Source organism: Micromonospora sp. WMMD1128 (assembly GCF_027497235.1).
Classification (GTDB): domain Bacteria; phylum Actinomycetota; class Actinomycetes; order Mycobacteriales; family Micromonosporaceae; genus Micromonospora.
Map to the genome: position 1 here is coordinate 2,783,122 of NZ_CP114902.1, position 112,297 is coordinate 2,895,418.

Sequence of the window (112,297 nt, forward strand, 5' to 3'; positions counted from 1 at the left end):
CGTTCCCCTACCGGGAATACTCGGAGGTCTTCTTCGGCGACGACCACCGGGTGCTGCGGGGCGGCTCGTTCGGCACCGACCGGTCGGCCTGCCGGGGCACGTTCCGCAACTGGGACTACCCGATCCGGCGGCAGATCTTCAGCGGCTTCCGCTGCGCCCGCGACGCCGATCCCGGGGAGTGACGCGCCCCGATGTGTCGTCACCTCGCGTACCTCGGCCCGCCGGTCACCCTGCGGAGCCTGCTGCACGACCCGCCGTACGGGCTGCTGCGGCAGTCGTGGGCGCCGCGCGACATGCGTGGCGGCGGCACCATCAACGCCGACGGATTCGGCGTCGGCTGGTATCCGGACGGCGCCGACCCGGTCCGCTACCGGCGGGCCCAGCCGATGTGGAGCGACACCACGTTGCCGGAGCTGGCCGCGGTCACGTCCGCCGGGGCGGTGCTGGCCGCCGTCCGCTCGGCGACGGTCGGCATGCCGCTGCACGAGACCGCCGCCGCGCCGTTCGCGGAGGGGCGCTGGTTGTTCAGCCACAACGGCGTGGTCCGGGGCTGGCCGGACAGCCTCGTCCCGCTCGCCGCCGACCTGCCCGTACGCGACCTGCTCACCCTGGACGTGCCGACCGACGCGGCGTTGGTCTGGGCGTTGGTGCGGCACCGGCTGCGGGCCGGCGCGGGGCTCGGCGAGGCGGTGGCCGACACGGTCACGGCGGTGGCCGCGGCGGCGCCCGGCTCGCGGCTGAACCTGCTGCTCACCGACGGGGCCACGGTGGCGGCCAGCGTGGCCGGGCACGGGCTGTCGGTGCGGCGCGGCCCGGGTTCGGTGCTGCTGGCCTCCGAACCGTTCGACGACGACCCCGGTTGGCGGGCGGTGCCCGACGGGCGTCTGGTGCTGGCCACCGCGACCGGGCTGGACATCCGGGAGTTGACCGCCGCCGAGCTATCCGTATCGACCGGGAGCAGAGAGGACGCCTGATGAACGCGGAGCCGTTGGAGATCCACCTGGAGGAGCAGGACCTCGACCGTGCGTTGCGGGAGGACGTACGGGTCGGGCTGACCGCGGCGCCGAAGTGGCTGCCGCCGAAGTGGTTCTACGACGCCCGGGGCAGCGAGCTGTTCGAGGAGATCACCCGCCTGCCGGAATATTATCCGACCCGGGCCGAGCGGGCGGTGCTGGCGGCGCACGCCGACGACGTCGCGGCGATGACTGGTGCGAAGACGTTGATCGAGCTGGGGTCGGGCTCCTCGGACAAGACCCGGCTGCTGCTGGACGCGTTCACCCGCCACGGCGACCTGGGCACGTTCGTGCCGCTCGACGTCTCGGTCAGCGCGTTGCGCTCCTCCACCGAGCGGATCGCCGTCGCGTACCCGGGGCTGCGGGTGCGGGGGATCGTGGGTGACTTCACCCGGCACCTGGACCGGCTGCCCACCGGCGGCCGGCGCCTGGTGGCGTTCCTCGGCGGCACCATCGGCAACCTGCTGCCGGGGGAGCGGGCCGGGTTCCTGGCCGCGACGCGCGCGGCGCTGGAGCCCGGTGACTGGCTGCTGATCGGCACGGACCTGGTGAAGGACCCAGGCGTGATCGTGCCCGCCTACGACGACGCGGCCGGGGTGACCGCCGAGTTCAACCGCAACGTGCTGCGGGTGATCAACCGGGAGTTGGGCGCGGATTTCGACCTGTCGGCATTCCGCCACGTGGCGGTCTGGGACCCGGCACGGGAGTGGATCGAGATGCGGCTGCGCGCCGAGCGCCCGACCCGGGCCCGGGTGCTCGACCTCGACGTCGCGTTCGCCGCCGGTGAGGAGCTGCGCACCGAGGTGTCGGCCAAGTTCCGGCCGGCGGGGATCGCGGCGGAGCTGGCCGGGGCGGGCTTCGCGCGGCAGGCGTTCTGGACCGACCCGGCCGGGCTGTTCGGGGTGAGCCTGGCCCGAGCCGAGTGACCGCGGCCGTGGTTCCGGCCACACCGGGCGACCGCGGGCGGCGGTGATCGGCTAGGCTGGCCGGCGCGAAGGGGAGTAGCCCCCAATGTCGTGGTCGACACACTGGTGCGTTCCGCACCCGGCCACGCGGCCCCGGTCCCCGGGGCGGGCGAGACCTTCGACCAGGCTGTCGCAGCCGGGTCGAGGGCACCCCTGTCTCTCCTCCCGGCTTGATCGGGAAGGTTCACATGGAGGGTTTCCTCGTCGCGCTGGTGGTCAGCTTCGGCGTCATCTTCGTCGCCGAGCTGGGGGACAAGTCCCAGCTCATGGCCCTGACGTTCGCCACGCGCTTTCGCCCGGTGCCGGTGCTCATCGGCATCACCGTCGCCACCGCCGTCGTCCACCTGGCCTCGGTGGCCATCGGGGTCGGCCTCAACGCGGCCCTGCCCACGGGCTGGATCTCGCTCATCGCCGGCCTGGCGTTCCTCGGCTTCGGCGCCTGGACGCTCCGCGGCGACAAGCTGACCGAGGAGGAGAAGCGCAAGGCCGAACGCAGCACCAGGTCGGCGATCGTCGCGGTCGGTGTCGCGTTCTTCCTGGCCGAGTTGGGCGACAAGACCATGCTCGCGACAATCACGCTCGCCACCAAGTACGGCTGGTTCGGCACCTGGCTCGGCTCGACGCTCGGCATGGTCGCGGCGGACGCGCTGGCGATCCTGGTCGGCCGGATGCTCGGCCGGCACCTGCCGGAGCGGGCCATCCGCTACGGCGCGGCCGTGCTCTTCGCCATCTGCGGTCTCTGGCTGATCTTCGAGGCGATCCGGGAGTTGAGCTGATTCCGGCTCGGATGATCGGGAACGACCTCGGTGGGTAAGTACCCGTGGTGATGTGAAGATCGGACGACCGGGAGGTTCCGCGCATGAGCAGGCATGACGAGCCCAACGAGTACGGCTTCGCCGGGGGCGCCACGGCGCCGGAGCCGCCGGCCGGCGGTCGTGCGGACGAGCAGGACCGCGCCGAGCAGGTCGCGGTGCCGGGGGACGACCTGACCGAGCCGGTTACCGACGCGTTGGAGGAGACCGAGGACGGCGACGGGGCCCGTCGCGCCGGGCGGCGCTGAACCGCCCGTGACGCCGGCCGTCGTGCCCCGAAGCCCGGGGGACGGCGGCCGGCGTCACGCAGGTCAGGCCGGCCGCTCCTGGTAGACGTCCGGGATGCCGTCGCCGTCGGCGTCCCGGCTCTCCCGCTCACTGATCCGCCGGTAGACCCGGTTGCGGCGGATCAGCACCGCCGCGGCCAGGACGGCGGAGATCAGCGAGCCGAGCAGCACCGCCACCTTGACGCCGTCCTCCTCCGGGCTGCCCGCGCCGAACGCCAGCTCGCCGATGAGCAACGACACCGTGAAGCCGATGCCGGCCAGCAGCGCCAAGCCGAGCAGGTCCGTCCAGGTGATCTCGTCGTCCAGCTCGGCCCGGGTGAACCGGGCGAGCAGGTACGCCGACCCGAACACGCCGACGACCTTGCCCAGCACGAGCCCGGCGGTCACGGCGAGCACCACCGGGCTGGTGAGGACGTCGCCCAGGTCCACGCCGACGAGGGTCACGCCGGCGGCGAAGAACGCGAACACCGGTACGGCGAGGCCGGCGGAGATCGGCCGCCAGCGGTGCTCCAGCCGCTCGGCGAGTCCGGGCTCGCCCCGGCGGTTGCGGAGCACCGGCACGGTGAAGCCGAGCAGCACGCCGGCGACCGTGGCGTGCACCCCGGAGGCGTGCACGAGTGCCCAGGCGGTCACCGCGAGCGGGATCAGCGCCCACCACCACGTGCGCCGCCGCTGCACCAGCAGCGCGAACACGGCGATCGGCAGGAGCGCGCCGAGCAGCGGCAGGGGGTGGAAGTCGGCGGTGTAGAACACCGCGATGACGGTGATGGCGAAGAGGTCGTCGACCACCGCCAGGGTGAGCAGGAAGGCCCGTAGCCCCTGCGGCAGGTGCGAGCTGACGACGGCGAGCACGGCGAGCGCGAAGGCGATGTCGGTGGCGGTGGGGATCGCCCAGCCGCGTAGTCCGGAGCCGCCGGCGCCCGCGGTGACCGCCAGGTAGATCAGCGCCGGCGCCACCATGCCGCCGAGCGCGGCCACCACCGGCAACGCGGCCCGTCGGGGGTCGCGCAGGTCACCGGCGACGAACTCGCGCTTGAGTTCGAGGCCGACCACGAAGAAGAAGATCGCCAGCAGCCCGTCGGCGGCCCAGGTGCCGAGGCTGAGGTCGAGGTGCAGCGGCTCGCCGCCGGGCCAGGGCACCAGGCGGCCCAGCTCCGCGTACGCCGAGCGCCACGGCGAGTTGGCCCAGATCAGGCCGAGGACCGCGCCGAGCAGCAGCAACCCGCCGCCGACCGTTTCGGTGCGCAGCACGTCGGCCAGGAAGCGGGCCTCCGGCCAGGAGCGGCGGGACAGCAGGCGGATCGGGGGCGGGGTGTGCTGGGGCATGCGGCATCCGTTCGGGAGCAGGGGTCGACGACGTGGACGCCGACCAGGCTTCCCGGCACACCGAGATCAACCGTACCGGCTGCTCCCGGCGGCGGCGAGCGGAGCCGGTGGGACGCACCTCTCATCATCGGGGCGTGGCGGTGCCACCGGCCGGCGGCTCACCGTTGGCCGGGCAACGCCGGCAGGGAGGCGCCGCTCTCGCAGAACACCGCCAACCGCTTGATCAGCTCGTCCGGGTCGGCGTGCGGGTCCAGCCCGCGCACCTCCTCCGGGTCGAGCGGGGGCACCGGGACGTGGGAGATCAGCGGGTGCAGCGGGCGGGTGTCCGACTCGTCGGCGCCGAAGAGGTGCTCGTGCAGCTTCTCGCCCGGCCGCAGCCCGGTGTAGACGATGTCCACCGGGTGGTCGGCCTCGGCGGCGAGCCGGCGTGCCACGTCGGCGATCCGGATCGGCTCACCCATGTCGAGCACCAGCGCCTCGCCGCCGCGACCGATCGTGGCGGCCTGGAGGACCAGGTGCACGGCCTCCTGCACGGTCATGAAGTAGCGGGTGACGTCCGGGTGGGTGACGGTGATCGGCACGCCGGCGCGGATCTGCGCCTGGAACGCGGTGAGCACCGAGCCGCGGCTGCTGAGCACGTTGCCGAACCGCACGCTGAGGTAGGTGCCGCCCAGCCGCTGCGCCTGGTGGGCGGTGAGCCGTTCGGTGATCCGCTTGGTGTAGCCGAGCACGCTCGTCGGGTTGGCCGCCTTGTCGGTGGAGATGTTGACGAACTCGGCCACGTCCCGGCATGCCTCCAGCACGTTGAGGGTGCCCCGGATGTTGGTCTGGATGGCCTCGCCGGGGTGCCGCTGGAGCATGGTCAGGTGCTTCAGCGCGGCCGCGTGGAACACCACGTCGGGCTGCCGGTCGGCGATGACCCGGGCGATGCCCTCGGCGTCGCGGATGTCGGCCAGGATCAGTTCGGGGCCGTCCAGCAGCGCCCGGCCGTGCAGCGACATCTGGAGCGCGTGCAGCGCCGACTCGTCCCGGTCGAGCATCATCAGCTCGTCCGGCTCGCACCTGGCGATCTGCCGGCACAGCTCCGAGCCGATCGAGCCGCCCGCGCCGGTGACGAGCACCCGGCGCCCGGCCAGCCCGCCGCGTTCGACGGTCAGCTCGGCCACCCGGTGGGCGCGGCCGAGCAGGTCGGTGAGCTGGAGGTCGCGTACGTCGGTGGCGGCGACCGGACGGTCGAGCAGCTCGCGCACCGGGGGCAGGACCTTGAACGCGGCCCCGGCCTCCAGCGTGCGGGCACGCACGTCGCGCAGCAGCCGTGGGTCCGAGCCGCTCATCGAGAAGATGACGGTACGGGCGCCGGTGGCGCGGATCACGGTGCCGAGCTGTTCCCGTCCGCCCAGCACGCGGAGCCCTTCCAGTCGGAGGCCGCGGCTGTCCGGGGCGTCGTCGAGCAGGCCCACCGGCCGGTAGTTGCTGTCCGGGTCGTGCAGCAGGGCCCGCACCAGTCGTTCGCTGGCCTCGTCCACGCCGTAGACCAGGCACCGGTCGGCGTTCCGTGGGGCCGGGTGGCGCCGGTCGGCGTGCGCCCGCCACAGTCCGCGGCCGGCCGCCATCACGACGAGCGCGACGGCGCCGCCGACAAGTGGCGTGGTCGCCGGGACCGGCCGCTGGGTCCAGGGGAGCACGGCGGCGAGGGTGACGACGGCGGCGATCCCGACGGTGGCGGCCAGCCCGCGGGCGTCGCCGGCGCTGCCGATCGGGTAGCGGCCGTAGACGCGGGACCGCAGGAAGGTGAGGAACGCGTAGAGCGCGGCGCAGGCGAGCGCCACGCCGAGGGTGCGGGCGCTGCGGGCGCCGGTCAGCTCGAACTCGTACCGGGTCCAGGCGGCGCCGAAGAATCCGCCGCACCACGCGGCCGTATCGAGCGTTAACAGGGAGAGGGTGGCGGCGCGGTGGGTGGTTCGGCTGCGGGGTCGCGCGGCGTATTCGTCGCCGGTGGCTTCACGATCCATGGGTTGCCCTCTGTAGTCCATCCGTAATGGGCTGATTTACGTACTCGGTGCATGTCTGGTCGTTTATATTCATCCGGTCACCTCAGGCGGTGAATGGGTGATTCGATCCTGGCATGGCTACTGGGGCTTTTAGGGGGCTTTCGTGCAGTTTCATCGGCAGACCGGCGTGTCGCGAGGGGGAGCCTGATGGATGTCTTCGGCTACCTGCGCCTGGTCCGACGCCACTGGTGGATCGTCCTGGTCACGGTGATGCTGACCGTGGGCGGCGCCGCCCTGGTGACGGTCCGCACCACGCCCCGTTACCAAGCCTCGGTGACGTTCTTCGTCAACACGCCGAGCCAGGGCGTCACCGCCGCCTACCAGGGCAGCCTCTTCCTCCAGCAACGGGTGAAGTCCTACGCCGACCTGCTCACCAGTGACCGGCTGGCGCAGAGCGTGGTCGCCGACGCCCCGCTCGGGCTCACCGCGGACCAGGTCCGCGGCCGGATCGCCACCTCCACCAAGCCGGACACCGTGCTGCTCACCGCCACCGTCACCGACACCGACCAGAACCGGGCGCTCAAGACCATCGAGGCGCTCTCGGCCAAGTTCACCGACCTGGTCAAGAAGGTGGAGACCCCGGGGGACAACGAGCCGTCACCGATCAAGATCGAGGTGGTGAGCGGACCGCGGGTGACGTCCAGCCCGGTCTCGCCCAAACCCGTGCGCAACCTGATCCTGGGCGGGCTGCTCGGCCTGCTGGCGGGTGCCGCGCTGGCGGTGCTGCGTGGCCTGGCCGACGTCCGGATGCGGGACGCCGCCGCGCTCCAGCGGGTGACCGGCAGCCCGCTGCTGGGTGAGATCCCGTTCGAGCCGTCCGCGCGGATGGCGCCGCTGATCGTCGGTGAGGCGGCCACCTCGGCGCGCGCCGAGGCGGTCCGCAAGCTGCGGACCAACCTGCGCTTCGTGGACGTGCACGAGCCGGCCCGAGTCATCGCGGTCACCAGCGCGCTCCAGGGCGAGGGGAAGACCACGATGGCGTGCAACACGGCCATCGCGCTGGCCGAGGCGGGCTGGCGGGTCCTGCTCATCGACGCCGACCTGCGCCGCCCCAAGGCCGCCGACTATCTCGGGCTCGACGGCGGGGTCGGCCTCACCGACGTGCTGGTCGGCGACGTCCAGGTCGGTGACGTGGTGCAGCGGTGGGGCGAGAAGTCCCTGCTGGTGCTGCCCAGCGGCGCCACCCCGCCGAACCCCAGCGAACTGCTCGGGTCCAAGGCGATGGCGGACCTGCTGGTGGCGCTGCGCGAGTCGGCGGACATCGTGATCATCGACACCGCGCCGCTGTTGGCGGTCACCGACGGCGTGGTGGTGGCGGTGCAGGCCGACGGCGCGCTCCTCGTCACCCAGCAGGGGCGGACCTCGCGCAGCCAGGTGGCGGCCGCGGCCCGGGCCCTCAGTTCGGTGTCGGTGCGCCTGCTCGGCTGCGTGCTCAACATGTCCAAGGTGGGCAAGGCGGACGCCTACCAGTACGAGACGTACAAGGTGGTCGTGCCCGCGCCGCCGGTGCCGACCGACCGGGCCGGGGCGACCCGGCGGGATGCGCAGGAGCCCAGGGGCGACCGGACGCAGGAACTCACCCGGCTGTCGCGATGAGCGTGAGCACGGGCCGGATCGACCGTTCGATCTCCTCGGCGCAGCGCCGGAAGTCGGCCGGCGACCCTCCGATCGGGTCCCGCAGGTCGTCCGCGCCGGGGGCGGCAGGTTGCAGCCGCCCCCGGGCGCGGACGGCCGCAGCCACGGCCGCCCGCAGCGGGGTGTCCCCGTCCGCGCGGGCGGGCGCCGCCGCGGCGGCGAGCCGGGCGAACTGGCGCAGCGTGAACGTGCGGCCCAGCGCGGCCGGCGCCAGCGCGGTGCAGGCCGAACGCTGCTGTCGGGTCGCGGTCAGCACCAGCGCGGCAGCGGTCAGGTGCTCCGGGCGCAACCGGCGGGTGCGGAACGCGGCGACGTCCGCGCCGGTCACCTCGACGGCGTACGGGTGCATGCCACCGCCGTCGACCGCGTCGGTGCCGGCGCTGGCGGCCACCACCGGGAGGTCGGCCAGCAGTCGGCGGGCGATGAACTCGGCCATCGGCGACCGGCACATGTTGGCCTGGCACACGAAGAGCAACCCGTCGCGCATTCGTACCCCTCTGGTCGGCGCGGCGGCCGGCAACGGTGCCGCGACGGCGTACGGCCGGCGGTCGCAGCCGGTCGGAGAGGGGTTGTCGGCATCGTACGCGGCGCGGACGCCGACGGCCCGGCGGGCCGCGCCGGGGGCGTGAGCATGAGAATCGGCATCCTGTCCTACCACTTTCCGCCGGAGCCGGCGTTCATCCCGGGCAGTCTCGCCGAGGAACTGGCCGCCCGTGGTCACGAGGTGCGGGTGCTGACCGGCTTTCCGGACTATCCCGGTGGCCAGGTCTACCCGGGCTGGCGGCAGCGGTGGCGGCACCAGACGCACAGCGAGCGGCTGACCGTCCGCCGGGTGCCCCGGTACGCCGGTGGCGACGCCTCACCCGGGGCGCGTGCGGCCGGCTGGCTCTCCTTCGCCGGCAGCGCGGCGCTCGTCGGCCGGCGCTACCTGAGAGACCTGGACGCGCTGTACGTCTTCCAGCTCCCCGCGGTGACCTTCGCCGCGGCCGGACTGCTCCGGCTGCTGGGCCGGGTGCCGACGGTGCTGCACGTGCAGGACGTGTGGACGGAGGAGGACCCGGCCCGGCCCGGCGGGCCGGGCGGGTGGACGCGGCGGTTGGACGCCGGTCTGCGCCGGCTGTACCAGGAGGCGGGCGTGGTCGCGGTCAGCGCGCCGTCGATGCGGGACCTGGTGCTCGCCGGTGGGGCCCGGCCGGACCGGGTGCGCACGGTGCTCAACTGGACCGACGAGCGCCTGTTCCGCCCCGCCGAACCCGGCCCGGTGGCCCGGCGGCTGGTCCGCCGGGACGGCAGGTGCGTGGTGATGCATGCCGGCACCATCGGCGTACGGCAGGGCCTGGAGACCGCCGTGCGCGCGGCGGCGGCGCTCGGTGACCGGACGGACCTGGTCCTGGTCGGCTCGGGCAGCGAGGAAGGGCGGGTGCGGGGGCTCGCCACCGAACTCGGCGCCGACAACGTCCGGTTCGTCGAGCGGCGCTCGGCGGCGGACATGCCGCAGCTGTACGCGGCTGCGGACTACCAGTTGGTCATGCAGCGCGACCTGCCGGAGTTGCGTGGCACCGTGCCGGGCAAGTTGCAGGCCGCGCTCTCCTGCGCCGCCCCGGTGGTCGTCTCGGCCGGCGGCGACACGGCGGAGCTGGTGGAGCGGGCCCGCGCCGGGTTGTCCTGCCCGCCCGGGGACTGGACCGCGCTCGCCGACCGGTTCTGGCTGGCCGCCGCGATCCCGCCGGCCGCCCGGGCTGACATGGGCCGCCGGGGCCGGGATGCCTACCTGCGACAGATGTCGCTGCGGGCCGGCGTCGAGCGGATCGAGGGCCTCCTGCGCGAGGTCGCCGTCCGACCGGGACGGAACGAATAAAACTCGCGGAAACCGTCTAGTTGACTCATACCCTAAAAACCGACAAACGCCCTCTTTTTCCTGCTACAAAGCAGTCAAACGTGCTCAACGCCCGATTCGCGTGTGGGGAGAGTGGTGTGACGCAAGCCGGTGTCTTGCCTCGCCGACGAGGGCGGGGACGCGCCCGGCGACGCCGTCGGGCGCGGATCCGCCGGATCCTGCTCGTCGGGCTCGTCGTCACCTCGGTGCTGCTGAGCGTGGGCGGTTGGGTCACGTTCCGGGGCTGGCAGGCCCGCGCGCACCTGGTGAACGCGGCCGGGTTGGCCAAGGACCTCAGCTCCCAGGTGCTGGCCGGCGACGTGGCGCGGGCCCAGCGGACCCTGTCCGCGTTGCAGGAGCAGGCCACCGCGGCCCGCGGGGCGACCGGCGGCGCGCTCTGGCGGCTCGGCCAGTGGGCCCCGTACGCCGGGGACGACCTGACCGCGGTTCGGCAGATCTCGGTGGCGGTGGACGACCTGGCCCGGCTCGCCTTTCCCGCCCTGCTCCGGCTGGACCTCACCTCGTTCGTGCCGAAACAGGGACGGCTCGACCTGGGCCGCCTGCGCGCGGTCTCGGCCGAGGTGTCCGCCGCCGACCGGGCGGTCCGGCAGACCGCGGACCGCCTGCGGGCGGTGCCGACCGGTGGCCTGGTGGCCCAGGTGCGGGACGCGGTCGCCGCTCTGCGCGAGGAACTGGACCGGTTGGGTGGCCTGACCTCGGCCGCCGACCGGGGCGTCCGGTTGCTGCCGCCGCTGCTCGGCGCCGACGGGCCGCGCAGCTATCTGGTCGTGTCGCAGAATCCGGCCGAGCTGCGCGCCACCGGTGGCATGTTCGGCGCGTACGCCGTGCTGCGCGCCGACGACGGCCGGATCCGGCTGGCGGGGCAGGGCTCCGCGACGGACCTCCGGTCCTTCGATCCGCCGCTCACGGTGTCCCCGGAGACGCGCCGACTCTGGTCCGACCTGCCGGGAATGTTCCCGGCGGACGTCAACCTCAGCCCGGACTTCCCGGCCGCCGCCGCGCTCTACCGCGAGATGGTGCGCCGCCGCACCGGTACCGCGGTGGACGGCGTGATGGCGGTGGACCCGGTGATGCTGTCGTACCTGCTCGCCGCCATCGGCCCGGTGGCCGTGCCGGACGGGCCGGAGCTGACCGGGAGCACCGCCGTGCGCACGCTGCTCAGCGACTCGTACCGGGACCTGGACGTGCGGGGACAGGACGACCTCTACGCGCGGGCCACCTCGGGCGTGTTCGACGCGCTGTTCACCAGAACGGTCGACCCAAAAAGGCTTTTATCCGTTATCGACCGCTCAATACGCGAACGTCGGATATTGTTCTGGAGTGTCCGATCCGAGGAGCAGCGCGTACTGGCCGGCAGCCGGCTGGCCGGACAGCTTCCGGAGAAGGACACGGTGCCGACGGTCGGCGTGTTCCTCAACGACGGCAGCGGCGCGAAGCTCGGCTACTACCTCAGGTTCTCGGCCACCCTGACGGTCGGCGAATGCCAGCCGGACGGACGCCGCGAACAGCGGTTGCGGGTCACGGTGCGCTCCACCGCCCCGCGGTCGGGCCTGACCAAGTCGGTCACGGGGCTCGCCCTGTCCGGCGACAAGTACACCGCCCGGACCTTCGTCTCGGTACACACGCCGAGCGGAGGCGCGATCCTGACCGGCCGGCTGGACGGCAAGGACATCGCGATGGGCAGCGGAACCGACGGCCGCCGCCAGGTCGCGCTCGCGAACGTGGAGGTGGGGCCGGGGCAGACCCGGGCGCTCGACGTCACGCTGCTCACCGGCCAGAACGGCTCGGGCACGGCCGAGCTGGTGCTCACTCCCACCGTCACCCCGTGGACCACCCAGATAGTCAACGCACCCAGATGTGAACAGTAGGAGGGAAACCATCATGCGGCTATCCCGCATCATCATGGCGCTCACGGTGGGCCTGGCCGTCGCGGCTGCGCCGACCGCGGCCGGGGCGGCACAGCCGCAGCCACCGGTCTACCCGCCCGCACAGCCGTCACTGACCCTGGTCGACCCGACCATCTTCCTCGGCGAGACCTTCACCCTGGTCGGCACGGGCTTCGGGCCGAACGAGACGGTGTCGATCGACGTCGCCATCACCGGACTGCCGGCCGCCGCGCCGGCCGAGGGGACCGCGCGGCGCAGCGACGGCAGCACGGTGGCGATGGCCGCGGTGGCGTACACGCCGAACCGTGCCGCGCCGCAGCCGGCGCCGACGCACTTCACCGTGCAGGCCGACGCGAACGGCAGCTTCCGCGTCACGTACCGGCCGACCCGCGTCGGCCGCTACACCTTCACCGCCACCGGTCAGACGACGGGCCGGACCGCCAGCACGACCGGCACGGTCCTTCCGGTCCGGCCGACCCACAAGCCGCGTCCGCCGCACCACGGCGGGCACCTGCCCGTCACGGGCGGCGACATCGGTACGCCGCTGAAGCTCGGTGGCGGCCTGGCCGCGGCCGGCGCGGTGCTGCTGCTGGGCTCGCTGGCCTGGCGTCGCCGCCGCCTCGGCTGACCGAGGCGCCCCGGGGCGAACCCCGGGCGAGCCGTGAGGTGCCCGCCGGACGAAGGTCCGGCGGGCACCCGCGTGTCCGGGGTACGCGCCAGAATGGCGAGGTGGACACGACGACACCGTGGACGGACCCGACCGGTCTGCTCACGCTGCCCGGCGGCGCCACCGTGCGGGGGCGTCGGATCGCCGCACCGGCCTCGCCCGCCGACTTCGCGCTGGTGCTGGCACCCGCACCCGACCCGGCCTGGCCGGCCCGGCGGATCCGCTGGCCCGACTTCTGGGTGCCGCTGGAACGGGCCGACGCCCTCGACGCGCTGCGCGAGGCGTGGCGGCGCGCGTACGCGGGCCAGCGGGTCGAGGCGGCCTGCCGCGGCGGCGTCGGGCGGACCGGCACCGCGCTCGCCGCCCTGGCCGTCCTGGACGGGCTCGACCCCGGCCGGGCGGTGGCGTGGGTGCGCGCCCACTACCACCCGCGTGCGGTGGAGACGCCGTGGCAGCGGTGGTGGCTGCGCGGGGTCCGCTGACGCCGCTCGCCCGGCCACGGCGCGGGGCCGGCGTGTCGGCGCAGCGTCACCGGCCCGGTGAGGCGCCGGCCCGGAGGCCGCGCTCGGTAAGGTGCCTCTTCGTGAGAGCTCGGGTCCTGGCCGCCGTCCCCGCCGTCACCCTGCTCGTCGCCGCGGCGCCCGCTCCGGCTGCGCCCGCTCCGGCGGCGAGTGCGGCGCCTGCTCCGGCGGCGAGTGCGGCGCCTGCTCCGGCGGCCACGGCCCCCGCGGCCACGGCCCCCTGCCCGCGCCTACCCGCCCCGAAGGTGTCCCGACCACCGCGCCCCATCCCGCCGGCGTCGGTGCCGGAGCAGCAGGTCGTGGGCGGTGCGGCACTGGCCGGGCCGGGCCTGGTCACCCCGCCGGGCAGTCCGGCGCCGCCGGCGGTCACCGCCACCAGTTGGCTGGTCGCCGACCTGGACAGCGGCGCCGTGCTCGGTGGATGCGGCCCGCACGCGTACGGCACGCCGGCGAGCACGCAGAAGCTGCTGCTGGCCGCCACCATGCTGGGTCGGCTCGACCCGAAGCAGGTGGCCGTCGCCACCCGCGCCGACCTGGACATCGAACCGGGCAGCTCGGCCGTGGGGCTGCTGGTCGGCGGGCGCTACCCGGTCGAGACGCTCTGGCTGGGCCTGCTGCTCCAGTCCGGTAACGACGCGGCGAACATGCTGGCCCGGCTGGGCGCCGGCAGCGCCCGGGCCGGGGTGGCCGAGATGAACGCCGAGGCCCGTCGGCTGGGCGCGTTGCAGACCCGGGCCGTCACCCCCTCCGGGCTGGACGGTCCGGGGCAGTTCACCAGCGCGTACGACCTGGCACTGATCGCCCGGGCCTGTTTCGCCGACCCGACGTTCGGCCGCTACGCGTTGACCGAGCGGACCCAGATCCCGGCCCAGCCGGCGCTGAAGAAGGGCGGGTTCCAGATCCAGAACGAGAACCAGTTGATCTACCGCTATCCGGGGGCGCTCGGCGGCAAGACCGGTTTCACCGAGCTGGCCCGGCACAGCTACGTCGGCGCCGCCCAGCGTGGCGGCCGGCGGCTGGTGGTCACGCTGCTCGGCGCCGAGGCCCGGCCGGTACGCGGCTGGCAGCAGGGCGCGCAGCTGCTCGACTGGGGGTTCGGGCTGCCCCGGGACGCCTCCGTCGGCCGGCTCGTCGCACCGGGCGAGCTGGAGGCCGCGACGCCGGGGCCGGCGGAGAAGGCCGCCCCGGCCGCCGCCACCCCCCACCCCACGACCGAGCCGTGGCGGGGCCCGGCCGGGACCGCGCTGCGCCGGATGGCCGACGGGGACTGGCAACTCATCGTGCCCGCCGCCGGGCTCCTGGCCCTCGCCGTCGGCGGCGTGGTGGCGGTGCTCGCCGCCCGGCGGGGCCGGTCCCGCCGGCCCGGCCGTCGCCGCGCCTGACCGGCCCTCGGCCCGGCGCACGGTCCGGGCCGTGGCCGCGCCTGACCGGCCCTGGGTCCGGCGCACGGTCCGGTCACCGATCGGGGCCCGCCCGCGTGGACGCCCCCGGGGTGGGTATGCGCCGCGCATGGCGCACCCGGGACGCATCGTGGTGGTCTCCGCGGACATCGGCGCCGGACACGACCGGGCCGCCGACGAGCTGGCGGAGCGGCTGCGCGGCCGGGGCTTCGAGGTGGACCGGCTGAACCTCCTCCACCTCCTGCCCGCCCCGGTGCACCGCGTGGTGCGCGAAACCTACCGGGGGGTGCTGAACAGGTTCCCCTGGGGCTACCACCTGCTCTTCCGGCTCACCAGCCGGTCCCGTACCTCGGTGCGGGCCATCCGATTGCTGACACGCCCGTTCCGGGCCCGGATCCGCCGCCGCATCCCCCCGGACACGAGGGCGGTGGTGACCACCTACCCGTTCGCCAACCAGATCCTCGGGCCGCTGCGGCGTCGCGGGTGGCTCGGCGTCCCGGTCCTCACCTACGTGACCGATCTGGTGGTGCATCCGACCTGGCTCGCACCGGGAGTCGACGTGTACTGCACGGTGCGCCACGCCGAGCTGCGACACGACTGCGGGGGTGACGTCGCGGTGGTCCACCCGTTGGTGTCGAGGGCGTTCGCCGGCGCGGGCGGCCTCGACCGGTGGCAGGCCCGACAGCGCTTCGGCCTGCCGGCGGACGGCGTGTTCGCCCTGATCGTGGCCGGCTCGTGGGGCGCCGGCGAGGTGGCGGCCACGACCGCGGAGGTCGAATCGACCGGGGTCCGGCCGGTGGTGGTCTGCGGACGGAACCGGGCGCTGCGCCGGCGCCTGAGCGGCGCCGGTCGACACGTGCTGGGGTGGGTGGACGACATGCCGTCGCTGATGCGGGCCGTCGACGTGGTGGTGGAGAACGCCGGCGGGCTCACCTGCCAGGAGGCGCTCGCGGCCGGCGTACCGGTGGTCACCTACCGTCCCATTCCCGGGCACGGCCGGGCGAACGCCGCGATCCTGGCCCGCTCCGGCCTCACGCGCTGGGCCAGCACGCCCGAACAGCTCGGACCGGTGCTCGCGGCGGTGGTCGGCGCCGGCCGGCCCGCCCCGACGCGCGGCGGCCCGACGCCCGAGGATCCGGCGGGAGCGCGCGGCGGCGCGACGCCCGAGGATCCGGCGGGAGCGCGCGGCGGCGCGACGCCCGAGGATCCGGCGGGGTTGGTCGCCGAGGCCGCCCGGTCGGCCGCCCCCGCCGGACCGGCCGACCGGGGGCGACGGCCGTTGCTCGACCCGGTCGGTGACGCGGTGGCCGTCGTCGCCGCGCTGCTCCAGTCCTCGGGCGGCCTGCGGTGAGGGCCGCCACCCTCGCCCGGGCCGCGGCGGTGGCGCTGCCGGTGGTCCAGGCGGCGCCGGCGGTGACCGCGCTGCCGGCCCTGCGCCGGCGGCTGCTGCCCGGCCTGCACGGCCTCGGATCGCCCGATCGGGTCGCGCTGACCTTCGACGACGGCCCGGACCCGGAGTCGACGCCGTACTTCCTGGACATGCTCGCGGAGCACCGCGTCCGGGCCACGTTCTTCGTGCTCGGCGTGATGCTGCGCCGCCGGCCGGACCTGGGCCGCCGGCTGGTCGCCGCCGGCCACGATGTGGCCCTGCACGGGTGGAGGCACGACAATCTGCTGCGGCGCGGGCCGATCGGCACCGTCCGTGACCTGACCCGGGCGTACGACCTGGTCGCCGACGTGACCGGCCGGCCGCCGGCGTTCCTGCGCCCGCCGTACGGGGTACTCACCGGCGCGACGCTGGTGGCCGCCCGCCGGCTGCGTCTGCGTCCGGTGCTGTGGAGCTGCTGGGGGCGGGACTGGACCGCTACGGCGACCGCCGACACCGTCTCGCGCCGCGTGCTGGCCGGGCTGCACGGCGGCGGCACGGTCCTGCTGCACGACTCCTCCTGCGCCGCCGCTCCGGGCGCCTGGCGGGCCGCGCTCGCCGCCCTGCCCGGCCTGCTCGCGGAGTGCCGCCGGCGCGGGTGGCGCGTCGGGCCGCTCGCCACCCACCGGCTCGTCGCGCGCTGACCAGGGGAGTGGGGCATCGTACCCCGCGACACCGCGGTCGGGACGCGAATCCCCGAGCCGGCGACCCGTTCGGGTCGGCGTGGCTAGCGTGCGGGTCATGAGGACCTGGGGACCGTCCGTGGCGCTGGCCGCCGCCCTGCTCCTGCCCCTGTCGACGCCGGTGACGCCCGCCGTGGCGGCGCGGGCCGCCGCGCCGGCCCGCCGGCTGCCCGGCGGGGCGCCGCCGTGCCCGAACGTGCCGGCCCCGGCGACCCGCCCGCCGCAGGCCCCGCCGTCGCCCGATCCGGCCGCCCGATCGGTCGGCGGCGCCGCGCTGGACACCGCCGGTCTCGTCGTCCCGCCGGTGGCGACCGCGCCGCCGCCGGTGACCGCGATCTCGTGGCTGGTGGCGGACCTGGACACCGGTGCGGTGCTCGGCGGCTGTGGCCCGCACGAGTACGCGGCCCCGGCCAGCGTGCAGAAGCTGCTGCTGGCCGCCACCATGCTGCCCCGGCTGGACCCGAACCGGGAGGTCACCATGACCGCCGGGGACCTGGCGATCGAGCCGGGCAGCTCCGCGGTCGGGCTGGCCGAGGGCGGGCACTACCGGATCGAGACGATCTGGCTGGGCCTGCTGCTGAAGTCGGGCAACGAGGCGGCCAACGCGCTGGCCCGGCTCGGCGGCGGCCCGGACGGGCTGGCCGGGGGGATCCGGGCGATGAACGCCGAGGCCCACCGGCTCGGCGCCCGGCAGACGCACGCGGTCACCCCGTCCGGCCTGGACGGTCCCGGGCAGTTCACAAGCGCGTACGACCTGGCGTTGATCGCCCGCGCGTGCTTCGCCGATCCGGCGTTCCGCCGCTACACCGCCACCCGCACCGCGCAGGTGCCCGCCCAGCCGGCGCTGCGGGAGCGGGCCTTCCAGATCCAGAACGACAACATGCTGCTGGACCACTACCCGGGCGCGATCGGCGGCAAGACCGGCTTCACCGACGTGGCCCGGCACACGTACGTCGGCGCGGCGGAGCGCGGTGGGCGCCGGCTGGTGGTGACGCTGCTCGGCGCGGAGATCCCCACCCAACGCGGGTGGCAGCAGGGCGCGGCGCTGCTGGACTGGGGGTTCGGGCTGCCCCGGGACGCGGCGGTCGGGCGGCTGGTGGAACCCGGTGAGCTGGACCGGTCCGCGGCGCCCCCGGCCGGGGCGGCGTCGGCCCTGGCCGGGCACGCCGACCTGGGTGGCGGCGCGGCGGCCCCCGCCAAGCGGCCGGGCACGGGCCTGTCGATCGCGGTGGGCGCGGTGCTGGTGGCCGGGGGAGTGGTGCTGTTGGCGCGCCGTCGCCGGCACGCCGCGGCGGTGGCGTCGACAGGCACCGTCCTGCGGGGGGCGAAAATTCCGGAAGGTGACTGAAACGCCCGGTCCGGGCTAGCCGCCGGTCGGGCCCGCGGTGCTGTCCCGCACCACCAACTCGGTGGCCAACTCGATCCGAGGCGACTCGATCTCCTCGCCCTGCGCCAGGCGCAACACGGTACGGGCGGCGAGCCGCCCCATCTCCACGAGCGGCTGGCGCACCGTGGTCAGCGGCGGCGAGGCCCACCGGGCCTCCGGCAGGTCGTCGAAGCCGACCACGGAGACGTCGTCCGCGACCCGCAGGCCGCGCCGGCGTACCGCCTCGTAGACCCCGAACGCCATCTGGTCGCTTGCCGCGAAGATGGCGGTGGGCGGGTCGTCGAGGTCGAGCAGCGCGCTGCCGGCCGTGTAGCCGGCGGCGTGGTAGAAGTCGCCGGGGTGGACCAGCCGGTCGTCGGCCGGCACGCCGGCGGCGGCCAGCGCGGCCCGGTAGCCGTCCAGCCGGGCCCGGCTGCACAGCAGGTGCGGCGGGCCGGCGACGAAGCCGATCCGCTGGTGCCCCAGCTTCAGCAGGTGCTCGGTGGCGGACAGGCCGCCGGTCCAGTTGGTGGCGCCGATCGCCGGCACGTCCGTCCCGGCCACCCCGGCGTCCGGGTCGACCACCACCACCGGCACGTTGAGCCGGCGCAGTTGCGCCTGCACCGCCGGACTCAGGTGCGAGGTCACCACGATCACGCCGTCGGAGGCGCGGGCGCGCAGGTTGTGCAGCCACTGCCGGGTCGAGCTGGACTCGCGGTGGACGGCCGAGACGACCACACCCACCCCGGCGGCATGGCCGACGTCCTCCACCCCACGGATGATCTCCACCGCCCAGGGGCTGTCCAGGTCGTTGAAGACGAGGTCGACCAGGTCCGCCCGGCGCACCGTGCGGCTGCCCCGACGCCGGTAGCCGTGGTGCCGCAGCAGCTCCTCGACCCGTTCCCGGGTGTCCGGGGCGACGTCGGACCGCCCGTTGAGGACCCGCGACACGGTAGGCACGGAGACGCCCGCCTCCCGTGCGATCGCGGTGATGGTCACCCTGCGCTCGTCGTCCCCGCTCACCCGTGTTCCCTTCGCCGGCAGCCGGAACCGACCGGAAAGCCGTCCCGCCCCACCGACATCTTGCCGTACGGCGAGGGCTTGACGACAGATCGACCCGGTCCTAGCGTTCGCACAAGTTGCGGAAACCTTCCGGAAATGCGTCGACCGCCCCGCGTCGACGTGCCGCCGCCGACCGACGAGGAACCTCCAGGCGTGTTCACCGACCTGTCCGAGGCGGAACTCCGCCAGCACCGCAGCGACCTGCAAGAACCGCCGGATTTCGACGACTTCTGGGCCGAGACGCTGGCCGAGGCGCGCTCCTGCGGCGACCCGGTGGCGGCGACCCCGCTGTCCACCCCGTTGACCGGGGTGGACGTCTTCGACGTGACGTTCCCCGGGTTCGCCGGCCAGCCGGTCCGGGCCTGGCTACGGGTGCCCCGCGGCGCGTCCGAGCCGCTGCCGACCGTCGTGCAGTACGTGGGCTACGGCGGCGGACGCGGCCACCCGCTGGAGAACCTGCTCTGGTCGGCCGCCGGTTTCGCCCACCTCCAGATGGACACCCGTGGCCAGGGCTCGGGATGGAGCCGCGGCGACACGCCCGACATCGCGGCGGCCGGGCCGCAGGCCCCCGGGATGGCCACCCGGGGCGTGGAGGAACCGCGCCGCTACTACTACCGGCGTTTCCTCACCGACGCCGTCCGGGCCGTCGACGCCGTCCGCGAGCTGCCGGCCGTCGACCCGGCCCGGGTCGCCGTGCTCGGCCACAGCCAGGGTGGCGCCGCCGCGCTCGCCGCCGCCGCGCTGGCGACGCAGGTACGGGCGGCGGTGGTGCACGTGCCGTTCCTCTGCGACATCCCGCGCGCCGTGACGATCACCGACGCGGCCCCGTTCCGGGAGATCCGGGACTACCTGGCCGTGCACCGGGACCGGGAGGAACAGGTCCTGCGCACGCTCTCCTACGTCGACGGCGTCGCCTTCGCCCGGCGCGCCGCCGTGCCGGCCCGATTCTCCGTCGCGTTGATGGACGAGATCGTCCCGCCGTCCACGGTCTACGCCGCCTACCACGACTATCGCGGGGAGAAAGACCTGACGGTGTGGCGGTTCAACGGCCACGAGGCGGGCGGCATCGACGATGACGCCGCCGCGGTCGACTTCCTCCGCGCGACGCTGGAGGTGTAAGGCGGGGGCCCTTGTTAACAGACGTCTGTTAACAAGGGCCCCCGCCTCACCCCGTGGTAGACACGGCAGGGTGCGCAGACGTACGGCAGCGGTCCTGGTCGTGGTGGTCGCGGCCCTCGCCGCCGCCTGCCAGCGACCGGCGCCGCGACCGGCGCCCACGCCGACCCCGACCGGCCCCCGCGCCCCGGCGGACGTCGTCGACCTGGCCACCGTCGACCCGAGCATCCGCACCGACATCAGGTACGCCACCGCGCACAACTTCGTCGGCCGGCCGATCGACGGCTACCCGGAGCCGCTCTGCCTGCTCACCCGTCGGGCCGCCGAGGCGCTGCACCGGGTGCAGGCCGCCGCGCTCGCCCGGGGCCGCAGCCTGAAGGTGTACGACTGCTACCGCCCACAGCGGGCGGTGGACGAGTTCGTCGCCTGGGCGAAGCGCCCCGACGAGCAGCAGATGAAGGCGGAGTTCTATCCCGACCTGCCGAAGGACCGGCTCTTCGCCGACGGCTACCTCGGCGCGCCCACGGCGCACAGCCGGGCCAGCACGCTCGACCTGACGCTCGTCCCGGTGCCCACCCCCGGGCAACCCGACTACACCCCCGGCCAGCCCCTGCGGCCCTGCACCGCCCCGGCCGGCGACCGTTTCGCCGACGACTCGGTCGACATGGGCACCGGCTTCGACTGCTTCGATCCCCGGGCGCACACCGCCGACGTACGGGTCATCGGCGCCGCCCGCGCGAACCGCGAGCTGCTCCGGGAGTTGATGACCGGGGAGGGGTTCGAGAACTACCCGCGCGAGTGGTGGCACTACCGGTACGTGGACGAGCCGTACCCGGACACCTGGTTCGACTTCCCGGTGGCCCGCTCGTCGTTGCGGTGACGGGGGTAACCTCATGATCCACACCGGTCGGACGGCAGGTGACCGCCACCCCGCGCGGGTGTCGGGCGCCCGGTGACCGACACCCGCGCGGAAGGATGCCTGTGGAGACCGAACGGATCGGCCCGCCGCTGCTGGCCGGCGAGCGGGAGACGCTGCGCGCGTTCCTCGACTTCCACCGGGCCACGCTGGCCCTCAAGTGCGAGGGCCTGACCGACGAGCAGTTGCGCCGGCAGTCCTCGCCGCCGTCGACGCTGTCCCTGCTCGGCCTGGTCCGGCACATGGCGGAGGTGGAACGCACCTGGTTCCGGCGCGTCATCAACGCCGAGGACATCCCGCTGGTCTGGTCCGACACCGGTGACTTCCAGGCCGCGTACGACGCGGCCGACGCCGACCGCGCGGAGGCGTTCGAGGCGTGGCGACGGGAGGTCGAGCACGCCCGGCGGATCGAGCGGGCGGCCGAGTCGCTCGACGTGACCGGCCACCAGGCCCGCTGGGGCGAGGACGTCTCGCTGCGCCTGGTGATGGTGCACATGCTGCACGAGTACGCCCGGCACAACGGCCACGCCGACCTCCTCCGCGAGGCCCTCGACGGCACCGTCGGGGTGTAAGGCGGGGGCCCCGGTTAACGCCTGCGGTAGAAGAGGGGCCCCCTTTTAACATGTCGATCATGGACGCGTGGGACCGAGGTCCCGCGCGCCGGGTCCTCCGGCCCTGCCACCCGCCCGCTCCGGCGAGAAGCGTGGGGGTTGACAAACGGCGTGAGGAGGAGCCATGAAGGCTCTCGTGTACGGCGGTCCGGGCGAGAAGTCCTGGTCCGAGATCGCGGATCCCACCATCGCCGGCCCCCGGGACGCGATTGTCCGGGTCGACGCGGCCACCATCTGCGGGACCGATCTGCACATCCTCGGCGGGGACGTGCCCGAGGTCCAGCCGGGCCGGGTGCTCGGCCACGAGGCGGTCGGCACGGTCGTGGCGGTCGGTGACGGGGTCGCCAACCTCGTCCCGGGCGATCGGGTCCTCGCCTCCTGCATCTCCGCGTGCGGCGTGTGCCGTTACTGCCGGGACGGCGTGTACGGGCAGTGCCTCGGCGGCGGCGGATGGATTCTCGGGCACACCGTCGACGGCGTGCAGGCCGAGTACGCCCGGATCCCGTTCGCCGACCTGTCCACGTACCGCCTGCCGGAGAGCGTCTCCGACGAGGCGGCCGTGCTGCTGGCCGACATCCTGCCCACCGCGTACGAGGTCGGCGTGCTCAACGGCGGGGTGCGCCCCGGCGACACCGTCGTGGTGGTCGGCGCCGGCCCGATCGGCCTGGCCGCGATCCAGACCGCCCGGCTCTTCTCGCCGACCCACGTGGTCGCCGTGGACAAGGCGCAGAGCCGGCTCGATGCGGCGAAGCGATTCGGTGCCGACCTGACCGTGCTCGCCGACGACGACCCGCTCGAAGCGGTCCGCTCGATCACCGGCGGGCTCGGCGCGGACGTGGCGATCGAGGCGGTCGGCGTGCCGGCCACCTTCGAACTGTGCGCCACGCTGGTCCGCCCCGGCGGCCGGGTCGCGAACGTCGGCGTGCACGGCGCCCCGGCGACGCTGCACCTGGAGCGGCTCTGGATCCGCGACGTCACCATCACCACCGGCCTGGTGGACACCCGCACCACGCCGAAGCTGCTGGACATGCTGGTCGCCGGCCAGCTCGACACCGCGCACATGGTGACCCACCGGTACACGCTGGACCGGATCATCGAGGCGTACGACGTGTTCGCCCGGCCGGCCGAGACCGGCGCGCTCAAGGTGGCGCTCACCCGTTGAGGGGTGTTAAGCGGGGCCCCCGCCTATACCGGATGCGTTAAGCGGGGCCCCCGCCTTACACCCGCAGCGGCAGCCAGGCCAACACGTCGGCGATACGCGCGTCCCAGTACGCCCAGTCGTGGTCGCCCGGACCGAAGTCGACGGTGACCGGCCGACCGAGCCGCCGCGCGGTGTCGACGAACAGGACGTTGTCGTCGTGGAGGAAGTCCTCGGTGCCGCACGCGACGTAGAGCGCCGGCAGGTCGTCGCCGGCCCGTTCCAGCAGCACCACGGTGTCGTCCTCGTCGGGCGGGGTGCGGTCGCCCCAGACGGTGTGCCAGACCGCCGGGTCGAGCGGGCTGGTCGGGTGGTGACGTCGACGCACCACGTCGAGCGCGCCGGAGAGGCTGGCCGCCGCGGCGAACCGGTCGGGGTGGCGCAGCGCCCACTTCATCGCGCCGTAGCCGCCCATCGACAGACCGGCGACGAACGTGTCCTCCCGGCGGGTCGACAGGCGGAAGAACGACCGGCACACCTCGGGCAGTTCCTCGCTGAGGAACGTCCAGTATTTGTTGCCGTGCTCCTCGTCGCGGTAGAAGCTCCGCTGCACCTGCGGCATCACCACGGCCAGGCCGAGCGGGGCGACGTAGCGTTCGATCGACGAGCGCCGGGTCCACGCCGTGTCGTCGTCGGTCAGGCCGTGCAGCAGGTAGAGCACCGGCGGTTCGCCGTCACCGACAGCCCCGGCCATGCCGATCCCGGCCGTGCCGCGGTCGGGCAGCAGCACGGTCATCGAGGTGCCCATGCCGAGCGCCTGGGAGAAGAAGTCACAGCGGATCCGGGCCATGAGCCGGCAGCGTACCCCCGGTCCCGATGGAGGCCGGATGCACCGTTCCTATTGCCGCGGGCCGTCCCGGCGGGTCAGGATGGCCTTGCGTGCCGGAAACGTGTTCGTAACCTGCGCGCTGCTGGTCTCTGTCACGAGGAAGTGGGAGTCAGGCATGAGCGACGTCTCGGCGGCACTGGGTGTGCGCCTCTACCCGGATCTGGTCGAGCCCGGCGGCCTGGCCCCCGCGCTCGCGCGGACCGCGACCGCGCACCGGCTCGACGTCGGCCAGGTCAGCGCTCCCGAGCAGGGCCGCAGCCGGTTCACCTGCGCCGAGTTGACCTCCGGCCGGGGGGTGGTCTGCGTCAGCCTCGGCGCCCAGGCCCGCTACTTCATGATCGACCTGCGGATCGACGGCGAGGTCCAGGCCCGCGGCGACGCCACCGACCTGCTCCAGGTCGCGCAGGTGGCCGACGCCTGGCGGGCCGGCGCCACGCTCGCCGAGCTCACCGCGCGGTTCCCGTTCATGGAGCAGATGAAGCGCCACCCGGTCGCCCAGGCCGGCTAGGGTCGCCGAGCATCCGTGGTCGCCCGGGCGACCACGCACGAAGCCGGCGCCGGTCACGCCTGACCGGCCCGCCGGGTGAGGCCGATCGCCGTCGTCAGGTGCGACACGCCGGCCGGTGCCGGGCCGCCGCGCGCCACCTCGCCGATCACGGTACGCGCCAGCGGTCGCATCCGGATCTCGTCGGGCGCGATCCGGTCGGCCTCGGTCAGGGCGCGGCCCGCCCGGAGCAGGTCACCGATCTGGAGGTACGCCCGCGCGGCGTCGACCAGGTGCGCGGCCCGGTGCTCGACGGGCAACCGCCGCCAGCCGTCCGTCCCGATGACCGCCTCGTGCCGGGCGACCGCCTCGCCGCCGTCACCGAGTTCGACCGCCGCCGCCACGTGCGCCACCTGCACGGTCGCCGGCCCGAACCCACCGAGGTGCGGGTCGTGGCGGTCGTCGACCCGCCCGGCGATCTCGGCGGCCAGCCCGAGCCACTCCGCGGCGCTGTGCGCGTCGCCGCAGGACGCTGCCGCGAGAGCCGCCTCGACCCAGAGTGTCCCGCCGAGCGTCGGCCCCGCCGACGACCGGTCGTGCGCCGCGGCGATCCGGTTCGCGGCGGCGATCGTCACCATCGTCGCCAACCGCCCGCGCCCCGTGGCCCGTAGCGCCTGGCCCAGCGGCACCGCCGCGACCGCGGTCCATCCCGGGTCACCGGCGGCCACCGCCACGGCCCGGTCGGCCGCCAGCCACGCCACGTCCGGCTCGCCCAGCTTCACCAGCACCGACGCCGTGATCCGGTAGACCCGCACCAGCAGACCGGTCGTGCCGTGCCCGCCACCGGCGGCGTGCGCGCGTCGCGCGGCGTCGAGCAGGTCGGGCACCAGCCGCATCACCTGCGCATGACGTGCGTGCTGGTACGCCGACCACGCGTGCTCCACCCGCCGACCCAGGTCGGGCGTCGGCGCCGCGGATCCGGTCGCGGCCCGCGGCAGGTCGTAGCGCGCCAGCGCGGCCCGCAGGCCCTCCACGCCCTCGACGTCGACGCTGCCCGCCGGCCGCGACTCCCGACCCACAAGCGTCGCCGGTTCCACCCGCAGCACCCTGGCCACGTCCTGGATGACGGAGAACCGATCGAGGCTACGCACACCACGCTCGACCTTGTCGACCCAGCTCTTCGACTTGCCCAGCCGGTCGGCGAGCATCTGCTGGGTCATCCGACGCCGGATCCGCCACTGTGCGACCCGCCGGCCGACCGGCACCTCACCGCTGGTCACGACGCCGCCGGTCGGGCACCGCGGTGGTCGTCTCCTCGACCGGTATCCGGTCCGCCTCGGCCTGCGCGAGGAGCCGTTGTCGCGCCGCCTCCCGCTCGGCCTCCTGAATCTGCTCGCCCCGGCTCACCGTCGGCTTGTCACCACGCTTGCGCATACCCACCTCCGTTGTTGGAGGGTGTCGGCGGGTTCGTGAAGGACCGTCACCGTCACCCTCGACGATGGACGCGGTTTGTGGTGGAAGTGGCGCTCTTCCGACAAGCCGGCCATGAGGTCAGCATCCAGCGATTGAGCGACGACGGTCGAGAACCAACGCGTCCGCTACCGACGTGCGGACAATGCGCGGACGGCGGCCTCAGCCTGATCGACGAGGGCGGTCGTGCGGGTGACCCGTCCGAGGCTCTCGGCCCGTTCATAGATGGCGAACGCCTCGTCCACGTCGCCGGTGTCCGCGAGCGCCGCTGCGAGACGCAGGAGGTAGGGGCCGGTCCACGCCGCGCCGCACGACTCCGCCGGCAGCCCGGTCAGCCCGCGCCGCAAGTGTTCGATCGCGTCCGCATTCCAGCCGAGGAGCCGGTAGGCGAGACCACGCTGCATGGCCAGATAGGCGGACGAGTGGAAGTAGATCCACGGCGGTTCACGGTCGGGTGCCTGGCTGGCCGTCTGGCTCAGTTCGACGGCTCTGTCGAGCAGATCCGTGACGGCGCTCGTGTCGCCGATGAGGGCGTGACCACGGGCTTGCTGCTGCGTCGCGATGGCCCGTACGCCGGGACTCGCGGGTTGTCGGGCCGCTGCGGCGGACAGGTCGATCATCGCCTCCGCGCGGCGTTCCGACCAGGCCAGATGCCCACGCATGCTCAGGACGGTGGCGGTCATGTCCGGGTTTCCGGCTTCCGTGCCCCACTCCAGCGCGACGCCGTACCACCGGCCAGCGAGACGGCCTCTGTCGCTCGCGGCGTACAACCAGCCGCCGAACTGGGCCCACTGCGCGGCGACGTCGACGACCTGCGACCGGAGCGCGCCGGCGGTCTCGGCCACCAGCGTGCTCACCATGTCCAGTTGGGCGCGAACCGTCGGCAGCAGCGACGTGGCGCCCAGGTTGTCTTCGAGCCGGCGGTGTGCGGCGAGCGAATCGACCAACGCGTGCAGCGTGGCGGCATCGATCCGGCGAGGATAGCGGGTGACGTAGGCCCACCTTTCCGGATCGGCCGGTGGAGGTGCCGGACGCAGCATGCTCGACAGAAGGCCGTTGGTGTCGAGCGTCGCGTCGAGACGGCCGGCCAGGTCGACGGTCGGCTGGCGTCGCCCTGTCTCCAAGTCGTGCAGGTGCCCCCGGCTGGACAGAACGAGCGGGGCGAGTTGTCGCAGCGAGAGGCCCGCCGCCGTGCGGAGCCGACGCAGCTCGGCACCGAACCGACCGTCGATGACGGGTGGCATGACCGGCGATCCTCATCTCCACGGATGCGGGCGCACGCCCGCGGGACCGATGTCGGGCTACCACTTCGGACGGTACACCCGATCCGGCTTCCGCAGGTGTCACCACGCGTACGGAGAGCAACTCGCGCTGCTTCGTGGTGCGATCAGGGCTGGGGAATATCGCGTTGCTGTCTCCGTTGCGGCGCCCGTACCGTGATCGGGCAACGTCAGCCCGATCCACCCGGGGGAGCCCACCGTGTCGCAGCAGAATCGCACCCGAGCCGAGCGGCCCGCGCCGCGCGCCGGTGCCCTGCTCTCCACACCGGGTGCCGGCCGTCGCCGAGACCGATCGTGGCGCTACGACGTCCGGGAGTTGCTTCCATCGGCGGGCGGACGAACGACCGCGTAGGTTCGAAGCCGCGGCGTCCGATCCACGGTCACCGGGTGCAGTTGACGAGCGCCCGCACCTGGTAGAGGCCCGGCCACGGCTGCGTCGCGAAGTTCCCGCCGGGGCTGCACTGCGTGGCCGGATCGAATCCGTCCGCGCTGGCCTGGGCCCACGCGTCGTTCGTGGCGTAGTAGAGCGCGGTGAAGTAGTTGTTGTTCAACCCGAGACCCACGTAGGACCTGGTTTCGGCGGCCTGGGCCGGGCCACCGACCAGGACGCTTGCGGACACCGCCCCGGCCAGCACCGTGGCTGCGGCGATCCGACGAAGTGCGGGCATGCGGGCTCCTCCTGCTCGATCCGACGCCCGAGCCTGACAGACACATAGACGCATTGACAAGCCTGCCCCGCGAGCAAGGAGATGACGATGGGTTTCACCCCGCTGGCCGGTACCCGGGCGCCGGTCCGGGTCTGGACCGACCCGTACGCGATCGAGGCGCAGGCGGCCCGGCAGCTGCGCAACATCGGCGCGCTGCCCTGGGTGCAGGGCGTCGCGGTGATGCCGGACGTGCACTTCGGCAAGGGCGCGACCGTCGGCTCGGTCATCGCCATGCGGCAGGCCGTGTCGCCGGCCGCGGTGGGCGTCGACATCGGTTGCGGCATGTCCGCGGTGCGTACCTCGCTCACCGCCGCCGACCTGCCCGACGACCTCGGGCCGCTGCGGTCGGCGATCGAGGCCGCCATCCCGGTGGGCTTCGCGATGCGCGACGACGCGGTCGACCCGCGCCGGGTACGCGGGCTGGAGCAGGCCGGCTGGGACGACTTCTGGCGGCGGTTCGGCACGCTCGACCGGAGGGTGGCGCAGCTCCAGACACGGGCGCAGCGGCAGCTCGGCACGCTCGGCGGCGGCAACCACTTCATCGAGGTCTGCCTCGAACAGGGTGGCCCGGACGACGGTCGGGTCTGGTTGATGCTGCACTCCGGCTCCCGCAACATCGGCAAGGAGCTGGCCGAGCGGCACATGGCGGTGGCCCGCGGGCTGCCGCACAACACCGACCTGCCCGACCGTGATCTCGCGGTGTTCCTCGCCGGCACGCCGGAGATGGACGCCTACCGGCGGGACCTGTGGTGGGCGCAGGAGTACGCGCGGCGCAACCGGGCGGTCATGCTGGCCGTGCTCGGCCAGGTGGTCCGGGAGGCGTTCCCGCAGGTCGGCTACGACGAGGCGATCTCGTGCCACCACAACTACGTGGCCGAGGAGCGCTATGACGGGGTGGACGTGCTGGTGACCCGGAAGGGCGCGATCCGGGCCGGCGCGGGCGACCTGGGCATCATCCCGGGCTCGATGGGCACCGGCTCGTACATCGTGCGGGGGCGGGGGAACGTCGACGCGTACTGCTCGGCGTCGCACGGCGCGGGGCGGCGGATGTCGCGGGGGCAGGCGAAGCGGACGTACAGCACCGCTGACCTGGCCGCGCAGACGGCTGGCGTGGAGTGCCGCAAGGACGCCGGGGTGGTCGACGAGATCCCCGGCGCCTACAAGGACATCACCGAGGTGATGGCCCAGCAGGAGGATCTGGTCGAGGTGGTCGCCCACCTCAAGCAGGTGGTCTGCGTGAAGGGCTGAGGCAGGGCCGGCGTCGAGGGGGCGCCGGCCCTGCCGGGCGGTCTCATCGGTCCTCGTCCTCGTCGTCGACCCATTCGAGCAGGTCACCCGGTTGGCAGTCGAGGACGCGGCACATGGCCTCCAGGGTGCTGAATCGAACGGCCTTGGCGCGGCCGTTCTTCAACACGGCGACGTTTGCCGGGGTGAGCCCGACGCGTTCGGCGAACTCACCGACGCTCATCTTGCGCTTGGCCAACTCGACGTCGATGCGCACGACGATGGGCATCAGATCACCGCTTCCATGTCGGTGCGCAGCGTGGTGGCCTGCCGCAGCAGCGCGCGCATCACGACCATCAGCAGGCCGAGCACGGTGACCCCGGTGGTGAGCAGGAGGAGCAGCAGCGGCAGGCCGGGATCGTTCGCGTTGAACCCCACCCAGAGGAAGACGCCGAGGAGCGTCACCCAGGCGGCGGCGACGGCCCAGACGATTCCGTCGACCCATGCCAGGGACGCCTCGGTGAAGATGCGGTCCCGCTTGACCAGGGTGAGCAGCTGCCAGGTGCACACGATCACCACCTGGACGCAGAGCACCCAGAACACGGTCACCGCGGTCGCCGGCCAGCGCAGGTGCGCGTCGTCCGGGTTCTCCCGGGCCATGTACGCGAACTGCCCGGGCAGCGACATGGTCTGGAACAGCAGCAGGATGCCGAACAGCAGGACGAGGAAGGCGCGGAGTGCCATTACCGCGCGCTCAGTAGTCACCATATATCGACTATCGCTCGCAACCTATCGAAAGTCAATCGGTTCGGTTGAGGCGCACTCAGCCGTACACCGGGTGTTCGGCCTGGAAGGCCAGCCGGTGGTCGGCGCCGGCGGCCAGTTCGGCGAGCACGTCGTCGAGGTCCAGGAACGTCTGCCACGGCTCCTGCCCGGTGATGCCGGCGAGCCGGTCCACCACGAGCTGCTCCAAATCGGTGACCCGGCGGCCCTTCCACACCTTGTCGGCGAGGCTGACCAGCAGGTCCTCCAACTGCACGCCGGGGGCGTGCCAGGCGGCGTGGGTGGCGGCGAAACGGGCCCGCTCCTCGGGTACGCCGAAGCGCAGCAGCAACTGGTAGCCGGCCTCCTCGTGCGCCGAGCCGGGGCCGGTCAGCTCGGCCGGATGCTCGACCTTGCCGAGGTCGTGCACGGCGGCGCCGAACAGCACCGCCTGCCGGTCGAACGGCACCGCCCCGAAGCGCTCGGCGAACGCGGCGGTGAGGTGCCAGGCGACGTCGTGCACCAGCCGCAGGTGCGCGCCGAGCCGGGGCGGCGCGTCCAGGGCGGCCAGCAGCTCGACGGCCACGCCGGGCAGCGGGAGCAGCGGCGGGTCACCCGGCTCGGTCAGGGCCCGGTGCAGCGCGTCTGAGGTCACCGGGGCGAGGGTACCCGGCGGCGTGCGGCTCACCACCTGTGGTGACCGAGTGGCCGACGGTGAACGGTCCACTCATCCGATCCCGCCGCGATCGTCCGGTCAGGAGGGTGAAGCGACACCTATCACGGGGGAGACCGCATGACCGGAATGAATCGTCGTACGCTGCTGCGCGCCGCCACGCTTACCGGCGCCGCCGCCGCGACCGGGCTGGCCGGCGGGCTGGTCGCCGCCACGTCCGCCGCCGCCGCCGAGGCGGTGAACGGGCCGTGGCTGGTGAGCGTCGGCTGGGGTGTGCTCCAGGTCGACCCGGGCCGCACCACGCCACGGGGGCTGCTCGACGACGGCAACCACGCCAAGGCGTCACCGGACGGCCGGTACGTGGCCTGGGTGAACACGGCCTGGTCGGGCGACGGCACGCTGCTGCCCTACGTCGCGGTGTACGACCGGGTCACCGGCCAGCGGCGCACGCTGCTCGCCGACCCGCCCGGCGTCCTCTACGGCGCTCCCACCTGGTCGCCGGACGGGAAGGAGATCGCCCTGGTCACCGGGGCGCAGGAGGACACGCTGATCGCCGTCGACGTGGCCACCGGCGGCACCCGGGTGCTGGTCCAGGGGCACTCCATGCGGGACCCGGACTGGTCCCGCGACGGCTCGATGATCGTCATGCAGTGGCGCAGCCGGTCCGAGGGCCTGCAGCTGCGCGTGCTGGAGGTGGCGACCGGCACCGTGCGGCGGCTCTACGCGCCGCAGGCGGGGGAGCGGATCAACAGCCCGGTGTTCACCCCCGACTCCCAGCGCGTGGTGTTCTGCACCACCCGCTGGTATCCCGACCTGCCGGTCAACAACCAGTCGCTGGCGTCGGTGCGGCTCGGCGGCACCGGCCTGAAGCAGCTCACCGACGAACCGCGGTTCTACCTGTCGCCGGTGTTCTCCCCGGACGGGCGTTACTGCGCCGCGCTGTCCATCCCGCCGGAGAACGAGTACCCCGACGGCGGCAACATCATCGTCTCCACCAGCGGCTTCGGCGAGCCGTGGTGGGTCCCCGGCGACGAGTACGACGACAGCTCCCGGCTGGACTGGGCGCGGGCGATCTGACGTACCCCATCGACGCGGCGGCCGGACGACCGGCCGCCGCGTCGGCGTGCTCCCGGGGTGGTGTGCACGCCAGCGGCGGTGATGGTGCGAGGCTTGGGGCGGACGCCGCCGACGGGGCCGGCGACCGCCGTGGGAGGTGTGATGGCCGAGCCGCCGACCGGGGCGTCCGCGCACCGCGCGCAGGCGCACGGCCGGCACGCCAACCACCGCAGCTACCACGACGGCGCGCAGGTCGACGGGTACGTCGACGACCCGTACCACCGGGTGCGCCGGGGCGTCGCGGCCCGGTTGGTGGCCGACGGGGTGACCGGCGGCGGGCCGGTGCTGGAGTTGGGCTGCGGGCCGCGCGCCATGCTCGACCCGGCAGCGCTGTCCGGCCCGCTCGTGCTCGCCGACATGGCCGAGACGGCGCTGGGCACGGCCCGGCGGGCGGCCGGCGGCCGGGCGCTGCCGGTCTGCCTGGACGCCACCCGCGGGCTGCCGTTCCGGGCGGGCAGCTTCGCCGGGTTGCTCGCCGGTGAGCTGATCGAGCACGTCTACGACCCGCTGGCGCTGCTGCGGGAGTGTCACCGGGTGCTGGCCCCGGACGGCCTGCTGGTGCTCACCACGCCGAACCTGGCCCCGGCGCAGGACCGGTTGGCGTTCCTCGCCGGGCGGGCACCGCGCCAGGTCGACCCGCTGCACCCCTACCTGTGGCTGCACATCCGCCCGTTCACCGCGTCGCTGCTGCGTCGGGCCTTGCGTCGGGCCGGGTTCACCCCGCTGGCGATGCGCTCCAACGAGGTCGGCTGGCGGCTGCCGGGCGGGCGGTGGGTCTCCTCGCGGTGGCTGGCCCGGGCGGCCCCGGGGCTCGGCGGATCGCTGATCTGCGCGGCCCGGCGGCGCGCCGCGCCGCCACCGCCCGGAAACAGCGCGTGATTACGCATTGACAAAGGGCTATCATGGAGGCTCTGTCGTGGACCGGGGGATGTCATGGCGCGCCTGCTCGGCTGGGTCGTCAGCAGTCTCGACGCGTTCATCGGTCTGGTGCTGGCGGTCACGGTGGCCGTCCTCGGCCTGACCAACACGGTCGGCCAGGACGTGGTCAACAGCGCCATCCTGCTGGTCCTCGCCCTGCTCGCGCAGGCGGTGCTGCGTGACCGGCTGCGCCGTCGCACCGCCGAGCAGGAGGTCCGTCAGGTCATCGTGGACACCCGGGAGCGGCTCACCGCCCTGGCGCCGTCGATGCGGGAGCTGACCGGCCCGGAGGGCACCCTGAGCCGGGCCCGGGAGGCGATCCACAGCTCGTCGATGGTGCGCGTGCTGCACGGCAGCGAGGTCGGCCAGGCGCTCGACGAGGCACGTCAGCACACCGACAGGTGGGACTTCAAGGGCGGCACTGGCACCTACCTCCGCGCGGTCACGCTGCCGGAGTGCGTGAAGCACGCCCGCCGCCGCAACGCCACCCTCACCCTCGCCGTCGAGATCATCGACCCGACCGACGAGGAGGTCTGCGAGCGGTACGCGCGGTTCCGGCGCAGCCTGGAGTCGGGCGAGTCGGCGAAACCGGTCGAGCCGTGGACGGTCGACCGCACCCGCAAGGAGTCGTACGCGACGGTGCTCGCCGCCTGCTGGCACCTGCAACGGTCCGGCCTGCTCACGGTCGACATCCGGCTCTCCGCCCAGATGACCACGTTCCGCTACGACCTCTCGTCCTCCTGCGTGGTCATCACCCAGGAGAACCCGCAGACGCCGGCGCTGCGGATCGACCGCGGTGAGGTCTACTACAACCGGTTCAACATCGAGCTGGACTACAGCCGCCGGCAGAGCCGGCGGGTGCCGGTCGAGTCGGCCGGCCAGGTCAGGCTCGACGACGAGCCGTCGGTCGAGCAGGTCCGCCGGCTGTTCACCGCGCTCGGGCTGACGCTGCCCCGGTCGTTCGGCGACCGGGAGGTGGCCGACGTCGTGCGCAAGGCCCTCCAGGCGAGGAACCCGTACGCATGACCAGCTACGCCGAACTGGCACGGGAGATCGACCGGGGCACCCGGCCGGAGTTGCTGCGCGGCTGGGTGCTTGAGGTGCTCGGCGACGTCGCCGACGGGCGACGGCCGCTGCGCGCGGTCCGGCACCCGCTCGGTTTCACCTGCCTGCCGGTGGAGCGCGACGGCCCGGACGGGATCTGCGTGCACGCCTGGCCGGCCGAGCCGCCGCCGGTGCGCCCCACCACCTCGGCCGTGCACTCGCACAGCTGGGACCTGCTCAGCCACGTGCTGCACGGCTCGGTCCGCAACGAGCTGATCGACGTCACCGACGCGCCCGCCGACCCGTCCTGGCGCGTCTACGAGGTGCACAGCCTCGGCGAGGTGGACGAGGTGGCGGCCACCGACCGGCTGGTCACCGCCATGACCGCGACCGTGGAGACGCACACGACCGGCGCCTCGTACGCGCTGCGCGCCGGCGGGTTCCACACCTCCGAGGTCACCCCCGGCGCGCCGGCGGTGACCGTGGCGCTCGGCCGGACCACCCCCGGCGCGTGCGACCTGAGCCTCGGCGCGGTGGACGGGCGCAGCCACCGCGTACGCCGGGACCGCTGCGACGCGGCGGAGACCGCGCGGATGGCGCGGCAGATCGCGCGACTTGTGGCACGGGGCTGACTGGCTGGAGGAGCCATGGACGTGGAGCCGAACAGAGGCGGACCCGACCTGCGCGACGCGCACCGGTTCGCGGTGCAGGCGGCCCGGGCGGCCGGCCGGTTGCTGCGCGGGGGCCTGCGCGGGGAGGTGCACGCCCGGGCCAAGGACGACTCCGGTGACCTGGTCACCGACCTCGACCTGGCCGCCGAGCGGCTGATCGTCGACCGGATCCGGGCCCGCTGGCCGGCACACGGGGTGATCGCCGAGGAGGGTGGCGAGTACGCGCCGGACACCGCCTGGGCGTGGCTCGTGGACCCGCTCGACGGCACCAACAACGTGGCGATCGGGCTTCCGGCCTACGTGGTGGGCATCGCCCTGTGCCGGGACGGTTCACCGGTGCTCGGCGTGGTGCACGACCCGGTCGCCGGCCGGACCTGGTCCGCGGTGCGTGGCCGGGGCGCGTTCGTGCACGGTGCCGACGCGGTGGGCCGACCGCTGCGCGCCGCGCGCCGGGAGGTGCCGGCCGCGCCGGTGCTGGCCTGGACCCAGGGGCACGGGGTACGCCGGGACGACAGCACCGCCCGGGCGTTGAAGGTCGTCCTCGACAGCACCGCCCGCCGGGTGCTGCAACTGTGGGCGCCGCTGCTGTCCTGGGTGATGCTGGCCCGGGGCGACATCGACGGCATCGTCGGCTACCACCCCGAGGCGGTCGACCTGCCGGCCGGGATGTTGCTGGCCGCCGAGGCCGGGATGGCCGTGCGCGCGCTCGACGGCGGCACGTTCGACGACAGGTACGGCACCCCGGCGGACCGGCGCAGTTTCGTGGCCGGCCCGCCGGAGACGATCGACCGGCTGGTCAAGCTGGTCACCGCGGCGCAGTGGATCGAACCGCAGGTGCGCCGCCTCACCCCGGTCAGTCTCGGCTCGGTCGGCTGGTGAGCTGACCGCCCGGCCGGGGCAGCCGCTCGGCCAGGAAGTCGTCCCAGGTCCGTACGCCCCGGGTCGCGCCCGGCCGGGCCAGGTTCGCCCCGTCGCGGTAGGCCCGTCCGGCCCTGCCGGGCAGGCGCACCGGCAGCCGCAGCCGGCGCCGCCCGGTGGCAGCCAGATAGCCGGCCAGCAGGTCGTCGAGGCCGAGCGTGGCCGGCCCGGCCAGGTCGGGCGCCAGCCCGGCCGGCGCGCCGAGCGTCAGTTCCACCAGCCGCGCGGCCACCTCGGCGGCGTCGACGGGTTGCAGCCGCAGGCCGCCGGGGACCGGCACCACCGGCAGCTTCGCCATCGCGGACAGCATGGTCAGCACCAGGTCGTGGACCTGCGCGGCCCGCAGCACCGTCCACGGCAGGCCGGAGTCGACGACGGCCCGCTCGGCGTCGAGCTTGGCGCGCAGCCAGGCCAGCGGCACCCGGTCGACGCCGGTCACCGAGATGTGCGCCAGGTGCGTCACCCCGGCCCGCCGCGCGGCGTGGACCAGGTTCGCGGCGGCCCGGTCGTCGCCCTTCGCGCCGCCGGCCAGGTGCAGCACGGTGGCCACACCGTGCAGCGCAGGTTCCAGCTCCGAACCGGTGGTCAGGTCGGCGGTCACGTGGGTGACACCGTCACCCGGCGGGCCGCCGCGTCGGCTGAGCACGCGGACCGGGTGGCCGGCCGCCCGCAGCAGCGGCACGACGTGCCGGCCGAGCGTACCGGTGCCGCCGGTGACCAGAATGGGTGCGTTCATGTCGTCCTCCGGGATCGGTTGCCGTACCCGGTCGACCCGCGGCGCCCCGCCCGTGTGACGAATGTGATCGGCGTCACCCGCCGTCACACCGCTCGCCGGCCGCGGGTCGGACGGTGAGGAGAGGGAGGCCACGATGGACGGGCACACCTGGCTGGTGGAACGGTTCGAGCGGGAGCGACCCCGCCTGCGCGCGGTGGCCTACCGGCTGCTCGGCTCACTGACCGAGGCCGAGGACGCCGTGCAGGAGACCTGGCTGCGGCTGGCCCGCACCGACGCCGACGCGGTCGACAACCTGGACGCCTGGCTGACCACGGTGGTGGCCCGGGTCAGCCTGAACACGCTGCGGTCGCGCGCCGCCCGCCGGGAGGACCCGCTCGACGTACGCCTGCCCGACCCGGTGGTCGAGACGCCGACGCCGGACGTGGACCCCGCGCACGCCGCGGTGCTCGCCGACTCGGTGGGCCTCGCGCTGCTGGTGGTGCTGGACACGCTCAACCCCACCGAGCGGCTCGCGTTCGTGCTGCACGACATGTTCGGGGTGCCGTTCGACGAGATCGGCCCGCTCGTCGACCGCTCACCGGCGGCGGCCCGGCAGCTCGCCAGCCGGGCCCGCCGCCGGGTACGCGGGCAGGCGCCCACGCCCGACCCGGACCTGGCCCGCCAGCGGGCGGTGGTGGACGCCTTCCTGACCGCCGCCCGCGACGGCGACTTCGACGCGCTGATCGAGGTGCTGCACCCGGACGTGGTGCTGCGGTCCGACGGCGGGACCGCCCGCGCCCGGCACACGACCGTGCTCACCGGCGCGCGTGAGGTGGCCGCGCAGGCCACCACGTTCGGCCGGCTCTTCCCGTTCGCCCGGCCGGTGCTCGTCAACGGCGCCGCCGGGGTGCTCGTCAGCGCCGGCGGCCGGCCGCTGTCGGTGATGGCGTTCACGGTCACCGGCGGGCGGATCGCCGCGGTGGACGTGATCGCCGACCCGCACCGGCTGGCCGCGCTCGGCCGCACCGACTGAGCCCTCCGCCTCGGGCTGTTCCGTCGCCCGGTCAGGGCACGACGACCAGGTTGGCCATGTCCACCACCGGCCGGAAGCCCAGCCGGGCGTAGAGCCGGTTCGAGGCCGGGTTCGCCTGGTCGGTGAAGAGGCACACCCGGACGCCCTCGGCGCGCAGCCCGCGACTGACCTCGGCGACCGCGTTGCCGGCCCACCCGCGCCCACGGTGCTCCGGCGGCGTGTAGACCGGGCCCACCCGGGCGACGCCGAACGCCGGCGCGTTCGCGGCGGTGAGATGCACCGGACGGCCCGCCCCGTCGGTCCAGAACCAGATCCGGCCGCTGCGGATCCAACGCAGCAACTCGCCCCGCTCGGGTGTGGCGTGGGCGCTGGCGCCGCGCGGGCGTCCCGCCTGCTCGTCGGCATCGGCCATGAACGCGTCGAACCAGGCGGTGACCAGGTCCACGTCGTCCGCGCCGGCCACCGCCAGCGCGCCCGGCGCCGGCGTCGGCGGCACGAGTGTGTCCAGTTCGTGCAGCCGGGTGTGCTGGGCGACCTCGACCCGGCCGCCGCCCAGACGCGCCACCTCGGCGGCGCAGTAACGGGCCGCCGGCAGCGCGCCGTTGACCGCCGACACCATCTCGCCGCGCTCGTGCCAGGTCCGGGCCAGCGCGACCGCCGCCTCCGCCGGCATCGGCAGCAGGAACGGCGCGGTCCGCATCCCCGCGCCCACCACCGCGCCGGAGGCGTCCCGGACCACCAGCCACCAGTCGTCCTCCGGCAGTGCGATGCCGTCGGCCCTGCGGGCCGCCATCCGGTGCGCGACGGAGGCGACCACGGTGTTGAGCACCGGGTCGGCGGCCAGGTGGTTGCCGGCGGCGTCCAGGAACTCACCGGGGTCGGCGTGGAAGTGCAGGGTGGCGGTCATGCGGGCACGTTAGTTGCTGGCCGCTGCCCGGCCGTAGCCGTTTTTCCGCCCGGCCGGTGTCAGTTGCCGTCCGTCCGAGGCCGGCTCCCGCCCGGCCGGCGCCGCTGGCTCAGGCGGCGGCCAGCTCGGCGAACCAACGGCCGCCCGCCTTGTGCAGGTCCCGCACGGCCAGCCCGGCCGCGGCGGCCGGCCCGTGCACCGCCCGGGTGTCCAGCCGCGCCCAGCCGAAGCTGGGCCCCCGCCGCCGGCCGGACACCACGTGCGCCTCGCCCTGCCAGGCGCCGCTGCCGGGCGGGTCCAACTCCACAAGCACCGCGCCGTCCGGGCGCAGCAACTCCCGGCACCGGCGCAGCAACCGGGCCGGGTCGCCGCCGATACCGATGTTGCCGTCCAGCAGCACCACGTGCCGCCACCGGCCCTCCGCGGGCAGCGGCCCGAACAGGTCGGCCCGCACCGCGACCGCGCCCCGGGCCCTGGTCAACGCCACCGCCCGCGCACAGACGTCCACCCCGACTGTGGTGACGCCGGCCCGGGTCAACGCCGCTGCGACCCGTCCCGGCCCGCAACCCAGGTCCAGCGTCGGGCCGTGGCAGCGGGCCACCACCGCGACGGTGGCCGCCTCCGCCGGGCCGTGCCACCGCTCCACCGGCAGCCGCCGGCGGACCCCGTCGGCGTGCACCAGCCAGTGCACACCGGTCCGCCACCGCAGCGCACCACCGAAGCCGTCCGGGGCTCGCAAGCCCGGCTCGCTCCTCGCGCTCGCGGGGCCGGTCTGCGTTCGCGACTGCGGGGCTCGCAACCCCGGCTCACTCCTCGCGCTCACCGGGCACCGCCGGCAAGCACCGCCGGCCGTGCCGCGGCCACCGCGCGGGCGAACCGGCCGCCGGGCGTGGACCGGGCCACCGCCAGCGCGTCGGCCCAGTCGTCCACGTCGCGCAGCGTGGGCAGCGCGTCGACCCGCAGGCCGGCGTCGACAAGCGCCGCCCAGGTGAGCCGGCAGGTGGCGGCGGTGGACATCGGTACGCCGCGCAGCGCCGCCGCCCGCTGTGGGTCGCGCAGGCCCAGCCCCCACCAACCACCGTCCGCGGCCGGGCCGAGCACCGCGTCCACGCCGGGCACCGACAACCGGTGTACGGCGTCAGCGAGCCGTGCCGGCGTCACCTGCGGCGTGTCCATGCCGATCTGCACCACCGGCCGCCCCGGGTAGGCGTCGGCCACGTCGGCGTGCGCGTACGCCAGCCGGTCGGCCAGGCCGTCGCCCCGCTGCGCCAGCACCGGCCAGCCCGTGACGGCGGCGGCCAGGCCGGGACCGTCCTCGCCGTCGGCGAGGCGCCCGGCCAGCGCCAGCACCGGCACCACGCCCTCGGTGGCGGCCACCGCGGCCACCGTGTCACGCAGCGCGGCGGCGGCGATCCGGGCCGCCTGCGTCGGCGTGGCCGGCGGGCAGAGCCGGGTCTTCACCGCGCCCGGCACCGGGGCCTTCGCCACCACCAGCAGCACGGTCACCGGGGACCCTCCACACTGCGCAGCACCGCGAGGAAGTCGCGGGTGGCCCGCACCGTGCCGCGTACCGAGCCGGACACCTTGGACTTCGTGCCGGCGGCGCGCGGGGCGTACCGTACGTCCCGCTCGTGGATCCGCCAGCCCGCCGCCGCGGCCCGGATCATCAGCTCCAGGGGATAGCCGAACGCCCGGTCGGTGACCCCGAGCCCGAGCAGCGCCTCGCGCCGGGCGACCCGGATCGGGCTGAGGTCGCGCAGCGGCACCCCACGTTGCCGCAGCAGCGCGGCGACGAGCGCGGTGCCGGCCCGCGCGTGCCACGGCCAGGCCCCGGTGGACACCGGCCGGCGGCGGCCCACCGCCAGGTCGGCCGTGCCGGCGGCCACCGGGGCGACGAGCGCCGGCAGCTCACCCGGGTCGAACGAGCCGTCCGCGTCCAGCACGCACACCAGCTCGGTCTCGGCGTGCGTCAACCCGGTGTGCACGGCCGCGCCGTAGCCGCGCCGGGGTTCGCGTACCACCCGCGCGCCGAGCCGGGCCGCCACCTCCGGCGAGCCGTCCCGGGAGCCGTTGTCCACCACGATGGCCCGGTAGCCCGGCGGCAGCGCGGTCAACACCCCGGGAAGGGCGGCGGCCTCGTCCAGGCACGGCAGCACCACGTCGATCTGTGTCCGCATGCCGCCGACGCTAGGCCGGCAGCCGCCCGGTTGAGCCCCGATCGTGCTTACGGAACCCTTACCGACCAGGTATTTCTTACCATCTCGTGACGGGCCGGCGATTGCCGTCCCGGCCGGCGCCGGCGGGCCGTACCGTGCGGTCGTCATGAGATCCGCACCCACGCTGCGCCGCGCCCCCGCCCCGGACCGCACCGGCCCCCCGCACCGGGGCGACCTGGCCGCGGTCGCCGTCGAGGTGGCGCTGCTCGCCGCCGCCGTCGTGGTCGGGCTGGTGCTCAACCGGCGCGGCGTCGGCCTGCACGCCGACACCGCGCCGCTGTACGCCACCTGGCGGCCACACCTCGGCTGGGGTACGCCGCTCGCGGCGCTCGTCGTGCTGGCCGTGCTCGGGCCGGGGCTGCGGTGGGCGCGTACCGCCCGATGGGGGCCGCTGCTGGCCGCCGGCTGGCTGGCGGCGGTGGCCTGGACGCTGGCGCTGGCCCTGGTGGACGGGTGGACCGTGGGGCTGGCCCGGCGGTTGACGCCGCAGGCGGAATACCTGCACGAGGTGCCCGGGGTGACCGACATCCCCCGGATGCTGGCCGGGTTCACCGACCGGATCCTCGACTTCCAGCCCGACTCCTGGTCCACCCACACCGCCGGGCACCCGCCCGGCGCGCTGCTGGTCTTCGTCTGGCTCGACCGGGTCGGGCTCGGGGGCGGCGCCGCCGCCGCGCTCTGCTGCGTGCTTGTCGGCGCGACGGTCGCGGTCACCGTACCGGCCACGCTGCGCGCGCTGGGCGCCGCCGACGCGGCCCGGGCGGTGTTGCCGTTCCTGGTGCTGCTGCCCGGGGCGGTGTGGCTGGGCGCCTCCGCCGACGCGGTGTTCACCGGCGTGGTCGCCGCCGGGCTGGCCCTGCTGGCGGTACGCGGGCCGCTCGCCGCGCTGGCCGGCGGGCTGCTGCTCGGCTTCGCGCTGCACCTGTCGTACGGGTTCGTGCTGGTCGGCGTGCTGGCGGTGACCGTGCTGGCGTTGCGGCCGGACCGCCGCCGGGAAGCCCTGCTCGCCGCCGTTGCCGGTGTCGCGGCGGTCACGGCGCTCTTCGTGCTCGGCGGTTTCCGCTGGTGGGAGGGGTACGAGCGGGTCGTCGAGCGCTACTACCAGGGTTGGGCGGCCGACCGCCCGTACGCCTACTGGGTCTGGGCGAACCTGGCCGCGCTGCTGCTCTCCGCCGGCCCGGTGCTCGGGCCGGCGCTGCGCCGCACCGCCGTCGCCGCCCGAGCCACCTGGCACGCCGTTGGCGGTCCCGGAGTCGTCGGGCACGCAGCCGTCGGGCAGGGAGTCGTCGGGCACGCCGTCGCCGGGCACGCCGTCGTCGGGCACGCCGTCGTCGGGCCTGATGCCGCCGGGCCTGATGCTGCCGGGCATGCTGTCGTCGGGCCTGCTGTCGTCGGGCCTGCTGTCGTCGGGCCTGATGCCGCCGGGTTGGTGAGGTCGGGCGCTGTGGAGGCTGGGCCGGCTGGCAGTCGCTTCCAGGGCTCCACGGGCGACGTGCCGTCATCGGTCGGCTGGCCGGCCCGGGCCCTCCGGGCGCGACGATTTGTCGGGCTCGGGCCGACGGTGCTGCTACCGGCCGCCGCCGCGCTGGTGGTGGCCGCCGCCGACCTGTCGGGAATGAGCAAGGCCGAAGTGGAGCGGATCTGGCTCCCGTTCGTGGTCTGGTTGCTCGTCGCCGTCGCGCACCTGCCCCCGCCGGCCCGCCGCTGGTGGCTGGCCGCCCAGGCACTGACCGCCCTGCTCGTCAACCACCTGCTCCTCACAGTCTCCTGACCACCCGAGGCATGTGTCCCGCCGACCGGGCACGAGCATGATTCGTCGATCATGGAGTTGTGGCGTCAGTGAATGCCGGCTACGCCCGTTATCGGAGGTGCCACAAGTCCAAGATCGCGGTGCGAGTGGGCGGCATCCCGCCTCCGATGCCGCGATCATGAGGTTGACGGCTCTGTTGATCTCGGCTGATGCCGCCAACCTCATGATCGACGTCGGGCCCCTTCGGTTGGATTTGGGGCGGGAGGAGAGCGCGTGGCGAGTTTCGGTCGATGATCGGCACCGGTTCGGTGAAGTGGTGGCATCCCCGCCGGCCGGATACCGCCACCTCGCCGAGCTGGCGTCCGGCCACCCAGCCACCCAGCCACCCGGCCACCCGGCCATCCGGCCATCCGGCCATCCGGCCATCCGGCCACCCGGCCATCTCGGCTAACTGCGTCACGCCACGGCGTCGCGCAGGTGGGAACCTGGGCCCGCCCGCCATTCGAGAGCAGGGCAACCGCCGGTTGACGTGCCCCGCGGGCCACCGCCCAGCCCGGCGCCGAGCCGAGCCGAGGGGTGTCAGGCGGGTTGAGGGGAGACGGTGGCGGGGGAGCGGAGGGGATCGGTCGCGAAGGCGGTCACGCCCTCGGTGAAGGTGACCCGCGCGGTGTAGCCGAGCAGCTCCCGGGCACGCGCCGGATCGGCCACCACGTGCCGGACGTCGGCCGCCCGCGCGCCGCCGGCGACCACCGGCTCCGGGCCGTCCATCGCCCGGGCCAGCGCCGTCGCCAGGTCGCCGACGGTGTGCGGCTCGCCGGAGCAGACGTTCACCGGCACCAGGCCCTCGGGCGGCGGGGCGGTCAGCGCCAGCAGGTTCGCCCGCGCCACGTCCGTGACGTGCACGAAGTCCCGGCGCTGCCGGCCGTCCTCCAGCACCGTCGGGGCCCGGCCGGCAGCAAGCGCGGAACGGAACAGCGAGGCCACCCCGGCGTACGGGGTGTCGCGGGGCATCCGGGGGCCGTAGACGTTGTGGTAGCGCAGCGCCCACACCCCGCCGCCGGTCTGCCGGGCCCACGCCGCGGCGTAGTGCTCCTGCGCGAGTTTGCTTGCCGCGTACGTGCTGCGCGGCTCCAGCGGCGCGTCCTCGGGCACCAGCGCCGGGGCGAGCGTGCCGCCGCAGTCGAGGCAGGTCGGGTCGTACCGGCCGGCGGCCAGGTCGGCGGCGCGGCGCGGGGCGGGCCGGACCACGCCGTGCCGGGCGCAGGTGTAGCGGCCCTCGCCGTAGACCACCATCGAACTCGCCAGGACCAGCCGGCGTACCCCGGCGGAGTGCATGGCGGCCAGCAGCACCGCGGTGCCGAGGTCGTTGTGTGCGGCGTAGTCGGGCGCGTCGGACGGGTCGAGTCCGTGCCCGACCATGGCCGCCTGGTGGCAGACCGCGTCCACGCCGGACAGCAGCCGGTCGAGCAGCGCGGCGTCGCGCACGTCGCCGACCACCGGGTCGTGCCGCCGGGACCACTCCGGCAGCGTCCCGCCGTGCGCCTGCGGCAGCAGGGCGTCCACGCAGACCGGCTCGTGGCCCTCGGCCGCCAGCAGGTCGGCGATCTGCGATCCGATGAACCCGGCCGCGCCGGTGACCAGTACCCGCATACCGGCCCACGCTAGGGCACCCGGGCCGGGTCGGAGGCCGGTTCACGCCGGACGTCAGCGGTCCGTAAGGGTCGGCGGCGGTAAGGCTTCGGTAATGCGGCAAACGCCGTCGCCGGCCGCCGTCGCGGTCTAGCGTCCCATCCCGTGACCACCACCGACGCCCCACCCCCGGACGAGCCGGGGTACGCCGCGCCGGCCCGGTTCTGGCGCGCCCTGGACCGGAGCCGTCCGCCTGGTGTCGACGCGGTCGGGCGGGCCTGGCGCAGCCCGGTACGCGGGCCGTGGCTGACCTCCGTGCTGGGTGCCGCGCTGCTGGTCACCCTGCCGCTGGTGGTGGTCACCGGGCTGCTCGACTGGATCGCCTACGGTCCCCGCTTCGACCAGGCGTTCCCCCGGGACGTGGGCTGGCTGCACCCGCCGGTGTTCGACTGGCCGACGCGCCCGGCCTGGCTGTTCCGGGTCACCCAGGGGCTGCACGTGACGCTCGGCATCGTGCTGGTGCCGGTGGTGCTGGCGAAGCTCTGGTCGGTCGTGCCGAAACTGTTCGCGTGGCCGCCGGCCCGCTCGGCGGCGCAGGTGCTGGAGCGGCTGTCGTTGCTGCTGCTGGTCGGCGGCATCCTGTTCCAGAGCGCGACCGGTCTGCTCAACGTCCAGTACGCATATTTGTTCGGCTTCGACTTCTACACCGCGCACTGGTACGGCGCGTGGGTCTTCACGGTGGCGCTCGTGGTCCACGTGGCGATCAAGCTGCCCCGGATGGTGACCGCGCTGCGCGGGCCGGGCTTCGCGCGTACCCCGGTGGCACGGACCCGGCCCGAGCCGGCGGATCCGGACGGCCTGGTGGCCCGCGACCCCGGGCCGGCGACGATGAGCCGCCGGGGGGTGCTGGCGCTCGCCGGCGGCGGCGCGTTGCTGCTGGCCGCGCTGACCGTGGGGCAGAGCGTGGACGCGCTGCGGCGTACCGCGTTGCTGCTGCCCCGGGGCCGGCGGGCCGACGACGGGCCGACCGGCTTCCCGGTCAACCGCACCGCCGCCGCGGCCGGCGTCACGGCCGACCGGGTCGGGCCGGGCTGGCGGCTGGCGCTGCGCGCCGGCGCCCGCACGGTCACGCTGGACCGGGCCGGGCTGCTCGCGCTGCCGCAGCACACCGCCACGCTGCCGATCGCCTGCGTGGAGGGCTGGTCGACGTCGCAGACCTGGACCGGGGTACGCCTGCGCGACCTCGCCGCGCTCGTCGACGCCGCCGGGGCCGGCGCGGCGCGGGTCCGGTCGCTGGAGCGCGGCGGGCTGTTCAGCCGGGCCACCCTGCACGGCGGCCAGGTGTCCGACCCGGACGCGCTGCTCGCGCTGCGTGTCAACGGCGTGGACCTGAGCCCCGACCACGGCTTCCCGGCGCGGGTCGTGGTGCCCGCGCTGCCGGGCGTGCACTGCACCAAGTGGGTGGAGGAGATCGTGTTCGATGGCTGAGTTCCGGCGGGCGTACGGCGCGGCGGCCTGGCACCTGCTGCTCCTGGTGGGCTGCTTCGCGGTGACCGGGTGGATCGCGCTGCGGCTGGCCGGCGAGCCGACCGCCGGCCGGATGCTGCTCTGGTTCCTCGGCGCGGTCATCGCCCACGACCTGGTGCTCTTCCCGTTGTACGCGGCCCTCGACCGGGCGCTGCGTCGCGCCGGCCCGTCGTTGCGCAACCACGTCCGGGTGCCGGCGTACCTGTCGGCGCTGCTGTTCGGGGTCTACCTGCCGACCGTGCTGGGCCTCGGCGACGGCACGTACGCGGCGGCCACCGGCCTGTCGCCCCGGCCCCTGCTCGGCCGCTGGCTGGCGGTCACCGCCGTGCTGTTCGCCGCGAGCGCGGCGCACTACGCCATCCGCCGCCCGCGCCGGCGCTGACGCGCGCCGGCCGTGCGGGCGCTTCCCGGGGCGGCGGTCAGGCGCCCGGGCCGACCAGCAGGGCGAGCACCGTGCCGGCGGTGGCGAGGGCGGCGAGCGCGGCGCTCGTCGCCACGAACCGGCCCAGCGGCACCGCCACGCCGGCGGCCCGGCACCGCTCGTACCAGATCAGCGTGGCCAGCGACGCCCACGGCGTGGCCAGCGGGCCGACGTTCGTGCCGACGAGCAGCGCCAGCAGTTGGGTGTGCCGGTCGGCGGCGATCACCGCCTCACCGGCCAGGTACGCGGGCAGGTTGTTCACCGCGTTGCTGAACAGCGCGCCGACGGCGCCCGCCCGCAGCGCGCCCTCCGCACCCGGGTCGGTGCCGATCAGCGCGCCCATCACATGGTCCAGGCCGTGTCGCCCGATGGTCTGCACCACCAGGAACAGCCCGGTCACGAACACCAGCAGCCGCCACGGCACCAGCGCCGGGCGCAGCCGGTGCCGGGCCCGTACCGCGAAACCGGCGACCAGGATCGCGGCGGCCACCCCGGAGGCGACGCCGATCTCCACGCCGGCCAGCACCCCGGCGACGAAGAGCAGGCAGGCGACGAGCGCGGTGCGGAAGACCACCCGGTCCGGTGGCTGGTAGGGCGGCGGCGGGACGAACGGGTCGGCGTCGGCGCGCGCCGGCCGCCAGTACCACCACCACAGCAGCAGCATGGTGACGGCGATGGCGACCACCTGCGGCCACCACATCCGCGCCGCCCACGGCAGCGGGTCCAGGCCGATCCGGTTGCTGGCCAGGATGTTCGTCAGGTTGGACACCGGCAGCAGCAGGCTCGCCGTGTTGGCCAGCCACACCGTGGTCATGGCCAGCGGCGTCGGCGGCACGTTGAGCGTCCGGGCCAGGGCGATCATCACCGGCGTGAGCAGCACCGCAGTGGTGTCCAGGTTGAGCGCGATGGTGGTCACCGACGCGACGACGACGCAGAGCCAGAACAGCGCCCGGAAGCTGCCCCGCGCGGTGATCGCCACCCGGGCGGCGAGCGCGTCGAAGACGCCCGCGATCGCGGTCAACTCGGCCAGCACCACCACCGTGCCGAGGAAGATCAGGATGGGGCCGATCCGGCGCATCGTGGCCTCGGCGTCCGCGCGCGGCAGCAGGCCGGTGAGGACGCAGAGCACGCCGGCCACGGCCAGCCCGATCGCGATCCAGTCCAACGGGTGCAGTTGCCGACGGGGCCGGTCCGGCGCGGCGGACGGCGGGTCGCCGACGGTCTCCACGAACGACGATCCTCGCACATCAGGTGTCGGAGGTCCGACCCGACGCGACCCCCGGTCCGAGCTGCCGTGGGTGTCGATCCGTTGACCGTCGGTGGTCATAATGACCACGTGGCTGTAGGCGCGCACCCCACCCGGTCCGACCGCCCGATCGACTTCTTCATCAGCTACTCGCCCGCCGACGAGCGCTGGGCGACGTGGCTGGCCTGGGAGTTCGAGGAGGCGGGCTACCGCACCCTGCTCCAGGCGTGGGACTTCGTCGCCGGCACCAACTTCATCGACTTCATGGACCGTGGGGTCCGCGAGGCCGAGGTGGTGGTGGCGGTGCTGTCCGAACGCTACCTGCACTCGACGTACGGCAAGCTGGAGTGGCAGGCGGCGCTGCGCGCCGACCCGGACGGCACCGGCAACAAGCTGGTCACGGTGCGGGTGGAGGACTGCCCGATCGACGGCCTGCTCGCCACCATCACCTACGTCGACCTGGTCGGGGTGGACGACCCGGCGCGGGCCCGCGCCCGGGTGCTGGACCGGATCCGGGAGGCGCTCGACGGCCGGGCCAAACCGATGCGCCAGCCGATGTTCCCGCGCCACCTCGACGATCCCGCCGGCGTGCTCGCCGGGCCCGTCGCCGGTGCGCCCGCGCAGCGCCGGCCACGGCGTACCCCGATCAACCCGCCGCCGTTCCCGCCGGCCGCGGCGGCGCCGCCGACCGCCCGCGACACCATCACCGTGCTCCAGGTGGGCGGCCCGCGGTTCGGCCGTGGCGTCATCTCCCCGGGCGCCCCGGTCACCCCCGGCGAGGTTCAGGAACACCTGATGGGCGACCTGACGCTGCTGATGAACGACGGGGTGCCCCGGCCGGACCTGCTGGTGGTGGCCGGCAATCTGACCGAGTCGGGCAGCGCACGCGAGTTCTCCGACGCGCTGAGCTTCCTCACCGGGCTGCGGGTGCTGCTCGGCCTGGAGCCGCACCGGCTGGTCGTGGTGCCCGGCCCGCGCGACGTGACGATGGCCGCGTCCCGGGCCTACTTCGCCACCTGCGAGGCCGACGATGTCGACCCGCAGCCGCCCTACTGGCCCAAGTGGCGGCACTACGCGCGGCTCTTCGACGACCTCTACCAGGGCCTCGACGACCGGATCTTCGACAGCGAGCAGCCCTGGACGCTGTTCGCGGTGCCCGACCTGCGGGTGGTGGTGGCCGGGTTGAACTCCACCATCGCCATCACCCACCGCGAGGAGGACCGGTACGGCTTCCTCGGCGAGGCGCAGTCCGCCTGGTTCGCCCAGCGGCTGCGGCACTACCAGCAGTCCGGCTGGCTGCGGCTGGGCGCGATGGCGCACGCCCCCGGCCCCCGCAGCCCGTACGCCGACGAGGTCCCGCCGGACCGGGTGTCGCTGCGCGACCGCGGCTCGGTCAACCGGCTGGTCGGCCCGATGCTCAACCTGCTGCTCTCCGACGCCGCGCCGACCGGGCGGGCCGACCCGGTGGTGCCGCTCGTCGCCGCCCCGCGCGACGGCCGGGCCCAGGTGCTGCGGCTCGGCGCGGACGGGATGACGCGCTGGGTGCTCGGCCGCGACGACCGCCGGGACGCCGGCGAGTCGACCGCGGTGGGCTGGCCCCGGGCCGAGGCGACGTTCGGCGCGTCCGGCCCGGCCCAGGTGCCCGACCCGCGGCGTCCGGCCACCGGGGAGGGCCCCACCCAGGGCGAGGCCGCCCCGGCGGTGGCGGCGGCGACCCCGGTGGAGCGGCTGCTCGACCGCCTCGCCGAGGTGTGCGAGGCCCGCTACGACCGGGTGCTGGTGCGCCGGGTCGACGCCGACCCGCCGCATCTGTACGTCAGCTACCGCTCCGACGGCGTGGTCCGGCAGCAGCGGGTCGGCGCGCACGTGGGCACGCCCGCGCCGGCCGACGTGGACCGGTTCGCCCGCCGGGTGCACGCCACCGACCCGGACATTCCCTCGGAGCTTGTCTACGACGGCGACCGGGTGCCGCGCGGGCTGGCCGAGGAGGCACAGCGGCGCGGCGTCCGGGTGCTGCACCTGACCGAGTTCCAGGGCCTGCTCGACCTGCGCGACTACGTCGCCGCGCAGACCGCCCGGCTCCAGGCCGACCGGCTCTACCCGCCGGGCCAGTACGTGCCGCAGCGCTACCGCCACCTGGTCGGCGCCGACCAGCGGGTCCGCGAGGACGTGGTGGACGAGCTGCTGGAGACGGTCTCCGCGCCGGACGGCCGGTTCGTGCTCGTGCTCGGCGACTTCGGCCGGGGCAAGACGTTCGCGCTGCGCGAGGTGGCCCGCCGGCTGCCCACCGCCGCGCCGGACCTGATCCCGATCCTGGTCGAGCTGCGCGCGCTGGACAAGGCGCACTCCGTCGACGGCCTGGTCGCCGCGCACCTGGCCAACCACGGCGAGCAGGTGATCGACCTGAAGGCGTTCCGCTACATGCTGCGCCAGGGCCGCATCGTGCTGCTCTTCGACGGGTTCGACGAGCTGGTGGCCCGGGTGACCTACGACCGGGCGGCCGACCACCTGGAGACACTGCTCCAGGCGGCCGAGGGCGCCGCGAAGATCGTGGTGAGCAGCCGCACCCAGCACTTCAAGACCAACTCGCAGGTGCTGACCGCGTTGGGCGAGCGGGTCGGCCTGCTGCCGCACCGCCGCGTGCTCTCGGTGGAGGACTTCACCCCGGGCCAGATCGAGTCGTTCCTGCGTAACCGCTACGGCGGCGACGAGACGGCGGCCCGGGATCGGATGAGCCTGCTCGCCGGCGTGAACGACCTGCTCGGGCTCTCCCGCAACCCGCGCATGCTCGGGTTCATCGCCAACCTGGACGAGGGGCGGCTGGCCGCGGTGGCCGGGGCCGGCGGCACGTTCAGCGCCGCCACGCTCTACCGGGAGATCCTGGCCGCCTGGCTGGACTTCGAGGAACGGCGTACCCAGGGCATCCCGGGCGCGCCGGTGAATTTGCGGCGGCCCGAGCTGTGGCAGGCGGTGAGCCGGCTGGCGTTCCAGCTCTGGGAGAGCGGCGAGTCCTACCTGCGGCTGGCCGAGCTGACCGAGGCCACCGGCCAGCTCGCCGGGCGGGCCGAGTCCCGGCTGTCCGGGCCGCAGGCCGCCCACGCGGTGGGCGCCGGCAGCCTGCTGGTCCGCACCGACGACGGGCTGTTCGGGTTCATCCACACCTCGGTGATGGAGTGGCTGGTCGCCGACGGCGTCGCGGACCAGCTCAACCGGGGGGAGGAGCCGACCGCGCTGGCGGTGCGGTCGCTGTCCGCGCTGGCCGTGGAGTTCCTCGGCGACCTCGCCGACCCGGCCCGCTGCACCGCGTGGACGGCCCGCGTGCTCGGCGACGAGTCGGCCGGCGAGACGCTGCGCGCCAACGCGATGCGGCTCAGCGCCCGGCTGCGCCTGCCCGACCGGGCCGACCTGCGCGGCGCGGTGCTGCGCGGCGAGGACCTGTCCCACCGGGAGCTGGCCGGGGCCGACCTGACCGGCGCCGACCTGACCGACGCCCGGCTGGTGGCCACGAACCTGACCGAGGCCCGGCTGGAACACGCCCGGCTGCGGGGCGCGCGGCTCGACCAGGCCCGCCTCGCCGGGGCGGACCTGCGCGACGCGGACCTGGCCGGCGCCCGGCTGTTCCGGGCCGACCTGCGCGGGGCGCGGACAGCCGGCAGCAGCTGGCACCGGACGGCGTTGATCGACGTCAACGCCGACCCGGGGTTGCTGCGGGCCCCGGAGCTGCGCGGAGCGGTCGTCGCGCCGGGCCGGCCGGTGACGCCGGGCCTGGCCCCGCCCGCGGTGGGAGTCGGGTACGGCTTCGAGGTGGGACGGCTGCCGGTGCCGGTCGCCTACAGCCCGGACGGCGCGGTGCTGGCGGTCGGCAACGACGACGGTGGCGTGCTGCTCTGCGACACGGCCACCGGGCTGGCGGTGCGTACCCTCCAGGGCCACCGGTCCCGGGTCTACGCGGTCCGCTACGACGCCGCCTCGCACCAACTCGTCACCGGCGCGGCGGACCTCACCGTACGGTTGTGGGACGCCGACCACGGCGACGTGCGGCACGTCATCGAGGACGTCTTCACCGGCTGGGTGTGGCCGCTGCTCACCGACGGGCGCCGGGGCCGGCTGGTGGTGGGTGACGCGGCCGGCGTGGTCCGGCTCTACGACACCCGCACCGCACGGCTGCGCCACACGTGGCGGGGGCACGCGGCGCCGATCTGGGGAACCTCGTTCAGCCCGGACGGCCGGCGGGTCGTGGTGGCGGACAGCGCCGGCACGGTCCGCGGCTGGGACGTCCACACCGGCCGGCTGGCGTTCGAGGTGCGCGAGCCGGAGGTGGTCTACCGGGTGGTGCACTCACCGGACGGCCGGCTGCTGGCCGCCGTCGGGCAGCACGGGCGGGTCTGGATCCGCCGGGCCACCGACGGCGAGCTGCTGCGCCAGCCCCGCGGCCACGAGGCCGACGTGTACGCCCTCGACATCCACCCGGACGGCACGCTGATGGCCACCGGCGACACGCACGGCGCGCTGCGGCTGTGGGAGACGGAGACCGGCCGCCCGGTGCGGGTGCTCGGCCGGCAGCGCGGCGCCATCTACAGCGTCCGGTTCAACGGCGACGGCAGCCTGCTCGCCACCTCCGCGAGCGACGGCGCGATCCAGCTCTGGGACACCGACGACGGTCAGGTGCGGCACGAGCTGACCCGGCACCGGGGCTCGGTCTGGCCGGTGGTGTGGCGGCCGGACCAGGCGCAGGTGGCGACCAGCAGCAACGACGGCACCACCCGGCTGTGGGACGTGCGCACCGGGCAGCTCCAGCAGACGCTGCGCGGGCACGGGCGGCGGGTCACCGCGCTCTCCTTCCGCGACGACGGGGAGGTGCTGGCGGCCTGCGGCAACGACGGCCTGATCCGGCTCTGGGAGCCGCGCACCGGCCGCCTGCTGCGGCGGCTCGCCACCCCGGCCGACCGCCTGCTCTCGGTGGTCTTCTGCCCGGACGAGCCGATGGTGGCCACGCCCAGCGGCGACGGCGGTGTGCACCTGTGGAACACCGACACCGGCGCCGACGAGCGGGAACTCAACGTGGACACCGATCACGTCTGGGCGGTCGCGTTCAGCCCGGACGGCGACGCGCTCGCGACCGCGAACGACGACGACACCGTACGCCTGTGGTACCGCCGCACCGGCCGGCATTTCGCCACGCTCACCCCGCACGGGGGGCGGGTGCGCACGGTGGCGTTCAGCCCCGACGGCGAGACCATCGCGACCGGCGGCGACGACCGGACGGTACGACTGTGGGACGCGGCCACCGCCACCTGCCGGCTGACCCTGGAACACCACACCGACCGGGTCTACTCGGTCGGCTTCAACGCCGAGGGCACGCTGCTGGCGAGCGCCGGCAACGACGGCACGGCGGTGATCTGGGACGTGTCCACCGGCGAGCGACGCACCGTGCTCACCGCGCACGTCGGGCGGCTCTGGTCGTGCGCGTTCAGCCCGGACGGCAACCTGCTCGCCACCGCCGGGGACGACCTGGTGATCCGGCTGTGGGATCCGGGCACCGGGCGGCTGCACGGCACCCTGGCCGCGCACACCCGGCGGGTCTGGTCGGTGCACTTCAGCCCGGACAGCAGCCTGCTCGCCAGCGCCGGCGACGACGGGACGGTCCGGCTGTGGGACGTGGCGGACCCGGAGCACGCCCAGTTGCGGACCACGCTCATCGGCCTGCCGGACGGTTGGGCGGCGGTCAGCCCCGACGGCCGGTACAAGCTGGACGGCGACCCGGGCGGCCAGTTCTGGCACGTCATCGGCACCTGCCGCTTCGAGGTCGGCGAGCTGGATCCTTATCTCACCCACGTCCGCCGCCTACCCGTCGACGCCCCCTTCTGACCCTGCCGCGGGTTTTCGTCGATCTTGGACTTGTGGTGCCATGCTGTCCGTGCCTACCCCGCCTCCAACGCCGCGATCATGAGGTTGACGGCGGTGTCATTCTCCGTTGATGCCGTCAACTTCATGATCGCCGCTCCTCGCGCCCCCGCCTGCTCCCACCCGGATCCGGCCAGCTCGCCCAACGAGCCGGGAAGCGGCCCGAACGCGCCACCTCATCAACCCCTCGACAACTCAGAGAACGGCGTGGATTCAGCGGGTGGCGGGGCCGGCCCACCGGACCTCGCCGTCGTGCCACACGTCCGTGGGGGCCAGGCCGCAGGCCGTGGCCACCGCCGCCGACGCGCGGTGGTCGGGATGGATGTGGGCCACGAGGGTACGCACACCGCGCCGCCCCAACCAGCCGACCATCCCGCGTGCGGCCTCGGTGGCGATGCCACGCCCCTGCCAGGGTGTGCCCACCACCCAGGCGATCTCGGCGACCGGCCCGTCGTCGACCGGATCCGCGTCGTCGAGGTGCCGGTGCCCGACCGCCCGCGCGCTCCCCGTGGCGGCGTGCCGGGTCGGAGCCTCAGGTTCGGTGACGGTGGCCTGGACGGTGCCGGCCAGCCGGCCGTCGTCGCGGAGCTGGACGACCCAGTTGCACCACGACTCCGCCGGGTCGGGGGAGCCGGCGACCAGCCGCTCGTAGCGAGCCCGCAACGACGCCGGATCGGCCGGGCCGCCGCCGATGAAGGTGTGCAGCGCCGGGTCGGCGAGCACGGCGGCCATCTCCTCGGCGTGCGCGACGCCGAGCGGCAGCAGGAGCAGCCGGTCGGTGGGGATGGGCTCCGGCGCGATCCCGCTCATCGGAAGTCAGCGCCGGTGCGCCAGGTGGGCGACGAACGCCCGCCATGCCGGCGGCGCGAAGACGAGGACCGGGCCGGTCGGATCCTTCGAGTCCCGTACGCCGACCAGAGCGGCCAGGTTGTCGGCCACCTCGACGCAGTCGCCGCCGTTGTTGCCGCTCTTCGTGCTCTTGCGCCACCGCGCACCGGTCAGGCCCATGAACGTGCCGCTTCTCTGATGACGTCGAGGGAGTGTGCCCTGGACAGCGCCTCGCCACGCAGCCGCTCCCAGCGCCGCTCCAGGGTAGCAATCCCCTCGGCTTTTTCGATGATCTGCGCCTGGGCCTGACTGTCGACGTGCGCGACCCGTCCGCCGTCAGGTAGCTCCGCCAGGGTGAAGGGCCCGCCGAGCCCCGGATACATGCCGGCCGACAGCGGCACGATGTAGACCTGAACCGCGGACAGCGCGGCACATTCAGCCAGGTGGGTGAGCTGCTCAGCCATCATCGTCCGGTCATCGCCGGCGGTACGCCCGAGGACGGACTCGTCGATGACGGCGATCAGGAGCGGAGGACGATCCCGGCGCAGGATGGCGTGCCGGGCGATGCGGGCGGAGGCTAGGCCGGCGATCTCGGCCTCCGACAACGCCTCTCCCGCGAGAGTCGCCCGCGCATAGGAGTCTGTCTGGAACAGACCCGGGATCCAGGCCAGTTGGAAGGTGCGCAGTGCCGTCGCTTCGCGTTCGATGTCGGCCCACGGGCGGAACCAGGCTGGCTCCCGGCGCTTGAGCGCGTCCGGCCACAACTCGGCGGCGTCCTTCCCGAGCAGCTCGGCGACCTGGGCGCGGTGCCGGGTCTGCGGAATCCGCCCCTGACTCGCCCATCGGGCCGCGGTCTTCGGGTCGACACCGACCCGCTCGGCCAGGCTCTCGGCGGTGTGCCCCGCCTCGGACATCGCGGCCACCACGGCTCGGTTCATCCCTGTGTCCTCCTCGAACATCCCGGCCATCCCGATGCCATCCTGCAACGCAGTGTGACTGTCCCGCAACGCTCGGCAGGGTTCTGGTGAACGGCGTGTCGGAGCGACGGAGAGGGACGCTTGATGCCGGAGGAGCAGGCGCGCGGTGAGCGGCCGGACGTACCGACCGGGGAGCCGGACGAATCGTGGACGGTGTCAGCGATGACCGCGCTGCACTCGACGGCGGCACCGGCCTGGGTCTGCGACGACTGCGGTGCGGACTGGCCGTGTCCGGCGTGGACGTCCGCGCCGACCGACGCTGCGCGGCGGGCGGAGTTGTTGCCGGAGTTCGTCCGGTTGACCCGGCGGGCGATCCACGACCTGCGCGGCCGTCCCGGCGGACCACAGCCGCCGGAGATCGTCCGGCGGTTCCTGTGGTTCCTGTCGTTGAACGACGAGGAGGCGCGGGCGGTCGCGCGGCGGTTGCGATGAGCCGGGGTCGCCGGGAGCACGTCCCGTCGCGGCCGACGTGGCGGTGCCGGGCCTGCGGCATCGCCTGGCCCTGCTCGGCGGCGAAGCTGCGGCTGCTGGCCGCCTACCGGGAGGCCCGGCCCGCGCTGTTGATCCACCTGGCCACGCTGTATGTCGAGGCCGAGGCGGACCGGCCCGCGCCGGACGGTGCGGACCGCTACCGGCGTTTCGTCGGCTGGGCGCGACGCCGGGGCGGGCGGTGAGCGCCGCCCACCCCGGCTCACCGAAGCGGTCAGCGCCGCCACTTCTGGTTGGCGGTGCCGCCGCACTCCCAGATCTGCAACCGGGTGCCGTCGGCTGAGCTGTTCCCGGTGGCGTCCAGGCACTTGTTGGCCTGCGGGTTGACGATGTCGCCCGCGGCGCTGAACACCCACTTCTGCGCGCCGGTGCCGTTGCAGTCGTAGAGCTGCACCTTGGCGCCGTTGGCGGTCGACCCGGAGGCCACGTCGAGGCACTTGCCGAGCGCGCGCACCGAGCCGTCCGCGTTCCAGGTCCAACGCTGCGCGGCGGTGCCGTTGCAGGTCCAGAGTTGCACGGCGGTGCCGTTGGCGGTGGCGGCGCTGGCCACGTCGACGCACTTGTTGCCGTACCCGACGATCTGACCGCCGGTGCCCCCGCCGCCGTTGTCCCAAGCCTGCACCCGGACGTAGTCGATGGTCATGGTCTGCGGGAACGTGGTGGCGCCGTCCGGCGAGCCGGGCCAGTTGCCGCCGACCGCGACGTTCATGATCATGAAGAACGGGTGGTCGAAGACCCAGCGGTTGCCGCCCGCGTCGGCCGGCGTCTTGCGGGAGTACGCCACACCGTCGAGATACCAGGTGATCGAGTCCGGGGCCCAGTCGACGGCGAACGTGTGGAACGCGTCGGCGAGCGCCTGGCCGTTCGGCAGCGAGGTGGACGCGCCGATGCCGTTGCCGCCGGAGTAGCCGGGACCGTGCAGCGTGCCCCACACCGTGGACGGCGCGTAGCCGACGTTCTCCATGATGTCGATCTCGCCGCTGTTGGGCCACGGGTTGCTGCCGATGTCGTTGCCGAGCATCCAGAACGCCGGCCACAGCCCCTGCCCGCGCGGGATCTTGATGCGGGCCTCGAACCGGCCGTACGCCTGGGCGAACGTGCCGTTGGTGAGCAGCCGGGCCGACGTGTACTGGCAGCTTCCGTACCAGCAGGAGTAGCCGGACGGGTTTTCCTTGCGGGCGGTGATGACCAGGTTGCCGTTGCCGTCGAGCGCGGCGTTGCGGGTGCTGTTGGTGTAGTACTGCAACTCGTTGTTGCCCCAACCGCCGCCGCCGATGTCGTAACGCCACTTGCTCGCGTCGGGGGCGGCGCCGGCCGGGCCGTTGAAGTCGTCGGACCAGGTGACCGCGCCGGGGGCGGCCACCGCTGGGGTGCTCGGGACGGTGGTGAGGGCGGCCGTGAGGCCGACCGCCGCCATCGCCAGGGCGGCGACGCTACGGATGCTGCGCACGGGGTGCCTCCTGCGGTGGTGGGGGTCGCTCACCGTCCGGTCGGCCGGCCCCGCGCCGGAACGGTAAACAAACTTCAAAGATAGTCTTCGATGAAGGTATGAACGAAGTCGTCCACTGTCAAGAGACCGCTTCCCGCCGATCCCGTTCCGGTTCGGGCTGACGCACCTGCGGCGGTGGCGGCGGCCGGCGCATCGTGCGCCACGGACCGCCCAGCAGCGGCGTGAGCACCACCAGCAGGTAGCAGGCGCCGATGGTGACGAGCGTGGACGTGGTGCCGAACCGGTCGGCGGCCAGCCCGGCACCGAGCGCGCCCACGGGCATGGCGGCCCAGGCGCCCGCGCCGATCACCCCGTAAACCCGGGCCCGCATCCCGGCCGGCACCCGTTCCAGTTCCACCGCGCCCATCAGCGGGTTGAGCGCGCCGGCGGCCAACCCGGCCACCGCGACGACCGCGACCACCACCGGCAGCGGCGGCGCGGCGGCCAGCGCCCACAGCGGCGGCGCGCCGCACACCGCGTACGCGGTGACGAACGTGGCCCGGCGGGGCAGCCGGTGCCCGATCGCGCTGAACACCAGCGAGCCGACGAGCGCGCCGCCGCCCATGACGCCGACAAGCAGGCCGAACGCGGCAGGTCCGCCCAGATCGCGGTTGGCGACGACCGGCAGGAGCACGTTGCTCTTGGCCGCGTCGAAGAGGTTCGTGACCAGCACCAGCAGCACCATGGCGCGCAACAGCGGCTCCCGGACCAGGAAGCGCAGCCCGGCGGCGAACTGACGCCAGTAGCCGCCGGCCTCCGCCTCGTCGTCCTCGGTGGACGGGCGCAGGCCGCGTGGCACCAGCAGCGTCACCGCAAGCGCCGAGACGGCGAACGTCGCCGCGTCCACGGCCAGCACCGGCAGCGCGCCGAGCAGGCCGACAAGCAGGCCGGCCACCGGCGCGCCGATCATCCGGGCGCCGCGCGAGGTGGCCTCCGCCCAACCGATCGCCCGTTCGATCGGCACCCCGGCCACGGCCGCCGCCTCCGGCAGCAGCGCGGTGCGGGCGGTCTGCCCCGGGGTGTCCAGCAGCCCGCTGACGAAGACCAGCGCCAGCAACGCCGGGAACGGCAGGCCGACCGTGGCGTGCAGCACCGGCACGGCGGCGACGGTCACGCCGGAGACCACGTCGGCAAGCACGCTCGACCGGCGGTAGCCGATCCGGTCGACGAGCACGCCGCCGAACGCGCCACCCAGCACCACCGGCGCGGTGGCGAACGCGCCGGCCAGCCCGGTGGCCGCCGGTGAACCGGTCTCGGCCAGCACGTAGAGCGGCAACGCGATGAGCGTCAGCACGTTGCCGGTCAGCGAGACGGCGTGCCCGATCAGCAGCCCGGCCAACGGCCGGCGGTCGCGGGTCACTGCGGCCCCCGGTATGCCTGCCAGATCAGCGTGACCATTTCCGCGCCGGGCCGGCCGGGCGCCCCGCGCCGGTGCCAACGCCGGCCCAGCTCGGACAGCTCGTCGCGCAACTCACCCAACTCGTCGGGGGTCAGGTGCAGCACCGTGTCGCTGCTCGTGGTGCCACGCACCCAGGCCAGGTCGAGGCTCGCCTCGGACTCCAGATAGGCCTGGTAGCGGGCCACGTAGCGCTCCATCGCGGCCCGCCGCAGCAGACTGCCGGCGAGTTGCTGCTCCGGGTCGTCGAGCAACTCGACCGGATCCCAGTCGGTGGTGGCGTGCGCCGCCCGCCACCACCGCTCCCGGCGGTTGCGGGCCAGGTCGGGGGCCTCGGCCACGAAGCCGTGCTCGGCCAGCTTGCCGATGTGCCAGCTCACCGAGCCGACCGCCTCGCCGACGCGCTCGCTCAGCATCCCCACCGTCTGCGGGCCGCGCAGCCGCAGCTCGCCGAGCAACCGCAACCGGGTGGGGTGGGCCAACGCCCGCATGGCACGGGGGTCGGTCAGGTGCACGTGGTTCGGCTCGTCCGCCATGCCGCCAGGCTAGACCGACAAGAAGGGAAGTACAAGGCTCCTTGTGCGTCAGTCGAGGCAGAACTCGTTGCCCTCCGGATCGGCCAGCACCAGGTGACCGGCGTCGAGCGGGGGAGCGGGCTCGTGGCGCCCGACGCGGATGGCGCCGCGCGCGACGAGCCGGTCGGCCGCCGCCTCCAGCGCCGCCATCCGGGCGTCGCCGGTCAGCCCGGGCGCGGCCCGCACGTCGAGGTGCACCCGGTTCTTGCCCCGCTTCGGCTCGGGCACCCGCTGGAAGAACAGCCGTGGTCCGGCGCCCTCGGGGTCGACCACGGCCGAGGCGTCGTTGTGCCGCTCCACCGGTACGCCAAACGCGGTGAGCGCCTGCTCCCACGAGTCGAAGCCCTCGGGTGGGCCCTGGACCTGGTAGCCGAGGGCCTCGGCCCAGAACGCCGCCAGCGTGGCCGGGTCGGCGCAGTCGAAGGTGAATTGCACGTCGCGGGCCATCTCGGCTCTCCTTCGGTCGGGTCCCGGCCAGCCTGCCCCAGACAGCGGTCAGGCGCTGTCCGCGACCCGCGGGAAGGTCAGGCCCGCCCCTTGAGCCGGCGGCCCATCTCCCGGGCGATCTCCCGCTTGGCGTCCCGCTCGGCGAGCGCCTGGCGCTTGTCGTACGAGCGGCGGCCCCGGGCCAGGCCCAACTCCACCTTGGCCCAGCCGTCGGCGAAATACATCGACAGCGGCACCAGCGTGACCCCGCCGTCGCGCAGCCTCTCCAGGATCCGGGCGATCTCCACCCGGTGCAGCAGCAGCTTGCGGGTGCGCCGGGGCGCGTGGTTGGTCCAGGTGCCGAAGCCGTACTCGGCGATGTGCAGCCCGTAGAGCCAGATCTCGCCGTCGCGTTCCTGGGCGAACGCGTCGACGAGCGACACCCGCCCCTCGCGCAGCGACTTCACCTCGGTGCCGGCCAGCACGATGCCCGTCTCGTAGGTCTTGAGGACGTCGTAGTCGTGCCGTGCCTTCTTGTTCGAGGCGATCAGCTTGCGCCCGTTCTCCCTGGCCACCCCCGCACGATACCCGCGCCCCCGGACCCCCGAATTCCCGGAGAGAGTGCCGGTCCGGGCCGGCGTGGCCACTGTTTCCGGGAATGAGCGCGCGGGTGCGGTGACGGGGAGTTGGGTAGGGAGTGGGGGTGGCGGTTCGGACGGTGACGGAGGGGAGCGGCGGATGACACGGGTGGCGGTGCTCGGGCTCGGCGGCATGGGTACGCCGATGGCGGCGAACCTGATCCGGGCCGGACTGGACACGGTGGTGTGGAACCGGCGTACCGACCGGGCCCGCGCGCTCCGGGACCACGGCGCCGAGGTCGCCGCCGATCCGGCCGAGGCGGTCCGCCGGGCCGACGTGGCGGTGACCATGGTGACCGACGCGGGCGCGGTCCGTGCCGTCGCGGTCGACCAGGGCATGCTCGCCGCCCTGCCGGACGGCGCGGTGTGGGCGCAGATGAGCACCGTCGGCGTCGCCGAGACGCAGCGCCTGGTCGAGCTGGTCGCCGCCGAGCGACCCGACGTCACGTTCGTGGACGCGCCGGTGGCCGGCAGCCGGGGCCCGGCCGAGCAGGGGAAGCTGACCGTCCTCGCGTCCGGCCCCGAGCAGGTCCGCGACCGGGTCGCCCCGGTCTTCGACGCGGTCGGGCAGCGGACGCTCTGGCTGGGCCCGGCCGGCGCCGGTTCGCGGCTCAAACTCGTCAACAACCTGCTGCTCGCGTTCGTCAACGAGGGCGTCGCCGCCGCGATGGCGCTCGCCGACACGCTCGGCCTGGACCGCGACACCGTGCGGCAGGCGTTCGACGGCAGCCCGCTCGTCTCGCCGTGGGCGGCGGAGAAGCTGGCGCGGGTCGCCCGCGACGAGCACGGCCCGCAATACTCGCTCGCGCTGGCGCTCAAGGACGTCGAGCTGGCGCTGCGCGAGGCGCCGACGGGCAGCTTCCCGGCCGCCGAGGCGCTTGCCGCCGAGTGGCGCGACGCGGTGGGCCGGGGGCTCGGCGGCGACGACCTGACCGTGGTCACCCGGCTGCTGGGGCCCGGCGCGGCCCGCTGACCACCCGGCTTCCGACGGTGGCCGGACCGGGACCCGCCGCCGCGCGGGCGGCGCCGCGCACCGCCGCCCCGCCGGTCAGGCGGGCACCGCCTCCGGCTCCCGGTCCGCGCCGACGCGGTCGGCCACCCAGCCGGTGACGATCAGCAGCAGCGCCGCACCGTAGGTGCCCATCACCAGCAGACCCGCGCCGGGCAGCTCCGTGCCGGCCGCGCCCACGCCGATGAGCAGGTCGGAGACGAGGAAGCACGCGCCGCCGGCGGCGACCCGCGCCGACACGCCGGTCGCGGCGGCGGCCATCAGGCACAGCGCCAGGCTGTAGCCGAGCACCGGCAGCCGTAACGGCCCCAGCGCGCCCCACAGCAGCGCGTTCCCGGCGGCCCAGGCGAGCAGGTAGCCGCCCCACGCCACGGCCGTCGGTCGCCCCCGATCCAGGAAACCGGTGAGGAACGCGAGCTGCGCGATCAGGAAGAACCCCATCCCGAGCAGGAACGCGGCCCGTCCCGGCACGAGCAGGGCCACGTCGCCGGCGGTGGCCGCGACCAGGCCGGCGGCCACCGCGTCCAGCCGGCGTCGGTGCGCGATGAGGTACGCCAGCAGCACCGGCGCCAGCAGCGGCTTGGCCAGCCACTGGAGCAGTGTCGAGTCGAGCGCGACGCCGACCAGCTCGACCGCGGCGACGACGCCGAACAGGGTGAGCCAGGAGCGCCTCACCGGACCGGCTGCCAGCCGGGGCGGCCCAGCAGGTAGCCGAGTCGGTGCCGCCAGCAGGTGGCCCGGCGTACGTCGGAGAAGATCGCGGCGAATTCGTGGGTGGCCACCCGCAGCGGGTTGTAGGTCTGGATGTTCTTCGTCAGCCCGTAGCGCGCCGCGGCCCGCTCCGGCGCGAAGCTGCCGAACACCCGGTCCCAGACGATCAGGATGCCGCCGTAGTTGCGGTCCAGGTATTCGGTGTTCGAGCCGTGGTGCACCCGGTGGTGCGACGGCGTGTTGAAGATCCACTCGATCGGCCGGGGTAGCCGGCCCACCCGCTCGGTGTGCAGGAAGAACTGGTAGAGCAGGCTGATCGACTGCTGAAGGAAGATCATCCACGGCGGAATGCCGAGCAGCGCCAGCGGCAGCCAGAACGGCAGCGAGGTCATCGGCGTCCAGCTCTGCCGCAGCGCGGTGGACAGGTTGTAGTGGACGCTGGAGTGGTGCACCACGTGGCTCGCCCAGAGCACGCGCACCTCGTGGTGCGACCGGTGGAACCAGTAGTAGGCCAGGTCGTCGGCGAAGAAGACGATCGCCCAGGTCCACCAGTCGCCGGGGGACAGGTGCACCGGCGCGACCGTCCACAGCGCCGCGTAGAGCCCGACCGTGAGCAGTTTCCACGGCACGCCGACGAGCTGGCTGCCCAGCCCCATGGACAGGCTGGTGGCGGTGTCACGCAGCTCGTAGCCGCGCTCGTCGTCGTCGGGCAGGAAGCGGTAGGAGGCCGCCTCGATGACGATCAGCAGCAGGAACGCCGGGACGGCGTACAGCACAGCGGGGATCATGCGCGCGCTTCCCTTCCGGGGGTGGGGGTGGTGACCGGGGCGGTCAGCAACGTCCGGGCCTGCCGGGCCGCCGCCGCGCCCTGGCCGGAGGCGATCGCGGCGGCGAGGCTGCGGTGGCCGGCCACGTCGAGCAGTTCGGCGGTGCGGGCGTCCGGGGGCACGTCGCCGACCGCGAACGTGCCGGCCACCAGGCTGTTGAAGGCGAGCTGGTAGGCGGTGTTGCCGCTGCCGCGCACCACCAGCCGCCAGATGCGGATGTTCGCTTCGGCCATCCGGTCCAGGTCCGGCGCGAGCGCGCCGTACTCCTCGGCGGCCCGGACCAGCGCGGCGCCGGTCGCCGCGTCGCCGCGCTCGGCGCAGAGCCGGGCCGCGTCGGTCCCGACGCAGGCCCGCATCTCCAGCATGTCGCGGACCAGCGTCTCGACCGGGAGTACGTCGCCGGAGCGCGCCAGCGCCAGCGCCAGGTCGAGCCCGGCGTGCACCCGCCAGTCGAGCACCCGGGTGGCGCCGCCCTGACTGACCCGGACCAGGCCGAGCTGTTGCAACCGGCGCAGCGCCTCCCGGACCGCGTGCCGGTTGACCGCGAACGCGGCGGCCAGCTCGCGCTCGCCGGGCAGTGTCTCGTCCGGCTGGTGGCGACCGGCGACGATCGCGTCGCGGAGTTGGCCGAAGACGTGGTCGGAGACCGAGGCGCGGGGCGCGGGGACGAAGGCCATGGCCAGCAGTGTGGCCCCGAACACATCAACCCGTCAACTGGTTGTACCAGTGTTCGTCGCATGGGTACGCCGGCCGGTGCGTGCCGTCGCCGTCACCCCTCGTATCCTTTCCGCCGTAGGCCCGCCACGAGAGGAAGGGAGCCGGTGTGAGCGACCGGGTCGAGACGTTGGAGTTCCAAGCCGAGGCACGTCAGCTGTTGCAGCTGATGGTGCACTCGATCTACTCGAACAAGGACGTCTTCCTGCGTGAACTGATCTCCAACGCGTCCGACGCGCTGGACAAGCTGCGGCTGGAGTCGCTCGTCGACAAGGAGCTGTCGGCCGACACGTCCGACCTGCACATCTCCCTCGACGTCGACCGGGACGCCCGCACGCTCACCGTCCGGGACAACGGCATCGGCATGTCCCGCGACGAGGTCGTCGCGCTGATCGGCACCATCGCCAAGTCCGGCACCGCCGAACTGCTGCGCAAGCTCCGCGAGTCGCAGGACGCCACCGCGTCCCAGGAGCTGATCGGCCAGTTCGGCGTCGGCTTCTACGCCACCTTCATGGTCGCCGACAAGGTGACCCTGCTGACCCGCCGCGCCGGGCAGACCACCGCCACCCGGTGGGAGTCCAGCGGCGAAGGCACCTACTCGATCGAGGAGGTCGGGGACGCGCCGCAGGGCACCTCGGTCACCCTGCACCTCAAGCCCGTCGACGCCGAGGACAACCTGCACGACTACACCGCCGAGTGGACGATCCGGGAGATCGTCAAGCGCTACTCCGACTTCATCTCCTGGCCGATCCGAATGACCGTGGAGAAGCCCGGCGAGGACGGCGAGACCACCCGCGAGGAGCAGACGCTCAACTCGATGAAGGCGCTCTGGGCGCGCTCGCGGGACGAGGTCGACGAGGCCGAGTACAAGGAGTTCTACCGGCACGTCGCGCACGACTGGGCCGACCCCCTCGAAACCATCCACATGCGCGGCGAGGGCACCTTCGAGTACGAGGCGCTGCTCTTCCTGCCCTCGCACGCCCCGCTCGACCTGTTCTCCCCGCAGGGCCGCCGCGGCGTGCAGCTCTACGTCAAGCGCGTGTTCATCATGGACGACTGCGAGGCGCTGATCCCCAACTACCTGCGCTTCGTCAAGGGCGTGGTGGACGCGCACGACCTGTCGCTGAACATCTCCCGGGAGATCCTCCAGCAGGACCGGCAGATCCGCGCGGTGCGCCGGCGGCTGGTCAAGAAGGTGCTCGGCACGCTCAAGGACATGTCGGCCGAGTCGTACCGCACGTTCTGGACCGAGTTCGGGCCGGTGGTCAAGGAAGGTCTGCTGGAGGATCCGGACAACACCGACGCGCTGCTGGACCTGGTCCGCGCCGCCTCCACCCACGACCCGGCCGAGCCGACCACGCTGCGCGACTACGTCGAGCGGATGAAGGACGGGCAGACCGAGATCTACTACGCCACCGGCGACAACCGGGCCACCATCGAGAACTCGCCGCACCTGGAGGCGTTCCGGGCCAAGGGCTACGAGGTGCTGATCCTCACCGACCCGGTGGACGAGGTGTGGGTCGAGCGGGTCGGCGCGTACGACGGCAAGACGCTGCGCTCGGTGGCCAAGGGCCAGGTCGACCTGGAGACCGAGGAGGAGAAGGAGAAGGCCGAGGCCGAACGGCAGGAGTACGCCGACCTGCTCACCTTCCTCGGCGGCGCGCTCGCCGACAGCGTCAAGGAGGTCCGCCTGTCCACCCGGCTGACCACGTCACCGGCCTGCGTGGTGGGCGACGCGCACGACATGACGCCGACGCTGGAGAAGATGTACCGGGCGATGGGGCAGGAGGTGCCGCGGGTCAAGCGGATCCTGGAGCTGAACCCGACCCACCCGCTCGTCACCGGGCTGCGCAAGGCCCACGGCGAGGGCGGCGACAGCGCCGCGCTGACCGAGACCGCCGAGCTGCTGTACGGCATGGCGCTGCTGGCCGAGGGAGGCGAGCTGACCGACCCGGCCCGCTTCACCCGCGTCCTCGCCGACCGTCTCGCCCGCAACCTGTAGGTGCAAGGCGGGGCCCCTTTTTATCGCCTACGCGATAGGAAGGGGCCCCGGTTAACACCTCTGCCGGGCGAGCCGGGGGAGGTGGATCAGAACTGTTAAGCGGGGCCCCTTCCTATACCGCAGGCGTTAAGCGGGGCCCCCGCCTTCATAGCTGGCCGGGGAAGAAGCCGTGGCGGGCCAGCGGCTCGACGATCTGGTGCTCCTCGTACGACAGGTGCGACAGCAGCGTGTCGGTGAGCAGGTCCACCGCCTCCTGCAACGCGGTGAAGTCGCCGGGCGAGCCGATCAGCTCCACCAACGCCCGGTCGACGCTCTCCACCACCCCGTGGATCACCACGTGTTCCTCCTCGAGGCGGTCCAGCACCGGTGCCAGGCCCGCGTCGGAGCGGCGCAGGTGCGGGAAGATCGAGGCGTCCTCCAGGCCGTGGTGCTGGGTCACCACCGTGCAGTACGCGGCGCAGTACGCGCCGAGCGTCCAGTTGTTCTGCCGCATCGTCATCTCGTTCAACGCGGCCCGCGCCCCGCCCGGCGAGACCGTGCCACGCGTGACCTGTGCCAGCAGGTCACGCACCTGGGCCAGCTCCTGGCGCAGGTGGTCGTGCACGTCCACCAGGTGCTGCCCGGCGGCCTGCGCACGGGCCGGGTAGACGTGTCCGGCCGGCGCCGGTGGGGCGCTCGGCCGGTCCGCCTCGTCCCAGAGGCGGCGCGCGCTCAGGCGTACCCCCGGATCCGGGGTGGGGGTGACCGCGAGCGCGGTCGGGAAGCCGGTGGCGGCCTGCTCCTCGGCGACCGCGCGGGCGCCGCTGCCCGGCGTGGTGCGCTCGGCGGCGACCAGCTCCCGGACGGCCGGCGCCACCTCCTGGGCGAAGAGTTGGATCGCGCGCGGCTCGTCGCTGCCGAGGATGAAGGTGGTGATGCCGTGTTCCAGCGTCAGCCCGGCCAGCTCCTCCACCCACTGTTCCGGCGGGCCGGCGAGGAAGCCGGTGGACGAGCGGGCGAACGTGCCGGTGACGTTGAGCATCCGGCGGATCGCGCCCGGGTCCCGGCCTGCGGCCCGCGCGCCGTCGTCGACGAGCGTGTTGAGCGCCGGCAGGTCGTCCGGCCCTTTCGGCAGGTACGCCAGCGACGGCAGCCAGCCGTCTGCGGCGCGCCCCACCAGCCGCAGCATGCGCGGCTTGTACGCGCCGACCCAGATGCCCACCGGGTGCGCCGGGGCCGGCCCGCGTTTCGCGCCGACCACGCGGTAGTGCTCGCCGGCCACCCGGATCATGCCGCGCCGGCCGGTGTCCCAGACCTCGCGGATCACGGTGATCGCCTCGTCGAGCGCGTCGACCGCCGCGCCGGGGGAGAGCCGCCGGCCGCCGGTCGCCTCGATGGCGTCCCAGAACGCGCCCGCGCCCAGCCCGAGTTCGATCCGGCCACCGGTGAGCAGGTCCAGGCTGGCCACGCTGCGGGCCAGCACCACCGGCTGACGCAGCGGCAGGTTGAGCACGTTGCCGGCCAGGCCGATCCGGTCGGTGGCGGCGGCCACGTACGACATCAGCGTCCACGTGTCCAGGAAGCCGGGCTGGTACGGGTGGTCCTGGAACGTGACCAGGTCCAGCCCGGCCTGCTCGCAGAGCGTCGCCAGCGCCACCACCTGCTCGGGGTGCCCGGCGGCGGGGGTGAGGAAGCCGCCGAAGGTCAGCTCGTGTCCGTGTTCGGTCATCCGCCCCGCTCCTCGCGTGATCTTGCCCGGTCCCGCCCACGGTAGCTCCGTCGTCGGGCCGGACGGCCGTGTACCCGGCACCGATCCCGTGCGGCGCGACCGATTCCGCCCCCACCGCGCTCGCCTGGCCCGATCGCCCGGCTGGGTGAAGAACGTCACAAGAAGTGGGCAATCGCGGATATTCGTCCCTAGCGTCGGTTCCGTTCGCAGACGCGGACACCACGGGCCGGTAACGCCTAATCCCGCCGCCGGCCCGGCGGAACCGAAACTCGGGCGGGAGCGGGGGACCCACAGGTTCCACGGTGCACGTCACCTCGGGGTGAAGCCGCCACCGGCGGCCGGGCTCCTCGGCCCGAACCCGACAGCTCACCTCGTCGGCGTGGAGGAATCCACATGTCAACTGCATACTCAGCCCGGCACCGCCGGAGCGTGGTCCACCGCGCCACGGCCCGCCGGACCGCTGTCGGCGCGATCGTCGCCGGCGCCGCCACCGGCGCCGCGGCACTGCTCGGGCCGGCCGCGCCGGCCAGCGCCGCGAGCGTGAACTGGGACGCCGTCGCGCAGTGCGAGTCGGGCGGCAACTGGCACATCAACACCGGCAACGGCTACTACGGCGGGCTCCAGTTCTCCCGGAGCACCTGGAACGGCTACGGCGGCCAGAAGTACGCCGACCGGGCCGACCTGGCCAGCCGCTCCGAGCAGATCGCCGTCGCCGAGAAGGTCCTGCGCGGGCAGGGCATCGGCGCCTGGCCGGTCTGCGGCAAGAAGGGCGGGTCGACGAAGAAGTACGCCGCCAAGGAGTCCGGCTCGACCACGTCCGCGAAGAAGGCCACCTCCTCGCAGAGGGCGTCGGCGCCGAAGAAGGCGTCCGCGCCGAAGCGCTCCAGCAGCGCGCCGGTCGCGGGCACCTACCTGGTGCGGCCCGGGGACACCCTCTCCGAGATCGCCGCGACCCAGCACGTCGACGGGGGCTGGCGTGCGCTGTACGCGGATAACCGGGCCGTGGTCGGCGCGGACCCCGGCCTGATCTTCCCGGGTCAGCGGCTGCGCCTGCGCTGATCCTGAGTCGTGTCGCGTCGCGATCCTGGGGACCGCGTCGCGCCCACGAGCGATGCGAACGCCCGGCCGGGCCGTCCGGCCGGGCGTTCGCCGTCGCGCGACACGCCGGGAACGGCCGGCGTACGTCCTGCGTGCGGCGTCGGCGGCCGGTCCGGTACGGCGGGTGACGAGGTTCCGACGTCGACGGTTGCTATGGTCACGAGGCTTGGCTAGGACGTGAAGAAAGCGCGGATATGACCAACGATGCGTTCTCGGCCGCCGCGAGCCTCGACGAGCTGCTGACCCGCACCCAGCAGGCGCTGGCCGCGATGCGGTCCCGGGCCACCGTGCACGCCGACGGCGAGCCGGGCGAGCTGCTCCGGGCCGAGGGCACGGCGGCCGGCGGCCGGGTGCGCGCGGTCGCCGTCCAGGGTGGCCGGTTGGACTCCGTCGCCGTCGACCCGGCGCTGGCCGACGAGCCGCTTGACGTCCTCTGCGGACACCTCGTCGTCGCCGTCAACGCCGCGCTGACCGAGTTGGACGCGCAGGTCAGCGCCTCGGCCCGGGCGGACACCGACGCGCTCGCCGCCCGGCTCGGCGGCCTGCCCGACCAGGCGGAGCTGTTCAGCCGCGCGATGCACGAGGTGGCCGCGCGCATCCGGCGAGACCGCGCCGTCGCGTCCCGCGCCGCCCGCCCCGCCTGACCAGGTCCGTCCACCCGGCCGGCCCATGCGGCACCGGCCGCGCCGCGTCCGACTGCTCGCCCGGTGCTCCGGCAAAGCGCCGGCGTCGGCGAACGCGCCTTCCCTGGTCTGCTTACTGGGATTGACCTTCCGAATAGCGGGAACGGCAGAGATCTTGGTAGGAAAGTGCCCCCATAGGGGCCGTTTCGTACCAAGATCTCGAAGCCGGGAGCCGGGAGCCGGGAGCCGGGAGCCGGGAGCCGGGAGCCGGGAGCCGGGAGCCGGGAGCCGGGAGCCGGGAGCCGGGGATACGGAACGGCCGGCCGTCGAGGAGGACGACGACCGGCCGTTCCGCGTCGCGGTCAGCTCAGCGTGACCGCGGTGTCGTCGACGACGAAGGACGTCTGGAGCGAGGCGTCCTCCACGCCGCTGAACGAGATGGTCGCCGTGGTGCCGGCCAGCGACGAGACGTCGAAGGACCGCTGCACGTAGCCGGTGGCCTTGTTCAGGTTGGAGTAGGTGGCGAGCGTGGTGCTGCCGGCCTTGACGGTCAGCTTGTCGTAGGCGGTGGTGCTGGTCGACTCCGCGCTGTCGATGTGCAGCCAGAAGCTCAGCGTCGCCCGGCACCCGGACGGGATGGTCACCGACTGGCTGAGCGTGTCGGTGTGCGAGGAGCCGTAGCCGTCGAGCCACGCCTTGTACGAGCCGCTGTGGGAGGCCTGGCCGCTGTCGGTGGTGATGACGCCGGACGTGGCGCTCCAGTTCGCGCTGCCCGACTCGAAGCCGGGATTGGCGAGCTTGTTGCCGGAGCAGCCGCCCGACGGCGGGGTGGAGGTGGCGGTCGGGGACGGCGTGCCGCCGCCGGAGCAGGTCGGGTCGCCCGACTGCGCCGGCACGCTCACCGCGTCCCAGGCGGCCTTGACCGTGTTGAACTCGGTGCAGCCGCTCGGGTAGAGGTTCTTCGCCGCCTGCAGCGTCCAGGTGCGGTACTTCAGGTACGACGAGGACGAGGTCTTCAGCAGCATCGCGTTATACATGATCTTGATGGCCTTCTGGATGCCCAGGCCGGTCACGCTGCCGCCGTTGCAGGTCGAGCTGCTGGGCTGCCCGTTGGTCGGGCTGTTGCCGTTGGCCAGCAGGTAGAACCAGTGGTTGCCCGGTCCGGCGGAGGCGTGCACCTCGCCGGAGGGCACGCTGCTGGAGTAGCAGTTCGGGTCGCCCAGCGCCGACGGGTTGTACATGTTGCGGATCGGGCCGGAGCCGACCAGGTTGATCTTTTCGCCGACCAGGAAGTCCGGCGCGTCGTAGCTGGACGGCTCGTTGGCGAACCACTCGGTGGCCGCGCCGAACGTGTCCGCCACGAACTCCTGGGTGCCGCCGCGGGAGATACCGCCCGGGGTGTGGTCGTCGATGCCGTGGCCGATCTCGTGGGCCACCACGTCGAGCGAGCCGATCCACTGGCCGGCGGTGTTCTTGCCGATCTGGACCTGGGAACCGTCGTAGTAGGCGTTCTGGTCGTTCAGGCCGACCCGGATCGGCCAGTAGCCGCCGTTGCCGTCGGCGCCGTTGCGGCCCAGCCACTGGCTGAGCATCTTGTGCTCGGTCTGCGCGCTGAACAACGCGTCGACGCAGCCGGTCTCCTTGTTGGTGGCGGTGCCGTTGCCCCAGGCGTCGTCGGTGCCGCTGAACGTGCTGTTGTTCGCGGCGTCCTGGCAGCTGAGGTTGGTGACGCTCGGGTCCTTCATGGTGTAGGTGCTGCCCGACTTGGTGGTGTTCAGGGTGAGCGGGCTCGGCCCGTTCCAGGCGCCGGTGCCGGTGCCGTTCACGACGTGCTCCAGGGTGCCCAGGACGGCGCCGGTGTGGGCGTCGACGTCGACGGTGAGTCGGCTCGGCCCGTCGGCGCCGGTGCCGCGCACCGTGGTCTCCCAGGCCAGCGCCGGCTTGGCGCCGAGCGTGTAGACGACGAGCGTGCTGCCCTCGACCGCGCTGACGGTCTTGAGCTGGGCACGTGCCGTCTTGACGGCGGCGGCCGAGGTCAGCTTGGGGGTGGTGGCGAGGGCGCCGATGGGGCGCTGCTGCGCGACGGAGGCGTACTTCAGGTTGCCGGCGGAGTCGGTCGCGAGCACGAAGTCGCCACCGACCACCGGCAGGCCCTTGAAGGTGCGCTCGTAGGGCACGTACTGGGTGCCCTCGGAGGAGATGACGGGCTTCTGCACGAACGCGTCGTCGGAACCGGCCTGGAGGTAGGCGGGACGGTTCGCGACGAGCGTGCGGGCCGACTCGGCGGCCGTGGCGCGGGCCTGGGCGAGGCTGGGTGCGGCGGGCCCGGGCGGCGCGGCCTGCACCGCCGCGGCGGTGCCGGCGGCGAGCACGCCGGCGGCAGCCGCGCCGGTGAGCGCGGCGAGGCGAGGTGAGAGCTTCAAGAGGGTTCGCTCCTGTTCTGAGGCGCGCCGCACGGAGCCCGGTGGGGTCGGGCGGCGCGATGGTGCGAGGCAGGTGACGGTCGGTCTCCGGAGCTGCCGGCGTGGCTCCGGGTCGACGGATCGACCGTCCGAGCCGCCGGGGGTTGGCGACTCGGAGAGCACGATCACACGCCGCTGGATCCGGGAGCAATGGGTGACCTGGGCAACCGACAGCCGTCGGACATCCCGCCGGCACGGCGAATTCAGGAAGCCATGATCTTCAATAGCCCCTGATCAGGGGGAACATTGTCGGCGACCGCCCGGCGGGTGTCCGACCTGCGTGCAATGCCGCTGTTCGCCGATGGCGCACATAGATTCAGCGCGGCCCTCGGGTCCGCGTCGGCAGCCCGGTCGGCACCGGCGGCAGCGAGGGAGAACCGGTCGGCCCCGGGAGGGGCGTCCCGCTCGGACTCGCGCTCGGGGTCGGGCTCGACGGCGTGGCGCTCGGCGTCGGTGCGGCCGACCGGCTCGGTGCCACCGTGCGCGGCGGCGGCGCCGGGCGGGTCGGCTCCGGAGCGTCGCGGGGGAAGGCCGGGTCGTGGAAGCGGTAGCGGTCCGGGTCGAGCTTCATCGCCTCGGTAGCCCGGGTCATGAACTGCCGCCAGATCGGCGCGGCCCCGGTCGAGCCGTACACCTCGTAGCTGCCGCCACTGGTCCGCAACGGCTTGCCGTCGGTGGTGCCCAACCAGACCGCCGAGGCGAGCGCGCCGGTCCACCCGACCATCCAGGTGTGCACGTTCTTCGTGGTGCTCTGCCCGGCCTGCCAGGTGCCGGTCTTGCCGGCGGAGTCCCAGCCGTTGTCCAGCCGGGCCGCCCGCACGCGGCGCAACGTCCAGTCGAGCTGGTTCACCGCCTCGGCGTCGAGGTCGAGATCGGTCTGCCGGAGCCGTTCCGTCCACACCGTGTCGTCACCCTTGGTCACCGACCGGACGAAGTGCGCGTCGGCCCGCCTGCCGCCGGCCGCGAACGTGGCCATCCCGTTGGCGTGGTCCTGCACGGTGATGCCGTACTGCCCGATGCCCACCTCGGTGGAGAAATGCTCCGCCAACCCGTCGGCGGGGTCGTCGCGCAGGTCGACCCGCTGCGGTCGCGGATTGCCCCGGACGGTCTCCCACATCGACTCCACGCCCGCCTGGCGGGCCATCTCGATCACCTTGGCGGTGCCGAGCTTCTCGGTCAGCTCGAAGTAGGTGACGTTCAGCGAGGCGACCGTGGCCTCCCAGAGCGCGCAGTCCGGCTGGCAGGGCGCGTGCTCGGCGTTGCGGATCGGACCGGCTGCGCTGCCCCGGGTGCGCCCGGACGCGGGGAACTCCTTGGTGTCCGGGGAGTCGAACCGCTGCTTCACCGAGATGTCGTCGCGCACGGCGGCGGCCAGGTCGTACACCTTGAAGGACGACCCCGGCGGGTGCTGGCCGAAGCCGCGCGCCTGGCCCTGCTCGTCGGTGTACCAGCCGGCGTAGTCGGCGCCGGAGCCGCGGTCGCCGCCGTAGTAGCCGAGCACCCGGCCGCTGCCCGGCTCCACCGCGACCAGCGCCGCCTGCCAGTTCTTCGGCTGGCCGCGGACCGCCGCCGGCGCGCTGTCCCGGCGGATGTCCGCCGCCGCCTCGGCCGCGTCCTGCACCCGCTTGTCGATCGTGGTGACGATGCGGTAGCCGCCGTCGCGGATCACCTCGTCCGGCTTGCCGCGGAACGGCTCGGCGCCGCGCAGCTCCGCCAGCACGTGGTTGACCACCAGCCCGGTCGGCCGGTCCAGGTCGGAGCGGCCGGCGTCGCGGTCGATCGGCCGCACCGTGTCCGGGTACGCCAGATCCGCCGCCTGCCCCGGGGTGAGGTAGCCGAGCTTCACCATGCCGTCGCGGATGTAGTTCCAGCGGTCGATCGAGTTCTGCTTCGCCAGGGCGTTGCGGCGCGGGTCGTAACCGGGGGCGCCCTGCGGGTCGGCCGGGTCCGCCTCCGGCTGCTTCACCATCGCGCAGAGCACCATCGCCTCGGCCGGGGTGAGCTGCTGTGACGCGGGCGCGTCCCGGCGCACGGTCTTGCCGAAGAAGGTCTGCGCCGCCGCCTCGATCCCGTACGCGCCCCGGCCGAACGGGACCGTGTTCAGATAGAAGCCGAGGATCTCCTCCTTGCTGTACTTGTCGTCGAGCTTCCAGGCGATGACCGCCTCGCGCAGCTTGCGCGAGTAGGTGACACCGCGCAGGTCCGCGGCGACCCGCGCGTACTGCTGGGTGAGCGTCGACGCGCCCTGCCGCTGCCCGCCGCTGACGTTCGCCCACGCCGCCCGCAGCACGCCCTTGACGTCGATGCCGCGGTTGGTCCAGAAGGTCCGGTCCTCGGCCGCCACGATGGCCTGCTTCGCCGAGTCGTTCATCGCCTCGTACGGGACGATGGTGCGGTTCTGCGCCCCGAGCTTCGCCATCGGGGTGCGACCGTCGGCGTAGTAGACCGTGGTCGACTCGGGCAGCTTCAGGTCGGTGGGGGTCGGCACGCTGTCGAAGTAGTATCCGCCGGCCACCAGCCCGGCCCCGGCCAGCAGCGCGACGACCGCCAGGATGACGAGCAGGCGCCGGCCCCGGCGTCGCGGTCGCGCCGGGACCGCGCCGATCTCTCCGCTGTGCCGCACGCGATGCCTCCGACTGCTCGGCCGAATCGTCCATGCCCGGCTCGCAGGCTAACCGACCGGCATCGACGTCACCGGCATGCGGCGCGCCGACCCGGGCGGACGGGCCCGGCGCCCGCCGGGCAGGATGCGGGCATGCGGGACGACGTCCGTGACTACCTCGCCGACCTGGTCCGACGCGCCCGGGACGTGCTCGGCGCGGACCTGCTCGGCGCGTACGCGGCCGGTTCGGTCGGGCTGGGCGCGTACCAGCCCGGGCGCAGCGACGTGGACGTGGCGCTGCTGGTCGCCGGTCCGCCGGCCGGCGCGGCGAAGCGGTCGCTCGTGGACCGGCTGCGGCACGAGTCGCTGCCCTGCCCGGCACGCGGCCTGGAACTGGTCGTCTACCGGCGGGACGTGGCCGCCGCCGGCCTCCCCGAGCCGGGCTTCGAGGTCGAGCTGAACACCGGCGCGACCATGCCGTTCCGGGCCACCTACGACCCGGCCGACCGGCCTGCCGCCGACGGGCGGTTCTGGTACGCGCTGGACCGCAGCATCCTGCGCCAGTCCGGCCTGACGCTGCTCGGCCCGAGCGCCGCCGACGCCTTCGCCGACCCGCCGCCGGCCGCGCTGCGGGCGCTGCTCGTGGACGCGCTGCGCTGGTGGCTGGCGCTGCCCACACCGCCCGGCGACGAACCGGCGCCGGGCGCCGAGGACGCGGTGCTGGGGGCCTGCCGTGCGCTGGTGCGCTCCCGCGACGGCGTCTGGTTGGCCAAGGCCGACGCCGGGCGGCGGGTGGCCGTCGACGACCCGGACGCCGCGCTGATCCACCGCGCGATCGCCGCCCGCCGGGGTGGCCCGCCACCCTCCGGACCGGCGGCCCGCGCGTTCCAGCGGCGGGTGCTGGCCCGGCTCACCGCCGCCGGTTCGGCCCCGTCGTAGGCCACCCCGAGCACGGTGAGGCACGCCGGTGATCATGAAGTTGGCGGTGACAATTCGGACGGCGGAGGCAGCCAACCTCATGATCAACGGGCTTGTGGAGTCGGCCCGGCTAGGGTGATGGGGGAGGTGACGCGTGCGCAGTTGGTGGTTCGCCGGCCTGATGCTGATCGCGGGCGTGGTGACGGGGGTCGGCCAGTCGGGTCCGGCGTCGTTCGCTCTGGCTTTCCTGCCCTTCGCGGTGCTGGGGGTGCTCTTCTCGCCGCTCGCGTTCCCCTGGTCGCTGACCGCGGCCCAGGCGCGGCGGCGCAGCGCCGAGAACGGCCGGCCGGTCATCTACTGGCGGCCGGGCTGCACCTACTGCCTCCGGTTGCGGCTGCGACTGGGCCGGCGCGCCGGGCGGGCGTACTGGGTGGACATCTGGCGGGACCCGGAGGCCGCGGCGGCGGTCCGGGCGGTCACCGGCGGCGACGAGACCGTGCCGACCGTGGTGCTGCCGGAGGGCGCGGTGGTGAACCCCGACCCGGCGTGGGTGCGCGACCGGCTCCCGGCCTGACCCGGTCACCGGCCGCCACCGTCCGCCGGCCGTGAGCCCGGCGCCCCGGTCCGGGGCGCCGGGCACCGGTCACCCGGTGTACGGCAGGGTGACGGTGGAGCCGTCGCCGGTGCCGACCGTGGTGGCGGCGTTGCCGATGGCGTTCCACAGCTCGACCTTCACCGTGCCGCCGGCCAGGTCGCCGAGCGTGCCGGTGGCCGAGGCCAGGCCCTGGGTCTGCCGGTAGCGTTCCATCCCGACGATCGGGTCGGTGGCGAAGTACCGGTAGGTCTCCACCCGGTCGAAGCTGCCGTCGCCGGTCAGGTCGTACGACACCCGGGCCTGGACGCCGTTGCCGACCACGACACCCGCGTCGACGCCCAGGTCGAAGGCGGTGTTCCCGCCGGTGTACGTACCGGTCAGCCCGGTGGCGGTGAACACCTGCGGGTTGGTCGGCGTGCCGTCGTGGTTGCCGTTGGCGGCGGTCACCGTGACCGTGCCGGCCGGGCCGGCGGTGGCGCCCAGCTCCCCGCCGGAACGCAGGTAGCGGGTCGGGTTCAGCGGCGCCGGGGTGCTCGGGTCGGGACTCGGGCTGGTCGGCGTCGGGCTGGGCGTGGTCGGCGTCGGGCTGGGCGTGGTCGGGGTCGGGGTCGGCGTCGAGGTCGGCGGGGGACCGGTCGGCACCGCCACGCCGCCGGTCGCGCTGCCACCGCTCCAGGTGTACGCCCCGGAGGTGGCGGTCTTCCCGGCGGGCACGGCGAGCGTGGTGCCGTCGGAGAACGTGACGGTCAGCGGCGCGGCGGTGATGTTCGACGCCACGTACGTGCGCGCGGTGCCCTTGCGGAACACCTTGGCCAGCGGGTGGTTGGCGGTGACCGAGGTGTCCACCGTGCCGAGGGCGGCGAGGTTCCGGATCCAGTGGAACGTGTGCGCCTTGCTCTCGCCCTCCTCGCTCGTGAAGCCGCTGTTGGCCCGGAAGTTGCGCAACGCCTGGTCGCCGTCGCCGAGGGCCAGGAACTCCCAGAGGATGTCCTGCCACACCGTCGGCGGGCCGCCCTTGTTGGCGACCAGCTCGGCGTAGTTGGCCTTGACGTAGTCGGGATATTCGCCCAGGTAGAGGTGACCGCCGGTGATCGGCAGCATGTTGATGCCCTGGATCATCTCGGGGGCCGCGGAGAACCAGGTCGAGTACGACCCGCCGTCGCCCCACACCATGCCGACGGTCTTGTGCCCGAAGGTGGCCGGGAAGTTCTCGTCGTGCACGTCGAACCAGTATTCCGAGATGGCCGCGGACTGGGTGGTCCACAGGTAGACGCCGGCGTCGCGGACGGCGGTGTCGCCGGTGGCCTGGCCCCACTGGATCAGCGCGTTGGCGAAGTTCATCCCCTCGGAGGACGACTCCTGGTTGTTGCCGGCGAAGAACGGCGCCAGGCCGGAGGCCCAGTCGTGACCGGCGTAGATGTCGAAGTCCCGCAGGTAGGGGAAGCGCTCGTCGGCGCGGTCGTAGTTGTTGGCGTCGCGGATGAGCAGGTCGACCATGCCGCCGTAGCGGGTGTCGTCGGCCCAGCCGGGGTCGAACTTGGCCACCGTGGCCGCCGCGGCGACGAAGTAGCCGTAGTGGAAGTGGTGGTCGTTGAGATCCTCGTCGGAGCCGTACGAGGCGGGGTAGCCGATGAGCGTGCCCCAGTTGCGGTCGTAGTAGAAGAGTTGGCCGGTCTCGCCGGAGCCGGCGGTGAGCCAGTTGGTGAGCCGGGCCTTCATGGCCGTGACGGCCTTGTCTCGCACGGCGGTGAGCCCGAGCTGGTCGGCGATCTCGGCGATCCGGGCGGCCCGGCCGAGCCCCTTGCCGGCCCAGTAGGTGTCGGTGCCGCTGACCCCCTCCGGGTTGGCCAGCTCGGCGTTCAGGTAGCCGGTGACGGTGTTCAGGTCCGCGCCGGTGGCGTCACCGACGGCCGGCACCTCCGGCAGCACGCCGGTGAAACGCATCGAGGTGGTGAACGACGGTACGCCGGCGAGCACCCGCATGGCACCGCGCGCCGAGACGTACGTCGGGGTGATCGGGGTGGCGCCGGTGAGGCTACGCCACTGGTGCGGGTAGAGCGCCACCACCGTCTTGGACTCGGTTCCCTCCCGGGGCGTGGTGGTGAACGCGTAGGTGGTGCGCACCGTGCCGGCCGCCGGGTCGTACGCGTAGCTCATCCGGGTGCCGGTGACGTGCGCGTGGGCGTACCTGCCGTAGGTGTCGGCCAGGGCGGCCTTGTCCGCGCCGCCGGGCAGCACGGCGACCGAGAAGTAGCCCTTACCGGCAAGCGTCGAACTGATGCCCGCGCCGTCGACGGTCCAGGTCGCGCCGGTCGGCGCGTACGCGACGTAGTCGTGGCCGTGGACCGTGAAGCCGATGGTGGCGCCGGAGTTGCGCCACACGGTGGGCGTCGCGGCGGCGGTGAGCTGCGCGGCCCCGCCACCGCTGACGGTGTAGTAGCTGAACGGCAGCCCGTGGCCGATGGTGGCCCGCATGCTCCGGTTGCCGTCGCTCCAGTCGGCGGTGACCGTCCAGTCCGTCCAGTCGGCGGCCTTGACCACCGGCGCGGACAGCCCGGCCACCCCGACCCGGACGTCCTCCGTGTACGGGTAGTGGTATTCGCCGACTCCGGTGGCGGTGCCGCTGATCGCCGGCGTGGTGGTGTAGGACAGCCCGAGCCCGTTGTTCTCGGCGTGGAACGCCAGCGGGTGGGCCTGGAGGTTCTCGCTGGTCCCGCAGTTGTTGCGCTTCCAGATCAGCGAGGACCACCAGTCGTTCGTGGGGATCGCGCCGGCCGGCGCGTCCGAGGTGGCGAAGATCCTTGGGTTGGTGCTGACGGCGCCGCAGCCCTTGGGCAACGCGGCGCCGGGCGGCAGCGTCTCGGTGTAGCTGCCCGCGCCGACGGTGCCGGCGGTGGCGGTGCCACCACCGGTGACCACGACGCCGAGGAGGCCGGCGGCGAGTACGGATGCGGCGGCGAGGGCGGTCGCCCGCAGCCGACGCGGACGGGCGGGGGAGACGTCCCACAGGGGGAGTGTCATGGAGGTCCCCTTCAGGAGAAGGTGGTGTTCGGATGGTGATCCGACAGTCGAGAGAGCGCTCTCTTGAGAAGCGAGATTAGGTTCCGGTTACGTGCGCGTCAATGTTTTGTTGCCTGAGAGAGCGCTCTCTGCATGTCGCGACGTCTGCCCTCCCGGGCCTTGAGAGCGCCCCCGAACAGGAAAAACCGGCTCTGCGGCGCACTCCCACCGCACTCCCACCCGGCCGAGTTGGTTTCGCCGACCCCGTCCCGCGCCGCGCACCGTCCCGCGCACCGCCGAACCGTCCGTCCGCAGCCGCTGGCGTCAACGCACCGCGAGACATCCGTAGCGTTCCACCCGTGGTGGGTGCTGGCGGTGGGTGGAACGGTATGGGTGTTGGGTACGCCTAGTCAGGTTGGCCGGCATCGCCGGGCGCACCCTGATCCGCCTGTCGATCACCCCTGACGCGGAAAGCGCGCCGGACGGGGATGCGGCCGGACCGCGATCAGGATGCGGTCGAGCGAGACTGTCAGGCGGCGGTGGCGACGAGACGGTCCTCACCGGTCACCGGCGCCGACGTGGTGCCCGGACCATCGCCGTCGGCGGCGGGCCGTGCCCCGCTGCGCGGCGCTGTGTGCGGCGGCGCGGTGGCGGTGTTCGGCGTGCGGGCGGCGCTCAGCCCGACCTGGGCGGTGTCCCAGGCGGCGCACGGCCAGGCCGCCCCGGCGCAGCTCGGGCTGGCGCACCTCCGCGTCGCGTCGGGCTGGTGCGCGTCGGCGACCGCGGCGGACAGGTCCCACAGCAGTGGGTCGGTCACCTCCGCCGGACGGTCCTCGGCACGCTCGGTGTTGACTCCGGACATGGTCGATCCCCCCTGTGGTGAACGGCCCCCACCTGTTTCCGGAACCGGCCCCGGGCAAACCTGCGGATGATCGGGAGCGGGCATAGGCTGGCCGGCGTGGCGAGGTATTACGACCTGCATCCGGACAATCCCCAACCGCGGGTGATCCGGCAGGTGGTGGACCTGTTACGGGCGGACGGGGTGATCGTCTACCCGACCGACTCGTGCTATGCCCTCGGCTGCCGGCTCGGCAACCGCGACGGCGTGGAGCGGATGCGGGAGATCCGGCGGCTCGACCAGCGGCACCCGTTCACGCTCGTGTGCGCCGACTTCGCCCAGCTCGGCCAGTTCGTCAAGCTCAGCAACGCGGTCTTCCGGCAGGTCAAGGCCGTGATCCCGGGCAGCTACACGTTCCTGTTGCCGGCCACCTCGGAGGTGCCCCGCCGGCTCCAGGACCCGCGGCGCCGGGTGGTCGGCGCACGGGTGCCGAAACACACCGTGACCCAGGCGCTGCTTGCCGAGTTGGGCGAGCCGCTGCTCTCGAGCACCCTGCTGCTCCCGGGTGAACCGGAGCCGATGACCCAGGGCTGGGAGATCAAGGAACGGCTCGACCACCAGGTCGACGCCGTGGTCGACGCCGGGGACTGCGGTCTCGAACCCACCACCGTGGTCGACCTGTCCGGCCCGGAACCGGAGATCCTGCGCCGCGGTGTCGGCGACCCCTCCCGCTTCGAGTAGGGATCGGCCCGTTCCGCCCCACCGGGCCGTCGGGTGCGGCACGGTGGATCCGGCGGACCGTGACGGGGGTACGGCGTGAACGCACTCGTGCTGATCTCGGTGCTCGGCGTCACCGTGGTCGTCGGCACCACCATCGGCGGCCGGTACAGCGTCGCGCCGCCGGTGCTGCTCATCGCCATGGGCGCGCTGCTCGGCCTGCTGCCACCGTTCGAGAACGTGGTCCTCGAACCCGAGGTGGTGCTGGTGCTGTTCCTCCCGGCGATCCTCTACCGGGAGAGCCTGGTGACCAGCCTCCGCGAGATCCGCGCCAACCTCGCGGTGATCGTGCTGCTGGCCGTCGCGCTGGTGATCATCACGATGGTGGCGGTCGCGTACGTGACCCTGGCCCTCGGTGTGGAACCGCACGCCGCCTGGGTGCTCGGCGCGGTCCTGGCGCCCACCGACGCCGCCGCCGTCGCCGGCCTGGCCAAGCGGATGCCGCGTGGCATCCTCACCACGTTGCGCGCGGAGAGCCTGGTCAACGACGGTACGGCGCTTGTGCTCTTCGCGGTGGCGGCCGGTGTGATCGCGGGTGGGAAGGTGCCCGGTCCGTTCGCGCTCGCCGGCCAGTTCGTCGGCAAGTCGTTGGGTGGGGTGCTCGCCGGGCTGCTCGTCGGCGGGCTGGTGATCCTGATCCGCAAGCACGTCGACGACCCGATGCGCGAGGGCGGGCTGAGCATCCTCACCCCGTTCGTCGCGTTCCTGCTCGCCGACGCGGTGCACGCCAGCGGGGTGCTCGCGGTCGTCGTCTCCGGGCTGCTGGTGTCGTACGCGGGACCGCGGGTGATCCGGGCCCGGTCGCGGCTCACCGCGTACGCGTTCTGGGACCTGTCCACCTTCATGATCAACGGCAGTCTGTTCGTGCTGCTCGGCATGCAGGTGCCCGGCTCGCTGCGTAACATCACCAGCCACTCGCCGGCGGCGTCGTTCGGCATCGCCGCGCTCGTTGCGCTCGTGGTGGTCGCCACCCGGCTGGGGTGGGTGCACCTGGCGGTGTCGGTGTTGCAGGGCGTCGACCGGCGGGAGTCGCGGCGGTCGTCGCATTTCGACGCGCGGATGCGTACCGCCGCCGGCTGGGCCGGTTTCCGGGGCGCGGTCTCGCTCGCCGCCGCGCTCGCCGTGCCGGTGACCATGCACGACGGCACCCGGGTGTACGAGCGGGATCTGATCATCTTCGTCACCGTGGTGGTGATCGTGCTGATCATGGTGGTGCAGGGCACCACGCTGCCGGCCGTCGTCGGCTGGGCCGGCCTGACCGGCGACCGGCAACGCGACGACGAGGTGCGCCGGGCGCGGATCCGGGCCACCGAGGTGGTGCTGGAGGCGTTGCCGGGGGTCGCCGCCGACCTGGGCGTCGCGCCGGACACGGTGGAGCGGCTCCGCGCCGGCTACCAGGACCACCTGGCGGACGTCCGCGACCCGCGCAGCGAGGAGGCGGAGCGGGAGCGGGAGCTGTCCCGCCGGTTGCAGCTGGCGATGCTGGACCGCAAGCGTCGGGAGGTCACCCGGCTGCGCAACAGCAACCAGATCGACGACGCGGTGCTGCGGGAACTCCAGGCGGCCACGGACATCGAGGAGATCCGCCTGCTGGGCCCCGAGACCGAGGACTGAACCCTCAATCCCCACCGCGCCCTCATGCACGGAAAGAGTGGCTATCCGGTCGCGGATAGCCACTCTTTCCGTGAAACAGGGGTAAGGGAGGGGGATCAGCCGGCCGTGCAGCTCACGGTGCCGGAGGGGGCGGTGCCGGTGCCCTGGAAGCCGAACTCGGTGCTGCCACCGGCGGCGACCTGGCGGTTGTAGTCGACGTTACGGAACGTCACCAGACCGGTGGAGCCGCTGGTCTGCGCGCTCCACGCGTTGGTGACCGACGAGCCGGAGGGCACCGTCAGCGACACCGACCAGCCGTTGAGCGGGCTGCCGCCGGCGGTGACCCGCACGTTGGTGACGAAGCCGCCCGGCCACTGGTTGGTGGAGAGCGTCGCGGTGCAGGCGCCGGCCGGCGGGGGCGTCGACGGCGGCTCCGAGGTGGGCGGCGTGGTGGTGGGGGGTGCGCTGGTCGGCGGCGTGCTCGTAGGCGGGGTGCTGGTCGGCGGCGGGGTGCCGCCGGCGTTCAGCGCGTTGAGCGTCGACGTGTACGCGGCCTTCTTGTTGCCGTTGCCGTCGAAGAGCAGCGGCGTCCCGCTGGCCCGCCAGGAGTCGCTGTCCCGGATGCCCCAGACCGTGATGCCGTTGCAGCGCGCCACGGCCAGGCAGTCCTTCACCACGTTGCCGTACGCGGTGGCCTGGCTGCTGCCCGAGCCCTCGATGTCCAGCTCGGTGATCTGCACGTCGACGCCGAGGTCGGCGAAGCTCTGCAGGGTGGTGCGGTAGTTGCCCGGGTACGGCGAGCCGCTGTTGAAGTGCGACTGGAAGCCGACGCAGTCGATCGGCACCCCCCGGGCCTTGAAGTCCTTGACCATGTTGTAGACGCCCTGCGTCTTGGCCCAGCTCCAGTTGTCGGTGTTGTAGTCGTTGTAGCAGAGCTTGGCGCCCGGGTCGGCGGCGCGGGCGGTGCGGAAGGCGACCTCGATCCAGTCGTTGCCGGTGCGCTGGAGGTTCGAGTCGCGCCGGCCGCCGTTGCCGTCGTCGAACGCCTCGTTCACCACGTCCCAGGAGTAGATCTTGCCCTTGAAGTGGGTGGCGACCTGCGTGATGTGGTTGATCATGGCGTTGCGCAGCGCGGTGCCCGACATGTTCTGCGCCCAGCCGGGCTGCTGCTGGTGCCAGGCCAGCGCGTGCCCGCGGACCCGCATGCCGTTGGCCTGGGCGTGCGCGACGATCCGGTCGGAGCTGCTGTAGTTGAACTGGTTCTGGGACGGCTCGGTGGCGTCCCACTTCATCTCGTTCTCGGGCGTGACCATGTTGAACTCGCGGTTCAGGATGCCGACGTACGTGCCGTCCGACAGCTTGTTCGCGGCCACCGCGGTGCCGAAGTAGCGGCCCTGTTCCGCCGCCGAGGCGCCGAGCGTCGTGCCGGCGCTGGCGCTTGTCGCGACCGCGACCGTCGCGGCGACCGCCGCGGCCCCGGCCAGCGCTGATACCACCGCGGCACGCGGGCGTGACCGGGCTGTCCCGCTCCCGCTGTCGCGGGCGAGCACCTTGTCCATCTGAGAACCTCTCCTAGCCTGGTGAATAGGATCGTCCACGTCGACCACCGCCCGTCACGGTGTCGGCTCGGGCGCGGCCGCCCGGAGGCCGCGCCGGCCGGGGAGACGACTCCCCGGCACCGTGGGTTGATCGACGTGAATCTGTGCCCCGAGCCTACCGGAACCGTTCCGAAAACTTAACGCTCTCGATATGTCGATTCCCCGGCGGGGCGCGGCGGTCGAGGCGTCGAACGCGCCGGCCGGGGGCGGTCGGTGGGCGGTGCCCGGCCCGGCGCTCCGGGTCCGGAAGTTTCGGCGGCACGCGACCTTCCGGGCCGGGTCGCCCGGCCCGCTGTCCGCGACCGGACGACGCCGGCGCTTGAACGCGGGGGCCCGAGGCGCGATCCTGTCCCTACATCGACACCAAACGATGGAAGAGGTCCTCCGGATGCGCCGACCGTCGCTCGTCGTCCTCGTCCTCGCCGCCCTGCTCGCGGCCACCCCCGCCGCGGCCCGGGCCGGCGCCGCCCCACTCACCGAGCTGCGCACCGCCGGCACCGCCTGGGGGCCCGACCCGGCCACCGGCCGCCTGACCGTCACCGTCGACGACACGGTACGCGGACCGGAGCTGGCCGCGTTGCGCCGGGCCGCCACCCGCTCCGGCGCGGTTCTGCGGCACGAGCCGGGCCGGCTGCGCACGCTCATCGCCGGCGGCCAGGCGATCTACGGCGGCGGTGGGCGGTGCTCGCTCGGCGTCAACGCGCGCAGCGGCAGCACCTGGTACTTCGTCACCGCCGGGCACTGCACGAACCTCGGCGCCACCTGGTACGCCGACAGCGCCCGCACCAGCGTGCTGGGCAGCCGTACCGGCAGCAGCTTCCCCGGCAACGACTACGGGCTGGTCCGCTACACCGGCGCGGTGGCGCACCCCAGCGCGGTGTACACCTACCCCGGCCAGGTGACGATCTCCGGCGCCGGCAGCGCCTACGTCGGGCAGGCGGTCTGCCGCAGCGGCGCCACCACGGGCGTGCGGTGCGGGGTGGTCACCGGCTTGAACCAGACCGTCAACTACGCCGAGGGCCGCGTCACCGGCCTGATCCGCACCAACATCTGCGCCGAGCCGGGGGACAGCGGCGGGCCGCTCTACGTGGCCGCCACCGGCACCGTCCTCGGGATCCTCTCCGGTGGCAGCGGCACCTGCGCCAGCGGCGGCACCAGCTACTACCAGCCGATCCTGCAGATCCTCGCCGCGTACGGCCTGAGCATCCCGTGACCGCCGGCCCGAGGGCGGAGGCCACGGACGCCGGCGGCTCGCTAGCCTGACGCGGTGACCGTCTACGCCCTCGCGCAGCTCACCGTTCACGACCGGGCGCGCTACGACACGTACGTCGCCGCCTTCCTGCCGGTGCTGGCCCGGCACGGCGGCCGGCTGCTCGTCGCCGACCCCGCCCCCCGGGTGGTGGAGGGCGACTGGCCGCACGACAAGGTGGTCCTGGTGTCCTTCGACCGCCGGGAGGACTTCGAGCGCTGGTCCACCTCGCCGGAATACCGGGAGATCTCCCGGGACCGGGAGGCGGCGACCGAGGGGGTGGTCCTGCTGCTCGACGGCATCGGCCACGCCTGGCCGGCCTGACCGCTCACCGCGCTCGGCCACCGGCGCGCAGGTAGGCGAGCACGGCCAGCACCCGGCGGTTGGTGTCGTCGTCCGGCGGCAGGTCCAGCTTGGCCAGGATGTTGCCGACGTGCTTCCCTACCGCCGCCTCGGTGACGTGCAGCCGGCCCGCGATCGCGCCGTTGGAGTGCCCCTCGGCGACCAGGCCCAGCACCTCCCGCTCGCGGCGCGACAGCGCGTCGAGCGGGTCGCGCGGGCGGCGCAGCAGGTGCCGCACCACGTCCGGGTCGACGGCCGTGCCGCCGGCGGTCACCCGGCGCAGCGTGTCGGCGAACTCGGCGACGTCGGCGACCCGGTCCTTGAGCAGGTACCCGACCCGCCGGCCGTCGCCGCTGTCCAGCAGCGCCGCCGCGTACCCGCTCTGCACGTGCTGGCTGAGCACGACCACGGCGAGGTCCGGCCGTTCCGCGCGCAGCGCGACCGCCGCGCGCAGGCCGTCGTCGCGATGCTCCGGCGGCATCCGGATGTCGGTCACCAGCAGGTCGGGTCGGTGCGTGCGGACAGCCGCCACGAGCGCCGGGGCGGAACCGACCGCGGCGGCCACCGCGAAGCCGAACCGGGTCAGCAGGCCGACCAGGCCCTCCCGGAGCAGGACCTCGTCCTCGGCGAGGACGACCCGGGTCACGGACGGCACGGCAGCTCCACCCGCACGAGGGTAGGCCCGCCGGGCGGGCTGGCCAGCAGCAACCTGCCGTCCACCGCGCCCACCCGGTCGGCGAGCCCGGTCAGGCCGGTGCCCCGGGCCGGGTCGGCGCCGCCCCGGCCGTCGTCCTCGACCTCCACCACCAGCCGGCGGTCGGTCCGGGTCAACCGCACCACCGCGTGCCTCGCGTGCGCGTGCCGGGCCACGTTTCCCAGCGCCTCGGAGACCACGTACCAGGCGGTGGTCTCGACCAGCTCCGGCACCGGGCGGGGCAGGTCCGCGTGCACGGTGACCGGGACCACCGATCGGCCGGCCAGGTCACCGACCGCGCCGGCCAGGCCCAGCTCGGTGAGCTGTCGCGGGCGGATGCCCTGAACGATGCCGCGCAGCGTCACCATCAGCTCCTTGGCCTGCTCGTGCGCCGCGTCCAGCGGCCCCGCGGCCGGCGACCCGTCCGGCACGTCCAGGCGGGCCAGCCCGAGCTGGAGGCTGAGGCTGGTCAGGCGTGGCTGAGCCCCGTCGTGCACGTCCCGCTCGATGCGGCGGCGCTCCGCCTCGTACGCGCCCATCAGGCGGGCCCGGGAACGGGTCACCTCGCGCAGCGCCACGGCGTCGGGCGCGCCGTCGAGCAGCCACCGGGCGACCGTCGCCTGCCCGACGACCAGCAGGCCGGCCAGGTAGACCAGGGCAGGCGCGGCGAGCACGCCGGCGACGGCGTACGGGACCGCTCCGGCCGGCGAGTCGACCGTGGCCCAGATCAACACGATCCGTTCCCCGTCACCGGTCAGCCAGGGCCCGGCGACCAGCGTGACGTCGAGCAGCACGAGCAGGCCGAACGTCCCGTAGGCCAGCGGCACCGCGGTGGCCAGCCAGGCGGCGTACGCGACCTCCCGCCAGGCGGCGGCGCTGGCCCATCGGGCGGCCGGCCCGCGCCGGAGCGGGCCGGCCAGCGGTCGGTCGTCGACCAGGCGGAGCCGCCACCGCTCGAGAGCGGCCACCGGCGCGCTCGCCAGCGGGGCCACCGCGAGCGCGGCCAGCGCCAGCACGGCGAGCGCGGCCAGCACCGGCACGTCGACCGGCCGGCCCCGCCGCAGCGCGCTCGCCACCAGCAGCAGCGGCGCGGCGACCACGGACCACGCGACCGCCAGGACGCCAACGACCGGGAGCGTGCTCGCGGCGTACGCCAGGGCGCGCCAGGGCCAGGCGGTGAGCGGGTACCGGCGGTGGCGTAACGCCCCGGCCAGGTGCGACGGCTGAGTCATGGCCCGACGCTAGCCAGCCGGCAGCCGGCCGGCCCAGCCGTCCAGGCCCCGCATCGGGGTGGGCCTGGCCCTACCCCGGACGTGCCTATCCTGAACGGGTGGAACTGGCGTTCAGCGGCGAGGTGTGGTTCTGGCGGGGGCCGGCGCCCTACCACTTCGTCACCGTGCCCGACGAGCAGTGCGCGGCGCTGGAGGCCGCCGCCGCGTCGGTCACCTACGGCTGGGGCATGATCCCGGTGGGCGTCCGGATCGGCGGCACCGACTGGCGCACGTCGCTGTGGCCGAAGGACGGGCGCTACGTGGTGCCACTGCGGGTCGCGGCGCGCCGGGCGGAGGGGATCGAGCTGGGCGACCTGGTGGACGTCCGGCTGACGGTGGACGTGTGACCGCCGGCGACCTGGCCCAGGCGGGCCGACTGCTCGCCGCGAGCCGAACCCGGGACACCGGGCGGTGGCCGCGATCCAGGCCCGCCTTCCCGGCACCGTCGTGATCACGCAGAACGTCGACGACCTGCACGAGCGGGGTGGTGTCGCCTCCGCGGTGCGGCTGCACGGCAGCCTGTTCGCGCCCCGCTGTTCGGCCTGCGCCCACCCGGCGAGCCTCAGCTACCGCGGCGCCCGCTTCGGGAAGACGGTGTAGGCCACCGGCCAGAACACCAGCCAGGCCGCCATGGCCAGGGTGAGCCGGGCGGTCCACGCCCACAGCTCCTCGGTCCGCTCCGCGTCGCCGACCAGGGCGATGCCGCCGAGCAGCACCGCGCAGGCGACCGCCCAGCCGAGCATGCCCTTGCCCCACTCCCGCCACTCGTGCCGGGCCCGGGCCCATCCGTAGCGCGGCGCGCGGCGCGGCGGCGGTCCGCCGGCGAAGCGGTGCGCGAACCGCTCGTCGGCCCAGCGCACCATGCTATGCCCGAACGCGACCGAGAAGCCGAGGTAGGCGGCGGCGAGGCCGTGGGCGAACGTGGCGGTGCCGCCGCGGCGCAGGTCGATGATCGTGGCGGCCAGCAGGACGAGGTCGACGGCGGGCACGGCGAGCAGCAGCGCGGCGCCGAGGCGGGGCCGGCGCAGCGGATACCTGGCGATCAGCCCGGCGGCCAGGAACAGCCAGAACGCCACCTCGCACGCGACGATGACTCCGATGAGCATTCGACCTCCCCGTTTTAGTACGCTGTGCGATAACAACCCTAGCAATCGCCGTCCACCAGCCCCGGGAGGGCTCCGTGCCCAAGATCGTCGACCACGACGCCCGCCGCGCGGAGCTGGCCGAGGCGATGTGGCGGGTGGTCTACCGCGAGGGAGTCGGCGCGGCCACGGTGCGCAGCGTCGCCGCCGAGGCCGGCTGGTCGCCCAGTGCCCTGCGGCACTACTTCGCCACCCAGACCGAGCTGCTGGTCTTCGCGATGGAACACGTGATGGTCAAGGCGGCCGAGCGGCTCACCGCCCAATACCGGACCGGCGCCGCCCGCGACGTCGTCCAGCGGATGCTGGAGGAGTTGCTGCCGTTGGACCGGCAACGTGTCCGGGAGGCCGAGGTGTGGCTGCTGCTCGCCGCCCGGGCCCAGGTCGACCCGGCGGCCCGGGAACGGATGGCCGAGGCCGACGACGGCATCCGCCGCGCCGCCGAGATCGCCGTGGCCCGGCTCACCGGCGAACAACCGGCCGACGACGCCGCGTCCGCCCGCCTGCACGCCCTGCTCGACGGCCTCACCCTGCACGCGCTGCTGCACCCCGACCGGATGCCACCGCAACGGCTGCGTGACCTGCTCGCCGCGCACCTCGACCAACTCGCCGGCCCGAGCCCGACGACAAGGTGATCCTCGACGCGCTGCGCCGGACCATCGAGGGCAACCTGGACGCGCATGCCCGGGCGGGCGGTGGCCGCTTCGGGAACAGGGGACCCTGCTGACCGGTCAGATCCAGTGTTCCTCGTCGGGCAGCGGGATCTCCTGGTTCTGCTCCACCGCGTCGGCCGGGGTCAGGTCGTCGCGGACCGACTCGCCCAAGCCGGCGCGGTCGCTCGGCGGGCGCAGCACGCCCTGCTCGGCCAGGTCCGCGTCGGCCGCCTCGGGCACGGCGTCCGCCACCCGCTCGGTCGGGCCGACGACCGTCTCGTCCTGCCGCTGTTCCTGCGCGTCGGCCTCCGGCGGGCGGCGCAGCGCGTCCTCGCTCATCGCGCCGCCCGCCGTCCGGTCGGCGCGCTCCGGTCGACCAGGTCGCGCGCCTCCCCGCCGTCGATCCGCAGGGCCAGCGTGCCCCGGGTGACCATGGCGGCCTGCTCCGCGGACACCCCGCAGCGCGTGGCCACCGCGCCGATGAACTGGTCCTGGTCCATCTCGCCGCCTCCCTCTGCCGGGCCAGCGGGATTCCCGCGCTCGAGCCGGGCAAACGGACCGCCCGCCGCGCGCGACGGCGTGGCTCAGGGGCCGATCGTCGCCGCGCAGGTCGGTGAACAGGTCACCGAGGGCGGGCATCGGTCGTACCCCTCCCATCGACCACGGATGCCGCAGGGGCGGCCGGGCCGGAAGGCCCGAGGTGCCGCCCGGTGCGGCCGGGAGTAGCGTGCGTCGCGGAAACCCGCAGCGAGGAGGTCCGGAGAGTGCAGCCGACGATCGTGGACGTACCCACCCCCGACGGGACGGCGGACGCCTACCTGGCCCGGCCGGACTCCGGCGGCCCGTTCCCGGGCGTCCTGCTGTTCATGGACGCGTTCGGGCTGCGGCCCCGGCTGGCCGAGATGGCCGCGACGATCGCCGACCGCGGGTACGTCGTGCTGGCGCCCAACCTGTTCCACCGTGCCGGTCCCACCCAGCCGGTCGACATGTCCGCCCTGGCCGACGAGAGCCGGCGCGCCGAACTGTTCGGGCGGGTCGGGCCGATGATGGCCGCGCTGACGCCGGACGCGGTGGCCCGGGACACCGCTGCCTACCTCGACTTCCTGGCCGCCCAGCCGGGTGTCGCGCCCGGTCCGGCCGCGATCACCGGCTACTGCATGGGCGGCACCAACGCGTTGCGGGCGATCGAGGCCCTTCCGGACCGGATCGCCGCGGTGGCCGCCTTCCACGCCGGGCACGTGGTCACCGACGCGCCGGACAGCCCGCACCGGGGCGTCGGCGCGGTGACCGGCGAGCTCTACTTCGGCCACGCCGACCAGGACGGGTCGATGACCGCCGACCAGATCGCCGTCCTGGAGAAGGCGCTCGACGCCGCCGGCGTCACCTACCGCTCCGAGGTGTATGCGGGCGCCCGCCACGGCTACACCCAGGCGGACACCCCGATGTACGACGAGCGGGCCACCGAGCGGCACTGGGCCGCGCTGTTCGATCTGCTCGACCGCACCTTCCGGGGCTGACCCGGCACCTGCCGCCTCAGCCGCCGCGGGCCCACAACGCCAGGCGTACCCGGTTGGGGCTGCCGGTCTTGGCCATCAGGCTGGTGATGTGGGTCTTCACCGTGGTCACGCCGATGTGCAGCCGGTCGCCGATCTCGGTGTTGGACAGCCCTTCGGCGACCAGGTCGAGCACGTCCCGCTCGCGGGCGGTCAACTCGGCGGCCCGCCGGGGCGCGCCGGCCCGGGCGTGCACCGCCCGCTGGACCAGCCGGCGCAGCACCTCCGGGCTGAACGGGCTGTCCCCGGTGGCGGCCCGGCGGATGCCGTCGAGCAGCTCGGCCGGGGGCGCGTCCTTGAGCAGGAAGCCGCAGGCGCCGGCGGTCAGGGCCGGATAGAGGTGGTCGTCGTCGCCGAACGTGGTGAGCACCATGACCCGGGTGGCCGGCCGGTCGGCGAGGATCCGGCTGGTCGCGGTGATCCCGTCCACCCCGGGCATCCGCAGGTCCATCACCACCACGTCCGGCCGCAGCCGGGCGGCCAGGGCGACCGCGTCGCGGCCGTTGTCGGCCTCGCCGACGACCTCCAGGTCGGGTTGGGCGTCGCAGAGCATCCGCAGCCCGGCCCGGATGAGGTGCTGGTCGTCGACCAGCAGCACGCGGATCACGCCGGCTCCGGCGCGGCCGGGCCGGACCGGGGAGCGGGCCGGTCCGCCCCGTTCCCCGCCGGCAGCACCGTCCGCACCCGCCAGCCGTCGCCGGTCGGACCGGCCTCCAGCCGGCCACCGAGCACCTCGACCCGCTCCCGCATCCCGACGATGCCGTGCCCGCCGCCGGCGGGCACCACGGCCGGCGCCGCGCCCCGCCCGTCGTCCGCGACCGCCCAATGCACCGCGCCGTCCACCACGGACACGGTCAACCGGGCCCGGGCCGCCGCGCCCGCGTGTTTCGCCACGTTCGTCAACGCCTCCTGGGTCAGCCGCAGCACCGCCTGGCCGCGTACCGCGTCAAGCGTGCCGACCGCCGGGTCCACGTCGGCCTCCACGGTGATCCCGGCCTGCCGGGCCCGGTCCACCGTCGCGCCGAGCGCCGCCGGCAGCGCCGACGGCTCGATCGCGGTCAGCGCGGCGTCGTCGCGTACGCCGTCCGGCTGGCGGAGGACCGCGACCAGCCGGCGCAGGTCGGCCAGCGCCGCCGTGCCGGTGCCGTGCACGTCGTCGAAGACCGCACCGACCCGGGGATCGAGGTCGGGCAGCACGTGCCGGGCCACCCCGACCCGCAGCACCATCGACGCGACGTGGTGGGCGAGCACGTCGTGCAACTCGCGGGCGATGGCGCTGCGCTCGTCGGCGCGCGCGGCCCGGCTCTCCGACTCCCGCCGCCGCTGCTCCGCCGCCGCCCGTTCCTCGGCCTGCCGGCCCAACTCCCGGGTGGTCCGGACGACCAGGCCGAGCAGCACCGGCAGGCCGACGGTGACGGCCAGCCCGAACACGCCGGTGAGCACCTTCCGGACCGGGTCGCCGACCAGGTCGCTCACGTCGATCGCGGCCAGCAGCCCGGCCGCCAGCCAGAACGTCCGGGGCCGGGTGGCCCGCATGGTCAGCTCCAGCAGCGCCCAGCTCGCGCCGACCTGGTTGATCAGCGAGTCGTCGACGAGCGGTAGGGCCGCCACCAGCAGGGCGCACTGGAGCAGCAGGTTCAGCAGCGGCCGGCGGTGGCACAGCAGAGCCACCGCGAACGCGGCGAGCGCGAACGCCCACTGCGTCGCGGTGGGCCCGGGCCGGCCGTGCACGCCGACGACCAGGTAGCCGACGCCGCTGAGGTCGAGCAGCAGCATCCGCGCGAGCGTGTCGCGCGCGTCGAACAGCCGCCCCACCCAGCTCACCGCGCCAGCCTAGGCAACCGGCGCGGCCGGGGCCACCGCGTCGGTCCCGCCGCGCGTCCGCCGCCACCCGGCCCGGAGCGCGAGGTGGACGGCCAGGCCGAGCGGGCCCAGCAGGATGGTGAGCACCAGCACCGGCGCGGTGAGCAGGGCCGGGATGCCCCGCTCCCGGGCGTCGGACCAGATCCACCGCCCGACGAACAGGTCGAAGCCGATCATGTGGGCCCAGGCCGCCGCCGCGCCGTCGGCGGTGCCGAGCAGGTCCCGCAGACCGTCGAGCGTGGGCGCGGTGACCACCGGCAGCACCGCGCCGAGCGCCGGCAGCACCAGGAGCGCGTAGACAAGCAGGACCGGCGCCACGATCAGCGGCGAGCCGACCACCCGCGCGGTCCACGACCAGCGGGGCGCCAGGATCATCAGCGCCCAGAACGGCGCGGCGAGGGCGAACGTCAGGCCGAACAGCGTGCCGCTCATCCGACCAGCACCACCGGGGTACGCCGGGACCGGCGGGCCAGGACCAGCCCGGTGGCCGCCGCGGTGGTGAGCGCCAGTGCCGCCGCCACGGTCAGGGTGAGCCCGTCCGGGCGTGACAGCGGCTGCCCGCGCAACGCCTGCCAGGTGAGCAGCAGTGTGAGCGCGGCGTACGCGACGCCGCCGACGAGCACCAGCCGGGCCCGGGTCAGCGCGTCCAGCCGGGCGCCGACGAAGCGGTCGAGCAGGATCGCCAGCAGGGGCAACGCCTGCAACGCGTGCAGCCCGACGAAGTGCCCGACGCGCAGGTCGCCGCCGGTGGTGCTCCAGCCGACCAGCGGCAGGCCCGGGCCGCCGTCCGGCACGCCGACGCTGTGCGCCCCGTTGATCCCGGCCGGCGCGCCGGCTGGACGTTGCATCACCATCGGGACCGCGACGAGCATGCCGAGCAGCGACACCCCGAGGCCGAGCCGGACCGCGTACCCGCCGGCCCGGTCCGGCGTGGGCCGCCGCAGCAGCGCGACCGCGAGCACGGCCTGGGCCAGGAAGAGCACCATGATCGCCGCGCCCATGATGTCGAACAGCGCCGCGTTCAACGTGGTGGTGCCGTTGAAGTGGCTTGTGGTGCCGCGGACCACCTGGACGACGATGGCCACCATCTCCACCACCGCCACGGCCACGATCACGGTGGCGGCCCGTTCGGCGAGCCGGCTGCGCCTCGGCAGCAGCGAGAGCATCCAGGCCAGGGTGACGCCGTAGAGCACGAACGAGAGCGCGAACTTCAACGGCTTGAGCCAGGCGGGCGCGCCGGTGAGCACCCGGGGGTCGGCGACGACGCCGACCGCGGCGACGACGGTGAGCACCGCCATCGCGGACACGAGGAGCATCAGGGGGCGGTGCCATCCGGCCGCCCGGTTCCACACGGTTGTCATGCCTGTAGATGCTCGTGACCGGCCCGGCCGTGCGCGCCCGACCGGGAGCCGCGGTCGCGGCCACCGGTCCGACGGGCGTCTCCTACCCGGGGAGGAGGGGACGCTCCCGGCCCGCCGGGACAGCGACCGGCCGGCGGGTGGCTCCCCGCCGGCCGACCGCCGGTGTCACCGTCCGTAGACCTCGAACTCGTAGAGTGAGAAGCCGTACGAGGTGGCCCGCTTGACCCCGTACACCCGCACGTAGCGGGCGGTGACCGGGGCGAAGGTGGCGTTGTCGACGCCGCCGTTGCCGGTGGTGGTGGCGAACACCGGCGTCCAGGAGCTGCCGTCGCCGGAGACCTCGATCCGGTACGACGTGGCGTACGCGGACTCCCAGCGCAGCACCGCCCGGCCCACGGTGCGGGCCGCGCCGAGATCGACCCGCAGCCACTGGTTGTCGTTGTAGCTGCTGGCCCACCGGCTGGACAGGCTGCCGTCGACCGCCTTGTCCGGCGTGTAGCCGGTCAGGAACTGGGTGCTCGACGCGCTCGCCGGGCGTCCCTGGGCCAGGTTGGTGACGTCGTCGCCCCGGCGGGCCGGGAATGAGACGACCTGCTGGTAGGTGGGGCGGTTCTGCCAGGCGATCAGCGGGTGGGTGATGCCGCCGAGGCCGGACTGGGCGATCGAGTCGGCGCACCACTGGTCACCGGCGGAGCAGGACTTGTCGCCCGGGTAGACCGTGCTGGCCGGCGCGGCGGCGGCCTGGCCGAGCGCACCGAGCAGCGCCGTGCGGCAGGCGCCGAGGTCGCCGTTGCCGCAGTACGCGCGCCCGAGCCCGCCGGCCACCGGGTCGCCGAGCACGGCGCGCACGTCCTTGTCGACGTAGCCCCACCAGCCATGCTGGAACGACGAGCCCTTGTGCGCCTGACCCTGGAGCGCCCAACTGACCGCGCCGTCGCGACCGCCGTTCTGCCCGCCCGACGGCGCCTCGTTCACCTCGATGGCGTCGACCAGCGCGGCGTACAGGTCGGGGCCGAGCCCGGGGCGGAACTCCGCCGAGGCCAGCAGCGGCCACCAGGCGTCGAAGATCCGGATGGCGTCGGCGTGCTGGTAGACCTTGGACCCGGGCGAGGTCTCCACCCGCCGGGTGCCGGCCTGCTGCCAGGCGCGCAGCTTGCCGATTGCGTCGGCCAGCGCCGGGTCGGTGACCGGCGCGCTGTCCAGCACCCGCAGCAGGTCGGGAAGGACCTGCTGGCCGCGCAGGTCGGTCACCGCCGCGTCCGCCATGATCTTGACGACGTCGGCCCGGCCCAGCTTGCGCTGGGCGATCGCCGCGCGCACCGGCCCGTCGAGCAACTGACCCCGGTGTACGGAGCCGAAGCTGAAGTTGCCGTCGGCCGCCCCGAAGTCCCGCGCCTGCTTGTTGTTCCAACTGACGTAGTAGTCCTGGTTCACCGACTGCGGGTGCGCCGACGCCGGGGCGTAGCTGGCGTCGTTGGTGTCCGGGTTCCAGCCGGCCCACTCGTACGCCGGCTCGGCCTTCGCCGGCAGGTTCGGGTCGGTGACCGACGACCGGACCGGGTTCGCGCCGGAGTTGAAGTACGCCGCCTCGGTCGAGTTGACGTAGAACCAGTTGAACGCGTACCCGACGCTTGCCGCGGACGCCTGGAACGCCGCTGCGCTGCCCATCGCCGCCGGGTCGTTGAACGCCTGGAAGCCGATCGCCGAGTCGGCCTCGTGCCGGTAGGTGGACCGCAGCTTGGTGAACGCAGTCGGTTGCCCGTTCACCAGCCCCCGGTGGGAGACCAGGCCGTACTTCGTGCGCAGCGCGCGCAGCGTGTACGAGCCGGCCGGGGTGGAGTCGGCGAGCGTCGGCGACCAGGAGTTGCGCTGCTCCAGCGCCTCCATCGCGAGGCACTGGCCGTGGTAGAGGTAGCGGTTGCTGCCCAGCGTCGGCGCGCTGCCGTCGGTGGTGCACAGCGGCACCGCGTACGTGTCGGTCAGGTCCTGGGAGGCCGAGGTGGCGCTCCACGCGTAGTCCTGGCCGCGGCCGAGCAGCACGTAGAGGTTGAGTCCGGCGAACGCGGCGCCGCGCGCGCTGATCCCCGGCCCCTGCAACTCCTGGAGCATGAGCAGTTGCGGGGCGAAGTAGCCGGTCTGCGGCCCGAACACGGCGACCGGGTTGCCGGTGGTGGTGTGCCGGCCGGAGACCACCACGGCGTTGGACATGCCGTGTTTGCGCAGGTTGGACAGCCCGCCGAGCAGGTCCTTGGTGGTGGTGCTGGCACCGGTGCGGGCGGTGGCTCCGCCGCGCTTGTCGTAGGCGAGGGGCTCGGCGGTCACGGTGCCGGCGTCGGGGAGCACCACGCTCGTCGCGCCGGGCGGCGTCGCCCCGTACGGGAAGCTCTGCCCGTCGTGCAGGGTGAGCACGGTCTCCGGGTCGTTCTGGGAGCGGAACGCCGCCCACACCCGGTCGCCCTCGCCTGTGCCGTACTTGGCTCGGGCGGCGACCCGGACCAGCGCGGACTGGATCTCGCTGCCCCCGCCGCCGCCGAACAGGCCGCCGATCACGCCGGCGGTGGCGATCAGGTCGGTCATGGTGAAGTGCTTCGGCTTGCCGGCGCCGGCGAGCACGTACTCACCGGGGTAGTTGTCGTCGGCGATGGACTTGTCGATGTAGGCGTTGATGCCGGCGATGTAGTCGACGACGTCGGTGTAGAGCTGCTGGCCCCGGGCGCCCCGGGTGCGCAGCGCGTCCACCTGGGCCTGGAGGTCCGCCTCGGTGTAGGGCGAGTTGGCCCAGACGCTCTGCTCCAGCTCCCGGTTGCCGGGGGCGCCGCCGGCGAACGAGCTGACGTTGCCGCGCCCGACGTGCCGCAGCAGGTCCATCACCCAGAGGCGGTCCTGCGCCCCGGCGTAGCCGGCGCCGAACATGGTGCCGCCACGGGTGGTGCCGGTGACGTGCGGTACGCCGGTGGCCTTGTCCCGCACGATGGTGACGTCGGAGCGCGGCGAGACGGTGCTCTCGACCTGCCCGGCGGGGACGCCGAACGAGGAGTCGTTGTAGAACTGGGCGATCTGCTCGTCGGTCAGCCCGGCGTAGTTGTAGACCAGGTTCGCGTACTCGTCGAGCTGGTCGCTGGAGTGCGCCGGACGGGTGCCGAGCGCCTGGTGGGCCAGGATGGCGACGAGCGTGGCGTTGCCGTTCTGGCCCGGGGGCAGGATGTCGGCGCACTGGCCGAGGCAGTAGTCGTTGGCGGCGAACGTGGTGGCCGCGAGCGCCGGTGACGGCGGGGTGACGGTCAGGACGCTCGCGGTCAGGGCGGCGGCGGTGAGTGCCGCGAGCCGGGCGCGGAGTGGGGGACGGGGCATGGCGATCCTCCGGGGACGCGGAGTCGGGCCTTCGGTGCGCCCGGCTGCCGTGCCGACGTCTCGCCCTCCGCGCCCGGGCGTTCCACCCGGAGGTGAGAATGACTCATATCTATCTCCGGGCAATGATCGGCGGCGGACCGTCGCCCCGGATAGCCGTCGTTCACCACCCGCCAATGCCGACGTTTCGCCCGCCCCGCCGCCCGTGGACGTGACGCCGGGGGTGGCCCCGTCGCCACCCCCACCGTCAGCGCCTGCGGAACGACTGGCGCACCACACCCCCGACCAGCGCGCACCACGTGGTGGTGCTGACCTTGCCGGTCGGCGGCAGCCCGTGCAGGCGTTGCAGATCCTTCACCGCGCTGCGGGTCGCGTGGTCGTACTCGCCGCTCGGGGTGACCTCGGCGTAGCCCTTGGACGCGAGCATGAACTGCGCGGCGGTCACCGGGACGCCGCTGTCGCGCTGGCTGAGCTCCGGCGCGAGGGTCTCCCACGTCGGCGCCGTCAGGGTGGCGTCGACGTCGACCGGGATGCCGTTGCGGGCCTGCCAGTCCTGCACCGCCGCGACGGTGGTCGCGTCGAAGACGCCGGTGACCGGCACCGCGTAGCCGCGGAAGCTGAGCAGGTACTGCGCCACCCGGACCGTCGGGCCGCCGACGAAGCGCCAGATGTCCGGCCAGCGCCGCGCCGGCACGTCGCCCAGGCGGGTGCCGAGCGTGCGGAACACCGCCCGCCGCAGCGCCGGGAACTCGCGGTAGAACATCGCCCCCGGGCACTGGGTCTCGCGAAAGTCCCAGTGGCCGAAGATGTCGTGCGCGTGCAGCCCGTACTGCCGGCAGATCGCGACGCACAGCCGGGTGAGGCCGTCGAGCAGCTCCTCCGGCGGCGTCTCGGTGACGTAGGTGCCCTCGTTCTCGATGCCGATGGCCCGGCCGTTCTCGCCCGGGCAGTGCGCGGCGATCATCTGCCGGTCGCCGGCCCGCAGCCGCTCCAGGCTGCCGTGCCGTCCCTCCAGGACGTGACCGCCCCGGCTCACCGTGAAGTGCTGCCCGGTGTCCGACCAGCCGTTGCCGTCCATGTGCAGGTCCTGGCAGTCGCGGGCGAGCTGCTCGGCGTGCTCCTTCGAGTAGTCGGTGACGTTGGGGAACGCCATGTGGTGCACGATGATCTTGTTGGTCGGGGTGGCGCTGACCGACAGCGGACCGGACGGCGGACGGGCGGCCCACCCGTCGCAGCCGATGATCCAGTCCAGGTCCGCGCCCGGGGCGGCCTGCGCGGCGGCCGGCAGCGCGAGCTCGCTCCCGACGACGGCGACCGCGGCGGCGCCGAGTCCGGCCCGTAGCAGCGTACGGCGGTCCAGCTCGGAATGATCGAAGTGCATGGCATCTCCTCGATGGCCCGACCGAGGCCGAGCGATGTAAAGGAACTCCAGTTTCGGCACGCGAGCCGAAGAATATTGCCATCGCCCCCGCGAGCGCCAGAGGACAAATACCGCACCCGCCGATCCGGCCGTACGCTGGTGCCGCGCGGGGGAGGGGAGCGGGCATGAGGGGCGGTCGGGCGCGACTGGACCGGCGTAGCGTGCTGGCCGCGGTCGGCGGGCTGGCGGTCGCCGGGGTCGGCGTACCGCTCGGGCTGGCCGCCACCCGCGACCGCCCGCAGCCGGCGGCACGCGCGCGTCGGCCGATCAGCATGGCCATGCACCTGCACGCCTCGTTCAGCGAGGGCGTCGCCAGCTACGCCGCCCACCTCGACCAGGCCCGGCGCAACGCCGTCGACGTGCTCTGGTGGACCGACCACGACTTCCGGGTCGCCGCCCACGACCACCGCCGCGTCGTGCACTTCGACGGCCCGGAGGAACTGGAGGGCGGTCTGGCCTGGACCTGGCGCCCGACCACCGAGGGGCGGCTCAGCGACTCGGCCGCCGACTTCGTGGCCGCGCCGGACGCGCCCGACGGCCCCGGCCGCGCGCTGCGCCTCACCGCCGCCGGCGCCGGCACCCACTGGTACGCGGGCAAAGCCTGGAACTGGACGCACACCGGGAACATCTCCGACACCACGCTGCACCTCGACGTGCGACCCGAGGCGACCGGCCCGCACGTCACGCTCACCGTCGAGATCGCGTTGTCCCACCACCCGGCCGGACCCGACCGCCCCGCCGGCCAACTCGTGCTGCGCTACCGCCTCGGCGCGGCCGACACCGTCCGGCACACCGTCGACGGCCGGCACGGCACCGTCGACCTCCCCGCCCCGGCCGGCGCCTGGCGGCGGCACACGTTCGCACTGCTCGCCGACGTCCGGCGGCTCTGGCCCGACGTGGTGGCCGGCGACAACTCGCTGCGCGGGCTGCGCCTCGGCGTGACCGTGACCGGCGGCGCGCGGGGCGCGTACCTGGTCGACCGGCTGGTCTTCGACCGCGCCCGGCGGGCCGGGCAGGCCGGCGATGAGATGCGCGCCGAGGTGCTGCGCGGCTACGCCGGGGCGTACCCGGGCGTCACCCACCACCGGGCGTACGAGGTGTCGATGGTGCGGCACCTCAACTGGTTCGGCGGAGACGGCACCCTGCCGCCCTTCCCGTCCCCGCCGTACCGGGACAACGACGTCGACGCCACCGAACGGATGGTCGAGTTCCTGCACGCTCACGGCGGCGTGGTCTGCTGGAACCATCCGCTCGACGTCGAGCGGCGCGACGCGCTGGCCCGGCTGCTGGTCACCCGGCGCGCGCTCGGCGTCGACCTGATCGAGATCGGACGGACGCCTGTCGAGGACCACCTCTGGGCGTACGACGTGGCGGCCCGCAACGCCCTCCCGCTGACCGCGGTGGGGGTGACCGACGACCACGACGGCACCGACTGGCGGGCCGGCCGGGACCGGTACGTCACCTCCGTCTGGGCCGCCTCGACCGACCGCGACGACCTGCTCGCCGCGCTCCGCGCCGGGCAGGCGTACTTCGCCGACCTGGCCCGCTACCGGGGCGCGCTGGACCTGGAACTCGGTGGCCACAGTGCCATGGGCGCACAACCCGCCGTCACCGACGACACCGCCACCGTCCGGCTGCGCGCCACCGACCTGCCGGCCGGGGCCACCCTGGAGGTGGTCACCGGAGAGGTCGACATGGCCGGCGCCGCGGACCCGAACCCGGCGATCCGGACCGGACACGTGCCGTGGCGGCAGTTGCGCCAGGGCTGGCACGACCTGCCGGTGCGGGTGGGCGCCGGCGCTTACGTACGCACCCAGATCCGCGATCGTGACGGCAGCATCGTTGCCGCGAGCAACCCGCTGTGGCTGCTGCGCCAGGCCCCGCCCCGCGTGCGCCGCTTCTGACCAAACGGCGTGAATGGGATGTCACGGGTGTGGGTTACACCCGTGACATCCCGCGCCGCCTGGCCGATCAGCAGTGGCCGACGCTGGCCTGGTTGTACACGTAAGAGGAGTGGACGATCCACTGGTACCGGTAGGGCACCGCGCCGATCTGGAACCACCTGCTGCTCTTGTAGTTGCCGGTGGCTTCCACGCCGTCGAACCAGCAGGTCATCCCCACCGGCTGATTGTTGTTCAGGGTGAGCGTGGAACCAGGAACGCACCCCGAGGCGGCGTGGCAACCCGCGATGACGGCGGAGCCGTTGTTGTTGAAGACAAACGGGCCCGCCGCCGAGGCGGGCGTTGTCGTCAGCGTCAGCGCCACGACGGTGGAGACAAGACCGGCGCTCGCGCGCCACGAACCGCGTCTGAGGTGACCGCTGTTCATCAGATTGCGCCTTTCGATCGATGGAACAGGGTCACTTCCAGCTTGAGCACCACGGCACGAATGCCTGAATGGGCACCTGCGCGGCGCTGACCCAGCCCGTCTTCGAGCCGGCCGTCGTATCTGCGGTCACCTTGAACCAGCGGTTTGTGGATGGTTCACCCGCCCACTCGCCGTCGCGCCAACACCAGGTCCTGTCCCACTGGTTGCCCACGACCGAGCCCATGACGCCATTGGCGCCAGCCCCGTCGGGGCATTGGATCTGCCGTACTGATCCGCATACGCGTACGTTCGTGTGGTCGAGAACGTAGCTGACGTCCCCGGCGGCGGCTTCGGCCGGCCGCGCCCCCACCAGAGTGACGACGCTGGATCCGGTGATGGCAGTGAGGGTGGCGAGGGCGACAGCACAGGCACCACCCCGCTTCTTGCGTCTGGTCGTATCCATCGATTCCACCGTCCACCTTTCTCGTCGGGCACCGGCGTTGTCGCCGGCGCGCCTTCGACGGTAGGGGCGGACGGGAAGGTGCGACTCAGGACTTGCACCGCGTTTCGGTCGATGCAAGGCCCAAGCCGCCCGAACGGATCATCGTCACGTCCCTTGGCGAATGTGAACGGGCCGATTCAGCCACCACGCCGCCGCTCGACGCGCAACCTCGGGTAACCGGGCATCGGTGGCCAACTGTCTCAGCGTCCCTTGGCGCTCTCTGAGGCCGAGGGCGTAGATGATGGCTTCGAGTACGGACAGCCCTTCAGGCACACGATGCGCAAGCCGTTGAACGACGCCCTCGACCGCCGCGTCGGATGGTCCGTTGCCGATGTGGCCACCGGCGTGCGCGGCGGAGACTCGTACTGCGGTCGGAAGATCTTCCGCGATGATCAAACGATCGATCAACCCTTGTTGGCGATCGTCGCCGAGGATCCGCAGTGAGTCGAGCACTGTCTCGGTCTTGGCCGGTTCATGTCGGGCGCGGCCGTTGGCGATCTCATCTGCGAGAGCCCTGGCCAGTCCCGAGCGGTACGGGGTAGCCGCGAGCAGGAAGCGGGTGTACAGCCGTACGTCCAGCGAAGAATGGTGGAGTATGTCGTCCACCAAGAAGGGAAGGAACACATCAGCCCGGTCGATTCGGTGGAGCGTTGTCTCCGCCTCCGCTCTGTGTGCTATCCGCTCGGCCAGGTGACGCCGCCGATCTGACCGGTCCTCCTGGACGCGGCCGCTGCTCCGGCTGTGTCTCGGGAACTGATCGTGATGCCGGTCCCGGTCCGCCAGCAGCGCGCTGGCAAGTTGTCCGGCCAGGTACTCGCTGTCCCGATCCGGGAGCATCTCCCTCGTCAAGTGGGTCAGCTCAATGATCTGTCTGTCGTTGAAGTGGCCGGCGTTCGTCTTCCGCGTCGCGGCAAGCAGTGCCCCGATCCTGGCCCGGCGGTGGGTCGGAGCCCTCAGTTGGGCGAGTACGTGCCGCGACGCGTCCGGATGGGCGGTTGCTTCGAGGGCACAGACTGTCTCGATGAAAACCTGGTTGTCGCGGTCTCGGGCCAGGCTCACGCAACTGTCGATAGCCGCAGGGCCTCCCGTCGGGTGGACCAGCAGCCGAGTGAGAGCCTCATGCCGTTGCAGCCACCCGATGCCGCCCGAGCCGATCATTTCGGCAAGCAACCGGTCGCTCATCTCCGACCATGCTCTTGACGGAACCAGTCGGATCGTCGGTTCGGTGATCAGTGCGGCGGTGAGCTCATCCCATTCCGCGCCGCTGAGCGGTGTCGCACTCAGGGCCATGTCGAGCAGGTGATCGAGTCGTCCGGGAGGCTCCGCCGTTGCCCCGTCCCGACGCAGCGGAAGTTGTAGCGATGCGGCCGGAGCGGCGTACCGACGCAAGGTGTCCAGCGGTGCCACGAGAGTATTCGGTGCCAGGCACAGGAGTTCCTCATAGCGGCGGACAGCGGCGTGCGGCACTGGGGTGTGGCCGGATTCCCACCGGGACACCCGGCTCTCACTCACGCGCCCCCTCGTCCAGGAGCCACCATCGAAAGCTGCCACGAAGCGTGTGGCCGGATTGGCTTCCATCACCGGTGAGAGAACTCGATTCACCCGCAGCAGCCAACCAATCGTCTGGGCGATGCCAGTGCGGCGCAACAAACCAGTTGACACCCTCAGTGACGGAGTCATGGCCTGAGAGTAGTGATTCTCGGTTGTCCGCGACAACGCGTCGCGGTGCGCCGAGCATCCCGGCACCCGGAGTGAGGAGGCCCGGCACATTCTCGGCCAGGGTGCTGCTGGTGCGGCGACACGAGGAGACGCGGCGGACCGTGGCACTGGCCCGCACCGCCGACCGCGGGTTTGCGCCGGTCTGCTGCAGTGGCGGTGTGTCCGTTACCGACCATCCGCCGCCCGGCCCCGGGCCGAGGGGACACCACCGGTCCGGGATCGCCGTCCGGCGTGCGGAAGCGTCCGTTGCGCCGATGGACGGCAGCGTCGACGGGACCAGAATGACCAGCGAGGCGGCCACCGACATCCGCCCCGGGAGCGCTGTGGGGTTCGTGGCATGAGCGGCTGGCAGCTGTCCGGCTACACGCCGGTTCGTACGCTCGGCTCGGGGGCGTCGGGCAGTGTCGTGCTCGCCACCCACGACGTCACCGGCACCCCGGTTGCGATCAAGTACCTGGTCCGCGACCTCGGCGCCGACTCCTCCTTCCGCGCCGCCTTCCGGGACGAGGCCCGGCTGCTCGGTGAGGTCGACGACCCGCACGTCAGCCGGCTCTACGAGTATGTGGAGTCGTCGCACGGCGCGGCCATCGTGATGGAGTTGGTCGACGGCGTCTCGCTGCGGCAGATGCTGCGCGCGCACGGCCCGACCACACCCGAGGCGGCGTTGTGCGTGCTGAAGGGCTCGCTCGCCGGGCTCGCCGCCGCGCACGCCCACGGGGTGGTGCACCGCGACTACAAGCCGGAGAACGTGCTCGTCACCGGCGCCGGATCGAGCAAGCTCGCCGACTTCGGCATCGCCATGCCGATCGGCCAGGGCTCGGACACCACCGTCTCCGGCACGCCCCGCTACATGGCCCCGGAGCAGTGGACCGGCGCTCCCGCCAGCCCGGCCTGCGACATCTACGCCGCCACCGCCACGTTCTTCGAGTGCCTCACCGGGCAGCCCCCGTACCCGGGTCCGGGTCTGCTCTTCCTGCGCGACCAGCACGCCACCGCGCCGATCCCCACCGACCCGGCGCCCGCCGAGGTGCACGAGCTGCTGCGGCACGGCATGGCCAAACGCCCCGACGACCGGCCGCAACCGGCTCAGGTCTTCCTGGACCTGCTGGACCGGGTGGCCGGCGCCGGATACGGCCCGGAGTGGGAGGAGCGCGGGCTGCGCGAGCTGGCCCAACGGGCCGCCCTGCTCGCCGCGCTGTGGCCGTTTCCCGAACGGGCGGAGGGCGCGACCGCGCTGGCCAGCACCGCGCTCGGCACCACCGCCGTCCGGGGCGGCCTGTTCCGGCGGGGACGCAAGCGGGTAGTGCTGGCGGCCGGCGCCCTGGTCGCCGCCGTGCTGGTCGGCGGTGCCGGCTACAGCTACGCCTCCCGCGAGACCCCGGTCGCCGCCGATGCGCCCGGCGGCCCGACGCCGGCCGGTTCCGCCTCCACCGACCCGGCCACACCGGCCCCGACGGGTGCCGCGTCCCCGGCTGCCACCCCCACCCCGTCCGCTCTGCCCACCCCGCCGGCGACCACGCCGGACGCGACCTGGGCGCCGACCCGACCCCCGGTACGCACCAGCGCGCCGACTCCCACCCCGTCGCGCAGCAGCGCGCCGCCGCCCCCGCGGGACGTCACCGCGCCGGTCGTCGGCGGCGTCGGCGCCGACCCCGGCGAGCTCGAACCGAAGGGCTGCCCGTTCGGCGTCCAGAGCAGCACCGTCACCGCCACCGTCACCGACGACCGCGACTCTCCGGCCGCCCTGAGGGTCACGTTCCGCTACACCCTCCAGGGCGCCACCGGGACGGTCCGGATGGCCGCCGCCGGGCGCGGCGTGTTCACCGGCACGCTCGGTCCGCTGGCCGCACCGAAGCAGAGCAGTCGCATCCCGATCCAGGTCACCGCCGTCGACGCCGCCGGCAACACGGCCACGTCGGCGAAACCGGTGTACGTGACGCTCTACCACTACTGCACCCCCGGCTAGGAGTACGACGTGCCCGCTGCCCAGCACCGCAGCCCGGACCGGGGACGGCCGGCGTGACCCGGCCGGAGGAGCCCACCGAGGCCCTGCCCACCCATGCCCTGCCCACCGACCCGCCCCGGGACGAGCCCACCGTCCACCTCGTCCCGCCCCGGGACGAGCCCACCGTCCTCCTCGTCCCGCCCCGGCCCCCGGTCGACGCCGACGCCACCGCGCCCCTGACCGCCGGCCGCGCGTCGGAGCCGACCGTGCACCTCGCGCGCCCGACCGCCGGAGCCGCCACGACCGTGCACCTGACCGGCCCGGTCGGCGCGGAGCAGAACAAGCCGTCACGCGCCGGCGCTACGGAGCCGACAGCGCATCTGGGCCCACCGGGGCAGCCCGGCGGGCAGCCGACCGTCGCGTACCGGTCGACGGGCGCCGGACCGACCGTGCCGGGGGCGACCGTCGGGGCGTACCGGGAACCGACGGCGCGGGCGGTGAACGGCGGGTTCGGGCCCGCGCCCGGCGGTGAGCTGCGCTTCGGCCCGGGCGTGCCGGCGACGCCGCCGCCGGCCCCGGCCTGGCCGGTCGCGCCGCCGGCCCGCCCGCCGCGTCCGGTCTGGCGCCGGTTCGTCTCGGTGCTGTCCACAGTGCTCACCGCGGCGCTGCTGGTGGTGGTGGGGCTCTACCTGTGGCAGCGGCTGCGGCCGCTGGAGATCGAGCAGGTCTCGGTGGCGGTGCCCCGGCCGGCCGGGGTGGCCTGCGACGTGACCGTCGATGTGGTCGCCACGGTCCGCACGAACGGGCGGGCCGGGACCATCCGCTACCAGTGGTTCCGCTCGGACGCGCCGCCCGGCGCGCTGCTCTCCGAACGGGTCGGCAGCGGGCAGCGGACCACCATGCTCACCCTCAAGTGGACGTTCAGCGGGGTCGGCGCGACCACCGGGACGGCCACCGTCAACATCGTCGAACCGTCGCCGGTGCAGGCCGGCACGCGCGTCAGCTACCGCTGCCCCGGCGGTTGAGCGTTTCCCTGCGCGCCGCTCAGGGTAGGCCCACCCGGAACTACCCCTGACCCCGTGCGTGGAGGCCCTTAGATGAGAGACAACTTCAGCGACGCGGTGGGCGACGCGTTTCGTTCGGTAATGCTCTTCCTGCCCAAGGCGGTCGCGTTCGTCGCGATCCTGGTCGCCGGCTGGCTGATCGCCAAGGCGGTGCTGAAGCTGGTCGACAGGATCCTGGAGCGGTTGCACTTCGACCGGGCCGTGGAACGTGGCGGGATCAAGACCGCGCTGGCGCGCTCGAAGTACGACGCCAGCGACATCGTCGCCAAGCTCGCCTACTACGGGGTGCTGCTGGTGACGCTCCAGCTCGCGTTCGGCATCTGGGGGCCCAACCCGATCTCGGACCTGATCGCCGGCGTGGTCGCCTGGCTGCCCAAGGCGTTCGTCGCGATCGTCATCGTGGTGGTGGCCGCCGCCATCGCCCGCGCGGTGAAGGACATCATCTCCAGCGCCCTCGGCGGTCTCTCCTACGGCCGGGTGCTCGCAAACCTCGCCTCGGTGTTCATCCTCGGCCTCGGCGTCATCGCCGCGCTCAACCAGATCGGCGTCGCCACCGCGGTGACCACGCCGGTGCTGATCGCGGTGCTGGCCACCGTGGGCGGCATCCTGGTGGTGGGCGTCGGCGGCGGCCTGGTCCGGCCGATGCAGAGCCGCTGGGAGAGCTGGCTGAGCCGGGCCGAGGAGGAGTCCCGGGCCATCGCCACCCACGCCCGCGCCTACCAGGCCGGCCGGCGTGACCTGGAGACCCGGCTCGCCGCGGACCGCGAGGCCGAGCTGACGCAGCCGGTGACCCGGGACGCCGAGCCGACCCCGCAGGTGACGCGGGACGCCGAGGCGGACCGCACCCAGCCGGTTCCGGTGTACGCCGGCTCCGCCGAGCCGACCCAGCCGGTGCCGGCGCAGCAGGTGCCGGCGCAGACGACGCCGACGCAGGTCGGTGGCGACCCGGCGGTGGCGGCCGCTGGCGAGACCACCCAGGTCATCCCGTCGCTCGCCGACTCCGAGCGCACCCAGCCGACTCAAAGCACCCAGCCGGCTCCGGGCGCTCAGCCGGCCGCCGGCACCGCGCCGGCCACGCCGCGTCAGTCGACGGCCCAGCCGGCCGCGGAGAGCGAGACGACGATGGTCATCCCGCAGGCGGACGCGGAGAAGTTCCGCCGCTGAGCCGACGGCGCACGAACCACCGGGGCGGGATCCAATCGGGTCCCGCCCCAAGTGATCAAAAAGAATGCGTCATCGAAAGACTCGGCCCCGACGCAAGTCCTTGATCGCGCGAGACGTCGCCCGACGGCCAGCCGCAGCCGGAGGGAGGGCGTCGATCATGGAGTTGGCGGCCGCGGGGAGCGCTCTCGCAGCGGCCAACTCCATGATCAGCAGGATCCCCGACGGCGTCGGCCCGCCTGACCGAGCCTGCCGTCAAGAGCGCGGTCCGGTTAGGATCGTCGGTATGACCTGGCGATGGTGACGCCCACCTGAACGACGAGCCCGCGGGCCGCCGCGGACACCCTGCACTCCGACCGGTGTCCGCTCCGACCCGTGGGAAGGCCCATGCTCGTCGCTCCTGCCCGCGTGCCCGCGACCCGCCGACTGGCGGCGACCCTCTACGGCTACGCGTTCCTCACCGACCTCGTCCTGCTCTACCCGCTCTACGTGCTGCTGTTCGCCGACACCGGGCTGTCGGTCGGGCAGATCTCCTCGCTGTTCGTCCTCTGGTCGGCCGCCGGCATCCTGCTGGAGGTGCCCTCGGGGGCGTGGGCCGACGCGCTGTCCCGGCGACTGCTGCTCCGCCTCGCGCCGCTGCTCACGGCCGCCGGCTTCGCGCTCTGGGTGCTGCTGCCGTCCTACCCCGCGTTCGCCGTCGGGTTCCTGCTCTGGGGCGCCGGCGGCGCGTTGCGCTCCGGCGCGCTGGAGGCGCTCGTCTACACCGAGCTGGACCACCTCGGCGCGGCCGACAGGTACGCCCGGCTGATCGGCCGCACCCGCACCGCCGAGGTGCTCGGCGCGGTCGGCTCGGGGCTGCTCGCCGGGCCGGTGTTCGCGTTCGGTGGCTACCTCGCGGTCGGCGCCGCGAGCGTGCTGACCTGCCTGCTCGCCGCCGCCGTCGCGGCCCGCCTCCCGGAACGCCGGCCCACCGCCACGCCCGCGCCGGTGCCCGCCGCCACCGGGCCGGCGCCGGACGGGGCCGTGCCGGCTCTCGTTCGGCCCGCCTCTGGCGAGGCCGTGCCGGACGTCAGGCCCCCGTCTGGTGAGGCCGTGCCGGCCGGCGGGTCGGCCGCGCCGCCGCCGTCCGGCGGCGCCACGGGGGAGCAGCCGCCCGGCGAGCCCGGCTGGCGGGACCGCGTGCGCGGCGGACTGGCCGAGGTACGCGCCCACCGCGCCGTCCGGGCCGCCGTGCTGCTGGTCGCCGCCGTGGCCACGATCTGGGGTGGGCTCGACGAGTACACCGGGCTGCTGGCCCGCGACACCGGTGTCGCTGAGACGACCGTGCCACTGCTGCTCCTGCTGCTGTGGGGCGGGATGACCGCGGGTGGACTGCTCGCCCCGCTGGGCGAGCGGCTTTCCGACCGGGGGCACGCCGGCCTGCTGGTCCTCGCGGCGACGGCGACGGCGGCCGGCGCGCTGCTGCGCCATCCCGCCGGGTTCCTGCTGCTGGCGGTCGCGTTCGCCGCGTTCCAACTCGCCACCGTGCTCGCCGACGTGCGGTTGCAGGCCCGGATCAGCGGCGACGCCCGGGCCACGGTCACGTCGCTGGCCGGGATGGCCACGGACCTGACCACGGTGGCTTTCTACGGCGCGTACGGGCTGCTCGCCGGCGCGGTCGGCAACCCGGTCGCGTTCGCGGTGGCCGTGCTGCCGTACCTGCTGGTGGCGCTCTGGCTGTGCCCCGATCGGGCGGTGAATCAGGGGAAGAAGTAACCAGAAGCGAGCATGCCACTACGGTGGGTCCGGTGACCCTGCAAGCACAGCGCACCCTGCGCGACGAGGACCTGACCGGGCTGGCGGAGCTGGCAGCCCAGTTGCGGGTGGACGTGATCCGGTGCAGCACCATGGCCGGATCCGGGCACCCCACCTCGAGCCTGTCCGCCGCCGACCTGCTCGCCGTGCTCGTCGCCCGGCACCTACGCTACGACTGGTCCTACCCGGGCAACCCCGGCAACGATCACCTGATCTTCTCCAAGGGCCACGCCTCGCCGCTGCTCTACGCGGTGTTCCGGGCCGTCGGCGCGATCAGCGAGCAGGAACTGCTGGAGACGTACCGCCGCGCCGACTCGCGCCTGCAGGGCCACCCCACCCCGGTCCTGCCCTGGGTGGACGTCGCCACCGGCTCGCTCGGGCAGGGCCTGCCGGTCGGGGTGGGGGTGGCGATCGCCGCCCAGTACCTGGACCGGTCGCGCGCCCACGTCTGGGTGCTCTGCGGTGACAGCGAGATGGCCGAGGGCTCGATCTGGGAGGCGCTGGACAAGGCCGGCCACTACGGACTGCGCCACCTCACCGCGATCGTCGACGTCAACCGCTTCGGCCAGCGCGGACCGACCGAGCTGGAATGGGACCTGGACACCTACCGGCGGCGGGTCGAGGCGTTCGGCTGTCGGGCGATCGTCGTCGCCGGGCACGACCTCGGCGCGATCGACGAGGCGTACGGGCAGGCCCGCGACGGCGCCGGGCCGACCGTGGTGCTGGCCCGCACGGTCAAGGGCAAGGGCGTGCCCGAGGTCGAGAACGACCCGTCCTGGCACGGCAAGCCGCTCGACCCCGAGCTGGCCGACCGGGCGGTACGGGCGCTCGGCGGGCCACGGCGGATCCGGGTCGCCGCGCCGAGACCGCACGCCGCGCCGCGCGCCACCCCCGCCGAACACGGCCAGCCGGACCTGCCCCGGTACGAGCGCGGCGCGAAGGTCGCCACCCGGGACGCGTACGGGGACGCGCTGCGCGCCCTCGGCGCCGCCCGACCCGACGTGGTCGCCCTCGACGGCGAGGTCGGCGACTCCACCCGGGCCGACCGCTTCGCCGCCGCGTACCCGGACCGGTTCTTCCAGATGTACATCGCCGAGCAGCAGCTCGTCGCCGCCGCCGTGGGCCTGGCGGTCCGGGGCCGGCGGCCGTTCGCGGCGACGTTCGCCGCGTTCTGGTCCCGGGCCTACGACTTCATCCGGATGGCCGGCGTCTCCCGCGCCGACATCGCCCTGGTCGGCTCGCACGCCGGGGTGGAGATCGGCCCGGACGGCCCGTCGCAGATGGGGCTGGAGGACATCGCCGCGGTACGCGCCGTGCCCGGCTCCACGGTGCTCTGCCCGGCCGACGCGGTCTCCTGCGCGGCGCTCGTCGCCCAGATGCCCGACCGTTCGGGCGTGGCCTACCTGCGCACCACCCGCGGCGCGTACCCGGTGCTCTACGACAACGGCGAGGAGTTCCCGATCGGCGGCAGCCGGGTGGTGCGCGACGGCGGCGACGTGGTGCTGCTCGGCACCGGCGTCACCGTGCACGTCTGCCTGGCCGCCGCCGACGAGCTGACCCGGGAGGGCATCGACGCCCGGGTCGTCGACCTCTACTCGATCAAGCCGGTCGACCGGGAGCGCCTGCTGGCGGCGGTCCGGGACACCGGCGGCCGGCTCGTGGTGGTCGAGGACCACTACCCCGAGGGCGGCCTCGGCTCGGCCGTGCTGGAGGCGCTGGCCGACCTGGCCGAACCGGTGCGCGTGCGGCACCTGGCGGTACGCGGGCTGCCCGGCTCCGGCACCCCCACCCAGCAACTCGACCGCGCCGGCATCGGCGTGCACGCCGTCGTCGCCGCGGCGCGCACCCTCGCCTGAGGTGCAAGGCGGGGGCCCCGCTTAACGCATTCGGTATAGGCGGGGCCCCCGCTTAACACCACTGCTCACTCCAGCAGCGCGTCGAGGTAGACCCAGCGGCCGTCCTCCCGGGCGAAGCGGCTGTGCTCGGCCAGCACGCCGGGCCGACCGCCCTCGCGGTAGTGCGCCCGGAAGCGGACCGTGCCGGTGCTGTCGAACAGGCCGCCCTGCCCGGTCTCCAGCACCTCCAGCCGGATCCACCGGGTACCCCGGTCCAGCTCAAGGCGCTCCGGCCGGGTCCGCGAGTGCCAGCTCCGCAGCAGGTAGCCGGCGTCGCCGAGCGCGAACGCGCTGAACCGGGAACGCATCAACGCCGCCGCGGTCGCCGCCGTCGCCGTGCCTTGGTGCACCGGGGCGCAGCAGTCCTCGTACGGTCGCGCCGAGCCGCAGGGGCAGGCCGTTGTCCGCTTCGCCATGCCGCGATTCTCGCCTCCCGCCCGGAAGGCGTTAAGAAGGGGCCCCGCCTATACCGAATGCGTTAAGAAGGGCCCCCGCCTTACACCCCAGCGGGGCAGCGGGGCTCGGCGGGGCGCACTAGTCTTCGAGGATCATGAGCGGCAGCCCGACCCGGCGCGACCTGGACCCGGAGGCGGTGCGCCACTACGTCGCCGCCTCGCTGGGGCCGGCCGTCGACGTGGCCGACTGCGGCCCGCTGACCGGCGGCGGGTTCGCCGCGGTGTGGTGGGTTCGCCTCGCCGACGGGCGTGACGTGGTGCTCAAGGTCGGTCCGCCGCCGCACGTGCCGCTGCTGCGTTACGAGCGCGACATGATCGGGGCAGAGGCGCGCTACCTGCGGCTGGTGGCCGTCCGCGCGCCCACCGTCCCGTCGCCGGCGCTGCTGCACCACGGCCGGCACGGCGAGCTGGGCGACTGGCTGCTCACCGAGCGGCTGCCCGGTCGTACCCTGTGGGACCTGACCCTCGCCGGGGCGGACGTCGCGGCGTTGCGGGCCGAGTTCGGCCTGGCGCTGGCCGCGCTGCACGCCGTCACCGGCGACCGGTACGGCTACGACGGTGGGCGCGCCGCCGCGTCCACCTGGCGGGAGGCGTACACCGCGATGGTGGACGACCTGCTCGCCGACACGGCGGACTGGGCGGTGCCGTTGCCCGCGCCGGCGTCCCGGATCCGGGAGTTGGTCGCCCGGCACGCCGCCGTCCTCGATCGGGTACGCCGCCCGGCGCTGCTGCACTTCGACGGCTGGGCCGGCAACGTGCTTGCCGTCGAGGGGCCGGACGGCACGCCACGGCTCAGCGGCCTGGTCGACGGCGAGCGGTACCTGTGGGGTGACCCGCTGCTCGATCTGGTCTCGCCGCTGCTGTTCCGCCGGGCGGAGGACGAGCCGGACGACCCGCTGCTGCGGGCGTACCGGACGGTGGCGCCGTTTCCGTGGGACGCCGGGGTGCGGCGGCGGCTCGGCCTCTACCGGCTGTATCTCTATCTGCTGATGACCGTGGAGATGCCCAGCCGCGCGATCACCGCGGAGACGGACCCGGGTCGGGTGGCGCTGCAGGCCGAGTTGCTCGACGCCGAGCTGGCCGACCTCGCCGGCTGAGAAGCGTCCGGGCCGGCCGCTCACGGGACGGCATCGGAGTAGGACCGGCCGGCGCGGGGTGATCGCGGGCGTCGCCGGGAGCAGCGTCAGCGGGTGGCGGTGGCGAAGACCACGATGTTGTCGGGATAGCTGCCGGTACGCGGGTTGAACCGCCCGCCGCAGGTGATCAGGCGCAGCCGGGCCGCCGCGCCGCCGCCGTACACCCGCTCGGTGGGGAAACGGTCCTTCGGGTACGTCCCGACGCCGTCCACGGTGAACGCCGCGGTCCGGCCGTCGGCGCGGACCACCCGGACGGTGTCGCCGGGGCGCAGCCGGCCGAGGTCGAAGAAGACCGCCGGGCCGCGCTGCGTGTCGACGTGCCCGACCAGCACCGCGTTGCCGGCCTGGCCGGGCGCGGGGCCGGGGCGGTACCAGCCGGCCACCTCGGGGCGCTCCAGCGGCGGCACCTCAAGCGCGCCGTCGTCGGTGGCGACCGGCACGATCTCGGCGTCCACGCCGATGCGGGGAATGACGACCCGGGCGGGCGTCGAACGGGGGAGCGTCGGGCCGTCGGCGCCGGGGCGTTCGGTGGCCGGCGCGGCGGAGGACCCGGGTTGCGGCGGCGACGCCGAGGTGCTGCCGAGACCGGCCGAGACCAGCCCGGCGCCGGCGGCGCCGGCGAGGGTGACGGCGGTGACCACGGCGGCCGTGCGGGCCCGCGACGGCCCGCCCCGGCGCCGGTGGGACGAGGACACGGATCCGGCTCCCTCCGACGTGGACGCGGGGGCCCGCGCCGGGTGGACCGGCGCGGGCGACCCGCTCGGCGTGCCGTTCAGGCGGTGGCGCCCGCGCGCCGCCGGCGGCGGATCAGGACGTACGCTCCGCCGCCGAGCGCGCCGGCGGCCAGCGCGCCGCCCGCGACCAGCACGCCGGTGTCGCCGTCCCGGCCGCCGGTGCCGGCCTGCGCGCCGCCGATCGGGGTGACGGTGAACGTTGCGCTGCCGCCGTCGCTGCCGTCGCCGCAGGTCGCGGCCACCGTGTACGTGCCGAGCGTGAACCCGGCGGTGAAGAGTTCGGCGCTCAGGCCGCCGCCGGCGGCGGCCGTGGTGGACCTGACGTTCTGGTCGCGGTCCGGCCCGGTGACCCGGAAGATCGCGTCACCGGCCTTCGGGTTGCACGTGGTGGTGAGCACGACCGTGCCGCCGACCGGCGTGGTGGCCGGTGAGACCCTGGTGTCCGCCAGCGCGGCGGCCGGCAGCAGCAGTGCGCCGAGGCCCACGCCGACCGCCGCCGTGCCGAGAATTGACTGTG

General features: G+C 74.0%; 104 protein-coding genes, 2 pseudogenes and 1 riboswitch (2 of these 107 running past the window's edge). Of the genes and pseudogenes, 53 read left to right on the forward strand and 53 right to left on the reverse strand.

Annotation, left to right across the window (positions count from 1 at the left end; all coding sequences use genetic code 11):
- The 5 genes from egtB to O7602_RS12725 form a co-directional block, all read left to right on the forward strand.
- Nucleotides 1-182 carry the final stretch of an ergothioneine biosynthesis protein EgtB gene (egtB, locus tag O7602_RS12705; protein WP_281589039.1) on the forward strand. Its footprint begins 1,147 nt before the window's first position, so the window shows 182 of its 1,329 coding nt (coding positions 1,148-1,329); its start codon lies off the left edge, out of view; its stop codon occupies nt 180-182.
- A 9-nt stretch (nt 183-191) separates the two neighbouring features.
- Complete coding sequence (gene egtC / locus O7602_RS12710; protein ID WP_281589041.1) at nt 192-974, forward strand: ergothioneine biosynthesis protein EgtC; 783 nt, start codon at nt 192-194, stop codon at nt 972-974.
- Nucleotides 974-1,939 (forward strand): L-histidine N(alpha)-methyltransferase, encoded by a 966-nt coding sequence (gene egtD, locus O7602_RS12715; RefSeq protein ID WP_281589043.1) that lies wholly within the window; start codon nt 974-976, stop codon nt 1,937-1,939. Before egtC ends, egtD begins: the two co-directional genes overlap by 1 nt.
- Before the next feature lie 227 nt (nt 1,940-2,166).
- Nucleotides 2,167-2,754 (forward strand): TMEM165/GDT1 family protein, encoded by a 588-nt coding sequence (locus O7602_RS12720; RefSeq protein WP_281590273.1) that lies wholly within the window; start codon nt 2,167-2,169, stop codon nt 2,752-2,754.
- Between the two features lie 83 nt (nt 2,755-2,837).
- Nucleotides 2,838-3,038, forward strand: coding sequence for a hypothetical protein (locus O7602_RS12725; RefSeq protein ID WP_281589044.1), 201 nt, complete (start codon nt 2,838-2,840; stop codon nt 3,036-3,038).
- 63 nt (nt 3,039-3,101) lie between these two features.
- Here O7602_RS12725 and nhaA read toward each other — a convergent pair whose 3' ends face one another.
- Nucleotides 3,102-4,403, reverse strand: a complete 1,302-nt coding sequence (nhaA, locus tag O7602_RS12730) for a Na+/H+ antiporter NhaA (RefSeq protein WP_281589045.1) — start codon at nt 4,401-4,403, stop codon at nt 3,102-3,104.
- A 158-nt stretch (nt 4,404-4,561) separates the two neighbouring features.
- A complete protein-coding gene (locus O7602_RS12735) occupies nt 4,562-6,415 on the reverse strand; it encodes a nucleoside-diphosphate sugar epimerase/dehydratase (protein ID WP_281589046.1) in 1,854 nt (617 codons plus the stop codon).
- A gap of 186 nt (nt 6,416-6,601) precedes the next feature.
- Between O7602_RS12735 and O7602_RS12740 the strand changes: the two genes are divergently transcribed.
- Entirely contained in the window at nt 6,602-8,050 is a 1,449-nt protein-coding gene (locus O7602_RS12740; RefSeq protein WP_281589048.1) for a polysaccharide biosynthesis tyrosine autokinase, read from the forward strand.
- Here O7602_RS12740 and O7602_RS12745 read toward each other — a convergent pair.
- A complete protein-coding gene (locus tag O7602_RS12745) occupies nt 8,031-8,576 on the reverse strand; it encodes a low molecular weight phosphatase family protein (RefSeq protein ID WP_281589050.1) in 546 nt (181 codons plus the stop codon). The two genes, O7602_RS12740 and O7602_RS12745, sit on opposite strands and share 20 nt — an antisense overlap.
- Before the next feature lie 144 nt (nt 8,577-8,720).
- Here O7602_RS12745 and O7602_RS12750 point away from each other — a divergent pair, with 144 nt between their 5' ends.
- The 8 genes from O7602_RS12750 to O7602_RS12785 all read left to right on the forward strand — a co-directional run bounded on the left by O7602_RS12750 (nt 8,721) and on the right by O7602_RS12785 (nt 17,917).
- A complete protein-coding gene (locus tag O7602_RS12750; RefSeq protein WP_281589052.1) occupies nt 8,721-9,947 on the forward strand; it encodes a glycosyltransferase family 4 protein in 1,227 nt (408 codons plus the stop codon).
- 134 nt (nt 9,948-10,081) lie between these two features.
- Nucleotides 10,082-11,854 (forward strand): DUF4012 domain-containing protein, encoded by a 1,773-nt coding sequence (locus O7602_RS12755; protein WP_281589054.1) that lies wholly within the window; start codon nt 10,082-10,084, stop codon nt 11,852-11,854.
- 13 nt (nt 11,855-11,867) lie between these two features.
- Nucleotides 11,868-12,500, forward strand: a complete 633-nt coding sequence (locus O7602_RS12760; protein WP_281589055.1) for a hypothetical protein — start codon at nt 11,868-11,870, stop codon at nt 12,498-12,500.
- Between the two features lie 101 nt (nt 12,501-12,601).
- Entirely contained in the window at nt 12,602-13,021 is a 420-nt protein-coding gene (locus O7602_RS12765) for a protein phosphatase (protein ID WP_281589057.1), read from the forward strand.
- Nucleotides 13,022-13,122: 101 nt separating this feature from the next.
- Nucleotides 13,123-14,442, forward strand: coding sequence for a serine hydrolase (locus tag O7602_RS12770; protein ID WP_281589059.1), 1,320 nt, complete (start codon nt 13,123-13,125; stop codon nt 14,440-14,442).
- 127 nt (nt 14,443-14,569) lie between these two features.
- A complete protein-coding gene (locus tag O7602_RS12775) occupies nt 14,570-15,811 on the forward strand; it encodes a glycosyltransferase (RefSeq protein ID WP_281589060.1) in 1,242 nt (413 codons plus the stop codon).
- Complete coding sequence (locus O7602_RS12780) at nt 15,808-16,530, forward strand: polysaccharide deacetylase family protein (RefSeq protein WP_281589061.1); 723 nt, start codon at nt 15,808-15,810, stop codon at nt 16,528-16,530. Before O7602_RS12775 ends, O7602_RS12780 begins: the two co-directional genes overlap by 4 nt.
- Before the next feature lie 97 nt (nt 16,531-16,627).
- The gene (locus O7602_RS12785) at nt 16,628-17,917 is read left to right on the forward strand and encodes a serine hydrolase (RefSeq protein ID WP_281589062.1); all 1,290 of its coding nucleotides are present in this window, start codon (nt 16,628-16,630) and stop codon (nt 17,915-17,917) included.
- Nucleotides 17,918-17,932: 15 nt separating this feature from the next.
- Here O7602_RS12785 and O7602_RS12790 read toward each other — a convergent pair whose 3' ends face one another.
- The gene (locus tag O7602_RS12790; protein ID WP_281589064.1) at nt 17,933-18,958 is read right to left on the reverse strand and encodes a substrate-binding domain-containing protein; all 1,026 of its coding nucleotides are present in this window, start codon (nt 18,956-18,958) and stop codon (nt 17,933-17,935) included.
- Nucleotides 18,959-19,150: 192 nt separating this feature from the next.
- Here O7602_RS12790 and O7602_RS12795 point away from each other — a divergent pair, with 192 nt between their 5' ends.
- The 4 genes from O7602_RS12795 (at nt 19,151) to O7602_RS12810 (ending at nt 22,802) form a co-directional block, all read left to right on the forward strand.
- A complete protein-coding gene (locus O7602_RS12795; protein ID WP_281590275.1) occupies nt 19,151-20,116 on the forward strand; it encodes an acetylxylan esterase in 966 nt (321 codons plus the stop codon).
- Nucleotides 20,117-20,186: 70 nt separating this feature from the next.
- Nucleotides 20,187-20,993, forward strand: coding sequence for a M15 family metallopeptidase (locus O7602_RS12800; RefSeq protein ID WP_281589066.1), 807 nt, complete (start codon nt 20,187-20,189; stop codon nt 20,991-20,993).
- A 101-nt stretch (nt 20,994-21,094) separates the two neighbouring features.
- Nucleotides 21,095-21,601 (forward strand): DinB family protein, encoded by a 507-nt coding sequence (locus tag O7602_RS12805; protein WP_282293634.1) that lies wholly within the window; start codon nt 21,095-21,097, stop codon nt 21,599-21,601.
- A gap of 163 nt (nt 21,602-21,764) precedes the next feature.
- A complete protein-coding gene (locus O7602_RS12810) occupies nt 21,765-22,802 on the forward strand; it encodes a zinc-dependent alcohol dehydrogenase family protein (protein WP_281589070.1) in 1,038 nt (345 codons plus the stop codon).
- 55 nt (nt 22,803-22,857) lie between these two features.
- On the opposite strand, the gene O7602_RS12815 is transcribed toward O7602_RS12810, so the two are convergent.
- On the reverse strand, nt 22,858-23,628 hold the full coding sequence (locus tag O7602_RS12815) for an alpha/beta hydrolase family protein (protein WP_281589072.1): 771 nt from the start codon (nt 23,626-23,628) through the stop codon (nt 22,858-22,860).
- Nucleotides 23,629-23,782: 154 nt separating this feature from the next.
- On the opposite strand from O7602_RS12815, the gene O7602_RS12820 reads away from it, so the two are divergent.
- Complete coding sequence (locus tag O7602_RS12820) at nt 23,783-24,175, forward strand: hypothetical protein (protein WP_281589074.1); 393 nt, start codon at nt 23,783-23,785, stop codon at nt 24,173-24,175.
- Nucleotides 24,176-24,228: 53 nt separating this feature from the next.
- On the opposite strand, the gene O7602_RS12825 is transcribed toward O7602_RS12820, so the two are convergent.
- The 4 genes from O7602_RS12825 to O7602_RS12840 form a co-directional block, all read right to left on the reverse strand.
- Nucleotides 24,229-25,431, reverse strand: coding sequence for a helix-turn-helix domain-containing protein (locus tag O7602_RS12825; RefSeq protein WP_281589076.1), 1,203 nt, complete (start codon nt 25,429-25,431; stop codon nt 24,229-24,231).
- On the reverse strand, nt 25,418-25,585 hold the full coding sequence (locus O7602_RS12830; RefSeq protein WP_281589078.1) for a hypothetical protein: 168 nt from the start codon (nt 25,583-25,585) through the stop codon (nt 25,418-25,420). The genes O7602_RS12825 and O7602_RS12830 overlap by 14 nt, the downstream gene beginning before the upstream one ends.
- Nucleotides 25,586-25,749: 164 nt before the next feature.
- Nucleotides 25,750-26,865, reverse strand: coding sequence for a helix-turn-helix transcriptional regulator (locus O7602_RS12835; protein ID WP_281589080.1), 1,116 nt, complete (start codon nt 26,863-26,865; stop codon nt 25,750-25,752).
- Between the two features lie 416 nt (nt 26,866-27,281).
- Complete coding sequence (locus O7602_RS12840; RefSeq protein WP_281589081.1) at nt 27,282-27,569, reverse strand: hypothetical protein; 288 nt, start codon at nt 27,567-27,569, stop codon at nt 27,282-27,284.
- Between the two features lie 87 nt (nt 27,570-27,656).
- Between O7602_RS12840 and O7602_RS12845 the strand changes: the two genes are divergently transcribed.
- On the forward strand, nt 27,657-28,856 hold the full coding sequence (locus O7602_RS12845) for an RtcB family protein (protein ID WP_281589083.1): 1,200 nt from the start codon (nt 27,657-27,659) through the stop codon (nt 28,854-28,856).
- A gap of 43 nt (nt 28,857-28,899) precedes the next feature.
- On the opposite strand, the gene O7602_RS12850 is transcribed toward O7602_RS12845, so the two are convergent.
- The 3 genes from O7602_RS12850 to O7602_RS12860 form a co-directional block, all read right to left on the reverse strand.
- Nucleotides 28,900-29,121: a helix-turn-helix transcriptional regulator gene (locus O7602_RS12850; RefSeq protein WP_281589085.1), complete on the reverse strand. Its 222-nt coding sequence runs from the start codon at nt 29,119-29,121 to the stop codon at nt 28,900-28,902.
- Nucleotides 29,121-29,576, reverse strand: coding sequence for a DUF2975 domain-containing protein (locus O7602_RS12855; protein ID WP_281589087.1), 456 nt, complete (start codon nt 29,574-29,576; stop codon nt 29,121-29,123). Before O7602_RS12855 ends, O7602_RS12850 begins: the two co-directional genes overlap by 1 nt.
- A 79-nt stretch (nt 29,577-29,655) precedes the next feature.
- Complete coding sequence (locus O7602_RS12860; protein WP_281589089.1) at nt 29,656-30,249, reverse strand: HD domain-containing protein; 594 nt, start codon at nt 30,247-30,249, stop codon at nt 29,656-29,658.
- Between the two features lie 138 nt (nt 30,250-30,387).
- On the opposite strand from O7602_RS12860, the gene O7602_RS12865 reads away from it, so the two are divergent.
- The 5 genes from O7602_RS12865 to O7602_RS12885 all read left to right on the forward strand — a co-directional run bounded on the left by O7602_RS12865 (nt 30,388) and on the right by O7602_RS12885 (nt 34,895).
- Complete coding sequence (locus tag O7602_RS12865; protein ID WP_281589092.1) at nt 30,388-31,344, forward strand: hypothetical protein; 957 nt, start codon at nt 30,388-30,390, stop codon at nt 31,342-31,344.
- A gap of 141 nt (nt 31,345-31,485) precedes the next feature.
- Complete coding sequence (locus O7602_RS12870) at nt 31,486-32,262, forward strand: class I SAM-dependent methyltransferase (RefSeq protein WP_281589094.1); 777 nt, start codon at nt 31,486-31,488, stop codon at nt 32,260-32,262.
- A gap of 54 nt (nt 32,263-32,316) precedes the next feature.
- Nucleotides 32,317-33,327, forward strand: a complete 1,011-nt coding sequence (locus O7602_RS12875; protein WP_281589096.1) for a hypothetical protein — start codon at nt 32,317-32,319, stop codon at nt 33,325-33,327.
- A complete protein-coding gene (locus O7602_RS12880; protein ID WP_281589097.1) occupies nt 33,324-33,977 on the forward strand; it encodes a hypothetical protein in 654 nt (217 codons plus the stop codon). Before O7602_RS12875 ends, O7602_RS12880 begins: the two co-directional genes overlap by 4 nt.
- Nucleotides 33,978-33,992: 15 nt before the next feature.
- On the forward strand, nt 33,993-34,895 hold the full coding sequence (locus O7602_RS12885) for an inositol monophosphatase family protein (protein WP_281589098.1): 903 nt from the start codon (nt 33,993-33,995) through the stop codon (nt 34,893-34,895).
- On the opposite strand, the gene O7602_RS12890 is transcribed toward O7602_RS12885, so the two are convergent.
- Nucleotides 34,870-35,670, reverse strand: a complete 801-nt coding sequence (locus tag O7602_RS12890) for an NAD(P)H-binding protein (RefSeq protein ID WP_281589100.1) — start codon at nt 35,668-35,670, stop codon at nt 34,870-34,872. The genes O7602_RS12885 and O7602_RS12890 overlap by 26 nt on opposite strands.
- Before the next feature lie 133 nt (nt 35,671-35,803).
- Between O7602_RS12890 and sigJ the strand changes: the two genes are divergently transcribed.
- The gene (sigJ, locus tag O7602_RS12895; RefSeq protein WP_281589101.1) at nt 35,804-36,682 is read left to right on the forward strand and encodes an RNA polymerase sigma factor SigJ; all 879 of its coding nucleotides are present in this window, start codon (nt 35,804-35,806) and stop codon (nt 36,680-36,682) included.
- Between the two features lie 31 nt (nt 36,683-36,713).
- Here sigJ and O7602_RS12900 read toward each other — a convergent pair whose 3' ends face one another.
- The 4 genes from O7602_RS12900 to O7602_RS12915 form a co-directional block, all read right to left on the reverse strand.
- Nucleotides 36,714-37,589 carry a GNAT family N-acetyltransferase gene (locus O7602_RS12900; protein ID WP_281589102.1) on the reverse strand — a complete coding sequence of 292 codons (876 nt, stop codon included), beginning with the start codon at nt 37,587-37,589 and terminating at the stop codon, nt 36,714-36,716.
- Nucleotides 37,590-37,698: 109 nt separating this feature from the next.
- Nucleotides 37,699-38,298 carry a methyltransferase domain-containing protein gene (locus O7602_RS12905; RefSeq protein ID WP_348651331.1) on the reverse strand — a complete coding sequence of 200 codons (600 nt, stop codon included), beginning with the start codon at nt 38,296-38,298 and terminating at the stop codon, nt 37,699-37,701.
- Nucleotides 38,299-38,408: 110 nt separating this feature from the next.
- Nucleotides 38,409-39,095, reverse strand: coding sequence for a DUF2064 domain-containing protein (locus O7602_RS12910; RefSeq protein ID WP_281589106.1), 687 nt, complete (start codon nt 39,093-39,095; stop codon nt 38,409-38,411).
- Nucleotides 39,092-39,766 (reverse strand): glycosyltransferase family 2 protein, encoded by a 675-nt coding sequence (locus tag O7602_RS12915; RefSeq protein WP_281589108.1) that lies wholly within the window; start codon nt 39,764-39,766, stop codon nt 39,092-39,094. The genes O7602_RS12910 and O7602_RS12915 overlap by 4 nt, the downstream gene beginning before the upstream one ends.
- A 145-nt stretch (nt 39,767-39,911) precedes the next feature.
- On the opposite strand from O7602_RS12915, the gene O7602_RS12920 reads away from it, so the two are divergent.
- Nucleotides 39,912-41,576 carry a hypothetical protein gene (locus tag O7602_RS12920; protein WP_281589110.1) on the forward strand — a complete coding sequence of 555 codons (1,665 nt, stop codon included), beginning with the start codon at nt 39,912-39,914 and terminating at the stop codon, nt 41,574-41,576.
- Nucleotides 41,577-42,134: 558 nt separating this feature from the next.
- On the opposite strand, the gene O7602_RS12925 is transcribed toward O7602_RS12920, so the two are convergent.
- Complete coding sequence (locus tag O7602_RS12925) at nt 42,135-43,205, reverse strand: NAD-dependent epimerase/dehydratase family protein (protein ID WP_281589112.1); 1,071 nt, start codon at nt 43,203-43,205, stop codon at nt 42,135-42,137.
- 144 nt (nt 43,206-43,349) lie between these two features.
- Between O7602_RS12925 and O7602_RS12930 the strand changes: the two genes are divergently transcribed.
- Together O7602_RS12930 and O7602_RS12935 are read left to right on the forward strand one after the other, a co-directional pair.
- Nucleotides 43,350-44,672 (forward strand): molybdopterin-dependent oxidoreductase, encoded by a 1,323-nt coding sequence (locus O7602_RS12930; protein WP_281589114.1) that lies wholly within the window; start codon nt 43,350-43,352, stop codon nt 44,670-44,672.
- Nucleotides 44,665-45,093 (forward strand): hypothetical protein, encoded by a 429-nt coding sequence (locus tag O7602_RS12935; protein ID WP_281589116.1) that lies wholly within the window; start codon nt 44,665-44,667, stop codon nt 45,091-45,093. The genes O7602_RS12930 and O7602_RS12935 overlap by 8 nt, the downstream gene beginning before the upstream one ends.
- A gap of 37 nt (nt 45,094-45,130) precedes the next feature.
- On the opposite strand, the gene O7602_RS12940 is transcribed toward O7602_RS12935, so the two are convergent.
- Nucleotides 45,131-46,360, reverse strand: a complete 1,230-nt coding sequence (locus O7602_RS12940; RefSeq protein ID WP_281589118.1) for an SLC13 family permease — start codon at nt 46,358-46,360, stop codon at nt 45,131-45,133.
- A 108-nt stretch (nt 46,361-46,468) separates the two neighbouring features.
- Here O7602_RS12940 and O7602_RS12945 point away from each other — a divergent pair, with 108 nt between their 5' ends.
- The gene (locus tag O7602_RS12945; protein WP_281589121.1) at nt 46,469-52,246 is read left to right on the forward strand and encodes a TIR domain-containing protein; all 5,778 of its coding nucleotides are present in this window, start codon (nt 46,469-46,471) and stop codon (nt 52,244-52,246) included.
- A gap of 249 nt (nt 52,247-52,495) precedes the next feature.
- On the opposite strand, the gene O7602_RS12950 is transcribed toward O7602_RS12945, so the two are convergent.
- Genes O7602_RS12950 through O7602_RS12960 form a run of 3 tightly spaced genes read right to left on the reverse strand, consistent with a single transcriptional unit; the run spans nt 52,496 to nt 54,048 of the window.
- Entirely contained in the window at nt 52,496-53,092 is a 597-nt protein-coding gene (locus O7602_RS12950) for a GNAT family N-acetyltransferase (protein ID WP_281589122.1), read from the reverse strand.
- A 6-nt stretch (nt 53,093-53,098) separates the two neighbouring features.
- Nucleotides 53,099-53,290 carry a DUF397 domain-containing protein gene (locus O7602_RS12955; RefSeq protein ID WP_281589124.1) on the reverse strand — a complete coding sequence of 64 codons (192 nt, stop codon included), beginning with the start codon at nt 53,288-53,290 and terminating at the stop codon, nt 53,099-53,101.
- Nucleotides 53,281-54,048 carry a Scr1 family TA system antitoxin-like transcriptional regulator gene (locus O7602_RS12960; RefSeq protein ID WP_281590276.1) on the reverse strand — a complete coding sequence of 256 codons (768 nt, stop codon included), beginning with the start codon at nt 54,046-54,048 and terminating at the stop codon, nt 53,281-53,283. The genes O7602_RS12955 and O7602_RS12960 overlap by 10 nt, the downstream gene beginning before the upstream one ends.
- A 123-nt stretch (nt 54,049-54,171) precedes the next feature.
- Between O7602_RS12960 and O7602_RS12965 the strand changes: the two genes are divergently transcribed.
- Nucleotides 54,172-54,519: a hypothetical protein gene (locus O7602_RS12965; protein ID WP_281589127.1), complete on the forward strand. Its 348-nt coding sequence runs from the start codon at nt 54,172-54,174 to the stop codon at nt 54,517-54,519.
- A complete protein-coding gene (locus O7602_RS12970) occupies nt 54,516-54,761 on the forward strand; it encodes a flavin reductase (protein ID WP_281589129.1) in 246 nt (81 codons plus the stop codon). The genes O7602_RS12965 and O7602_RS12970 overlap by 4 nt, the downstream gene beginning before the upstream one ends.
- A gap of 29 nt (nt 54,762-54,790) precedes the next feature.
- On the opposite strand, the gene O7602_RS12975 is transcribed toward O7602_RS12970, so the two are convergent.
- From O7602_RS12975 to smpB, 5 genes are all read right to left on the reverse strand, one after another.
- Nucleotides 54,791-56,026, reverse strand: a complete 1,236-nt coding sequence (locus O7602_RS12975) for a family 16 glycosylhydrolase (RefSeq protein WP_281589131.1) — start codon at nt 56,024-56,026, stop codon at nt 54,791-54,793.
- A gap of 118 nt (nt 56,027-56,144) precedes the next feature.
- Nucleotides 56,145-57,425, reverse strand: coding sequence for an MFS transporter (locus O7602_RS12980; protein WP_281589133.1), 1,281 nt, complete (start codon nt 57,423-57,425; stop codon nt 56,145-56,147).
- On the reverse strand, nt 57,422-57,997 hold the full coding sequence (locus O7602_RS12985) for a helix-turn-helix domain-containing protein (RefSeq protein ID WP_281589135.1): 576 nt from the start codon (nt 57,995-57,997) through the stop codon (nt 57,422-57,424). Before O7602_RS12985 ends, O7602_RS12980 begins: the two co-directional genes overlap by 4 nt.
- 48 nt (nt 57,998-58,045) lie before the next feature.
- A complete protein-coding gene (locus O7602_RS12990; protein ID WP_281589137.1) occupies nt 58,046-58,483 on the reverse strand; it encodes a VOC family protein in 438 nt (145 codons plus the stop codon).
- A 77-nt stretch (nt 58,484-58,560) separates the two neighbouring features.
- Entirely contained in the window at nt 58,561-59,037 is a 477-nt protein-coding gene (smpB, locus tag O7602_RS12995) for an SsrA-binding protein SmpB (RefSeq protein ID WP_281589139.1), read from the reverse strand.
- A gap of 163 nt (nt 59,038-59,200) precedes the next feature.
- On the opposite strand from smpB, the gene O7602_RS13000 reads away from it, so the two are divergent.
- On the forward strand, nt 59,201-60,073 hold the full coding sequence (locus O7602_RS13000; protein ID WP_281589141.1) for an NAD(P)-dependent oxidoreductase: 873 nt from the start codon (nt 59,201-59,203) through the stop codon (nt 60,071-60,073).
- A 75-nt stretch (nt 60,074-60,148) separates the two neighbouring features.
- Here the strand turns inward: O7602_RS13000 and O7602_RS13005 are convergent, their stop codons facing one another.
- Genes O7602_RS13005 through O7602_RS13015 form a run of 3 tightly spaced genes read right to left on the reverse strand, consistent with a single transcriptional unit; the run spans nt 60,149 to nt 62,324 of the window.
- Nucleotides 60,149-60,784 (reverse strand): lysoplasmalogenase, encoded by a 636-nt coding sequence (locus O7602_RS13005; RefSeq protein ID WP_281589143.1) that lies wholly within the window; start codon nt 60,782-60,784, stop codon nt 60,149-60,151.
- Entirely contained in the window at nt 60,781-61,608 is an 828-nt protein-coding gene (locus O7602_RS13010) for a sterol desaturase family protein (protein WP_281589145.1), read from the reverse strand. The genes O7602_RS13005 and O7602_RS13010 overlap by 4 nt, the downstream gene beginning before the upstream one ends.
- Nucleotides 61,605-62,324: a GntR family transcriptional regulator gene (locus tag O7602_RS13015; protein WP_281589146.1), complete on the reverse strand. Its 720-nt coding sequence runs from the start codon at nt 62,322-62,324 to the stop codon at nt 61,605-61,607. The genes O7602_RS13010 and O7602_RS13015 overlap by 4 nt, the downstream gene beginning before the upstream one ends.
- Before the next feature lie 206 nt (nt 62,325-62,530).
- On the opposite strand from O7602_RS13015, the gene htpG reads away from it, so the two are divergent.
- A complete protein-coding gene (gene htpG / locus O7602_RS13020; RefSeq protein ID WP_281590278.1) occupies nt 62,531-64,363 on the forward strand; it encodes a molecular chaperone HtpG in 1,833 nt (610 codons plus the stop codon).
- 145 nt (nt 64,364-64,508) lie between these two features.
- Here the strand turns inward: htpG and O7602_RS13025 are convergent, their stop codons facing one another.
- Entirely contained in the window at nt 64,509-66,071 is a 1,563-nt protein-coding gene (locus tag O7602_RS13025) for an LLM class flavin-dependent oxidoreductase (RefSeq protein WP_281589147.1), read from the reverse strand.
- 250 nt (nt 66,072-66,321) lie between these two features.
- A riboswitch (cyclic di-AMP (ydaO/yuaA leader) is annotated at nt 66,322-66,466 on the forward strand.
- Between O7602_RS13025 and O7602_RS13030 the strand changes: the two genes are divergently transcribed.
- The gene (locus O7602_RS13030) at nt 66,465-67,130 is read left to right on the forward strand and encodes a transglycosylase family protein (protein WP_281589148.1); all 666 of its coding nucleotides are present in this window, start codon (nt 66,465-66,467) and stop codon (nt 67,128-67,130) included. It overlaps the preceding riboswitch by 2 nt.
- A 233-nt stretch (nt 67,131-67,363) precedes the next feature.
- Nucleotides 67,364-67,813, forward strand: a complete 450-nt coding sequence (locus O7602_RS13035) for a YbaB/EbfC family nucleoid-associated protein (protein ID WP_281589150.1) — start codon at nt 67,364-67,366, stop codon at nt 67,811-67,813.
- Between the two features lie 341 nt (nt 67,814-68,154).
- On the opposite strand, the gene O7602_RS13040 is transcribed toward O7602_RS13035, so the two are convergent.
- Together O7602_RS13040 and O7602_RS13045 are read right to left on the reverse strand one after the other, a co-directional pair.
- Nucleotides 68,155-70,215 carry a M4 family metallopeptidase gene (locus tag O7602_RS13040; protein ID WP_281589151.1) on the reverse strand — a complete coding sequence of 687 codons (2,061 nt, stop codon included), beginning with the start codon at nt 70,213-70,215 and terminating at the stop codon, nt 68,155-68,157.
- Between the two features lie 355 nt (nt 70,216-70,570).
- Nucleotides 70,571-72,877, reverse strand: coding sequence for a transglycosylase domain-containing protein (locus tag O7602_RS13045; protein ID WP_281589153.1), 2,307 nt, complete (start codon nt 72,875-72,877; stop codon nt 70,571-70,573).
- Between the two features lie 132 nt (nt 72,878-73,009).
- Between O7602_RS13045 and O7602_RS13050 the strand changes: the two genes are divergently transcribed.
- Together O7602_RS13050 and O7602_RS13055 are read left to right on the forward strand one after the other, a co-directional pair.
- Entirely contained in the window at nt 73,010-73,795 is a 786-nt protein-coding gene (locus O7602_RS13050) for a nucleotidyltransferase domain-containing protein (RefSeq protein WP_281589155.1), read from the forward strand.
- Between the two features lie 133 nt (nt 73,796-73,928).
- On the forward strand, nt 73,929-74,348 hold the full coding sequence (locus tag O7602_RS13055; protein ID WP_281589157.1) for a glutaredoxin domain-containing protein: 420 nt from the start codon (nt 73,929-73,931) through the stop codon (nt 74,346-74,348).
- 69 nt (nt 74,349-74,417) lie between these two features.
- On the opposite strand, the gene O7602_RS13060 is transcribed toward O7602_RS13055, so the two are convergent.
- A complete protein-coding gene (locus O7602_RS13060) occupies nt 74,418-77,390 on the reverse strand; it encodes a glycosyl hydrolase (RefSeq protein WP_281589158.1) in 2,973 nt (990 codons plus the stop codon).
- Between the two features lie 508 nt (nt 77,391-77,898).
- Nucleotides 77,899-78,231, reverse strand: coding sequence for a hypothetical protein (locus O7602_RS13065; protein WP_281589160.1), 333 nt, complete (start codon nt 78,229-78,231; stop codon nt 77,899-77,901).
- A gap of 96 nt (nt 78,232-78,327) precedes the next feature.
- On the opposite strand from O7602_RS13065, the gene O7602_RS13070 reads away from it, so the two are divergent.
- Nucleotides 78,328-78,948 (forward strand): L-threonylcarbamoyladenylate synthase, encoded by a 621-nt coding sequence (locus O7602_RS13070; RefSeq protein WP_281589161.1) that lies wholly within the window; start codon nt 78,328-78,330, stop codon nt 78,946-78,948.
- Between the two features lie 75 nt (nt 78,949-79,023).
- The gene (locus O7602_RS13075) at nt 79,024-80,598 is read left to right on the forward strand and encodes a Na+/H+ antiporter (RefSeq protein ID WP_281589163.1); all 1,575 of its coding nucleotides are present in this window, start codon (nt 79,024-79,026) and stop codon (nt 80,596-80,598) included.
- A 95-nt stretch (nt 80,599-80,693) separates the two neighbouring features.
- Here O7602_RS13075 and O7602_RS13080 read toward each other — a convergent pair whose 3' ends face one another.
- The gene (locus tag O7602_RS13080; RefSeq protein ID WP_281589165.1) at nt 80,694-82,136 is read right to left on the reverse strand and encodes an endo-1,4-beta-xylanase; all 1,443 of its coding nucleotides are present in this window, start codon (nt 82,134-82,136) and stop codon (nt 80,694-80,696) included.
- A gap of 427 nt (nt 82,137-82,563) precedes the next feature.
- On the opposite strand from O7602_RS13080, the gene O7602_RS13085 reads away from it, so the two are divergent.
- Both O7602_RS13085 and O7602_RS13090 read left to right on the forward strand, forming a co-directional pair.
- Nucleotides 82,564-83,388 (forward strand): S1 family peptidase, encoded by an 825-nt coding sequence (locus O7602_RS13085; protein WP_281589167.1) that lies wholly within the window; start codon nt 82,564-82,566, stop codon nt 83,386-83,388.
- A gap of 54 nt (nt 83,389-83,442) precedes the next feature.
- Nucleotides 83,443-83,748: a DUF1330 domain-containing protein gene (locus O7602_RS13090; protein WP_281589168.1), complete on the forward strand. Its 306-nt coding sequence runs from the start codon at nt 83,443-83,445 to the stop codon at nt 83,746-83,748.
- Between the two features lie 4 nt (nt 83,749-83,752).
- Here O7602_RS13090 and O7602_RS13095 read toward each other — a convergent pair whose 3' ends face one another.
- Both O7602_RS13095 and O7602_RS13100 read right to left on the reverse strand, forming a co-directional pair.
- On the reverse strand, nt 83,753-84,421 hold the full coding sequence (locus O7602_RS13095) for a response regulator transcription factor (protein ID WP_281589169.1): 669 nt from the start codon (nt 84,419-84,421) through the stop codon (nt 83,753-83,755).
- Nucleotides 84,409-85,692 carry a histidine kinase gene (locus tag O7602_RS13100; protein ID WP_281589172.1) on the reverse strand — a complete coding sequence of 428 codons (1,284 nt, stop codon included), beginning with the start codon at nt 85,690-85,692 and terminating at the stop codon, nt 84,409-84,411. The genes O7602_RS13095 and O7602_RS13100 overlap by 13 nt, the downstream gene beginning before the upstream one ends.
- A gap of 98 nt (nt 85,693-85,790) precedes the next feature.
- Here O7602_RS13100 and O7602_RS13105 point away from each other — a divergent pair, with 98 nt between their 5' ends.
- Together O7602_RS13105 and O7602_RS13110 are read left to right on the forward strand one after the other, a co-directional pair.
- The gene (locus O7602_RS13105; protein ID WP_281589174.1) at nt 85,791-86,078 is read left to right on the forward strand and encodes a DUF1905 domain-containing protein; all 288 of its coding nucleotides are present in this window, start codon (nt 85,791-85,793) and stop codon (nt 86,076-86,078) included.
- A 34-nt stretch (nt 86,079-86,112) separates the two neighbouring features.
- Nucleotides 86,113-86,292, forward strand: a pseudogene (locus O7602_RS13110) (Sir2 family NAD-dependent protein deacetylase); the annotation flags it as partial.
- Between the two features lie 5 nt (nt 86,293-86,297).
- On the opposite strand, the gene O7602_RS13115 reads toward O7602_RS13110, so the two are convergent.
- Nucleotides 86,298-86,837, reverse strand: a complete 540-nt coding sequence (locus O7602_RS13115; protein ID WP_281589176.1) for a hypothetical protein — start codon at nt 86,835-86,837, stop codon at nt 86,298-86,300.
- A 74-nt stretch (nt 86,838-86,911) separates the two neighbouring features.
- Here O7602_RS13115 and O7602_RS13120 point away from each other — a divergent pair, with 74 nt between their 5' ends.
- Nucleotides 86,912-87,505 carry a TetR family transcriptional regulator C-terminal domain-containing protein gene (locus O7602_RS13120; protein WP_281589178.1) on the forward strand — a complete coding sequence of 198 codons (594 nt, stop codon included), beginning with the start codon at nt 86,912-86,914 and terminating at the stop codon, nt 87,503-87,505.
- A gap of 96 nt (nt 87,506-87,601) precedes the next feature.
- Here O7602_RS13120 and O7602_RS13125 read toward each other — a convergent pair whose 3' ends face one another.
- Together O7602_RS13125 and O7602_RS13130 are read right to left on the reverse strand one after the other, a co-directional pair.
- On the reverse strand, nt 87,602-87,862 hold the full coding sequence (locus O7602_RS13125; RefSeq protein WP_281589180.1) for a hypothetical protein: 261 nt from the start codon (nt 87,860-87,862) through the stop codon (nt 87,602-87,604).
- Nucleotides 87,859-88,023 (reverse strand): hypothetical protein, encoded by a 165-nt coding sequence (locus O7602_RS13130; RefSeq protein WP_281589182.1) that lies wholly within the window; start codon nt 88,021-88,023, stop codon nt 87,859-87,861. Before O7602_RS13130 ends, O7602_RS13125 begins: the two co-directional genes overlap by 4 nt.
- Before the next feature lie 264 nt (nt 88,024-88,287).
- On the opposite strand from O7602_RS13130, the gene O7602_RS13135 reads away from it, so the two are divergent.
- Nucleotides 88,288-89,040, forward strand: a complete 753-nt coding sequence (locus O7602_RS13135; protein ID WP_281589184.1) for a dienelactone hydrolase family protein — start codon at nt 88,288-88,290, stop codon at nt 89,038-89,040.
- A gap of 16 nt (nt 89,041-89,056) precedes the next feature.
- Here the strand turns inward: O7602_RS13135 and O7602_RS13140 are convergent, their stop codons facing one another.
- From O7602_RS13140 to O7602_RS13165, 6 genes are all read right to left on the reverse strand, one after another.
- A complete protein-coding gene (locus O7602_RS13140) occupies nt 89,057-89,683 on the reverse strand; it encodes a response regulator transcription factor (protein ID WP_281589185.1) in 627 nt (208 codons plus the stop codon).
- Nucleotides 89,680-90,900, reverse strand: a complete 1,221-nt coding sequence (locus O7602_RS13145; protein WP_281589186.1) for a histidine kinase — start codon at nt 90,898-90,900, stop codon at nt 89,680-89,682. The genes O7602_RS13140 and O7602_RS13145 overlap by 4 nt, the downstream gene beginning before the upstream one ends.
- Before the next feature lie 9 nt (nt 90,901-90,909).
- Nucleotides 90,910-91,371, reverse strand: coding sequence for an ABA4-like family protein (locus tag O7602_RS13150; protein ID WP_281589187.1), 462 nt, complete (start codon nt 91,369-91,371; stop codon nt 90,910-90,912).
- Nucleotides 91,368-92,300, reverse strand: a complete 933-nt coding sequence (locus tag O7602_RS13155) for a hypothetical protein (RefSeq protein ID WP_281589189.1) — start codon at nt 92,298-92,300, stop codon at nt 91,368-91,370. Before O7602_RS13155 ends, O7602_RS13150 begins: the two co-directional genes overlap by 4 nt.
- 165 nt (nt 92,301-92,465) lie before the next feature.
- Complete coding sequence (locus tag O7602_RS13160; RefSeq protein ID WP_281589191.1) at nt 92,466-95,651, reverse strand: penicillin acylase family protein; 3,186 nt, start codon at nt 95,649-95,651, stop codon at nt 92,466-92,468.
- Between the two features lie 244 nt (nt 95,652-95,895).
- Nucleotides 95,896-97,029, reverse strand: coding sequence for an N-acetylmuramoyl-L-alanine amidase (locus tag O7602_RS13165; RefSeq protein WP_281589192.1), 1,134 nt, complete (start codon nt 97,027-97,029; stop codon nt 95,896-95,898).
- A 164-nt stretch (nt 97,030-97,193) separates the two neighbouring features.
- On the opposite strand from O7602_RS13165, the gene O7602_RS13170 reads away from it, so the two are divergent.
- Nucleotides 97,194-98,972 carry a hypothetical protein gene (locus O7602_RS13170; RefSeq protein ID WP_281589193.1) on the forward strand — a complete coding sequence of 593 codons (1,779 nt, stop codon included), beginning with the start codon at nt 97,194-97,196 and terminating at the stop codon, nt 98,970-98,972.
- A gap of 67 nt (nt 98,973-99,039) precedes the next feature.
- Here the strand turns inward: O7602_RS13170 and O7602_RS13175 are convergent, their stop codons facing one another.
- The 3 genes from O7602_RS13175 to O7602_RS13185 form a co-directional block, all read right to left on the reverse strand.
- Nucleotides 99,040-99,396 carry a hypothetical protein gene (locus O7602_RS13175; RefSeq protein WP_281589195.1) on the reverse strand — a complete coding sequence of 119 codons (357 nt, stop codon included), beginning with the start codon at nt 99,394-99,396 and terminating at the stop codon, nt 99,040-99,042.
- Between the two features lie 31 nt (nt 99,397-99,427).
- Nucleotides 99,428-99,847, reverse strand: a complete 420-nt coding sequence (locus O7602_RS13180; RefSeq protein WP_281589197.1) for a hypothetical protein — start codon at nt 99,845-99,847, stop codon at nt 99,428-99,430.
- Between the two features lie 135 nt (nt 99,848-99,982).
- On the reverse strand, nt 99,983-101,557 hold the full coding sequence (locus O7602_RS13185; RefSeq protein ID WP_281589199.1) for a hypothetical protein: 1,575 nt from the start codon (nt 101,555-101,557) through the stop codon (nt 99,983-99,985).
- Nucleotides 101,558-101,933: 376 nt separating this feature from the next.
- Between O7602_RS13185 and O7602_RS13190 the strand changes: the two genes are divergently transcribed.
- From O7602_RS13190 to O7602_RS13210, 5 genes and pseudogenes are all read left to right on the forward strand, one after another.
- Nucleotides 101,934-103,562, forward strand: coding sequence for a protein kinase (locus O7602_RS13190; RefSeq protein ID WP_281589201.1), 1,629 nt, complete (start codon nt 101,934-101,936; stop codon nt 103,560-103,562).
- Nucleotides 103,563-103,615: 53 nt separating this feature from the next.
- Nucleotides 103,616-104,566, forward strand: coding sequence for a hypothetical protein (locus O7602_RS13195; RefSeq protein ID WP_281589202.1), 951 nt, complete (start codon nt 103,616-103,618; stop codon nt 104,564-104,566).
- A gap of 72 nt (nt 104,567-104,638) precedes the next feature.
- Nucleotides 104,639-105,361: pseudogene (locus O7602_RS13200) on the forward strand (hypothetical protein); the annotation flags it as partial.
- A gap of 792 nt (nt 105,362-106,153) precedes the next feature.
- Nucleotides 106,154-107,521, forward strand: a complete 1,368-nt coding sequence (locus O7602_RS13205; protein WP_281589204.1) for an MFS transporter — start codon at nt 106,154-106,156, stop codon at nt 107,519-107,521.
- A 32-nt stretch (nt 107,522-107,553) separates the two neighbouring features.
- Nucleotides 107,554-109,416: a transketolase gene (locus tag O7602_RS13210; RefSeq protein ID WP_281589206.1), complete on the forward strand. Its 1,863-nt coding sequence runs from the start codon at nt 107,554-107,556 to the stop codon at nt 109,414-109,416.
- Nucleotides 109,417-109,481: 65 nt separating this feature from the next.
- Here O7602_RS13210 and O7602_RS13215 read toward each other — a convergent pair whose 3' ends face one another.
- Entirely contained in the window at nt 109,482-109,871 is a 390-nt protein-coding gene (locus tag O7602_RS13215; RefSeq protein WP_281589208.1) for a YchJ family metal-binding protein, read from the reverse strand.
- A 134-nt stretch (nt 109,872-110,005) separates the two neighbouring features.
- Between O7602_RS13215 and O7602_RS13220 the strand changes: the two genes are divergently transcribed.
- Entirely contained in the window at nt 110,006-111,007 is a 1,002-nt protein-coding gene (locus O7602_RS13220) for an aminoglycoside phosphotransferase family protein (RefSeq protein ID WP_281589210.1), read from the forward strand.
- Nucleotides 111,008-111,093: 86 nt separating this feature from the next.
- Here O7602_RS13220 and O7602_RS13225 read toward each other — a convergent pair whose 3' ends face one another.
- Nucleotides 111,094-111,741 (reverse strand): class F sortase, encoded by a 648-nt coding sequence (locus tag O7602_RS13225; RefSeq protein WP_281589212.1) that lies wholly within the window; start codon nt 111,739-111,741, stop codon nt 111,094-111,096.
- A 77-nt stretch (nt 111,742-111,818) separates the two neighbouring features.
- Nucleotides 111,819-112,297, reverse strand: partial view of a hypothetical protein gene (locus O7602_RS13230; RefSeq protein ID WP_281589214.1) — the 3' portion only. It continues 7 nt past the right edge of the window; only the last 479 of its 486 coding nucleotides appear in the window; its start codon lies beyond the right edge, outside the window — the gene reads right to left on this strand; its stop codon occupies nt 111,819-111,821.

What these genes read in the sequence shown, in the direction of transcription:
- O7602_RS12900 (WP_281589102.1), bottom strand. Translation starts at nt 37,589, where the DNA reads ATGACCGCCACCCTGCACTTCCACGCCGACCCCGGTGAGTTCCTGGAC.
- O7602_RS13115 (WP_281589176.1), bottom strand. Translation starts at nt 86,837, where the DNA reads ATGCTCATCGGAGTCATCGTCGCGTGCGAGGTGGCGTTCTGGCTGTTC.
- O7602_RS12740 (WP_281589048.1), top strand. Translation starts at nt 6,602, where the DNA reads ATGGATGTCTTCGGCTACCTGCGCCTGGTCCGACGCCACTGGTGGATC.
- O7602_RS13035 (WP_281589150.1), top strand. Translation starts at nt 67,364, where the DNA reads ATGACCAACGATGCGTTCTCGGCCGCCGCGAGCCTCGACGAGCTGCTG.
- O7602_RS12835 (WP_281589080.1), bottom strand. Translation starts at nt 26,865, where the DNA reads ATGCCACCCGTCATCGACGGTCGGTTCGGTGCCGAGCTGCGTCGGCTC.
- O7602_RS12750 (WP_281589052.1), top strand. Translation starts at nt 8,721, where the DNA reads ATGAGAATCGGCATCCTGTCCTACCACTTTCCGCCGGAGCCGGCGTTC.
- O7602_RS12890 (WP_281589100.1), bottom strand. Translation starts at nt 35,670, where the DNA reads ATGAACGCACCCATTCTGGTCACCGGCGGCACCGGTACGCTCGGCCGG.
- O7602_RS13190 (WP_281589201.1), top strand. Translation starts at nt 101,934, where the DNA reads ATGAGCGGCTGGCAGCTGTCCGGCTACACGCCGGTTCGTACGCTCGGC.
- O7602_RS12735 (WP_281589046.1), bottom strand. Translation starts at nt 6,415, where the DNA reads ATGGATCGTGAAGCCACCGGCGACGAATACGCCGCGCGACCCCGCAGC.
- O7602_RS12745 (WP_281589050.1), bottom strand. Translation starts at nt 8,576, where the DNA reads ATGCGCGACGGGTTGCTCTTCGTGTGCCAGGCCAACATGTGCCGGTCG.
- O7602_RS12880 (WP_281589097.1), top strand. Translation starts at nt 33,324, where the DNA reads ATGACCAGCTACGCCGAACTGGCACGGGAGATCGACCGGGGCACCCGG.
- O7602_RS13050 (WP_281589155.1), top strand. Translation starts at nt 73,010, where the DNA reads ATGCGGGACGACGTCCGTGACTACCTCGCCGACCTGGTCCGACGCGCC.
- O7602_RS13065 (WP_281589160.1), bottom strand. Translation starts at nt 78,231, where the DNA reads ATGTCCGGAGTCAACACCGAGCGTGCCGAGGACCGTCCGGCGGAGGTG.
- O7602_RS12925 (WP_281589112.1), bottom strand. Translation starts at nt 43,205, where the DNA reads ATGCGGGTACTGGTCACCGGCGCGGCCGGGTTCATCGGATCGCAGATC.
- O7602_RS12885 (WP_281589098.1), top strand. Translation starts at nt 33,993, where the DNA reads ATGGACGTGGAGCCGAACAGAGGCGGACCCGACCTGCGCGACGCGCAC.
- O7602_RS13015 (WP_281589146.1), bottom strand. Translation starts at nt 62,324, where the DNA reads ATGGCCTTCGTCCCCGCGCCCCGCGCCTCGGTCTCCGACCACGTCTTC.
- O7602_RS13010 (WP_281589145.1), bottom strand. Translation starts at nt 61,608, where the DNA reads ATGATCCCCGCTGTGCTGTACGCCGTCCCGGCGTTCCTGCTGCTGATC.
- O7602_RS13060 (WP_281589158.1), bottom strand. Translation starts at nt 77,390, where the DNA reads ATGACACTCCCCCTGTGGGACGTCTCCCCCGCCCGTCCGCGTCGGCTG.
- O7602_RS13205 (WP_281589204.1), top strand. Translation starts at nt 106,154, where the DNA reads ATGCTCGTCGCTCCTGCCCGCGTGCCCGCGACCCGCCGACTGGCGGCG.
- O7602_RS12870 (WP_281589094.1), top strand. Translation starts at nt 31,486, where the DNA reads ATGGCCGAGCCGCCGACCGGGGCGTCCGCGCACCGCGCGCAGGCGCAC.
- O7602_RS13165 (WP_281589192.1), bottom strand. Translation starts at nt 97,029, where the DNA reads ATGCACTTCGATCATTCCGAGCTGGACCGCCGTACGCTGCTACGGGCC.
- sigJ (WP_281589101.1), top strand. Translation starts at nt 35,804, where the DNA reads ATGGACGGGCACACCTGGCTGGTGGAACGGTTCGAGCGGGAGCGACCC.
- O7602_RS12965 (WP_281589127.1), top strand. Translation starts at nt 54,172, where the DNA reads ATGCCGGAGGAGCAGGCGCGCGGTGAGCGGCCGGACGTACCGACCGGG.
- O7602_RS12850 (WP_281589085.1), bottom strand. Translation starts at nt 29,121, where the DNA reads ATGCCCATCGTCGTGCGCATCGACGTCGAGTTGGCCAAGCGCAAGATG.
- O7602_RS12955 (WP_281589124.1), bottom strand. Translation starts at nt 53,290, where the DNA reads ATGGGCCTGACCGGTGCGCGGTGGCGCAAGAGCACGAAGAGCGGCAAC.
- O7602_RS12865 (WP_281589092.1), top strand. Translation starts at nt 30,388, where the DNA reads ATGACCGGAATGAATCGTCGTACGCTGCTGCGCGCCGCCACGCTTACC.
- O7602_RS13000 (WP_281589141.1), top strand. Translation starts at nt 59,201, where the DNA reads ATGACACGGGTGGCGGTGCTCGGGCTCGGCGGCATGGGTACGCCGATG.
- O7602_RS13220 (WP_281589210.1), top strand. Translation starts at nt 110,006, where the DNA reads ATGAGCGGCAGCCCGACCCGGCGCGACCTGGACCCGGAGGCGGTGCGC.
- O7602_RS12820 (WP_281589074.1), top strand. Translation starts at nt 23,783, where the DNA reads ATGAGCGACGTCTCGGCGGCACTGGGTGTGCGCCTCTACCCGGATCTG.
- O7602_RS12985 (WP_281589135.1), bottom strand. Translation starts at nt 57,997, where the DNA reads ATGGCGGACGAGCCGAACCACGTGCACCTGACCGACCCCCGTGCCATG.
- egtD (WP_281589043.1), top strand. Translation starts at nt 974, where the DNA reads ATGAACGCGGAGCCGTTGGAGATCCACCTGGAGGAGCAGGACCTCGAC.
- O7602_RS13215 (WP_281589208.1), bottom strand. Translation starts at nt 109,871, where the DNA reads ATGGCGAAGCGGACAACGGCCTGCCCCTGCGGCTCGGCGCGACCGTAC.
- O7602_RS13085 (WP_281589167.1), top strand. Translation starts at nt 82,564, where the DNA reads ATGCGCCGACCGTCGCTCGTCGTCCTCGTCCTCGCCGCCCTGCTCGCG.
- O7602_RS12855 (WP_281589087.1), bottom strand. Translation starts at nt 29,576, where the DNA reads ATGGCACTCCGCGCCTTCCTCGTCCTGCTGTTCGGCATCCTGCTGCTG.
- O7602_RS13185 (WP_281589199.1), bottom strand. Translation starts at nt 101,557, where the DNA reads ATGACTCCGTCACTGAGGGTGTCAACTGGTTTGTTGCGCCGCACTGGC.
- O7602_RS12720 (WP_281590273.1), top strand. Translation starts at nt 2,167, where the DNA reads ATGGAGGGTTTCCTCGTCGCGCTGGTGGTCAGCTTCGGCGTCATCTTC.
- O7602_RS12815 (WP_281589072.1), bottom strand. Translation starts at nt 23,628, where the DNA reads ATGGCCCGGATCCGCTGTGACTTCTTCTCCCAGGCGCTCGGCATGGGC.
- nhaA (WP_281589045.1), bottom strand. Translation starts at nt 4,403, where the DNA reads ATGCCCCAGCACACCCCGCCCCCGATCCGCCTGCTGTCCCGCCGCTCC.
- O7602_RS13160 (WP_281589191.1), bottom strand. Translation starts at nt 95,651, where the DNA reads ATGCCCCGTCCCCCACTCCGCGCCCGGCTCGCGGCACTCACCGCCGCC.
- O7602_RS12760 (WP_281589055.1), top strand. Translation starts at nt 11,868, where the DNA reads ATGCGGCTATCCCGCATCATCATGGCGCTCACGGTGGGCCTGGCCGTC.
- O7602_RS13030 (WP_281589148.1), top strand. Translation starts at nt 66,465, where the DNA reads ATGTCAACTGCATACTCAGCCCGGCACCGCCGGAGCGTGGTCCACCGC.
- O7602_RS13170 (WP_281589193.1), top strand. Translation starts at nt 97,194, where the DNA reads ATGAGGGGCGGTCGGGCGCGACTGGACCGGCGTAGCGTGCTGGCCGCG.
- O7602_RS13150 (WP_281589187.1), bottom strand. Translation starts at nt 91,371, where the DNA reads ATGAGCGGCACGCTGTTCGGCCTGACGTTCGCCCTCGCCGCGCCGTTC.
- O7602_RS12935 (WP_281589116.1), top strand. Translation starts at nt 44,665, where the DNA reads ATGGCTGAGTTCCGGCGGGCGTACGGCGCGGCGGCCTGGCACCTGCTG.
- O7602_RS13125 (WP_281589180.1), bottom strand. Translation starts at nt 87,862, where the DNA reads ATGAGCGAGGACGCGCTGCGCCGCCCGCCGGAGGCCGACGCGCAGGAA.
- O7602_RS12775 (WP_281589060.1), top strand. Translation starts at nt 14,570, where the DNA reads ATGGCGCACCCGGGACGCATCGTGGTGGTCTCCGCGGACATCGGCGCC.
- O7602_RS12810 (WP_281589070.1), top strand. Translation starts at nt 21,765, where the DNA reads ATGAAGGCTCTCGTGTACGGCGGTCCGGGCGAGAAGTCCTGGTCCGAG.
- O7602_RS13155 (WP_281589189.1), bottom strand. Translation starts at nt 92,300, where the DNA reads ATGACAACCGTGTGGAACCGGGCGGCCGGATGGCACCGCCCCCTGATG.
- O7602_RS12725 (WP_281589044.1), top strand. Translation starts at nt 2,838, where the DNA reads ATGAGCAGGCATGACGAGCCCAACGAGTACGGCTTCGCCGGGGGCGCC.
- O7602_RS13175 (WP_281589195.1), bottom strand. Translation starts at nt 99,396, where the DNA reads ATGAACAGCGGTCACCTCAGACGCGGTTCGTGGCGCGCGAGCGCCGGT.
- egtC (WP_281589041.1), top strand. Translation starts at nt 192, where the DNA reads ATGTGTCGTCACCTCGCGTACCTCGGCCCGCCGGTCACCCTGCGGAGC.
- O7602_RS12785 (WP_281589062.1), top strand. Translation starts at nt 16,628, where the DNA reads ATGAGGACCTGGGGACCGTCCGTGGCGCTGGCCGCCGCCCTGCTCCTG.
- O7602_RS12840 (WP_281589081.1), bottom strand. Translation starts at nt 27,569, where the DNA reads ATGCCCGCACTTCGTCGGATCGCCGCAGCCACGGTGCTGGCCGGGGCG.
- O7602_RS12845 (WP_281589083.1), top strand. Translation starts at nt 27,657, where the DNA reads ATGGGTTTCACCCCGCTGGCCGGTACCCGGGCGCCGGTCCGGGTCTGG.
- O7602_RS12915 (WP_281589108.1), bottom strand. Translation starts at nt 39,766, where the DNA reads ATGCGGACACAGATCGACGTGGTGCTGCCGTGCCTGGACGAGGCCGCC.
- O7602_RS12830 (WP_281589078.1), bottom strand. Translation starts at nt 25,585, where the DNA reads ATGCGCAAGCGTGGTGACAAGCCGACGGTGAGCCGGGGCGAGCAGATT.
- O7602_RS12875 (WP_281589096.1), top strand. Translation starts at nt 32,317, where the DNA reads ATGGCGCGCCTGCTCGGCTGGGTCGTCAGCAGTCTCGACGCGTTCATC.
- O7602_RS12970 (WP_281589129.1), top strand. Translation starts at nt 54,516, where the DNA reads ATGAGCCGGGGTCGCCGGGAGCACGTCCCGTCGCGGCCGACGTGGCGG.
- O7602_RS12990 (WP_281589137.1), bottom strand. Translation starts at nt 58,483, where the DNA reads ATGGCCCGCGACGTGCAATTCACCTTCGACTGCGCCGACCCGGCCACG.
- O7602_RS12960 (WP_281590276.1), bottom strand. Translation starts at nt 54,048, where the DNA reads ATGAACCGAGCCGTGGTGGCCGCGATGTCCGAGGCGGGGCACACCGCC.
- O7602_RS13130 (WP_281589182.1), bottom strand. Translation starts at nt 88,023, where the DNA reads ATGGACCAGGACCAGTTCATCGGCGCGGTGGCCACGCGCTGCGGGGTG.
- O7602_RS13025 (WP_281589147.1), bottom strand. Translation starts at nt 66,071, where the DNA reads ATGACCGAACACGGACACGAGCTGACCTTCGGCGGCTTCCTCACCCCC.
- htpG (WP_281590278.1), top strand. Translation starts at nt 62,531, where the DNA reads ATGGTGCACTCGATCTACTCGAACAAGGACGTCTTCCTGCGTGAACTG.
- O7602_RS12920 (WP_281589110.1), top strand. Translation starts at nt 39,912, where the DNA reads ATGAGATCCGCACCCACGCTGCGCCGCGCCCCCGCCCCGGACCGCACC.
- O7602_RS12950 (WP_281589122.1), bottom strand. Translation starts at nt 53,092, where the DNA reads ATGAGCGGGATCGCGCCGGAGCCCATCCCCACCGACCGGCTGCTCCTG.
- O7602_RS13100 (WP_281589172.1), bottom strand. Translation starts at nt 85,692, where the DNA reads ATGACTCAGCCGTCGCACCTGGCCGGGGCGTTACGCCACCGCCGGTAC.
- O7602_RS13080 (WP_281589165.1), bottom strand. Translation starts at nt 82,136, where the DNA reads ATGGACAAGGTGCTCGCCCGCGACAGCGGGAGCGGGACAGCCCGGTCA.